At 58.9% G+C, this 115,343-nt stretch carries 90 protein-coding genes, 1 pseudogene and 1 riboswitch (2 of these 92 cut by a window edge); of the genes and pseudogenes, 61 read left to right on the plus strand and 30 right to left on the minus strand.

Annotated elements, in window-relative coordinates:
• Positions 1 to 288, minus strand: partial view of a sigma-54 interaction domain-containing protein gene (locus GQR90_RS09470; RefSeq protein ID WP_158773893.1) — the 5' portion only. It extends 1,272 nt beyond the left edge of the window; 288 of the gene's 1,560 nt are visible here — the first part of the coding sequence; it begins with the start codon at positions 286 to 288; the stop codon falls past the left edge of the window.
• A 317-nt stretch (positions 289 to 605) separates the two neighbouring features.
• Here GQR90_RS09470 and speB point away from each other — a divergent pair, with 317 nt between their 5' ends.
• The 4 genes from speB to GQR90_RS09490 all read left to right on the plus strand — a co-directional run bounded on the left by speB (position 606) and on the right by GQR90_RS09490 (position 6,493).
• Positions 606 to 1,556 carry an agmatinase gene (gene speB / locus GQR90_RS09475; protein WP_158773894.1) on the plus strand — a complete coding sequence of 317 codons (951 nt, stop codon included), beginning with the start codon at positions 606 to 608 and terminating at the stop codon, positions 1,554 to 1,556.
• 175 nt (positions 1,557 to 1,731) lie between these two features.
• Positions 1,732 to 3,195 carry a YjiH family protein gene (locus tag GQR90_RS09480; RefSeq protein ID WP_158773895.1) on the plus strand — a complete coding sequence of 488 codons (1,464 nt, stop codon included), beginning with the start codon at positions 1,732 to 1,734 and terminating at the stop codon, positions 3,193 to 3,195.
• A gap of 75 nt (positions 3,196 to 3,270) precedes the next feature.
• Positions 3,271 to 4,947, plus strand: coding sequence for a 5-guanidino-2-oxopentanoate decarboxylase (locus GQR90_RS09485; RefSeq protein WP_158773896.1), 1,677 nt, complete (start codon positions 3,271 to 3,273; stop codon positions 4,945 to 4,947).
• A 67-nt stretch (positions 4,948 to 5,014) separates the two neighbouring features.
• Positions 5,015 to 6,493 (plus strand): aldehyde dehydrogenase family protein, encoded by a 1,479-nt coding sequence (locus GQR90_RS09490; protein WP_158773897.1) that lies wholly within the window; start codon positions 5,015 to 5,017, stop codon positions 6,491 to 6,493.
• Between the two features lie 238 nt (positions 6,494 to 6,731).
• Here GQR90_RS09490 and GQR90_RS09495 read toward each other — a convergent pair whose 3' ends face one another.
• The 3 genes from GQR90_RS09495 to GQR90_RS09505 all read right to left on the minus strand — a co-directional run bounded on the left by GQR90_RS09495 (position 6,732) and on the right by GQR90_RS09505 (position 10,863).
• Positions 6,732 to 8,558: a SulP family inorganic anion transporter gene (locus GQR90_RS09495; RefSeq protein ID WP_158773898.1), complete on the minus strand. Its 1,827-nt coding sequence runs from the start codon at positions 8,556 to 8,558 to the stop codon at positions 6,732 to 6,734.
• Entirely contained in the window at positions 8,551 to 9,858 is a 1,308-nt protein-coding gene (locus tag GQR90_RS09500) for an NAD(P)/FAD-dependent oxidoreductase (RefSeq protein WP_158773899.1), read from the minus strand. Before GQR90_RS09500 ends, GQR90_RS09495 begins: the two co-directional genes overlap by 8 nt.
• A gap of 138 nt (positions 9,859 to 9,996) precedes the next feature.
• Positions 9,997 to 10,863, minus strand: a complete 867-nt coding sequence (locus GQR90_RS09505) for an MBL fold metallo-hydrolase (RefSeq protein ID WP_158775427.1) — start codon at positions 10,861 to 10,863, stop codon at positions 9,997 to 9,999.
• Positions 10,864 to 11,181: 318 nt separating this feature from the next.
• Here GQR90_RS09505 and GQR90_RS09510 point away from each other — a divergent pair, with 318 nt between their 5' ends.
• From GQR90_RS09510 to GQR90_RS09545, 8 genes are all read left to right on the plus strand, one after another.
• A complete protein-coding gene (locus tag GQR90_RS09510) occupies positions 11,182 to 12,573 on the plus strand; it encodes a sugar porter family MFS transporter (protein ID WP_158773900.1) in 1,392 nt (463 codons plus the stop codon).
• A 328-nt stretch (positions 12,574 to 12,901) separates the two neighbouring features.
• Positions 12,902 to 13,903 (plus strand): substrate-binding domain-containing protein, encoded by a 1,002-nt coding sequence (locus GQR90_RS09515; RefSeq protein WP_158773901.1) that lies wholly within the window; start codon positions 12,902 to 12,904, stop codon positions 13,901 to 13,903.
• Between the two features lie 72 nt (positions 13,904 to 13,975).
• Entirely contained in the window at positions 13,976 to 15,244 is a 1,269-nt protein-coding gene (locus GQR90_RS09520; RefSeq protein ID WP_158773902.1) for an ABC transporter substrate-binding protein, read from the plus strand.
• 178 nt (positions 15,245 to 15,422) lie between these two features.
• On the plus strand, positions 15,423 to 16,271 hold the full coding sequence (locus GQR90_RS09525) for a carbohydrate ABC transporter permease (protein WP_158773903.1): 849 nt from the start codon (positions 15,423 to 15,425) through the stop codon (positions 16,269 to 16,271).
• A complete protein-coding gene (locus tag GQR90_RS09530) occupies positions 16,271 to 17,170 on the plus strand; it encodes a carbohydrate ABC transporter permease (protein ID WP_199269396.1) in 900 nt (299 codons plus the stop codon). The genes GQR90_RS09525 and GQR90_RS09530 overlap by 1 nt, the downstream gene beginning before the upstream one ends.
• 87 nt (positions 17,171 to 17,257) lie before the next feature.
• The gene (locus tag GQR90_RS09535) at positions 17,258 to 18,292 is read left to right on the plus strand and encodes an ABC transporter ATP-binding protein (RefSeq protein ID WP_158773904.1); all 1,035 of its coding nucleotides are present in this window, start codon (positions 17,258 to 17,260) and stop codon (positions 18,290 to 18,292) included.
• A gap of 55 nt (positions 18,293 to 18,347) precedes the next feature.
• On the plus strand, positions 18,348 to 19,691 hold the full coding sequence (locus GQR90_RS09540; RefSeq protein WP_158773905.1) for an MGH1-like glycoside hydrolase domain-containing protein: 1,344 nt from the start codon (positions 18,348 to 18,350) through the stop codon (positions 19,689 to 19,691).
• Positions 19,691 to 20,950, plus strand: a complete 1,260-nt coding sequence (locus GQR90_RS09545) for an AGE family epimerase/isomerase (RefSeq protein ID WP_325064249.1) — start codon at positions 19,691 to 19,693, stop codon at positions 20,948 to 20,950. Before GQR90_RS09540 ends, GQR90_RS09545 begins: the two co-directional genes overlap by 1 nt.
• A gap of 99 nt (positions 20,951 to 21,049) precedes the next feature.
• Here the strand turns inward: GQR90_RS09545 and GQR90_RS09550 are convergent, their stop codons facing one another.
• Positions 21,050 to 21,523 (minus strand): GFA family protein, encoded by a 474-nt coding sequence (locus tag GQR90_RS09550; RefSeq protein WP_158773906.1) that lies wholly within the window; start codon positions 21,521 to 21,523, stop codon positions 21,050 to 21,052.
• 179 nt (positions 21,524 to 21,702) lie between these two features.
• Here GQR90_RS09550 and GQR90_RS09555 point away from each other — a divergent pair, with 179 nt between their 5' ends.
• The 3 genes from GQR90_RS09555 to GQR90_RS09565 all read left to right on the plus strand — a co-directional run bounded on the left by GQR90_RS09555 (position 21,703) and on the right by GQR90_RS09565 (position 25,166).
• Entirely contained in the window at positions 21,703 to 22,998 is a 1,296-nt protein-coding gene (locus GQR90_RS09555) for a DUF3100 domain-containing protein (protein ID WP_158773907.1), read from the plus strand.
• 112 nt (positions 22,999 to 23,110) lie between these two features.
• On the plus strand, positions 23,111 to 24,271 hold the full coding sequence (locus GQR90_RS09560; protein ID WP_158773908.1) for a M20 aminoacylase family protein: 1,161 nt from the start codon (positions 23,111 to 23,113) through the stop codon (positions 24,269 to 24,271).
• Between the two features lie 55 nt (positions 24,272 to 24,326).
• Positions 24,327 to 25,166 carry an NAD(P)-dependent oxidoreductase gene (locus GQR90_RS09565; protein ID WP_158773909.1) on the plus strand — a complete coding sequence of 280 codons (840 nt, stop codon included), beginning with the start codon at positions 24,327 to 24,329 and terminating at the stop codon, positions 25,164 to 25,166.
• 8 nt (positions 25,167 to 25,174) lie between these two features.
• Here GQR90_RS09565 and GQR90_RS09570 read toward each other — a convergent pair whose 3' ends face one another.
• Entirely contained in the window at positions 25,175 to 26,092 is a 918-nt protein-coding gene (locus GQR90_RS09570) for a LysR family transcriptional regulator (RefSeq protein WP_158773910.1), read from the minus strand.
• Between the two features lie 251 nt (positions 26,093 to 26,343).
• Here GQR90_RS09570 and arfB point away from each other — a divergent pair, with 251 nt between their 5' ends.
• From arfB to GQR90_RS09655, 17 genes are all read left to right on the plus strand, one after another.
• A complete protein-coding gene (arfB, locus tag GQR90_RS09575) occupies positions 26,344 to 26,757 on the plus strand; it encodes an alternative ribosome rescue aminoacyl-tRNA hydrolase ArfB (protein WP_158773911.1) in 414 nt (137 codons plus the stop codon).
• An 82-nt stretch (positions 26,758 to 26,839) separates the two neighbouring features.
• A complete protein-coding gene (locus GQR90_RS09580) occupies positions 26,840 to 27,562 on the plus strand; it encodes an SIMPL domain-containing protein (RefSeq protein WP_158773912.1) in 723 nt (240 codons plus the stop codon).
• Positions 27,563 to 27,617: 55 nt separating this feature from the next.
• A complete protein-coding gene (locus GQR90_RS09585) occupies positions 27,618 to 27,920 on the plus strand; it encodes a winged helix-turn-helix domain-containing protein (RefSeq protein ID WP_158773913.1) in 303 nt (100 codons plus the stop codon).
• A 12-nt stretch (positions 27,921 to 27,932) separates the two neighbouring features.
• Positions 27,933 to 28,238, plus strand: a complete 306-nt coding sequence (locus tag GQR90_RS09590) for a hypothetical protein (RefSeq protein ID WP_158773914.1) — start codon at positions 27,933 to 27,935, stop codon at positions 28,236 to 28,238.
• A gap of 762 nt (positions 28,239 to 29,000) precedes the next feature.
• The gene (gene atpD / locus GQR90_RS09595; RefSeq protein WP_158773915.1) at positions 29,001 to 30,455 is read left to right on the plus strand and encodes a F0F1 ATP synthase subunit beta; all 1,455 of its coding nucleotides are present in this window, start codon (positions 29,001 to 29,003) and stop codon (positions 30,453 to 30,455) included.
• Entirely contained in the window at positions 30,452 to 30,859 is a 408-nt protein-coding gene (locus tag GQR90_RS09600; protein WP_158773916.1) for a F0F1 ATP synthase subunit epsilon, read from the plus strand. The genes atpD and GQR90_RS09600 overlap by 4 nt, the downstream gene beginning before the upstream one ends.
• A complete protein-coding gene (locus GQR90_RS09605) occupies positions 30,859 to 31,188 on the plus strand; it encodes an AtpZ/AtpI family protein (RefSeq protein ID WP_158773917.1) in 330 nt (109 codons plus the stop codon). The genes GQR90_RS09600 and GQR90_RS09605 overlap by 1 nt, the downstream gene beginning before the upstream one ends.
• Before the next feature lie 5 nt (positions 31,189 to 31,193).
• On the plus strand, positions 31,194 to 31,475 hold the full coding sequence (locus tag GQR90_RS09610; protein ID WP_158773918.1) for an ATP synthase subunit I: 282 nt from the start codon (positions 31,194 to 31,196) through the stop codon (positions 31,473 to 31,475).
• Entirely contained in the window at positions 31,472 to 32,185 is a 714-nt protein-coding gene (locus GQR90_RS09615; protein WP_158773919.1) for a F0F1 ATP synthase subunit A, read from the plus strand. Before GQR90_RS09610 ends, GQR90_RS09615 begins: the two co-directional genes overlap by 4 nt.
• The gene (locus GQR90_RS09620; RefSeq protein WP_158773920.1) at positions 32,185 to 32,430 is read left to right on the plus strand and encodes a F0F1 ATP synthase subunit C; all 246 of its coding nucleotides are present in this window, start codon (positions 32,185 to 32,187) and stop codon (positions 32,428 to 32,430) included. Before GQR90_RS09615 ends, GQR90_RS09620 begins: the two co-directional genes overlap by 1 nt.
• A 4-nt stretch (positions 32,431 to 32,434) precedes the next feature.
• A complete protein-coding gene (locus tag GQR90_RS09625) occupies positions 32,435 to 33,190 on the plus strand; it encodes a F0F1 ATP synthase subunit delta (protein WP_158773921.1) in 756 nt (251 codons plus the stop codon).
• Positions 33,180 to 34,703 carry a F0F1 ATP synthase subunit alpha gene (locus GQR90_RS09630; RefSeq protein WP_158773922.1) on the plus strand — a complete coding sequence of 508 codons (1,524 nt, stop codon included), beginning with the start codon at positions 33,180 to 33,182 and terminating at the stop codon, positions 34,701 to 34,703. The genes GQR90_RS09625 and GQR90_RS09630 overlap by 11 nt, the downstream gene beginning before the upstream one ends.
• Positions 34,700 to 35,575 (plus strand): F0F1 ATP synthase subunit gamma, encoded by an 876-nt coding sequence (locus GQR90_RS09635; protein WP_158773923.1) that lies wholly within the window; start codon positions 34,700 to 34,702, stop codon positions 35,573 to 35,575. Before GQR90_RS09630 ends, GQR90_RS09635 begins: the two co-directional genes overlap by 4 nt.
• A gap of 105 nt (positions 35,576 to 35,680) precedes the next feature.
• On the plus strand, positions 35,681 to 37,483 hold the full coding sequence (locus tag GQR90_RS09640) for a PHA/PHB synthase family protein (protein ID WP_158773924.1): 1,803 nt from the start codon (positions 35,681 to 35,683) through the stop codon (positions 37,481 to 37,483).
• Between the two features lie 92 nt (positions 37,484 to 37,575).
• A complete protein-coding gene (gene fabI / locus GQR90_RS09645; RefSeq protein WP_158773925.1) occupies positions 37,576 to 38,349 on the plus strand; it encodes an enoyl-ACP reductase FabI in 774 nt (257 codons plus the stop codon).
• Positions 38,336 to 39,817, plus strand: coding sequence for a bifunctional enoyl-CoA hydratase/phosphate acetyltransferase (locus GQR90_RS09650; RefSeq protein ID WP_158773926.1), 1,482 nt, complete (start codon positions 38,336 to 38,338; stop codon positions 39,815 to 39,817). The genes fabI and GQR90_RS09650 overlap by 14 nt, the downstream gene beginning before the upstream one ends.
• Entirely contained in the window at positions 39,814 to 41,025 is a 1,212-nt protein-coding gene (locus GQR90_RS09655; RefSeq protein ID WP_158773927.1) for an acetate/propionate family kinase, read from the plus strand. The genes GQR90_RS09650 and GQR90_RS09655 overlap by 4 nt, the downstream gene beginning before the upstream one ends.
• Before the next feature lie 107 nt (positions 41,026 to 41,132).
• Here the strand turns inward: GQR90_RS09655 and GQR90_RS09660 are convergent, their stop codons facing one another.
• From GQR90_RS09660 to GQR90_RS09670, 3 genes are all read right to left on the minus strand, one after another.
• Positions 41,133 to 42,905: an aspartate:alanine exchanger family transporter gene (locus GQR90_RS09660; protein WP_233266194.1), complete on the minus strand. Its 1,773-nt coding sequence runs from the start codon at positions 42,903 to 42,905 to the stop codon at positions 41,133 to 41,135.
• Positions 42,906 to 43,052: 147 nt separating this feature from the next.
• Positions 43,053 to 44,435, minus strand: a complete 1,383-nt coding sequence (locus tag GQR90_RS09665) for a glutamate decarboxylase (RefSeq protein ID WP_158773929.1) — start codon at positions 44,433 to 44,435, stop codon at positions 43,053 to 43,055.
• A 595-nt stretch (positions 44,436 to 45,030) separates the two neighbouring features.
• Complete coding sequence (locus tag GQR90_RS09670) at positions 45,031 to 45,684, minus strand: aminotransferase class I/II-fold pyridoxal phosphate-dependent enzyme (RefSeq protein ID WP_158773930.1); 654 nt, start codon at positions 45,682 to 45,684, stop codon at positions 45,031 to 45,033.
• 39 nt (positions 45,685 to 45,723) lie between these two features.
• On the opposite strand from GQR90_RS09670, the gene GQR90_RS09675 reads away from it, so the two are divergent.
• Entirely contained in the window at positions 45,724 to 45,888 is a 165-nt protein-coding gene (locus GQR90_RS09675) for a hypothetical protein (RefSeq protein ID WP_233266196.1), read from the plus strand.
• Positions 45,889 to 46,041: 153 nt separating this feature from the next.
• Here GQR90_RS09675 and cydC read toward each other — a convergent pair whose 3' ends face one another.
• From cydC to GQR90_RS09700, 5 genes are all read right to left on the minus strand, one after another.
• Entirely contained in the window at positions 46,042 to 47,796 is a 1,755-nt protein-coding gene (gene cydC / locus GQR90_RS09680) for a thiol reductant ABC exporter subunit CydC (RefSeq protein ID WP_233266198.1), read from the minus strand.
• The gene (cydD, locus tag GQR90_RS09685; RefSeq protein WP_233266200.1) at positions 47,793 to 49,598 is read right to left on the minus strand and encodes a thiol reductant ABC exporter subunit CydD; all 1,806 of its coding nucleotides are present in this window, start codon (positions 49,596 to 49,598) and stop codon (positions 47,793 to 47,795) included. Before cydD ends, cydC begins: the two co-directional genes overlap by 4 nt.
• On the minus strand, positions 49,585 to 50,583 hold the full coding sequence (cydB, locus tag GQR90_RS09690; RefSeq protein ID WP_158773931.1) for a cytochrome d ubiquinol oxidase subunit II: 999 nt from the start codon (positions 50,581 to 50,583) through the stop codon (positions 49,585 to 49,587). The genes cydD and cydB overlap by 14 nt, the downstream gene beginning before the upstream one ends.
• Positions 50,584 to 50,587: 4 nt before the next feature.
• Positions 50,588 to 51,994: a cytochrome ubiquinol oxidase subunit I gene (locus GQR90_RS09695; protein ID WP_158773932.1), complete on the minus strand. Its 1,407-nt coding sequence runs from the start codon at positions 51,992 to 51,994 to the stop codon at positions 50,588 to 50,590.
• 405 nt (positions 51,995 to 52,399) lie between these two features.
• On the minus strand, positions 52,400 to 53,656 hold the full coding sequence (locus GQR90_RS09700; protein ID WP_158773933.1) for a pyridoxal phosphate-dependent aminotransferase: 1,257 nt from the start codon (positions 53,654 to 53,656) through the stop codon (positions 52,400 to 52,402).
• 447 nt (positions 53,657 to 54,103) lie between these two features.
• Between GQR90_RS09700 and GQR90_RS09705 the strand changes: the two genes are divergently transcribed.
• From GQR90_RS09705 to GQR90_RS09725, 5 genes are all read left to right on the plus strand, one after another.
• Positions 54,104 to 56,287, plus strand: a complete 2,184-nt coding sequence (locus tag GQR90_RS09705; RefSeq protein ID WP_233266202.1) for a TonB-dependent siderophore receptor — start codon at positions 54,104 to 54,106, stop codon at positions 56,285 to 56,287.
• An 88-nt stretch (positions 56,288 to 56,375) separates the two neighbouring features.
• Complete coding sequence (locus GQR90_RS09710; RefSeq protein WP_233266204.1) at positions 56,376 to 57,467, plus strand: iron-siderophore ABC transporter substrate-binding protein; 1,092 nt, start codon at positions 56,376 to 56,378, stop codon at positions 57,465 to 57,467.
• A gap of 4 nt (positions 57,468 to 57,471) precedes the next feature.
• On the plus strand, positions 57,472 to 58,479 hold the full coding sequence (locus GQR90_RS09715) for a FecCD family ABC transporter permease (protein ID WP_158773934.1): 1,008 nt from the start codon (positions 57,472 to 57,474) through the stop codon (positions 58,477 to 58,479).
• A 65-nt stretch (positions 58,480 to 58,544) separates the two neighbouring features.
• A complete protein-coding gene (locus tag GQR90_RS09720; protein WP_158773935.1) occupies positions 58,545 to 59,573 on the plus strand; it encodes a FecCD family ABC transporter permease in 1,029 nt (342 codons plus the stop codon).
• Positions 59,570 to 60,382, plus strand: a complete 813-nt coding sequence (locus GQR90_RS09725; RefSeq protein ID WP_158773936.1) for an ABC transporter ATP-binding protein — start codon at positions 59,570 to 59,572, stop codon at positions 60,380 to 60,382. The genes GQR90_RS09720 and GQR90_RS09725 overlap by 4 nt, the downstream gene beginning before the upstream one ends.
• A 106-nt stretch (positions 60,383 to 60,488) precedes the next feature.
• Here the strand turns inward: GQR90_RS09725 and GQR90_RS09730 are convergent, their stop codons facing one another.
• The 3 genes from GQR90_RS09730 to GQR90_RS09740 all read right to left on the minus strand — a co-directional run bounded on the left by GQR90_RS09730 (position 60,489) and on the right by GQR90_RS09740 (position 64,279).
• Complete coding sequence (locus tag GQR90_RS09730) at positions 60,489 to 61,304, minus strand: 5'-nucleotidase, lipoprotein e(P4) family (protein ID WP_199269397.1); 816 nt, start codon at positions 61,302 to 61,304, stop codon at positions 60,489 to 60,491.
• Between the two features lie 345 nt (positions 61,305 to 61,649).
• Positions 61,650 to 62,900 carry a GGDEF domain-containing protein gene (locus tag GQR90_RS09735; RefSeq protein ID WP_158773937.1) on the minus strand — a complete coding sequence of 417 codons (1,251 nt, stop codon included), beginning with the start codon at positions 62,898 to 62,900 and terminating at the stop codon, positions 61,650 to 61,652.
• Entirely contained in the window at positions 62,897 to 64,279 is a 1,383-nt protein-coding gene (locus GQR90_RS09740) for a GGDEF domain-containing protein (protein WP_158773938.1), read from the minus strand. Before GQR90_RS09740 ends, GQR90_RS09735 begins: the two co-directional genes overlap by 4 nt.
• A gap of 625 nt (positions 64,280 to 64,904) precedes the next feature.
• Between GQR90_RS09740 and GQR90_RS09745 the strand changes: the two are divergent.
• The 10 genes and pseudogenes from GQR90_RS09745 to GQR90_RS09790 all read left to right on the plus strand — a co-directional run.
• Positions 64,905 to 65,798, plus strand: a pseudogene (locus GQR90_RS09745) (IS481 family transposase); the annotation flags it as partial.
• Positions 65,799 to 65,991: 193 nt separating this feature from the next.
• A riboswitch (guanidine-I (ykkC/yxkD leader) is annotated at positions 65,992 to 66,099 on the plus strand.
• A 145-nt stretch (positions 66,100 to 66,244) separates the two neighbouring features.
• Complete coding sequence (locus tag GQR90_RS09750) at positions 66,245 to 67,297, plus strand: putative urea ABC transporter substrate-binding protein (protein ID WP_442778549.1); 1,053 nt, start codon at positions 66,245 to 66,247, stop codon at positions 67,295 to 67,297.
• A gap of 114 nt (positions 67,298 to 67,411) precedes the next feature.
• A complete protein-coding gene (locus GQR90_RS09755; RefSeq protein ID WP_158773940.1) occupies positions 67,412 to 68,236 on the plus strand; it encodes an ABC transporter permease in 825 nt (274 codons plus the stop codon).
• On the plus strand, positions 68,233 to 69,099 hold the full coding sequence (locus GQR90_RS09760; protein ID WP_199269398.1) for an ABC transporter ATP-binding protein: 867 nt from the start codon (positions 68,233 to 68,235) through the stop codon (positions 69,097 to 69,099). The genes GQR90_RS09755 and GQR90_RS09760 overlap by 4 nt, the downstream gene beginning before the upstream one ends.
• The gene (locus GQR90_RS09765) at positions 69,083 to 69,850 is read left to right on the plus strand and encodes an urea amidolyase associated protein UAAP1 (RefSeq protein WP_158773941.1); all 768 of its coding nucleotides are present in this window, start codon (positions 69,083 to 69,085) and stop codon (positions 69,848 to 69,850) included. Before GQR90_RS09760 ends, GQR90_RS09765 begins: the two co-directional genes overlap by 17 nt.
• An 85-nt stretch (positions 69,851 to 69,935) precedes the next feature.
• Positions 69,936 to 70,646, plus strand: coding sequence for an urea amidolyase associated protein UAAP2 (locus tag GQR90_RS09770; protein WP_158773942.1), 711 nt, complete (start codon positions 69,936 to 69,938; stop codon positions 70,644 to 70,646).
• Positions 70,647 to 70,841: 195 nt separating this feature from the next.
• On the plus strand, positions 70,842 to 74,699 hold the full coding sequence (gene uca / locus GQR90_RS09775) for an urea carboxylase (protein ID WP_158773943.1): 3,858 nt from the start codon (positions 70,842 to 70,844) through the stop codon (positions 74,697 to 74,699).
• Positions 74,699 to 76,531 (plus strand): allophanate hydrolase, encoded by a 1,833-nt coding sequence (atzF, locus tag GQR90_RS09780; protein ID WP_233266206.1) that lies wholly within the window; start codon positions 74,699 to 74,701, stop codon positions 76,529 to 76,531. Before uca ends, atzF begins: the two co-directional genes overlap by 1 nt.
• A gap of 584 nt (positions 76,532 to 77,115) precedes the next feature.
• On the plus strand, positions 77,116 to 77,835 hold the full coding sequence (locus tag GQR90_RS09785; RefSeq protein ID WP_158773944.1) for a Crp/Fnr family transcriptional regulator: 720 nt from the start codon (positions 77,116 to 77,118) through the stop codon (positions 77,833 to 77,835).
• Between the two features lie 202 nt (positions 77,836 to 78,037).
• The gene (locus GQR90_RS09790; RefSeq protein WP_233266208.1) at positions 78,038 to 86,662 is read left to right on the plus strand and encodes a GH36-type glycosyl hydrolase domain-containing protein; all 8,625 of its coding nucleotides are present in this window, start codon (positions 78,038 to 78,040) and stop codon (positions 86,660 to 86,662) included.
• Positions 86,663 to 86,789: 127 nt separating this feature from the next.
• Here GQR90_RS09790 and GQR90_RS09795 read toward each other — a convergent pair whose 3' ends face one another.
• Entirely contained in the window at positions 86,790 to 87,473 is a 684-nt protein-coding gene (locus tag GQR90_RS09795) for a type 1 glutamine amidotransferase domain-containing protein (protein WP_158773945.1), read from the minus strand.
• A gap of 213 nt (positions 87,474 to 87,686) precedes the next feature.
• Between GQR90_RS09795 and GQR90_RS09800 the strand changes: the two genes are divergently transcribed.
• Positions 87,687 to 88,616 carry a LysR substrate-binding domain-containing protein gene (locus tag GQR90_RS09800; protein WP_158773946.1) on the plus strand — a complete coding sequence of 310 codons (930 nt, stop codon included), beginning with the start codon at positions 87,687 to 87,689 and terminating at the stop codon, positions 88,614 to 88,616.
• A gap of 118 nt (positions 88,617 to 88,734) precedes the next feature.
• Here GQR90_RS09800 and GQR90_RS09805 read toward each other — a convergent pair whose 3' ends face one another.
• The 3 genes from GQR90_RS09805 to GQR90_RS09815 all read right to left on the minus strand — a co-directional run bounded on the left by GQR90_RS09805 (position 88,735) and on the right by GQR90_RS09815 (position 91,894).
• Positions 88,735 to 89,205, minus strand: coding sequence for a hypothetical protein (locus GQR90_RS09805; RefSeq protein WP_158773947.1), 471 nt, complete (start codon positions 89,203 to 89,205; stop codon positions 88,735 to 88,737).
• Positions 89,202 to 89,531, minus strand: coding sequence for a hypothetical protein (locus GQR90_RS09810; protein ID WP_158773948.1), 330 nt, complete (start codon positions 89,529 to 89,531; stop codon positions 89,202 to 89,204). The genes GQR90_RS09805 and GQR90_RS09810 overlap by 4 nt, the downstream gene beginning before the upstream one ends.
• Before the next feature lie 170 nt (positions 89,532 to 89,701).
• Positions 89,702 to 91,894 carry an OsmC domain/YcaO domain-containing protein gene (locus tag GQR90_RS09815; protein ID WP_158773949.1) on the minus strand — a complete coding sequence of 731 codons (2,193 nt, stop codon included), beginning with the start codon at positions 91,892 to 91,894 and terminating at the stop codon, positions 89,702 to 89,704.
• 353 nt (positions 91,895 to 92,247) lie between these two features.
• Here GQR90_RS09815 and GQR90_RS09820 point away from each other — a divergent pair, with 353 nt between their 5' ends.
• From GQR90_RS09820 to GQR90_RS17625, 5 genes are all read left to right on the plus strand, one after another.
• The gene (locus tag GQR90_RS09820; RefSeq protein ID WP_158773950.1) at positions 92,248 to 92,487 is read left to right on the plus strand and encodes a hypothetical protein; all 240 of its coding nucleotides are present in this window, start codon (positions 92,248 to 92,250) and stop codon (positions 92,485 to 92,487) included.
• Positions 92,488 to 92,497: 10 nt separating this feature from the next.
• On the plus strand, positions 92,498 to 94,018 hold the full coding sequence (locus tag GQR90_RS09825) for a sodium:solute symporter family protein (protein ID WP_158773951.1): 1,521 nt from the start codon (positions 92,498 to 92,500) through the stop codon (positions 94,016 to 94,018).
• Between the two features lie 157 nt (positions 94,019 to 94,175).
• On the plus strand, positions 94,176 to 95,591 hold the full coding sequence (locus tag GQR90_RS09830) for an amidase (RefSeq protein WP_158773952.1): 1,416 nt from the start codon (positions 94,176 to 94,178) through the stop codon (positions 95,589 to 95,591).
• A gap of 983 nt (positions 95,592 to 96,574) precedes the next feature.
• Complete coding sequence (locus GQR90_RS09835) at positions 96,575 to 98,278, plus strand: sodium:solute symporter family protein (protein ID WP_158773953.1); 1,704 nt, start codon at positions 96,575 to 96,577, stop codon at positions 98,276 to 98,278.
• Positions 98,279 to 98,304: 26 nt separating this feature from the next.
• Entirely contained in the window at positions 98,305 to 98,433 is a 129-nt protein-coding gene (locus tag GQR90_RS17625) for a putative transporter small subunit (RefSeq protein ID WP_233266210.1), read from the plus strand.
• Between the two features lie 97 nt (positions 98,434 to 98,530).
• Here GQR90_RS17625 and GQR90_RS09840 read toward each other — a convergent pair whose 3' ends face one another.
• The 6 genes from GQR90_RS09840 to GQR90_RS09865 all read right to left on the minus strand — a co-directional run bounded on the left by GQR90_RS09840 (position 98,531) and on the right by GQR90_RS09865 (position 104,801).
• Positions 98,531 to 99,337 carry a hypothetical protein gene (locus GQR90_RS09840; RefSeq protein WP_158773954.1) on the minus strand — a complete coding sequence of 269 codons (807 nt, stop codon included), beginning with the start codon at positions 99,335 to 99,337 and terminating at the stop codon, positions 98,531 to 98,533.
• An 18-nt stretch (positions 99,338 to 99,355) separates the two neighbouring features.
• Positions 99,356 to 100,096: an SDR family NAD(P)-dependent oxidoreductase gene (locus tag GQR90_RS09845; protein WP_084208904.1), complete on the minus strand. Its 741-nt coding sequence runs from the start codon at positions 100,094 to 100,096 to the stop codon at positions 99,356 to 99,358.
• Between the two features lie 61 nt (positions 100,097 to 100,157).
• Positions 100,158 to 100,946, minus strand: coding sequence for an SDR family NAD(P)-dependent oxidoreductase (locus tag GQR90_RS09850; protein ID WP_158773955.1), 789 nt, complete (start codon positions 100,944 to 100,946; stop codon positions 100,158 to 100,160).
• Positions 100,943 to 102,304, minus strand: a complete 1,362-nt coding sequence (locus GQR90_RS09855; RefSeq protein ID WP_158773956.1) for an MFS transporter — start codon at positions 102,302 to 102,304, stop codon at positions 100,943 to 100,945. Before GQR90_RS09855 ends, GQR90_RS09850 begins: the two co-directional genes overlap by 4 nt.
• A gap of 51 nt (positions 102,305 to 102,355) precedes the next feature.
• Positions 102,356 to 103,237 carry a polysaccharide deacetylase family protein gene (locus GQR90_RS09860; RefSeq protein ID WP_158773957.1) on the minus strand — a complete coding sequence of 294 codons (882 nt, stop codon included), beginning with the start codon at positions 103,235 to 103,237 and terminating at the stop codon, positions 102,356 to 102,358.
• Positions 103,238 to 103,769: 532 nt separating this feature from the next.
• Positions 103,770 to 104,801, minus strand: a complete 1,032-nt coding sequence (locus GQR90_RS09865) for a GntR family transcriptional regulator (RefSeq protein ID WP_158773958.1) — start codon at positions 104,799 to 104,801, stop codon at positions 103,770 to 103,772.
• 360 nt (positions 104,802 to 105,161) lie between these two features.
• On the opposite strand from GQR90_RS09865, the gene GQR90_RS09870 reads away from it, so the two are divergent.
• From GQR90_RS09870 to GQR90_RS09890, 5 genes are read left to right on the plus strand one after another with little or no spacing between them, the layout of a single operon-like run.
• A complete protein-coding gene (locus GQR90_RS09870) occupies positions 105,162 to 106,682 on the plus strand; it encodes an NCS1 family transporter (RefSeq protein ID WP_267902024.1) in 1,521 nt (506 codons plus the stop codon).
• A gap of 53 nt (positions 106,683 to 106,735) precedes the next feature.
• Complete coding sequence (locus GQR90_RS09875) at positions 106,736 to 108,085, plus strand: amidase family protein (RefSeq protein ID WP_158773959.1); 1,350 nt, start codon at positions 106,736 to 106,738, stop codon at positions 108,083 to 108,085.
• 30 nt (positions 108,086 to 108,115) lie between these two features.
• Positions 108,116 to 108,418, plus strand: coding sequence for a hypothetical protein (locus GQR90_RS09880; RefSeq protein WP_158773960.1), 303 nt, complete (start codon positions 108,116 to 108,118; stop codon positions 108,416 to 108,418).
• 45 nt (positions 108,419 to 108,463) lie between these two features.
• Entirely contained in the window at positions 108,464 to 109,507 is a 1,044-nt protein-coding gene (locus tag GQR90_RS09885; RefSeq protein ID WP_158773961.1) for a CobW family GTP-binding protein, read from the plus strand.
• Positions 109,500 to 110,717 carry an ABC transporter substrate-binding protein gene (locus GQR90_RS09890; protein WP_233266214.1) on the plus strand — a complete coding sequence of 406 codons (1,218 nt, stop codon included), beginning with the start codon at positions 109,500 to 109,502 and terminating at the stop codon, positions 110,715 to 110,717. The genes GQR90_RS09885 and GQR90_RS09890 overlap by 8 nt, the downstream gene beginning before the upstream one ends.
• Positions 110,718 to 110,841: 124 nt before the next feature.
• On the opposite strand, the gene iolB is transcribed toward GQR90_RS09890, so the two are convergent.
• From iolB to GQR90_RS09905, 3 genes are all read right to left on the minus strand, one after another.
• Complete coding sequence (iolB, locus tag GQR90_RS09895; protein ID WP_084208911.1) at positions 110,842 to 111,645, minus strand: 5-deoxy-glucuronate isomerase; 804 nt, start codon at positions 111,643 to 111,645, stop codon at positions 110,842 to 110,844.
• Positions 111,646 to 111,680: 35 nt separating this feature from the next.
• Positions 111,681 to 112,676, minus strand: coding sequence for an inositol 2-dehydrogenase (gene iolG, locus GQR90_RS09900; RefSeq protein ID WP_088743391.1), 996 nt, complete (start codon positions 112,674 to 112,676; stop codon positions 111,681 to 111,683).
• 107 nt (positions 112,677 to 112,783) lie between these two features.
• Positions 112,784 to 113,704, minus strand: coding sequence for a MurR/RpiR family transcriptional regulator (locus tag GQR90_RS09905; RefSeq protein ID WP_158773962.1), 921 nt, complete (start codon positions 113,702 to 113,704; stop codon positions 112,784 to 112,786).
• 360 nt (positions 113,705 to 114,064) lie between these two features.
• Between GQR90_RS09905 and GQR90_RS09910 the strand changes: the two genes are divergently transcribed.
• Both GQR90_RS09910 and GQR90_RS09915 read left to right on the plus strand, forming a co-directional pair.
• Positions 114,065 to 115,078 carry a sugar ABC transporter substrate-binding protein gene (locus tag GQR90_RS09910; RefSeq protein ID WP_158773963.1) on the plus strand — a complete coding sequence of 338 codons (1,014 nt, stop codon included), beginning with the start codon at positions 114,065 to 114,067 and terminating at the stop codon, positions 115,076 to 115,078.
• Positions 115,079 to 115,151: 73 nt separating this feature from the next.
• Positions 115,152 to 115,343: the start of an ABC transporter permease gene (locus GQR90_RS09915; RefSeq protein ID WP_176426449.1), read on the plus strand. Its footprint extends 927 nt past the window's final position; only the first 192 of its 1,119 coding nucleotides appear in the window; it begins with the start codon at positions 115,152 to 115,154; the stop codon falls past the right edge of the window.

The following is a 115,343-nucleotide window of genomic DNA, read 5'->3' on the forward strand; positions in this document are numbered from 1 at the left end:
GAACACTGGGTGTGCCTGCGCCACCACCCGACGCCCCGTCCCCGTGCTCTGCATCATCTGCACGGTCTTGCCGGTGCGAATGACTTCCAGACTGATGGAGGGGGTCAGCACGCCGCTGGCTTCCAGGTCATGCACGTTGGCGGCGCAGAGCGCTTCACGTGTCATGCCATACACCGCAGCGGCGCCGGGGCTGACATCCACCACCTGGCCTTCGGCATCGACCACGAAGTAATGGTCATGCGCGGTGTCGATGATGGTCTTGAGTGTCTGGCTATCGAGTTCTGACATGACAGGCCTCACGGGAGAATGTACGGGGGATGAGCTGGGCAGTATTCATTGGCTTCTTATCATTACCCAATCATTCACTTCTGGCGATCCATAAATGGATCAATGATTCATAAATGGATCAATTGATGGCTCATTTCGATCCAAAAATGAATCGTGTGAACGGCTCTTCACAAAAAATCCCATGAAAACAACGGACTGAAAATTGGCATGCTTACTGCAATGACGAGTCACATGCCGCAGTCCACACGGCCCTATAACGACAATCATCCTGCTCGCCGTTCATTTCATCGCGAGCCCTTCACGATCCGGAGAAATTCATGAGTGAATTCAATCAGCCGTTGGGCGGCAACGACATGCCACGTTTTGGCGGCCCGGCCACCATGATGCGCCTGCCAACTCAAGAGACAGCCAAGGATCTGGATGTAGCCTTCATCGGGATTCCGCTGGATATCGGCACCTCCAACCGTCCCGGTGCCCGTTTTGGCCCGCGTCAGATTCGCGATGAATCCCGCATGCTGCGGCCTTACAACATGGCCACCCGCGCAGCGCCCTTCGATAGCCTGCAGGTGGCGGACATCGGCGATGTACCGATCAACACCTTCCACCTGCCCAAGAGCATGGACATCATCGAGAAATTCTACGATGAAGTGCTCAGCCACGATTGCGTGCCGCTGACGCTGGGCGGTGACCACACCGTCACTCTGCCGGTGCTGCGTGCCATCGCCAAGAAGCACGGGCCGGTCGGCCTGATCCATATCGATGCCCACGCCGATGTGAACGACCACATGTTCGGCGAGCCGATTGCCCACGGCACGCCGATTCGTCGTGCTCAGGAAGAAGGCCTGCTCGACAGCACGCGTGTGGTGCAGATCGGCCTGCGCGGCACTGGCTACTCCGCCGATGATTTCGACTGGTGTCGTCAGCAGGGCTTCCGTGTCGAGACCGCCGAGATGTGCTGGTTCAAGTCACTCGCGCCGCTGATGGCCGAAGTGCGCGACATGATGGGCGATCGCCCCGTCTACATCACCTTCGACATCGATGGCCTCGACCCCTCCGTCGCCCCCGGCACCGGCACCGTGGAAGCCGGCGGCCTGACCATGCCGCAGGGCATGGAAATCGTGCGTGGTGCGCGTGGCCTCAATATCGTCGGCGGTGACCTGATGGAAGTCTCTCCGCCCTACGATACCAGCGGCAATACGGCACTGATGGGCGCGACACTGCTCTACGAAATGCTGTGTGTACTGCCGGGCGTGATGCAGCGCGACTGATGCACACTCGGCTGGCATGAGCTCCGCGCTGCCCACCTGATTGTCCCGTCAGATGGGCAGCGCACGGACGACAGACCTGCCAACGAATTTTCCTGCCACAGCCTCATGAAATAGATCAGTAAAAACAAAGTCTTAACGAAGCCTGACTATTACAAAAATACCAAGGTGACCTATCATGTCCTCAAGCATAGATCCGACGGCGGCTATCACACCATCCTCCGCTGATCAGCCTCAGCACTCTGATCAGCAGAACAAGCCGCAGAAAGCGACACAGAAAACAATAATTGCCACGACACCCGCCCCGCTGTGCACGCGCGGGCTGGTCAAGTTCCTGGTGCCTTCGCTGCTCGGCGTGTCCTTCTTCCTGGTGCCGTTCAGTGTCGGCGACACCATCAACATCGGCATGGGCCTGATGGCCGATTGGCTCAAGGCGACACTCGGCGGTTCTCTGCCCGCCATCGCCGTAGCCGTGCTGTGTCTCTCCGTGCTGTTGACAGCCTTCGTCAAGGTTGCCAAGCCGAGTTGGGCCAGACAGGGCGCTGCCCACGAACTATTTGATGTGTCTGCCGTCTGGTTCGGCATGCGTGCACTCGGTGCCGTCTTCGCATTGATGACCTACTTCCAGTGGGGGCCAGCGCAGGTGACGGCGGCCTTTACCGGCGGCGTGATGCTCAATGACCTCGCGCCGGTGCTGCTGACCTTCTTCTTCTTCGCAGCCATCCTGTTGCCGCTGCTGGTCGATTTCGGCTTCATGGAATTCATCGGCAGCCTGGTGCGGCGCCCATTTCGCGCCATCTTCAATCTGCCGGGCCGCAGTGCCATCGATGCCACTGCCTCATGGATGGGCTCCGGCACCGTCGGCGTGTTGATCACCACTCAGCAGTACGAGCAAGGCTTCTACAGCCAGCGCGAAGCCGCGGTGATCGCGACCAACTTCTCGGTGGTCTCGATTGCCTTCGCGTTGCTGGTCACCAGCTTCATGAACATCAATCACCTGTTCGTGCCCTTCTATCTGACCGTCGTCGTCGCGGGCTTGATTGCCGCTGTCATCGTGCCGCGCCTGCCGCCGCTATCGCGCAAGCGTGATAGCTATCACGAGCCGATCGGTTGCCAGATCAATGAAGAGAATCAGAGCGACTGTGGCGTGCTGCGTTATTCCCTCGGCATGGCTGTCGCACGCGCCGAGAATGCGCCGGGACCCCTCAAGCTGGTGAAGTCTGCCGGTATCAATGTGGCTGATATCTTCCTGGGCCTGCTGCCGGTCGTGATCGCCATCGGTACCATCGCGCTGATGCTGGCCGAGTTCACCCCCGTGTTCACCTGGCTGTCCTATCCGATGATTCCGCTGCTGGAACTGCTGCAGATTCCCCACGCAGCCGAAGCGGCACCTGCTACGCTGGTCGGCTTTGCTGACATGTTCTTGCCGGCGGTGCTGGCCAAGGACATCGACAGCGAGCTGACGCGCTTCGTGATCGCCTGCCTGTCACTGACTCAGCTGATCTACATGTCAGAGATTGGCGCCCTGCTGCTCAAGTCAAAGATTCCGCTCAAGATATGGGAGCTGGTCGCCATCTTCCTGCTGCGCACGCTGATCACCCTGCCGATCATCGCCTTCATCGCGCATGTGTTCGTGTTCTGAGTCACGCGGGCACTCGACTTGTTTCTCATCTCATACGGGAGCACCACGGTGCTCCCGTCATTGGAATAGCCTCTCATGACCTGTGCTGAACTGTTGATTCGACTACTGCGTGACACCTACGGCGTGGATACCGTGTTCGGCATTCCCGGCGTGCATACCATCGAGCTCTATCGTGGTTTGGAAGAGAAGCGTGGCCTGGCAGACGATGCCACTGACAAGACCATCCGCCACGTCACGCCGCGCCACGAACAGGGCGCTGGCTTCATGGCCGATGGTTACGCACGCGCCACCGGCAAGCCGGGCGTGTGTTTCATCATCACCGGCCCGGGCATGACCAACATCACCACCGCGATGGGCCAGGCACTGGCCGATTCCATCCCGATGCTGGTGATTTCCAGCGTCAATCGCAGCGATACGCTGGGTCGCGGTCAGGGCCGTCTGCATGAGCTACCCAGCCAGCAGCAGCTGATCGCGGGCGTTGCTCGCTTCAGCCATACCCTGCTTGATCCATCGGCGCTGCCAGAAGTGCTGGCCCGTGCCTTTGCACTGTTTGAGGGTGCACGTCCCGGCCCGGTGCACATCGAGATTCCCATCGACCTGTTTCCCGCGGAAGTCGAGCCGCCACATGGCCGCGCGTCGCATGAGTGGACTCGCCCGCGTATTGGTCGCACCGCACCCGACCCCGCGCTGATCGATGCCGCGGTCGAACTGCTCAACGGCGCCAAGTGCCCGCTGGTGCTACTCGGCGGTGGCTGTGTCGCCGCGCCCGAAGCTGCACGACAGCTGGTGGAGGCGCTCGATGCGCCCACCGTCATTACGGTAAATGCCAAGGGCTTGCTGGGCGCTGCTCATCCATTGGATCTCGGTGCCAATGCCTCACTGCCTGCCGTGCGCGAGCTGGCACGTGATGCCGATGTGGTACTGGCGATCGGTACCGAGCTGGGCGAGACCGACTATGATGTCGTCTTCGATGACGGCTTCGTGATCGGTGGCCAGCTGATCCGCATCGATATCGACCCTGAGCAACTGGGTCGCAACCAACACGCCACCTTGGCGATGGTCGCCGATGCAGGCCTGGCGCTGGAGATACTGGCCAAGCGCTGCAGTGAAGCAGGCACGCACACATTCCAGAGCTCAAGCGATGGCTCAACCAGAGGTGCGCAGACCACTGCTGCCGCACTGAAAGCGCTCGCACTGCCGACAGACCCTGCCTTCGCGCCCTATGTGCCACTGTTCGACACCTTGCAGCAATCGCTGCCGGAGGCCATCTGGGTCGGCGATTCCTGCGCGACCGTCTACGCCGCCAATCATCTGGTCAGCCAGCCCGCACCGCGGCGCTACTTCAACTCTGCGACCGGTTACGGCACTCTCGGTTACGGCCTGCCTGCCGCAATGGGCGCCACCCTCGGGCGCCCTGACCTGCCGGTGATCGCGTTGGTCGGCGATGGCGGCATCATGTTCACGCTGAGCGAGCTTGCCTGTGCGGTGGAAGAGCAGCTGCCCGTCATCATCGTGCTATGGCACAACCAGGGCTACGAAGAGATTCGCCGCTTCATGGACAACGCCGGCGTGACGCGACTCGGTGTCGATATCCAGGCACCCGACTTCCAACTGATCGCCCAGGGCTTCGGCTGTGCCGCGGTGCGTGTCGACTCGCCGGACAGCCTGAGCAGTGCACTGACCGAACGCAACGCCAAGGCACCGCTACTGGTAGAAATCGATGCGGCCGCATGGTGCCATCACGTACGCTAGCGCTACTGTCTGTCACCTCATTGGCACTTTCATCCGCTTCATGGCGTCACCGTCTCAAGGAATTCACATGCAACAGCTCGATCAGCAGACTCTCGTCAATCAGTGCCTCCATCAGTTCATCAACAACCAGTGGGTCCCTAGTCACGGCCAGCGCCGTCTGGCCGTGACCAACCCGTATGAGGAGAGCGTGATTGCCGAGGTGACGGCCGGTGATCCGCGTGATGTCGACGCTGCCGTCGAAGCCGCCGCCACGGCTTTCGAGGGCTGGCAAGCATTGAGCGGTGCAGAGCGCGCCGTGTATCTGGAGGCCTTCGCGGAGGGCCTGACGACCCGTCGTGAGGCGTTGGTCGAGCTGTCGGTGCGCAATAACGGCAAGATTCGCGCCGAGGCCGAGATCGATCTCGACGATGCCATCGGCTGCTATCGCTACTACGCCGAGCAGGCGCGTGCGCTGGATGCGCGTCAGGGCGTCGCGGTCGAGCATGATGTCGAGGGCTACGCCGGGCATTGCTACCAGGAACCCGCCGGTGTCGTCGGGCTGATCACGCCGTGGAACTTCCCGCTGGTCACCAGTGCCTGGAAGGTGGCTCCCGCGCTTGCGGCGGGCTGCACGCTGGTCATCAAGCCGTCTGAAGTGACGCCGCTGCCGGAACAGGTGCTGGCCGAGATTGCGCTGGAAGCCAAGCTGCCCGCCGGCGTGTTCAATCTGCTGCACGGTGATGGCGAAGGCATCGGTGGCCCGCTGACGCGTCATCCGCGTATCGACAAGATCTCCTTCACCGGCAGCAATGTGGTCGGCGAGAAGGTGATGCAAGCCGCTGCCTGCGGTATCCGAGGCGTGTCGCTGGAGCTGGGCGGCAAGTCGCCCATCATCGTGCTTGACGACGCCAACGTCGAAGAAGCCGCCGACTGGGTGATGGCCGGCATCTACTTCAACGCCGGACAGATCTGCTCCGCGACCTCACGCCTGCTGGTGCATGAGTCGCTGGCCGATGATCTGCACGCGGCACTTGCCGAGCGTATCGATGCGCTGGTGCTGGGTGATCCGCTCGACGCCGCGACCCAGATGGGCCCGATGACCAGCGCGCGTCAGCGTGACACCGTGCTCACCTATCTGGACGTAGCACGCGAAGAAGGCCTGACGGCGCTGCGTGATGGCGCGCACCGTACCTTGCCGACACAGGGCTACTTCGTGGCACCGACACTGTTCACCGAAGTGCCGCTGGATAGCCGTCTGTGGCGTGAAGAGATCTTCGGGCCGGTGCTGTGTTCGCATACCGTGGCTAATGAAGCCGAGGCGATCCGCCTGGCCAATGACAGTGACTATGGCCTGGTCGGTACCGTCATCAGTGGCGATGCCAAACGTGCTCGTGCCGTGTGTCGCCATCTACGCAGCGGTGTGACGTGGTACAACAGCGAGCAGATTCCGCTGGTTCAGGCCAGCTGGGGTGGCTTCAAGCGCAGCGGTATCGGCCGTGAGTTGGGGCCGTGGGGACTGGCAGGTTATCTGGAAGTGAAGCACATCATCGGCCCGGTACTCGACTGAACTGAGCGACATTGAGCTGAACTGCACTGGAGTGCCCAGTCCGCGAGCATCACCCGCTGACTGGGCGGCATGGCTGGCGCTCGCAACAGAACTCACAAGACACAACGTAGCCAACAGAACGTAGCCAACAGCACGTAGCCAACAGCACGTAAATAGAAAACGCCCCGACTCTGCCACTGGCAGGCTCGGGGCGTTTTTGGCTATCGCAGATCATTCAATCAAGTCATCTCGTCTACCATCACCTGAATGTCGCTGTCTGACTGACACCATCCAGTGCACAGGCCTGCCCGCAATGACTGCCGTGCACGCTGAGTGCCTGCCAGGCATCGAAGGTGCTGAGGTAGATCTCGCCACCGAGATTGGCGGGCAGGTCAGAGCACTTGAGGCGATCCATCACCGGTCCTTTCACTTCGCTCAGGTGCAGCTTCACGCCAGCGGCCGTCATGCGCTCGTTGATGACTTCGAGACTTTCCAGTGCCGAGGCATCAATCAGATTCACGGCCTGACACGCCAGTACCAGGTGGCGCAGTGAGGGCCGCTGCGCCGTCAACGCCAGCACGGTGTCTTCCAGATAGCGTGCATTGGCGAAGTAGAGGCTTTCATCGATACGCAGAATCGCCAGTTGCGGGTCGGTCTCTACCTCATGACGTTCGACGTTGCGAAAGTGCTCCGTGCCTGGCACACGCCCGACCAAGGCACTGTGGGGCTGACTGGTACGCTTGAGATACAGGACCAGTGAAATCACCACTCCCGCCAGGATGCCGCTCTCGACGCCATGCAGCAGTGTCACGATCAGCGTGATCGCCAGAGCTGCGCCATCCCCCCCTGAATAGCGGAAGGTACGCTTGATGGCCGCGATATCGATCAGACTGGTGGTCGCCACGATGATGATGGCCGCCAGCGTGGCGCGCGGCAGCCATGCCAACCAATCGGTGAGCAGCAAACTCGCCAGCAGGATGCCGAGCGCCGTGAAGGCACCCGCCAGCGGTGTCGCGGCACCGGCATCGAAGTTGACTACCGAACGCGACAGCCCGCCGGACACCGGCATGCCACCGCTGATACCGGCGCCCATGTTGGAAAGCCCCAGCGCGATCAACTCCTTGTCGGGGTCGATGCGCTGACGCCGCCGCGCGGCCAGTGTCTGTGCCAGCGCCAACGACTCGACAAAGCCCACCACGCTGATCAACAGTGCTGATATCAGCAGCCCGGACCAGTCATTGGTCACGAAGGATGGCAGGCTGATGACCGGCAAGCCCGCCGAGACTGCCCCGACCAAGGCCATGCCGTGCTCTGCGTTCTGATCTCCCAGGTTCAAGCCCCACGCCAGCAGGCTGGAGGCGATCACCGCGATGATCGGGGTCGTCTTGCAGCACATGCCTGCCGTTGTGTCGCTCAGCCCCAGCGCCATCACTCCATTCTTGAGATGACGGCGCGCCAGAATGAGTCCCGTCCAACATCCCAGCCCGATGGCCAGTGTCGGCCAATGCACCCCATGCCTACCTGACAATAGCGACTCGCCCATTTCCAGCAGATTGCCGCCTTTCAGACTCAGGCCGCTCAATGGCCCTAGCTGACTGGCGATGATCAGAATGCCAGACGCCGTCATGAAACCCGAGATCACCGGATGGCTGATGAAATTGACCAGCGCACCGAGACGCAACAGCCCCATCGCCACCAGCATCGCGCCCGAGACCAGCGCCAGCAACAGCGCGGCGCCCAGCATCTCGGGAGTGCTCAACGCCCCACCATCCGCCCCTGTCATACCCGCGATGGCCGAGGCGGTCATCAGCGAGATGATCGCCACCGGCCCGACCGCCAAGGTACTGCTGGTGCCAAACAACGCATACAGCACCAGCGGCAACATGCTGGCATACAGGCCCACCTGGGCAGGCAGGCCCGCCAACAGCGCATAAGCCAGAGCCTGCGGCACCAGCATGACGCTGACGATCACCGCCGCCAGCAGGTCGCGTCCGAAACTCTGGCGATCATAGTCCTGCAACCAGCCGATGAGTGGTAGCCAGCGTGACAGTGAACGTCCCTCCGCTCCGTGAGCCGGATCAGACATCACGTGACGCCGGACGCGCCAACCACTCGTGCCCCTTGAGCATCAGATTCCAATAGATGAACGGCAGTCCGCGCGCCTTGAGCTGCCAGGCCAGGCGCGTCGGGCGCGTGCCGTCATTGATCCATTTGGGAAAGGTGGGCTGAAGCTCGCCACCGTAACCAAACTCCGCCAGCACGATACGGCCATTCTCGACCGTCAACGGGCAGGAGCCATACCCGCAATAGCCAGCCGTCAGGGCGCCATTGGCCAGGGTCGCGAGCAGATTCTCGGCGACCACAGGCGCCTGCTTGCGCACGGCGGCTGCCGTCTTGGCGTTCGAAGTACCACTGATATCGCCCAGCCCGAAGATGTCGGCATGCGTCACGTGCTGCAACGTCTCGGGCTCCAGATCCAGCCAACCGCCCGCATTGCCCAGCGCCGAATCAGCGATCAGTGCCGGTGCCTTCTGGGGCGGCACCACGTGCAGCATGTCGAAGGACTGCTCGACGATCTGCGGTTCGCCTCCCTCTTCGGCTGCCGGCACCTCGAAGCGAGCCGTCTGCGTTTCACCATCCACGGAAATCAGACGCTGATTGAACTGCACCTCAATGCCATAGCCCTTCACGGCCTCTTCCAGCGCCGGCACATAGGCGGGCACACCGAACATCACGCCGCCTGCATTGTGGAAGGTGACGTTCAGCTGACCGAGCACACCCTCGCGCTGCCAATGATCGCAGGACAGATACATCGCCTTCTGCGGCGCACCGGCGCACTTGATCGGCATCGGTGGCTGGGTGAACAGTGCATTCCCTCCCTTGAGCGACTGCACCAACTGCCAGGTATAAGGCGCAAGATCGTAGCGATAGTTGGAGGTCACGCCATTCTTGCCCAAGGTGTCTTCCAGCCCTTCGATACCGGCCCAATCAAGCTCAAGGCCAATGGCTACCACCAGCCGCTCATAGCTGAGCTTGCGACCATCGCTGAGCGTGACCTCATGCGCCTCGGCATCAATCGCCGTCACCGATTCGCGGTACCAGTGAGCATCCGAGGGCATCACCGCCTGCATCGGCTTGCGGGTGAACTCCGGCGTGAAGATCCCGCCGCCGACCATCGTCCAGCCTGGCTGGTAGCTGTGCTGATCACTGGGTTCAACAATGGCGATATCCATGCCTGGCTGACGCTTGAGCAGACTGGCCGCCACGGCGATACCCCCGGCACCGCCCCCCAGAATCACTACCTTGTGAGCATTGGGCGGAATCGTGACTGACGCCGTAGCGTGTGAAGGCTGTGCGGACGCCGACTCAGTGACTGGGTTATTCATCCGTGACTCCTGAAAAAGAAAAGGGACATGTATCGGTAAGAAGTTTACGTCATTCGCTTACATCATTCGCTGAGACCCACGCTGTCGCCCTGCAGGTGCGCTGCCTGAACCACGAATGCCGACTGCCATCTGCACCACTCAAAAGCGATTGAGGGGAATCTTGAGATAGGCCTGCCCATTGGCCTCTACCGGCGGCATCTGTCCGGCCCGCATGTTGATCTGCACCGCAGGCAGCATCAGGCGCGGCATGCCCAGGCCGGCATCACGCGTGGAGCGCATCTCGACGAAAGCCTCTTCATCGATACCTACATGAACATGCAGGTTGTGCAGGCGCTGCTCGCCGACGCTGGTTTCGCAACAGAACCCTTCACGTCCGTCTGCCGAGTAGTCATGACACAGGAAAAGGCGTGTCGTATCCGGCAATGCCAATACCTTGTGAATCGAGCGATACAGCGTGCGTGCATCGCCACCGGGAAAATCACAGCGCGCGGTGCCGTAATCAGGCATGAACAAGGTGTCGCCCACGAAGACCGCATCACCCACGACATAGCTGATGCAGGCCGGTGTGTGGCCTGGTGTATGCAGCACCTGAAAGGTCAGCGCCCCGACCTGGATGCTGTCACCCTCTTCCAGCAGTCGGTCGAACTGGCGACCATCACGCGCAAAACCGGCTTCCGCGGCGAAGATATCGGCAAAGATGTCCTGCACTTCACGAATACGTGCGCCGATCGCCAGCGGACAGCCCAGCGCCGCTTTCAAATAGGCGGCCGCAGAGAGATGGTCGGCGTGTACGTGCGTCTCGAGAATCCACTCGACCTGCAGCGAGTGAGCTGCAATATGCGCCAGCAGAGCATCCGCGGAATCGGTCTTGGTCTTGCCGGCGGGATAATCGAAATCCAGCACCGGATCAATGATCGCGCAGCGGTCTGACTGCGGATCACACACTAGATGGGTAAAGGTATTGCTGTCCTTGTCAAAGAAGCTGGTGACATCAGGATATTGGATAGAGGGTGCCATAGGTGCATGCCTCGTAGGTTAGTGCGTATCGGAAAACTGACTTCAGATTACACTTCAATCGCACGAAATGCAAAATAGCGAATAACGTTATTCCTATATGGAATAAATGCATGTGTGCATCGATAACCAATTGATATTATTTACATAAGCCACTATGAACAGCGCGGTAACGACCGCAAATATCGCCGTCTTCATATAAGGTCTAGCAGATACACATGAAAAGGACATGACAAGCTAATTCACAAGGTGACTCGATTCATCTTCACTAAAAGTCACAAACAACCTCTCATCGGACGAGAAACTCTCATGTCTAGAATTCTGCAATGGTCGATAACGGTCGCACTGGCCGGCTTTCTGTTCGGCTTCGATACCGCCGTCATTTCCGGCGCGGATACCTCCTTGCAACAGCTGTGGGGGCTGAGCGACCTGTCGCATGGCCTCGTCATCATGTCGATGGCGTTATGGGGTACTGTCATCGGTGCCATCTTCGGCAACTGGCCGACGGATCGTTTCGGTCGGCGCGCGACACTTATCGGCATCGGCGTGCTCTATCTGGTCTCGGCACTGGGCTCAGCGTTGGCAACCGACCCTTACGTCTTCTCTTTCTTCCGCCTGCTGGGTGGGCTTGGTGTCGGCGCTTCTTCGGTGGCCGCCCCCATCTATATCTCCGAGATAGCACCACGTGCACGCCGCGGTGCACTGGTCGGGCTTTATCAGTTCAATATCGTGCTGGGTATCCTGATCGCCTTCGTCTCCAACTACTTCATCGGCTTCATCGAGGGTGAGAACTGGCGCTGGATGCTGGGTGTCGAGGCCATTCCGGCCGCGTTCTATCTGCTGATGATCTGCAAGGTACCGCGCAGTCCCCGCTGGCTCATCCTGCAACGCAATGATGAGGTGGCGGCCGGTGAGGTGATCAAGATGATCAACCCCGAGGCGAATATCGCAGAGGAAGTTGCCATCATTCGCGGCACCGAGTCACCCCAAACCGCCGGCAAGCACACCCGCCTGTTCGCATGGCGTTACCGTCTGCCCGTGCTGTTTGCTTTCCTGATCGCGGCCTTCAACCAGCTCTCGGGCATCAACTTCATCATCTATTACGCGCCACGCATTCTCGAGGAGGCACAGTTGGAAAGCAGCGCCGCCCTGCTCTCGACGGCTGGCATCGGCCTGATCAATCTTGTCTTCACGATGCTGGGCATGTCACTGATCGACAAGCTGGGGCGCCGTACGCTGATTCTGATCGGTTCAGCCGGCTATCTGCTCTCGCTGTGCCTGATTTCGTGGGCCTTCTATCTACAGGACTTCAGCGCCCTCGGCGGCTATGGTGTGCCGGTATTGCTGGGCGTGTTCATCGCGGCCCATGCCATGGGCCAGGGCGCGGTGATTTGGGTATTCATCTCCGAGATCTTCCCCAACAAGGTGCGCGCGATGGGCCAGTCCTTCGGCAGCTCCGTGCACTGGGTCTTCGCAGCACTGATCGCTCTGCTGATGCCGGCCATTCTCAGCCATTTCAGTGGTGGTCCGGTATTCGCCTTCTTCGCGCTGATGATGCTGCTACAGCTGATCTTCGTGCTGTTCTTCATGCCGGAAACCAAAGGCGTCTCACTGGAAGACCTTCAGGGTCGACTGGTTCGTCCTACCCGACGTGAAGCAGCCGAAGAAGCACACGCTTCCCTGTCGTTACACCGTAACTGAGCCCATCTTTTTCTGATCTTGCTCGTTCATGCCCGGCTTTTTGATGCCCGGCACCCTTCACCATCACCCCGCCCTTGAGCGGGGTGATGTGTTTCCAGCCCTCCAGACTTACTCGCCCCCTCCTGACACTTGCGTTCAATTAGCGTGTGGTCTTCTGCATGCCTCACATTCAGCCTACCCCTTGAAATGTCTGAAATATTACAGACATGTTCTTTGGTCTTGATTCACTTGCGACGAAGCCAAAAACGGTGAAATCATCTATCCGAAACGTTTCGGGAAAGGTTTCTGAACACGCTTATGAACGCGCTGTCGCTCAAGGATTCATGCCATGCCACCCAATATCACGCTCAAGTACCTTTCCAGCCAGCTTGGACTCTCGGTGACAACCATCTCGCGAGCACTGGGCGGCTTCGAGGACGTCAGCGTCGCTACCCGTGAGCGAGTCCAGGCCTTTGCCAGCGAGGTGGGCTACACGCCCAATCAAAGTGCTCGCCGGCTCAAGACCGGACGCACCTCGACCGTGGGTTACATCATGAATGCGGCCCAGGGCGATTTTCGTGATCAATTCAATACTCGGCTGTTGGTGGCTCTGGGGCAGGCATTGCACGACGCCGCACCGGAGCATGACTTGATCGTCACTACCGTGCCGGAAGACCGCAACGAGCTGGATACCTACAAGCGCTTCATCGACAGCGGCAAGGTGGATTCTTTCGTGGTGGCACGGACTCGCATCGAAGATCCACGGGTCGATTACCTACTGGAGAGCGGCGTGAGGTTCGTCACTCATGGGCGTACTGGCCGTGCGGATGAACATGACTGGGTCGATACCAATGCCGCCGACGGTTTTGCCAGAGCCACTCGCCATCTGATTGGCAGCGGCCATCAAGACATCCTGTTCCTGAACTTCTTCAGTGATCTCTATACGGCGGTAGAACGTGAGAAAGGCTATCGACACGCAATGCAGGAAGCCGAACTATCCCCCATGTCACGCCATTGCCAACATGGTTACGACAGTGCTTATCAGGTCGCCCGCGAGATGCTTTCTGCCCCCAATCCGCCCTCGGCATTCATGTGTGCCAGTGACATCTTCGCCTATGCCGTGATGGAAGCCGCTACCGTATCTGGCCGAGTCCCCGGCAAGGATCTTGCCATCATCGGTGCAGATAATCTGCCCGCCCAGATGTACAACCAGCCACGCCTCAGCACGCTGGACGTGTCTTTCGAAAGCGTCAGTCAGGCGCTGATCGAACGGGTGCTAGCGCCCGCCGGAAGAGCGCCGCGTCATCGCAGCTTCGACTATCAGTTACTGCTACGCGACACCACCGGGTGATCAATCGACCTCGCCGACATGTTTCAACAGCACGCCTGACAAGTACAACGACACCCGAGAAGGGAGAGTTCCATGCGCAAGACGCCAATTGCCCTCACATTGATGGCACTACTGGGTAGCACGGCCGCCATGGCTGATATCAATTTCTTCAGCACCCAGGCCAGACCGCTGGAGGAAGCCCAGCAGATGCGCGAGATCGCGCTGGCGCCTTATGACGAGGTGGTGAATTACATGCCCCAGGAAGCGGGTACCTTCCTGTCGCGTCTTGAAGCTGAGAAAGGCAGCGCGAGTGGTGCACTGGATGTGCTGGGCGGGCTGCATGGCGAGCTTGGCTCGCTGACGCCAGCGGTATTGGCCCCTCTCGATGGCCTGATGAGCACACTGGGCGAACAAGGCATCAGTGAGCAGTACCTGTCACTCGGCAAGCTGGGGGGCGAACAGCAGCGCTATATCCCGTGGATGCAGGCCACCTACATCATGGCGGCCAGTCGCAAGGCGCTGCCTTATCTGCCCAAAGGCGCGGACCTCAATGCGTTGAGCTACGACGAGCTACTGGCCTGGGGTCGCAATATCGAGGCTGCCACCGGACAGCCGAAGCTGGGCTTTCCCGCGGGTCGCAAGGGACTGATCCATCGCTTCCTCGAGGGCTATCTTTACCCGTCCTTCACCCACTCGGTGGTGCGTGAATTCCGCAGTGATGATGCCGTCGCGATGTGGCAAAAATTTCGTGATATCTGGGCGGTGACCAATCCGCGCTCCACTGCATATGGCTTCATGCAGGAACCGCTACTCAATGGCGAGGTATGGGTCGCCTTCGACCACACCGCGCGACTGAAAGATGCCTTCAACAAGCGCCCTGATGATTTCGTGGCCTTCCCTGCTCCCGCCGGCCCCGCTGGACGTGGCTACATGCCGGTGGTTGCCGGACTGGCGGTGCCCGCCAACGCCCCTGACGCCGAGGCATCTCACAAGCTGATTCAGTACCTGATGACGCCTGAGGCTCAGATTCGCACTCTGCGCGCCACCAACTTCTTTCCCGTGGTGGCAACCGATCTTCCCGATGACCTGCCCGCCAGCATCCGCATGTCCGGCAAGGCCGTCGCCACCCAGTCTTCAGCCGAGGATGCCGTGCTGTCACTGCTGCCCAGCGGTCTTGGCAAGCAGTCGGGGCTATTCAACAAGATCTATCGTGACGCCTTCGTTCAGATCGTGCTGCGCGATGCCGACATTCACGAGACGCTGGATATCCTCGCGCCACGCCTACAGGCCTTGATCGACAAGTCGGGCGCTGGCTGCTGGTTGCCGGATGCCCCCAGCGATGGGCCCTGTCCCGTCAAATGACTCCGCCTCTTCCACCAGAACTGCAAGACAGTCGCTGATTCGCAAGCCAGCAGAACATCGATGTTGCCGTAAGTTCACAAGCACCGTAAGCGCCTCAAGAGTCGACATGACAGTACGCCAACCCCTGCCATGTTCGCTCTCTGCCATCCACCATCACAACAATCAAAGGTGAGCACTGATGAAGCACAATCGCTGGCTACCTTATTACTTGATCGCTCCCAGCCTGCTGTTCATGGGCGCATTCTTTCTCTATCCCTTCCTGCAGATCTTTGCTGAAGCCTTCACCAATAGTGACGGCGGCGTGGGGCTGGGCAACTTCAGTCGCATCATCAGTGATTTCAATTTCTGGCCTTCGCTCACCAACACCCTACTGCTGACCGGGGTCGTCGTGCCGGTCCAGCTGGTCATGGCCATCGGTATGGCATTGATGGTGACCAAGATGAACAAGGGGCGTGACAGCATCCTCTATATCTGGACCATCCCGCTGGGCATCTCGGACTTGGCCGCAGGCATCATCTGGTTGGCGATTCTGGAGCAGTTCGGCTTTCTCAATAGCTTCATGAGCGCCGTGAACCTGATCGAGACCCCAACCTCCTGGCTCAACTATCAAAATGCCTTCGCGCTGTTTCTGGCGGTCGTCGTCGCCGAGATATGGCGGGGAACCGCCATCGTGCTGGTAATTCTGGTGTCCGGCATGGGGCTCATCCCCAAGGAATATGACGAGGCAGGCCAGGTCTTCGGCGCCAGCTACTGGCAACGCCTGTGGAAGATCACCCTGCCGATGCTGCGCCCGAGCATTCAGTCAGCACTGATACTGCGCACCCTGCTGGCGCTGGAAGTCTTCGCGGTGGTGATGATGCTCGGCGGTAGTGACATGCCGGTACTGATGAGCGAGACCTTCGACTGGCAGTTCCTTTATCAGCAGACCGGTGCCGCCGCTGCTTATGCCGTGCTGATCATGCTGATCTCGGTCGTCATCACCGGCTGCTACCTCAAGTTCCTCAATGTTCCGAAGGAGGCCCGCTGATGAAATCTTCATCTCCCGAGGCGATCATGTCCTCTCCACCGGCCGCTGATATCTCTTCGCGACCACTGGAGCAGACCGCCCACAAGCCGCGACGCAATGACATGGCCTGGAAATGGCTGTTCCGAGCAGGTGTCGCGATTCTAGTGCTGTGGGTACTGGTACCCATCGCGTTATTGATGCTCAACAGCATCAGCACACCGGAGCAGATCAGTGGCTGGCCCAAGACGCTGACACCCGCGCTGAGCTTAGAGACGCTCGACTTCTTCTGGCATTACCAGGGCGTGATCAGTGCGTTGGGCAACTCGCTACTGGCCGCTGGCTTCACCATGGTGATCGCCATCGTGCTCGGAACGCCTGCGGGATACGCCCTGGCGCGCTTCGTATTCCCCGGCATGAATGCCTATCGAATGATCATCATCATGTCGCGTGCTTTCCCGATGCCTCTGCTGGCGCTTCCGTTGGCGGTCATCTTCATTCGGGTTGGCATTGATGACTCCATCATCGGACTGGCGATGGTACATGCCACGCTCGCATTGCCCTTCGCGGTGCTGATCACCTCAAGCCTGTTCATGGGCATTCCGGTAGAGCTGGAAGAAGCGGCTTGGTTGATGGGATGCAATCGTTGGCAGGCCTTCCGCCGCGTCGTGCTGCCGCTGGCTGCACCGGGCATCACGGCCTCGGCGGTATTCGCCTTCGTCATCTCCTGGAACGAGGTGTTTGCCTCGGCAATTCTCACCGTTCAGAACCGCACCTTGACCGCCTTCCTCGTTCAGAGCCTTTCCGAGTCACCTGCCGAGATCAAGTACGCCGGTGGCCTGATTCTGGTCGTCCCTGCATTGCTGTTCCTGTTCGCGATCAGGAAGTACCTGTTCAGCATGTGGGGCATTTCCAACCGCTAGCGTACGGCCCTTCATCCGGCCAATGCATGACGACGGCTGTCACCTGTCCATCCAGCGCCGTCGCTCACGACCACAAGGAGTCCGACCATGTCAGCCATCCAGATCAGTGCCGTGCGCAAACAGTTCGGCAAGCAGGAAATCCTCAAGTCCATCGATCTCGAGATTCGCGACAAGGAATTCACCGTACTACTGGGACCATCTGGCTGCGGAAAATCCACCTTGCTGCGCATCATCGCGGGGCTTGAATACGAGACCAGCGGCTCGATTCGCATCGGTGACCGAGAGATCACTTCACTGGCCCCGCGCGACCGCCGTATCGCGATGGTGTTCCAGAATTACGCCGTCTTCCCACACATGACAGTGGCGGAGAACATCGCCTTCGGCCTGCGCGTGCGCAAGGACAGCGAGGCACACATTCAGCGCAAGGTGAAGGAAACCGCCGAGTTGATGCACATCGAGGACCGACTCGAGCACTACTCCGGCCAGCTCTCCGGCGGTCAGCGCCAGCGTGTTGCCGTCGCCCGCGCGCTGGCGATGGAACCGGAAGTGCTGCTGATGGATGAACCACTCTCCAACCTGGATGCGCTGCTGCGTCTCGAGATGCGCGCCGAGCTCAAGACCATCCTGTCGGCGTCCGATACCACCACCATCTACGTGACCCACGATCAGGTCGAGGCCATGAGTCTCGCCGACCGCATCGCAGTGATGAAAGGCGGTGAGATAGAACAGTACGCCCCACCGTCCGAGATCTACCACTATCCGGCCACCGAATTCGTCGGCAGCTTCATTGGCAATCCACCCATGAACTTCATCCTGCCAGACACTCGCTGGACGCAGTCCCAGCCAAACGTTCCGACATTGTCGCGAATTCATAAATGCGGTATTCGCCCCGAAGATTTTGAGGTGCGCTTTGAGCCCACCGAGCACTTTGCACCGGTCCGCGTGTTGGTCTCCGAGCTACTGGGCTCGCACAAGCAACTCACCGCGCGCTTTGGTGACGAAATGATTCGCGTGAATGTGCCAAGTGATCTCGATATCGCCAACGGCAGCGATATTCACGTCCGCCCGATGGCAGAAAAGATGCGTTTCTATGACCAGACAGGTCATCTGATGTCTGCCTGACACGCCCTGATTCATCCATGTCTGACCTTCAACCCGACGACGGAGCCCGTTGCACATGACAGCAATGCCCGATGCCCCAAGTGCCCACGACATTCTCAAGCTCAACGATCTGGGCGGTTATACCGTACCCACGCGTGGCCTCTATCCCTTCCAGTGGAACTGGGACGCCGCCATCACAGCGCTGGGCTGGATGGCCGCCGGTGATGAAGCGCGCGCCTGGCGAGAAGTGGAGCGCCTGCTGGAAGGCCAGTGGGACAACGGCATGGTGCCGCACATCATCTTTCATGGAGATGCGGAAACCTACTTCCCGGGGCCAGAAGTCTGGGGCGTACAGCGCAGCCCGTCGACCAGTGCCATCTCGCAGCCACCCGTGCTGGCCAGCGTGATGAAGATCCTGTTCGAGGAGGGTCATGATCGCGCGCTGGCCAGCGAGAAGCTCGCTGCCACCCTGCCCGCCGTGATCAATTATCACCTGTGGTTCTATCGCGAGCGTGATCCAGAAAATACCGGCCGTGTGTGCAGTTATCACCCGTGGGAGTCCGGCATGGACAACAGCCCACAGTGGGATGGCCCACTGGCTGGCGTACCACCGGTCGATGCTGAATACGTGCGCCGCGATACCGGGTTGGTCGATCCGTCCGAACGTCCGCACAAGTACGAATACGATCGTTATATCTATCTGGTGCAGTTCTTCCAGCAGAATGATCACGATGGCGAGGTGCTATATCGTGATTGCCCCTACCGCGTGGAAGATATCAGCCTGATTTCCATCCTGCATCGCGGCACGCGGGACCTGGTCGCACTGTGCGAAGCGGATGCCGCCGGCCTGGGGCTTGCCAGCACGCACGGCGAGGCGCTTTACAGCCTCAAGCAATCCCAGGCCCTCACGGAACAGGGCATTCAAGCGCTCTGGAGCGAAGAACTGGGTTGCTTCCTGAGTCATGATGCACGTGCCGATGTCCTACTGGAGCATGTCACTACGGCGGGCATGCTGCCGTTATTCGCAGGACTGCCAAACGCGATACAGGCCGAACGCATGGGGACGCTGGTCGCAGACTGGTTGGCCGAGGCCCCTTACGGGTTGGCCTCAACCCATCCACAAAGCACGCGTTTCGAGCCGAAGCGGTATTGGCGCGGGCCGAGTTGGCTACACATCAACTGGATGCTGGCGATCGGTTTTGAAGACCATGGGCTCATTCAGGAGGCTGCGCAGATCAAGCAGGCCAGCAAGGATTGCATCGCGGTCGCAGGTTACTACGAGTACTTCAACTCGGTGACGGGTGAAGGCTGTGGCGGGCGCGATTTCTCATGGACGGCCGCGATGGACCTCTACTGGCTCAACCCGCTGGAGAGCTTTACAGCGAGCAAGGCTCCGCAAAGCGAAGTGGAGACCTCCTGATGGCGACGCAGCAACACGCACCTCAAAAGCCCGCGCGCCAGGAGTGCCAGGAAGCTCCGACCATGCCTGAAAGCTTTGCCAGCCGGACTTTCCTGGACGAGCACATCCGTTCGATCATGGCCTTTTATCTTCCACGCGCGATAGATCATCAACGTGGTGGATACTTCCAGGCCTATAAGGATGACGGCACTGTCTATGCTCCAGCAGCACGCCATCTCGTCAGCAGTACGCGCATGATCTTCAACTTCGCGATGGAATATCTGCGTACTGGTGACGCTTCGTGTCTGTACGCCACACACCACGGCATTCGCTATCTGCGCGAGGTGCATCTCAACCCGCAGACCGGAGGCTATCTTTGGTCACTGGATGAAAATGGCAATGCGGATCACGCCAACCAATGCTATGGCCTGGCCTTTGTCATGCTCGCCTATGCGACGGCCCATCGCGCGGGGGTTGAGGAGGCGCGCGGCTGGCTGGAGGAAACACACGCGCTGATGGAGCGTCACTTCTGGTCAGAGACAGAGGGCTTGTATGCCGACGAGGCCAGTGCCGATTGGCAGACAGTCTCCGACTACCGTGGCCAGAATGCCAACATGCATGCCTGTGAAGCCATGCTGGCCGCCTTCGAGGCTACCGGTGACGAGCACTACCTGAACCGGGCCATGCAGTTGGCCAGCAATATCTGTCAGCGCCAAGCGGCTCATGCAGATGGCTTGATCTGGGAGCACTATGATCGCGATTGGAACATCGACTGGGACTATAACCGTGAGGACCCCAAGCACCTCTATCGTCCCTGGGGCTTCCAGCCGGGCCACCTGACTGAATGGGCCAAGCTGCTGCTGATGCTCAAGCGTCATCGCAATGACGACTGGCTGGTGCCGACCGCACAGCGCCTGTTCGATACCGCGATGGGTCTCGCCTGGGATAGCGAACGCGGCGGCCTCTATTACGGCTTTGCGCCGGACGGCACCATCTGTGATGACGACAAGTACTTCTGGGTTCAGGCCGAAAGCCTGGTAGCCGCGGCACTGTTGTATGAGGCCACCGGCGATGACAGTTATGTCACATGGTATAACCGTCTATGGCAATACGCCTGGGCACATCTGATCGACCATCGACACGGCGGCTGGTATCGGATACTGGATGCTGACAATCAGCGCTTTGATGACCTCAAGAGCTCTCCGGGTGCGAAGTGCGATTACCACAGTCTCGGTGCCTGCCATGAGGTGTTGCGCTGCCAGCGCATCCTGAAGCCCTGACGGACCTGGCCGCTCTTAACACATGCATTACCCAAAAGCCCCACCGCCTTCAGTAAAGACAGTGGGGCTTTTCATGCCAATGGCTCATTCTTCGCTGGTCTAGTCTTCTTCTAGCATGAGCCGTCCATGCCAGTCACTGATACTTTCCTCGGGATATTGCGCAAAGCACTGATCATTCTCATGTATGTCAGGCGTGACCCAATCAGCCTTACTGTCGAGCATGATATGCACGTGCTCTGGTGCACGCGGTAACGGCGTATCAATGGCGCTGGCATAAAGGTGCACTAGCACTGGCCAGCGACTATCGAAGACCCAGAGTGAAGTCCCGCATTCACGGCAGAAATGTCGCTCTCCTATCGCCGGCTGCCCCTCGATCAGGGGGTGATATATCCCCTTGTGCTCATCACCCTCCACCTGAAGGCTTTCCGCCTCACCGCTGATATTGATGGCGTAACCGCCGCCGCCATTCAACTTTCGACAGATGGAGCAATAACAGCGCTGATAGGGATACTGATGAGGTGATTCAAAACTAAAACTCACTGCACGACAGTGGCACGCGCCTTCCAGAAACATATCGCCTCCCGGCATTGGTCATCATCTAGTGCCATCAGTCGCCTGAGCTCATTTTTAGAACACCATCCCTGTTTCTTTAGTGCGCCGCTCCTGACAATACTGAATTGCCGCCGTCGGCACGAGCAGGATGCGCGCGTCAGCTGGTGAACAAGAACATACAATAACAACCGGAGTCTCTCATGCCCCTTAACCAACTATTGGACTGGCGGCTGCACCTGCTGGTCGTGGTGCTCTCTCTCGGAGCCGAGTTCATCGGTATCCTCAAGTTCCCTATTGGCCCTGGCACTCTGTTGCTGCTGCCATTGTTCTACGCCTTCATCGCGGCAGTACTGTGTAATCCGCATCTGTTCAGTGGCACCAAGCGCTTCATTCCACCGGTGGTGAGCATGGCGGCAGGTCCGGTTATCCTGCTGTCGATCATGCCCTTCATCGCACGCTTTGGCTCGACCATCGGGCCGGCTATTGAACAGCTGATATCTGCAGGCCCCGCACTGATACTGCAGGAGCTGGGCAACCTTGGCACCATGTTGATCGCGATGCCTTTCGCGGTCATCGTGCTAAAGATGGGCCGTGAGGCCATCGGTGCCACCTACTCCATCGCGCGTGAACCAAACATCGCGATCATCTCCGACAAATATGGCCTCAAGGGACCGGAAGGTGTCGGCGTGATGGGGGTCTATGTTGTCGGTACCATGTTCGGCACGCTGTGGTTTGCGCTGATGGCGGGATACCTGACCTCGTTGGATATCTTTGATCCTCGCGCACTGGCCATGGCCTGCGGCGTTGGGAGTGGCAGCATGGTCGCGGCCTGTTCCGGCGCGATTGCCGGCGCCTTGCCGGAGATGGGTGAAGAGCTGCTGGCCTTTGCCGGTGCCAGTAACCTGCTGACCTATGCGACAGGCCTTTATGTATCGCTGTTCATTGCATTGCCTGTTGCCGAGCGTCTGTTCAAATTCTTCAGTGCCAAGCGCGGTATCGCGCCAGATGCATTGGCCGAAGAAGACGCCAAGGTGGCCAAGGACGCGATGGTGGACGAGCGCCCGGAGCAGCAGTTGGGCAAGACGGCCATTGTCGTCGCGGTCGTCTGTGTCGTGGGCTGGGTGGTCAATACCATCAACGGCGCCGGCCTGATCGAGGCAGCACCCGGCATGTTGATCCTCTACGTGATGACGATGCTGGGTCTGCTGGTGGCTCGCATCATGCCCTTCTATCTGCCGGCCATCGCCTGGGTCTCTCTGGTCAGTATCCTGATGACACTGCCGTGGTTCCCGGGCAACGGTTGGATCACCGAGCAACTTTCCTTCGTCAACTTCCTTGCCATTGTCACACCAGTACTGGCCTATGCAGGCCTGGCGCTCAGCAAGCGCGAGTTCACGATGTTCCGCCAGGCAGGTTGGAAGCTGATCATCATCTCGCTGCTGGTCTTCACCGGCACCTACATCGGCTCTGCTGCCATCGCGCAGTGGCTGCTGTAAAGAGCAGCTGCTGTCACGACACCTCATGATGCGTAGAAGGTTCGCGCGGACTGATGCCTGAGTCACACGTTCTGCCGGCGTCGTCGGGCGCCGGTATCAACAGGATTTCACCATGCAACTACCTGAGATCATCGACGACGCCCTCCTGCGTAGCTGGCGTCATGAATTCCATCGCCATCCTGAAACCGCCTTTGAAGAGCACCGTACCTCAGCACGCGTCGCCGAGATACTGCGGGCGGCAGGTCTTGAGGTCACGACAGGGCTTGCAGAGACTGGCGTGATCGCCGTGCTGGATGGCAATCAGGGACCAGGCCGGACCATCGGACTGCGCGCTGACATGGATGCGTTGGATGTCACCGAATCCAACACGGTGGACCACTGCTCAAGCATCCCCGGCAAGATGCACGCCTGTGGCCACGATGGCCATACCACCATGTTGCTGGGCGCCGCGTGCCAGCTGGCGCGCCAACCAGATTTCGCGGGTCGCGTGGTATTCGTGTTCCAGCCCGCTGAAGAGAATGAAGGCGGTGGGCGCCGCATGGTAGAGGAGGGTCTCTTCGAGCAGTTCCCGATGGACGCCATCTATGGCCTGCACAACTGGCCGGGGCTGGCGTTGGGTGAGGCAGCGGTACATGAAGAGGCCGTCATGGCCGCCTTTGATGTCTTCACGCTGACCTTGAGTGGCCATGGCTGTCACGCCGCCATGCCTCATCTGGGCAAGGACACCATTCTGGCGGCCTGTCAGCTGGTCACGCAGCTGCAGGGCTTGGTCAGTCGCGAGACGCCTGCTCACAAGACGGCCATCTTGAGCGTAACCCAGTTCCACGCAGGCGATGCCTTCAATGTCATGCCTGAACATGTTGAGCTGCGTGGAACGCTGCGCTGCTTTGACCCGGAACTGCGCGCGTACCTCCAGCAGCGTTTCCAGCAAGCTGTCGAGGCGACCGCCAGCTTCCATGGCCTCAAGGTCAACTTCGATTACCAGCCCCGCTACCCCGCCACACTCAATGCGCCAGGCCATGCCGAACGCTGCGCCAGTGTACTGGAGCAACTGCCAGGGATGCGCAAGGTGCACCGTGATCTGCCGCCCTCCATGGCCTCAGAAGATTTCGCCTATCTGTTGCAGGAGTGCCCGGGGGCCTATATCTGGCTGGGCAATGGCGAAGACAGTGCATCACTGCACAACCCGCATTACGACTTCAATGACGCCGCGATCCCGCTGGGTGTGAGTTACTGGACATCACTTATCCGCCAGCTGCTCGCAGCAACCTGACCATGACGATGGTGCCCTGATGAGGCCCAGATGACTCCAATGAGAGAAACGCGGCATGAAGATTAGCGTAATCGGTTCGGGATCACTGGGAACTCATGTCACCGAGGCTCTCCAGAGAGCGAGCTTTGATGTGGTGACGCAAGACATTGCATGCGCGCTACCCGACCGCGATGTCTATCTGCTGGCGTTATCAACCTCGCAGCAGATACAGAAGGTATTATCAGGCCATGCGGGGCTGCTGCGCCTGGCCCCCGTAGGCAGTGTCATCATTGATATGTCGAGCGGTGATGTGAACATCAGCCGTGAGCTGGCCGTCCAGACACGTCTGGCCGGCCACTACTGGTTGGAAGCACCGGTCAGCCATAACCCCGCCGATAGTGCGGCGGGAGACCTGACGTTGTTGGTCGGCAGTGATGCCGCGACGCTAGAACGCATGGCACCCATGCTGGAGGCCATCTGCACACGCTTTCAGCATGTTGGCGATGCGGGCTGTGGTCACGCCGTCGTACTGGCCAATGACTACCTCCACGCTGCTCACCTCATCACGACGGCAGAGGCGGTCGCGATGACGTATCGCGCTGGCGTTGCTCCCGAGGCCTGCATCCAGGGCATCAATGTCGGCGCGGGGCGCAGTGTGGTCAGCGAGGTCAATTTCCCACGCTGGGTGCTCCCGGGGCGCTATGACTCTGAGTTCACGACAGGGACGATGCGGCGCGATTTGCGACTGGCACGTGGCTTTGTCGCCACACAGAATCTGCCAGAAGGGCTCATGAAGGCCGTCTTTGAACGCTGGCAACCGCCAGAGCAGTGCCCAGCGGATGACGATGACCTGAATCGTATCTGCGATCGCTGGCTCAGAGATGTGCCAACACCGCCCTCATCGACATCGCGCTGACCCTGCAGTCAAGCGTCAGGACAGCGGAAGGAGGTAATCCAACACTCAAGGTGACGCAGTAATTGCAAGCTGGCGCGCGGCATACGCCGTCCGACCCGCGTGATGATATGCGCGCGGGCCTCGCGGAAAGTGGAGTATTCCACGCCGCGCGCCACCAGCACTCCCTCACTCAATTCACGGGCTGCCGCAAAGGCCGGTAACAGCGTGATGCACAGATGCGAGCGCGCGGCCTGCTTGAGTACTTCCATCGAATTGGTCTGCACTACCGTCTGCGGACGCACACCGGCATCATTGAAGCCGTCATCCATCAACTGGCGCACCCCATGTCCCGGCCCCCATAGCGCCAAGGGATGAGCCGCGACCTCCTCCAGCGTCAAGGCATGGTGCCCCCCCGCCAGCGGATGCTCTGGTGACATCAGCGCTACCAACGGCTGAGGACTCGAATGCCAGAAGCGTAGCTGTGGATGCACTCGCTCGTGGTACATCAGGCCAATATCTGCCTCATCCTCGACGACCGAGTCGATGATGCACTGCATGCTGCCGGTATCGACCTTCAGCTTGATGCCCGGATATTGCTCACGAAAGGCACGTAGCGGTGTATTGATGAGGTCACCGACAAACCCTTCGCCAATGATGAGTCGAATCTCGCCCGTCTCAAGACGCTGATAAGCATCGAGCTGCTCGCCAAAGGCTTGATCCAGCTTCTCCCGCTGTTGGATATAATCCAGCAACATCTCACCCACGGGAGTGGGCTGAACGCCATCACGCGTGCGCTCAACGAGAGGTGCCGCGAGCGCCTCCTCAATCAGGCTGATCTGACGACTGACAGCCGAGGGTGCGATATCAAGACGCGCGGCGGCGCGACGAATCGAGCCGGCAGCGACGGTCACCTGGAAGTAGACCAGGCGCTGATGCGGAATATCCATGGGATAGGTCTTGTGAGTGGCCGCGCGGATTCGCGGAGAAATCGACGGGACATCGCGGCAGATGATAAAGGCACGACGAAGTGGAATGAAGATTATCAGATTCCAGCACTGATAAGGCGCTGTTCTGAAGACACGCGCTGAATGCGGTAGAATGAAGCTTTATCTTTCGACTGTTGTCTTCAAGACCGTGCTCTTCAACGTCATATTTCATTGGAACACGGCGTGCAGTCCCAACGACAAGGAGACCCACCATGCTGACACTTTCCAGCTCGGTGACACTGGCCGATTGGGAGATTGACCTGACCCAGATTCGTGCCCAGGGCAATGGCGGCCAGAACGTCAACAAGGTGGCATCTGCCGTCCACCTTCGCTTTGATGTGCAACGCTCTACCCTGCCGGCCTTTTATAAAGAACGCCTGATGCAGCTATCGGATCAGCGCATCAGCAAGGACGGTATCATCATTCTCAAGGCGCAGAGCCACCGCACCCTTGAGCACAACAAGGAAGATGCGCTGGCACGTCTGAAGGCGCTGATTCTGGAGGCCGTCAAGGTGAAGAAAGCGCGTCGTGCCACGCGCCCCAGTAAAGGGGCGAAGCGTCGACGTGTCGATAGCAAGACGCGCAAGGGCAAGATCAAGTCCATGCGCGGTAAAGTCGAGGATTGAAGCCTGTCACTCAACAGGACTTGGCTGCCTGGCCCCCGGGACTGCCTCACGCTCACCCTGTTTCTTTCAAGGATGAAACTCGATGAATCTTACTCGCAGCTCACTCGTGCTACCGGCATTTGTCGTTGGCGGTCTGCTGGCCGTAGGCCTGGTCTGGAGCGGCAGTTACCTCAAGGACGCCGCGCAGGTATGGGAATCCTCCAGCCGTGTCGTCACCGTCAAGGGGCTGGCCGAGCGCGAGGTCAAGGCTAACCTGGCCCTATGGCCACTCCACTTCAGCGTCAATGCCAATGAACTGGTTGGCCTGCACGAAGCACTGGCCAGTGATGAGCAGAAAATCCGGGCCTTCCTCACCACCCAAGGCTTCCCCACGGATCAGATCAGCGTGACATCACCGCAGGTCACGGACCTCTATGCCAACAGCTATAACGCCCAGCGCCCGGATGAGCGCTATCGTGCAGAGGCTACCGTACTGGTTCGCTCGCCCAAGGTTGACCTGGTCAAGGCCAGCGCCTCGAAAACCGGCGAGCTGGTGCGCGAAGGCATCCTGCTCTCGGCTGATTATGCCTATCGCACCGAATTCCTCTTTACGGGGCTCGAAGCCATCAAGCCTGACATGATCGCCGTGGCCACCGCCGATGCTCGACGTGCCGCGCAGCAGTTCGCCAAGGATTCCGGTAGCAGCGTCGGCCATATCAAGCATGCCAGTCAGGGCTATTTCTCGATCTCTGATCTCGACAGTTACACTCCCGACATCAAGCAGGTCAGAGTGGTCACCACGATTGACTACACCCTGAAAAACTGACGATTACTGTCTACCAGCACTCATCATCTACCTTCTTCGCATCACCGGAGCCTGCATGCCTGATACCGTCTTGAGCAAGACCCAGACAAGCTTTTATCGCCGCCTGTTCGTGGCCCACCTGATTGCGCATGATATTGCCACTGTGCCCGATATCATCGAAGCGACCGGCATGCCGCGGCGCACTGCTCAGGACACCATCACTGCACTGGCAGAACTGGATATCGTCTGTCGGTTCGAGCATGACGAAGGTCAGCGTCATAACATCGGCCACTATGCCATTCGCGACTGGGGTCCTATCAACCCACAGTGGGTAGCCGACAACGCCAGCCGCCTACAGCGTGCACTGGGTTATGCCTGAGGTCGCGGCTTGATGACGGCTGAAATAGTCAATAGTGCCCTGCAGCATGGCATGATCGCACTTGTCATCCAGCTCGTGTTGTGGCCGTTGTTCGGGCTCTGGTCTGCGGGTGGCATCGCCGTTGCGTTATTTCTCGGGCGTGAAATTGCCCAGCATGAATACAAGGGTGGCGGCCCTAAAACCGTCAGCTGGGATTACGGATTGCTACATCACTGGAATCTGGACTCTTGCCTGGATGTCGCTCTACCGCTGCTGTTCTGCCTTACTCTGGCACTCGCGGTGTGGGCGGCACGCTACGGGCATGCACGTCGTCACTAATACGGCGTCAGTGCCTTGCTGGCCAGAGATACCTGTGTACTTCAGGACTGCCCCTGCCGTCATATTCATACTCACATCAACCATCAACATTCACCCATATTCGATGCGGCTGACGGAAAACATGAGGCCCTGGTACAAAAGTATTTCATTATTGACTCAAGCGCCTGCAACGTCAGAGCAGCTCGCTCATCTAGCGCTATCTCCGCGTGTTCGCGTGTTCGCGTGTTCGCGTGTTGTATTGGTGCATTATGTTATCGTCGTAGTGCGTGCATTGAATACACACAGGCACCACTTATTGATGCAAATCAAGATAACGTCACAAGGGTAACCATAACGGATGAATTAACGCTGCAAGCTGACGCCTGACGTGGTAAAACACTTGAAGTTCCCAGTCATGAGGACATGCCCTCATCGCACTGATACCACGGCAGAGAGCAATATCGCGTCATCATGTCGCATGTTACATTATTATGAGTTTCATTCATCAATCACGCTCTTCTTGATATCTCTATGATCAACAATATTTATTGTCATTCATTGAATATCATTTTTATCACTGGCTATCCACATGCACATTAGTATTCTTACATGTGAATTAGTATCTTTTGATCTTTACACTAATATGACCAATATCCACTGCAATCAAGACAACAATGGTCAACAACATTCTAGACGTTGAATTCATAGAATAAGTGCAGCACTTCATTTTACGCAGCCGGACTCCCCACGTCTCCGAGGTACAGTAAAAGAGGTCAAGTGGATATGCGTGCGTACCCGTCGAACTCCGTCACTCCGTCTTCTGGTACCGTCAAAGCCGTCAGAGGGGCTGTCGTCGATGTCGTTTTCACCGAATCTGATCTCCCGCCTCTCAATTCTGCCCTTGTCGTGGAGTGGGACAAGCCAACGCCTCTCATCCTCGAAGTACACAGTCATCTGACTATCAATACGCTGCGGGCCGTGGCATTTCAGTCTACGGCGGGACTCGCACGCGGCGTGACAGTTCGCGCCACGGGTAGCCCTGTCACGGTTCCCGTGGGGGATGCGGTGCTCGGGCGGCTGCTGGATGTCGTGGGCGACCCGAAGGATAACGGCCCAGCACTGCCTCAAGACACACCACGTCGGCCCATTCACGCGCTGGCACCCCTGCTGAAATCCCAGATCAGCACCACCGACATGTTCGAGACGGGCATCAAGGTGATTGACCTGCTGACGCCAATGGCACAGGGGGGAAAGGCAGCGATGTTTGGCGGTGCTGGAGTCGGCAAGACAGTCCTGGTGATGGAACTGATTCGTGCCATGGTCGAGAAATACGAAGGTATTTCAGTGTTCGCCGGCATTGGGGAAAGGTCACGCGAGGGCCACGAGTTACTGACCGAAATGCGGGACTCCGGCGTCATCGAGCGTACCGTGCTGGTCTATGGCCAGATGAACGAACCGCCCGGCGCACGCTGGCGAGCCCCTCTGACAGCCCTGACGATCTCGGAGTACTTTCGCGATCAGCAGCACCGCAATGTACTGCTGCTGATGGATAACGTATTCCGCTTCGTGCAGGCCGGCGCAGAGGTCTCAAGCCTGCTGGGTCGCCTCCCCTCACGCGTGGGCTACCAACCGACACTTGCCAGTGAGGTTGCAGGCCTGCAAGAACGCATCGCATCGGTGGCGGGCTCTGCAGTCACCGCCATTCAGGCGGTGTACGTACCCGCCGATGACTTTACCGATCCCGCTGTCACGACGATCTCCAGTCATATGGATTGCGTCATCATGCTGTCGCGTGCGAAAGCCGCCGAAGGCTTCTATCCCGCCATCGATCCACTGGGCTCATCCTCAATGTTGCTAGACCCGCTTGTCGTGGGCGAAGCGCATTACCAAACGGCGGACGCCGTGCGTCAGACACTGGCGCGCTTCCAGGAACTGGCCGACATCATCTCTCTGCTCGGGGTGGAAGAGCTTGGCGTCGCAGACCGGCAGATCGTCAAGCGTGCGCGCCGATTACAGCGCTTCCTCACCCAGCCCTTCATGGTCACCGAGGCCTTTACCGGCACACCCGGCGCTAGCGTACCGCTCACCGACACACTGGCGGGTTGCCGCGCCATCCTGGCGGGCGAAACCGACGACTGGTCGGAAAGCTCTCTTTATATGGTTGGCACGCTGGAAGATGCACGACAAAAGGAAGCTCATGGAAAAGCCTCCGACACTTCTGTTACGGCGGCACCATGAGATTAACGATCGTGACGCCTCTATTGATGGTAGTGGATGAAGAGATCGACAGCCTTCGCGCCGAGGATGCCAGCGGCAGTTTCGGCATTCTGTCTGGTCACACCGCCTTTCTGACAGCACTGGTGATCTCTGTCGTCAGCTGGCGCAAGGCTGAGACACACCAGTTCTGCGCCGTACGCGGCGGCGTGCTGAGCGTTATCGACGGCAACATCGCCATCGCGACACGTGAGGCTGTCATTGGCCAGAACCTTGCCACTCTTGATGACGAGGTATTGGCTCGCTTCCGCGCCGACAGCGACGTCGAGCGCACTGAGCATACCGAGAGCGTGCGTCTCCAATTGAATGCCCTGCGTCATATGATCAGCCGGCTTCAACCCCGGGCAAATTCAGGAGAGTTCCGGTGATGTCATCTCCACCGCATAAACCGCCGATTGATCTAGAGAAAGCACTAGAGAAGGATGCGCCAGACCAGGATCCGCTAGTTCACGAAATACGCCGTCGCCGCGATCGCCACGATCGATGGCTACGTGAGGGAGGCATGTCAGTTGGCCGTCGGCTTGCGCAGATTGGTGTGCTGGGGTGGATCTTCGTCATTCCAACCCTGGGCGGGCTATTTCTCGGGCGATGGCTCGATGCGCGCATGGCGACAGAGATCTTCTGGAGTGCCCCCATGATGGCATTGGGGCTATGTGTCGGCGGTTGGACCGCATGGAAATGGATGAACGCGCGATGAAGGACATGACTGACTTGTCACTAGCGGTAGTGCTGCCGCTCTGTTTGCTGAGTGGCATTATTCTCGGCTATCTCTATTTTTGTGCGCTACGCCACACAGCGGATCTGATCGTCAATCAGGGACATCCCCTACTGAGTATCGCCTTGACTCTAGGGCGTTTGGCAGTGCTGGCAGGGGGCTTCTTTCTGGCAGTACAGGCAGGTGCCGCTGCACTTCTGACAACGCTGGCAGGGGTACTCATCGCCAAGGCGCTATTGCTCTATCAGACACGGAGGATCGACGCATGAACTCTCCGCTCGAATCAGTTGCCCTTTTTCATCTCGGACCAGTGCCTATCACGCAGGCCATTATCACGACCTGGGTGATCATGGCCGTCATGGTGATAGGCGCCTACCTCCTGACCCGTCAGCTCGCGCTACTCCCCGGCAAACGGCAGGCTGCGCTGGAACTCATGGTCGCGACGCTCGACCGTCAGATACGTGAGACGACAGGGGCGGAACCCACGCCTTATCGTGACTTCATCGGCACACTTTTCCTCTTCATCCTCATCGCCAACTGGTCTTCATTGGTACCAGGAGTCGAGCCGCCCACTGCACAACTGGAGACTGATGCCGCTCTTGCTGTTCTGGTCTTCCTGTCAGTGATCTGGTTCGGCGTCCGCGGTGCCGGGATAGGTGGCTACCTCAAATCCTTCGCTGCGCCCAACGTGGTGATGATCCCCCTGAATATGCTGGAAAGCGTGACCCGTACCTTTTCAATGTTCGTCCGCCTGTTCGGCAACGTGATGAGCGGGGTGTTCGTCATCGGCATCGTCGCCTCACTGGCAGGGCTTCTCATTCCAATCCCGCTCATGGCACTCGATCTACTGACCGGTCTGGTCCAGGCCTATATCTTTGCGATTCTGGCGATGGTCTTCATTACCTCCACGGTAGAGGACGGCCAGCCCAGACCCACTGACGCCGAACCGGCAACGCTCCCGACACAAAAGGATTCCTGATGGACTACCTCTCCCTCGCCAGCATCATCTGCGCAGCTTTCGCCGTCGCTTTCGGTGCTCTCGGCCCTGCCCTTGCAGAGGGACGAGCCGTGGCCGCCGCAATGGATGCCATCGCACGCCAACCTGAGGCCGCGAGCACCATCTCGCGCACACTATTTGTTGGCCTCGCGATGATTGAAACGACCGCAATCTACTGTCTGGTGATTGCGCTACTGCTGCTCTTTGCCAACCCACTGCTGGCGTAACCCGATGACAATCGACTTCTGGGGACTGGGGCTACAGGCGATCAATGTACTGATCCTTGTCTGGCTGCTTTCGCGCGTCTTCTGGCGGCCAGTTGCCGAGGCCATTGACCGAAGGCGGCATACCGCGAGAGCGACACTCGACGCAGCCAATACGACACACGCAAAAGCCGATGCCACGTTGGCCGAAGTCAATGAGGCCCGCTCCGGTATTGAAGCCGAACGCACCGCCATCCTGGCCGGGGCCGCGACACAAGCACAGGCGGACGCGAAAGCCCTGCTCGCCGACGCGCAGGGCCAGGCCGACCTGCTGCTGGCGAGCGCTCAGACATCCATCGCGCGTGATACCGAGACGGCGCGCAAGGACAACGTGGCACAGGCCTCTTCTCTGGCGGTGGATATTGCTGCCAGGCTATTGGGGCGACTGAACAGCCCCTTGGTGCAGACCGCCTTCCGTGCCCTGCTGATCGAGACCATCACCGACATGTCGCCCTCTGAACGTGCGGCACTGGTTGCCTCTCCAGCCGGCATCGAAATCGTCACCACTGATACCCTGGCGGCGGAAGACAAACAGAGCATCCAGACAGCGATTATCTCCGCCCTCGGAGGAACGCCCGAACTGACATTCGTTACTGACCCCGACTTGATTGCCGGTGTGGAACTGCGCAGCGCGCATTTCATTCTTCACAACAGCTGGCGAGCGGGTCTCACCACCCTTCTGAAAGAGATGGCAGGCCTGAAGGAGGTGAGGAATGTCGTCTGAGACGCCGGCATGGCTGCTTACGGCGCAGGAAGTCCTGCGCAAGACACCCCTGGGCCCACGAGCTGAACACCGTGGTCGCGTCGAGGAAATCGGTGACGGCGTGGCAATGATCTCGGGACTTCGCGATGTAGGGCTTGACGAGGTGTTGCGCTTTCAAGGCGGGCAGATCGGATTCGCCCAGGTGCTAGATTCTGACCTGATCGGCTGCGTGCTGCTGGACGCTGCGACTGACGTTGAGGCCGGCGACGCAGTGTATGGGTCTGGCGAGATCGTTGAGGTACCCGTTGGCGAGGCGCTGCTGGGACGGGTCGTCGATCCGTTGGGCCGCCCACTTGATGACAAGGGGGCCATCGAGACAAATCAACGATTGCCTATCGAACGTCCGGCCCCTTCCATCATCGAGCGCGATCTTGTGTCCGAACCGGTACAGACCGGCATCGTGGCGGTGGACACGCTGTTCGCGCTTGGCCGTGGCCAACGCGAGCTGATCGTCGGCGACCACTCCACCGGCAAGACAACACTCGCCATCGATGCCCTGATCGCGCAGCGCAACAGTGACATGATCTGTATCTATGTCGCGGTCGGACAGAAGACCTCCAGTGTGCGGCGCGCCATCGACGCGCTCAAGACACATGGTGATTTCGCCCGCTGCATCGTACTGGTGGCGGGCTCCGCTTCGGCCCCCGGACTGCAATGGATCGCGCCCTATGCAGGGATGACGATGGCGGAGTATTTCCGCGACAAGGGTCAGCACGCCATGATCGTCATCGACGACCTTTCCAAACATGCCGCCACCCACCGGGAAATCGCGCTGCTGACCCGACAATCGCCAGGACGCGAGGCCTATCCGGGCGATGTCTTCTATATCCACGCACGACTGCTGGAACGGGCAGCCAAGCTGTCAAAGGCATTCGGCGGTGGCTCCCTGACGGCACTGCCGATTGCCGAGACGGATTCAGGCAACTTGTCCGCCTATATCCCAACCAATCTCATCTCAATCACTGACGGTCAGATCGTACTGGATGCCACCTTGTTCCATCAGGGCCAGAAACCCGCGGTGGACGTGGGCCTGAGCGTCAGCCGTGTGGGGGGCAAGACGCAAGCGCCCGGATTGCGCGCGGCGGCAGGCACACTGCGACTCGACTATGCCCAGTTTCTCGAGCTGGAAGTTTTCACCCGTTTTGGTGGCATGCCGGAAGGCCGAGTCCGCGATCAACTCAAGCGCGGTGAACGGATACGCGCGCTCTTGCGCCAGCCCCAGCATACCCCCTTCCGCCTGGCTGACGAAATTGCGCTGATGCTGGCCTTGCAGGAGGGTATCTTCGACACCTTGTCGATGGCGGCAATGGCAACATTCTGTGCTGCCCTGCCCACAACCCTGGACCGAGAGGCTGCCGGGGTAGTGCAATCGATCACCGCTACCGGCGAGATGGACGTAGACGCAAGAACATCATTGCTGGCCACCATGACTCGCCTGGCAACGCATCCGAGCGACGTGGAGCCTGCGACATGACCGAGCGATTAGCGGATATCAGCGCTCGAATTGAGGGTATGCACCAACTGAGCGCCGTCGTGAATGCGATAAAGGGAATCGCCGCGGCCCGAGCCCGGGCCGCACGAGCCCAGGTCGAGGCCGTCGATCGCTATACGGCGATGATTTCCAATGCAATGGCGTGCTCTCTTGGCAGCGTGAACACTGATATCACACAACACCCCTCTCCCCAAGAAGCAAGCACGGCAACGGCATCAGGCAACACTGGCTTACTGCTATTTCTCGCTGAACAAGGGTTTGCCGGCGCGTTCAGCGAACGAGTGCTGGACAGCGTCGGTGATGTACTGGCATCGGTGCCCTTGTTAGTCATCGGCACCCGCGGCCTCTCGATCACCGCGACGCGCGGCCTTACCCCGCTCTGGTCCGCGTCGATGCCGTCCCATTCGCTCGGCATACCCACGCTGGCCGATGACATTACCCACGTCATCTACGCTGCGTTGAGCAATGGTGACATCGATCGACTGGAGATCGTTCACGCCCGCTGGTCATCCGGACAGCCGCAGGTCGAGCGACGGCTCCTGCTACCGATTGAGCCGCAGGATATCGTAGCGCCTGACCATGGTACGACCGGCGATAGCCCGCTGATGCAGCTCCCTCGCGACACGCTGCTCGCAAGCCTCGGTCAGGATTATGTGCATGCACGCATCTGCAAGGCGGCGCTACATGCTTTCGCTGCCGAGAACGAAGCACGCATGGAGGCCATGTCCTCTGCTGCGAATCAAATCGAGAGCGAGCTCGAAGATTTCAAGGCCAAGCTACGCCAGGTACGACAAGAATCAATCACCGCCGAAATCATCGAATTGGGCACTGGCGCGGCCGCCGGTAATCCGTGAGATGGTCTGTCAGAGAAGCTGATGGAGATCAGGCTCTGACGTTCGTGCCAAGCCTATGATGCGGCAAGTGATAGAGCGCCTGCTCTACACATCCAAGGAGGCTTCATGCTGAATCCATCCAGCGATCCAACAGCGACCATCAAGTCCCTGCCCGACCATTCCAAGCGCGCCAGCATCCCACCATCGTCAGAAAAGGCGACGCCCGGGGGCGAGACAACCCTTTATGAGGCAATCGATCGCATCGTTCACGCAGGGGTTGCCAACTCCACGCTGGGGCTGGCGCCGTCAGTGCTTGGTGAGGCCTGGATGGACTGGGCACTACACCTGGCCATTTCCCCGGGCAAGCAACTCAAACTGATGGAATCAGCCCTCAGAGGGAACATGGCGGTCTGGAATACGGCTCTTGGTATCGGCGCGAGCGATGATGCTCAGGACAGGAGGTTTGCCGACGATGCCTGGCAGGTGCTGCCCTTCAATGTCTGGTCACAGGCACACCGTCAGACCTGGCAATGGTGGCAAGACGCCATGACACAGGTTCATGGCGTGACACCAGAACACGAAAACCTGATGGCCTTCGTGACAAGTCTGGTCGTCGACACCACCGCTCCCTCAAACTTCCCGGCAACGAATCCCGAGGTGATGTCAGCGACCGTGAGCGAAAAGGGCCAGAACCTGGTAAGGGGCGCACAGCATTTATTGGAAGACCTGAAACGCATGGGCGAATCAGCGAAGACGGCAACACCGCCTCCCCCCGAGGTAGGACATACCTTGGCAGTCACGCCCGGCAAGGTCATCTTCCGCAATGAACTGATCGAACTCATCCAGTACACGCCGACCACAGGTACCGTGCATCCCGAGCCGATACTGATCGTGCCGGCCTGGATCATGAAGTACTACATTCTCGATCTTTCGCCCGGAAACTCATTCGTCCGTTTTCTGGTGGGACAGGGGTACAGCGTATTCATGTTGTCCTGGACCAATCCTGGCGCCGATAAGCGCAACCTCGGCATGGATGACTACCGCCGACTGGGCATCATGGACGCCATCGATGCCATACAGGCCATTACCCAGGCACCCAAGCTGCACGCGGTCGGCTATTGTCTTGGCGGTACGCTGCTGGCAATCGCCGCGGCGGCGATGAGCCGTGATGGAGATGATCGCCTTGCCTCGGTCAGCCTTTTGGCCGCGCAGGTCGACTTCACCGAGGCCGGTGAACTGCGCCTCTTCATCAGCGACTCACAGGTCACGCTGATCGAGGACATGATGGCAGACAAGGGCTACCTCTCTTCCGACCAGATGGCCGGCACCTTCGCCCTGCTACGTGCACGTGATCTGATCTGGACGCCGGCAGTGAAGCACTACCTGCTGGGACAACGCAGTCAATCCTTCGACCTGATGATCTGGAATTCGGATGCCACCCGCATGCCAGCGCGCATGCACTCGGAATACCTGCGTCGCTTGTTCCTGAATAACGACCTCGCCGAGGGCCACTATCACGTAGGTGACAAGGCGATCAGCATCTCGGATATTCGCGCACCGATCTTTGCGGTCGGTACCGAGGACGACCACGTCGCCCCCTGGCATTCGGTCTACAAGCTTCACTTGTTCGTCGATGTCGACATGACCTTCGTGCTCACCAGCGGGGGGCACAATGCGGGCATCGTCTCTGAGCCTGGCCATCAACATCGTCACTTCCGTATCGCCGATACCGCGGCGAATGCAGCCTTCCGAGACCCTGACGAATGGCTTGCCAGCGTGACGCCGCAGGACGGCTCATGGTGGCAAGCCTTTGCGAGCTGGCTCGATGGGCACTCCGGCGCACCTGTCTCCCCGCCACCGATGGGGGTATCGACAGGACGTTACGTTGCCCTGTGCGACGCCCCCGGCAGCTATGTCTTGCAAACCTGATGTCTTGCAAACCTGATGTCTTGCAAACCTAATGTCCTGCAAATCTGGTGTCGTGAAGGCCTGATGCCAGCCCACATGAGTGAGGCAATCTGATGGACCCAGAAACACATCTCCAAGGAAAGGTAGCGCTGATCGTCGGCGTGGCAAATTCTCATTCCATCGCTAGCGGCTGCGCGCGTGCCTTTGCCGCAGCAGGTGTCGAAATGGCACTGACCTATCTCAATGACAAGGCCCACCCCTATGTCCAACCGGTGGCGGAAGAGGTAGGTGCCACCCTTCTCCTACCCTTGGATGTAGAAGTCGAAGGTGAGATGGAAGCCGTCTTCGCAGCCATAAAGGCACGCTGGGGCCGACTCGACATTCTCGTGCATTCCATCGCCTACTGCCCGGCGGAGGATCTCCATGGTCGGGTCGTCGATTGCTCACGTGAAGGATTTTCCCGCGCGATGGACATCTCGGTGCATTCATTGATCCGCATGGCACGTCTGGCAGAGCCACTGATGAACGAGGGCGGCACCATTCTGACGATGAGCTATTACGGCGGCGAAAAGGTGGTGGACCACTACAACATCATGGGGCCGGTAAAAGCCGCACTGGAAGGTACCGTCCGCTCGCTGGCAGTAGAACTCGGCCCCTGCCAGATTCGCGTCAATGCTCTCTCCCCCGGCCCTCTCAAGACACGCGCGGGCTCTGGTATTTCACACTTCGATGAGTTGATCGATGCCGCGAGACAGCGCACGCCAGAAAAGTCTCTCGTCAGCATCGAGGAGGTCGGCAAGGTGGCCGCGATGTACGCAAGCGATGCCGCACGTCTCATCTCGGGCGAAACGATCCATATCGACGGAGGTCTGCATGTCCGAGCATAACGTTGGCACCCAAGAAAAAAACGCAGCTGAACGACTGGCGTCTAAAACGTCGGCACATCCGGTGGCGCAGGAAAGCCTGCAGTACATCGAGAACCGCATCTATGACGATATCGCCATCGGAGACAGCGCTGAGATTTGCCGCACGCTGAAGCCGGAGGATATTCAGCTGTTTGCCGTGATGTCCGGCGACGTCAACCCCGCGCACGTCGATGAAGAGTTTGCCAGCACCGACATGTTTCATGGTGTGATCGCACATGGCATGTGGGGCGGCGCGCTGATCTCGGCAGTGCTGGGGACTGAGCTACCCGGGCCGGGCACCATCTTTCTCGACCAGACACTCAAGTTCAAGGCACCCGTCCGTGTAGGCGACACGATCACCGTACGCATCAAGGTCACGGAGAAGCTCCCGAAGGGCAGGCTGGTACTGGCCTGCAGCTGCATCAACCAGCATGACAAGACCGTGATCAAAGGCGAGGCACGTGTCATCGCACCCGACAGGAAGATTCGCCGCCCACGCGTCGTGCTGCCAGAGGTGCATCTCCACGTGCAGGGGGCGCAATATGCCCGCCTGATCGCCGCGACTCGTGAATTACCCGCCATTGCCACCGCAGTGGTACATCCCTGTGATGCCCTGTCACTCACCGGCGCGCTGGAAGCCGCACGACGCGAGATCATCGTGCCCATCCTGATCGGCCCGCGACAGAAGATAGAAGCCGCCGCCGTGGCCGCCGAGCTATCTCTTGATGGCATTGACATCATCGATGTCCCTCACAGTCATGCCGCCGCGGCAGCGGCAGTGGCACTGGTGCGCTCCGGCAAGGCCGGTGCCTTGATGAAGGGGTCTCTGCATACCGATGAATTGATGGAGGCCGTGGTCGATAGCACCCTGGGACTCAAGACCGAACGCCGCATCAGCCATGTCTATGCGCTGGATGTCCCCACCTATCCCAAGCCCTTGCTGGTGACGGACGCCGCCATCAACATCTACCCGTCACTCAACGACAAGCGCGATATCGTTCAGAACGCCATTGATCTCATGCAGGCACTGGGAGTGGACTTGCCCAAGGTCGCGTTGCTCTCGGCCGTGGAGACGGTCAATCCGCATATCACCTCTACGCTTGATGCTGCTGCGCTGTGCAAGATGGCGGACCGCGGCCAGATCACGGGGGGATTGATCGACGGTCCACTGGCCTTCGACAACGCCATCTCGGCCAAGGCCGCTGCCGAGAAAGGCATTCACTCCAGTGTCGCCGGCGACGCCGACATCCTGGTGGCACCGGATCTGGAAGCCGCCAACATGATCGCCAAACAGCTGATCTATCTGGCAGGAGCGGACGCCGCCGGCATCGTGCTGGGCGCACGTGTGCCGATCATTCTCACCAGCCGTGCCGATAGCCTGTTGGCCCGCCTTGCTTCCTGTGCGCTGGCGCAGCTTTATCTCAGCCATCACGCGGAACCCACGCCATGACAGATGCCACCCTGGTACTGAATGCCGGCTCTTCCAGCCTCAAGTTCGCCGTCTATTCCTGCGAACCCGACGGGCCACATGTCAGGCTACGCGGCAAGGTCGCCGGCATCGGTACACATCCTGTCTTCTCGGCGCGCAATGCCCACGGCCAGCCATTGCCATCCCAAGACCTGATGCTCGTCAGCACGGAAGCGGACCACGATGCGCTTATTCCGGCGCTACTGACATGGCTGGAGCGTCATGAAGACGGCCTCACAATCACCTGTGCAGGGCATCGCGTCGTGCATGGTGGTCGTCTTCGCGGGGGGCCCGCACAGGTGACACCTGCACTGCTCGATGAGCTGGAAGCACTCATCCCACTGGCACCGCTCCATCAACCGCATAATCTGGCGGCCATTCGCTGTCTTGCTGCCACCGCGCCACATCTGACGCAGATTGCCTGTTTCGATACCAGCTTCCACCGCACGCAAGATTGGCTGGCACAACACTTCGCCCTGCCTCGCGCACTGACGGAATCCGGTGTACTGCGCTATGGCTTTCACGGCCTCTCGTATCAGTACATCGCACGTCAGCTTCCCCGGTATACCGGCGTGCATGCCGAAGGACGAGTCATCGCCGCGCACCTCGGCAACGGCGCGAGTCTATGTGCCATGCGTGAGCGAAAGAGTGTCGCGACCAGTATGGGATTTACCGCGCTTGAGGGGCTGATGATGGGGCAACGCTGCGGATCATTGGACCCGGGCGTCGTGCTGTATCTGATGGACACGCTGAAGATGACGACAGATGACGTCAGCCATCTCCTCTATGAAAAATCAGGACTTCTTGGAGTGTCGGGGATCAGCAACGACATGGCAGAGCTTGAGGCGCACCCCGCGCCAGAAGCACACGAGGCGATTGCCCTTTTCTGCTATCGCGCTGCCTGCGACATGACAGCCCTCGCGACCTCTCTCGGCGGACTCGACAGCATCGTGTTCACTGCAGGTATCGGCGAGAACTCGGCACTGGTACGTCGTCTCATCGTCGAGCGTCTTGGGTGGCTAGGCGCTGAACTCGATACCGACGCCAACGCCCGCAATGCCAGCTGTATCAGTACCACCACCTCACGTATCAGCCTCTACATCATCCCGACTGATGAAGAAGTCATCATTGCGCAAGAGGTGCACGACATGATGCAGCACTCGCCGCTGGGCGCTATCAGTAACGCTTGACGAAGCGACATGACGACGATGGCCCCGTTTCCAGAAGAAACGGGGCCATCGTCGTCAGAGCTATCGGCGTAAGGGTCATGCGGGCCAGTGGTGCGTACCCGCAACAACTACATCAGAATCATCGAGAAGTAGCCGCCGATCAATGCCAGCACCGTCGTCAGGGCATAGCTCACCGGATACGGCACGGCCGCGACCGAGCTGCCCGATTCTTCAATGATGGCATTCAGGCCCGGTGTACTGTTGCGGCCACCGGTCGTGGCGCCATCCGCGATGATGGAGTTCAGTCCGAAGAATTTGAAGCCGACCCAGAAGGCAATGAATGGCGGAACCAGGGCGCCCAGCAAACCGATGAGAGCCAGCCAGAGAATGGTATCGCCCCCCAGGGCCGAAATGACCTTTGGCCCCACGTTGGCAGACAGTACCGCCACAAAGGCATTCAACCCGAAGTCCTGCAGGAAGCTGCGCGCCCCTTCATGGACAGGCCCACCAAATTCAGGATTGCGGCTGCGGAAGTAACTGACGCCGACACCCGCCAGAATGCACCCGGCCGACGTGCCCAGAGAGAACGGAATGCCCGAGATATTGACCGAGGCAATACCTACCAGATACCCCACCAGCATGGCGAGTGCCAGATACAGCACTTCCGATTTCATGGTGGGGAGAATGGCATGGCCACCGATCTGTTTCGCGACCGCCTTCAGGGCAATATCCGGCCCAGATAACCGCAGCACGTCCCCTACCAACAGGGTACTTGCCGGGCCTATCGGCAGCTCATTGCCTGCCCTGAACAACGCCTGAACTTCGACGCCAGCCGTGCCGTGACGGGCCAGTTCCTCGAATGTCTTGCCAGTGACGGCGCGAGAGCTCACATGAATGTCCGCGACTTCCAGGGTGACATTGCGTGCCAGCAGGCTATCTGACTCTGGCCCTATCAGCTCACCCTCTTCCAGAATCAAGTCATGGACGTTGGCACGCACTGTGACGATGTCATTCATGGCAATGACGGGGTCATTCTTCAAGTCCACGATAGCGTCATCGCGTACGACACGCAGAATGGGGGCCTTGGGGAAATCATTTGCCAATGTCGACACGCTGCGACCAATGAGCTTTTCATGCGTCACCGTGAACGCACGTAGATCAAAGGGCGAGAATCCCAACGTCAGCGCATTGGGTGCGCCCGGCACCGGATGGGTCGCCCCACCACTGAATTCAGCCTCGGCCACGATGGCATCCGCCTTGGCATCACGGCCAAAGATGCGGGGAAGATAGCGGATCAGCAGAATGATACCGACACTGGACAGCACATAGCTGATGGCATACGCCGCTGCCATGTTGGCACCGACCTCTGCAATCGTCATGCCCTCTGGCGGCACATAGGCACCGCTGGCCAAGGCACTCTGCCCCACGCCCAGAATGGCCGTGATCGTATAACTGCCGGAGATGAGCCCTGTTGCATAGCCCGGCGCCAGGCCCACCAGCATCGCCCCGAAATAGCAGATGACCCAGTTCAACACCCAGACAATGAGGCCGATGCCGACAAAGGCGAGGCCACCCTTGCGCAGCCCCGAGAAGAACTGCGGGCCAACCTTCAGTCCCAGGGCATACATGAAGAGCAGCAGCATGAAGGATGACAGTATTCCCGGAATGGAATACGTGATCCCGTAGATGGCTTCAGCCGACATCGAGATGATCACACCAACAAGCAAGGTACCTGCCGTAGAGCCCAGAGAGATGCCTTTGATGCTCACCTTGCCAACCAATGCACCCAGGGCAAGTGCAAGCAATACGAAGGCTATCGGTTGAAGGTGCAATAATTGGAAAAATCCGTGCAAACCTGTTTCTACTACAGGCTCTATCGTATCGAATATCTGGCCTATCACGCGCCTCTCCTCAAGCATCTCGCGAGGCTGGGCCAGCGCTGACCCAGCAGCAAGACAAGGGATTGAACATCAGAAATGAAGAAGAAGGCGAGTCACCCTTATTGATGAACTCGCCTTGCAGTCTTCTTTACATGGCCGTGATCAAATCTAGTTGTGATGGAAGCCGGGCTTGGCACTGGAATTGGGGACGGGGTTCTGTGTCAGATGCTCGATGGCACGCTTTATGTCATCCAGCAATAACCTGGCAAGATCGCGGCTGACGCCGTGACGAATCAGAATGCGTTGCACCACCACTTCCTGACGATGTGAGGGCAATGGATAAGACGCGATCTGCCAGCCACGCATTCTCACGCGCTCTGAAAGATCATAAAGCGTATAGCCGTGATCCCCCTCGGTCAGTTTGTAAGCGACGGCCGGCAAACCACCATGGCCGTCATAGACCATCTCGAAAGGCCCGAGGTGTGCCAATTGCTTGCCTAGCCACTGCGCCGTATCTGAGCACGCTTGCTGAACGGCGGTATACCCATCGCGCCCAAGGCGCAGAAAGTTGTAATACTGCGCGATGATTTCGCCACCAGGACGCGAGAAATTGAGCGCAAAGGTCGGCATGTTGCCACCGAGATAATCCACATTGAAGATCAGCTCTTCCGGCAGATCTTCCTTGGAAGACCAGATGATCCAACCCACCCCTAGCGGCGCCAAGCCGTACTTGTGACCAGAAGCATTGATGGAACGCACACGGTCCAGCTGAAAATCCCAGACGAGATCGCGCTGTATGAAGGGAGCGATGAAGCCGCCAGACGCGGCATCGACATGAATGGGAATGTTAAGCCCCAGATCGCGCTGCATGGCATCCAATTCGTGAGCCAATGCGGCAACGGGCTCATAGACACCAGTGAAGGTGACGCCGAGTGTCGCCACGACACCTATCGTGTTCTCGTCACAGTATTTTCTGAGGTTTTCAGGCTTCAAGCCGAGTGCATCACCTTCCAGCGGCACTTCTCTGATTTCCACATCGAAATAGCGCGCGAATTTCTTCCAGCAGATCTGCACAGGGCCGGTGACGATGTTCGGCTTGCTGGCGTCCTTGCCCTCGGCTTCGCGCTGCTTGCGCCACTTCCACTTGAATGCCAGGCCGCCCAGCATGGCTGCTTCGCTTGAGCCCGTGGTGGAGCACCCTATCGTTTGCCATGATTTTGGCGCATGCCACAGGTCCGCCAGAATATGTACGCAACGATTTTCAAGCTCAGCGGTTTGCGGATACTCATCCTTGTCGATCATGTTCTTGTCGATGGAATCCGTCATCAACTGCTTCACTTCATCATCTATCCAGGTGGTACAGAACGTAGCGAGATTCTGGCGAGCATTACCGTCCAACAAGAGCTCATCACGGATGAGAGAGTACGCTGCGTGGGGCTCAGTCCTATCCTCGGGCATCCGGTACTTGGGAAGCGTTCTCGTGGATGCATCTGTCGCGTAGATGTCCTTGAGACTCGATTGATCATCTGCGTTGATATGATGAATAGGCATTCTTGCACTTCCTCTTGGAATGTACGTGCGTAAACAACAAAAGCAGTTACTGATCCTTTCGCCATCGGTCATTCATCAACACTGATTCATCATCAACACTGATTGATCATCAACCAAGTGACATCGATCACGGAGCATCAACAAGGTCATCCATGACATTGAGAGAGTGACTCGATTCCTTTTTGCCTTCACTGCTGAAACAACAGCCGTCTAGATCACGCTTATTCCCTACTAAAGCAAGAGATGAATCAATGAGTCATCTCTTGCTTTAGTACGACATTCAAAGCCCTTTTCGCCATGTTTTTTCGTAAAAAACAATACCGAAAAATGGCGACGAACATAATCTGATCTCGTGCCGACAAGATTACCATTCAATGGTCACCAACATACCTGTTGGTATAGCGTTCAAAGGAGATATTTCAGATAGCTTGCGCTGAATCAAGGACCGTAGAGGGATATTCTGGAAGGGAGTGCAATGATGATAAGGTAAGTGTATGGCAGCGCGATAAAACATCCGCATCAGCCAACAAAAACGCCCGCAATAGCGGGCATTTGGTATGCAGTAGCGAATTCAGGATACGCCGAAGTGGGCTCGTTATACCACGCCTTTCGCTTTCATCTCGCGCAACACTGCTGACACATAATGCATTTCTTCCGGGGTGCCCAACGACATGCGACACCAGCCATCGGCCGGCGGGAAAACACGCCCGATCAGAACATGACGCTCCTTCATGGCCGTCTGGAATTCCTTGAGGGGCGTGGAAATGCGATGGAAGACGAAATTGGTCTGCCCCGGCAGATACTCCCAGCCCAATTCATCCAGCGCTGCGGTGAAAATGGCCCGTGACTCGTCATTGCTCTGCTTGCTGTGCACCAGAAACTCAGGCGACTGCATCGAGGCGGTAGCCGCCATCACGCCAGGATAGGACAACGTCATGGAGTCGTCTTCGACGAAGTGCGATACCTTCTGCACATTCCTGGCGCCGCCCGATACCAGGCTATTCGCGGAACGGAAGGCGGGATCATTGACGAATTCGGCATAGGCCTCATCGATGATGAATAGCGTATCGGCGCGACTGTTATTGACCCACGCATACAACGCATCGCTGGAGATGATGGTCGAGGTCGGATTGTTGGGGTTGACCAGATAGACGATGGACGGCCCGGCGTGATCTGCCACGGCCTGCTGCATATCGGAAATCTTGAAAGACCAGTCCTCACGTGAAGATGGCACCTTGTTGATCGCCATGGCGTCAGCCCGGCGCAGATCGCTTTGGCATGGCTAAAGATGCAGGACATCGTGACCTTCCCGTCCTCGACCAAGCTGAAGAACATCCAGAGCAACTTCGAGGCCTTCTCGCTGACACTGACCGGCGAAGATATAACCAAGATTGCCGAGCTGGACCGAAGTGAGCGCATCGCAAGCCCTGACTTCGCGCCCGACTGGGATTGATCACCTGACGTTGATGGCGGAAGACAGGATGCCAGGCGCATTCCGTCACGCCAGCTGCATGACCCGATAGCATGATACCCAAAGGCCTCCCGGACACCATGCCCGGGAGGCCTTTTCCGTTTGTGCCTGACGTCATTGAATAGTGATTGCCGCTCAGCGATCCAACCACCACACCTGGGTCACGCCTTCGGCCCCCGGACGCGGCGCAGCCAGGTCATGCTCATGCAGAAGATAGATCACCGTGCGCCCCGCCAGCCAGTCAGCCAACCCCCGCGCGACGCGTTGCGCCGTCGTGGCATCCAGCCCGGAAAATGGCTCATCCAGCAGCACGAGGCCCGGATCAGTCAGTGCCAGGCGCGCCAGACTGATACGCCGGGCCTGACCGCCGGAGACTTGGCGCCCCCCCTCCCCGACACGCGTTGCCAGCCCTTGCGGCAAGCCTGTCACCCAATCCGCGAGATCCACCGCTGCCAGTACCCGCCATAGCGCGGCATCATCTGCCTCTGCCGCGCCAAGGCGCAGGTTGTCCGCGAGACTCGCATCGAACAGATCGACTTGCTGGGTGAGACACCCGACGCCATAGGCAATTACCGATGGGGCAAACTGCTGAACCTCCTGTCCATTGAGCAACACACGGCCGTGCTGCTGTTCATGAGGCCCGCTCTGTCGTTGACGTGATTCAAGGCTTGTCTGGCCAGTCAGCAATGCCGCCAGTGTCGACTTGCCTGAACCGGAGGCACCGCAGATCGCGACCTGTTCGCCGGCTTCGATCGCCAGGGAGATATCCGAGAGGGCATCGAACAAGGCATCTGGGTAGCGAAAATTGACCGTCTCGAGCGTGACCGCAATCGGCCCCGGTGACAGATGAGCCTGCCCCCGCGACGCACCCGCAGCATGCTCGATGTCATTGAGACGCTCTGCCGCTCCCAGCGTCGCACCGGCCTGAGTGAAGGCGGCCGGCAAGCCTGCCAGCCCTTCTCCCAAAGCCATCGCTGCCAGGGGCAGCATCACCATCGTGGCCGGGGTGAGCTGTCCATCGCGCAAGGCCAGGATGCCCACTGCCAGCAACAGCAGCCAGGCAAGCCCGATCACCAGCACGGCCAGCGCGTTGCCGACGGCACTGATGATGGCCAATCGCCATTGATCTGCCAGCAGACGCGCCTCCACGGTCTCCAGCTGCTCACGCACATGACCCAGTGCCGTGTATGCCTCAAGCTCGGCATGCCCGCGCAGTGCCTCCATCAGACTGGAGCGCAAGTCCTCAAGCGTGGTCACGCGCCGACGACTGGCCACCAATCCCCAGCGCGCCTGCCCAAGCGTCAGCCATGCCCAGCCGGTCAGCAGCAACAATGCCAGCCAGAGCGTCGCCCCGGGCAGCCAGACCCATGTGACGACGAGCAGCGCCACGATCAACGACAACGCCATCACGGGCGGCGCCGCCAGACGCAGGTAGAGCGCATCGAGCGTGTCGATATCCGCGGTCAGACGATTGAGCCAATCGCTGGAACGTCGCGACGCCAGGCGTGCGGGGTCCATGCTGACCAGCGAGGCAAAGGCACTGCCACGCAGACTGGCCAGCAGGCGCAGGATGGTGTCGTGGTTGTAGAGGCGCTCCAGATAGCGCGCGACGGTGCGCGACACCGCAAACAGACGAATCGCGCTGCCCGGCGTATAGACATCCAGCACGGCGACGGCTCCCGCCGCGAGTGCCGCGCCCGTCAAGGCCGATGCGGTGATGAACCAGCCCGACACAGCCAGCAGACCCAACGCCGATAGCGCCGTCAGCGCCATCAGCACTACGCCCAGCAGCAATCGACGGCGGTAGCGCTCATGCACCCGCCACCAGGGGGCCAGCACGGCGAATGCCTCACGGGTCGAGGGTGAAGCCGAGGACATGCGCGGGTTCATGATGCCTCCTCCCCGGAGGAATGATGGCCATCACTGGCGACCACGACACCGGCTTTCGTCAGGCGCAGCTGGCGCGTCGCCATGGCCATCAGGGCGGGATGGTGAGTGGCGATGACCAAGGTGCGGCCCTGCGCGACCAATGCCTGGAAACCGGCGATCAGACGTTGCTCTGTCTCGGCATCCAGACTCGCGGTCGGCTCATCCAGCAACACCAGCGGTGCATCGCTCAAGAAGACCCGCGCCAGTGCCAGACGCTGGGCCTGGCCGCCGGACAGCCCGCGCCCGCCTTCGCCCAACGGGCTGTCGATGCCCTGCGGCAAGGCGGCCAGCACCTCGGCAAGGCCGGCGCGCGTCAGCGCCTGCGCGATATCGCCATCACTGGCCTCGGGGGCGGTGATGCGCAGGTTATCGGCCAGGCTGCCCTGCATCAGCAGCGGGCGTTGATCCATCCAGGCAATGCGCATCGCGTCCCGGCGCAGGCACCGGCCCGCATCCGGCGCCACGAACCCGGCCATCAGCTGTAACAGCGATGACTTGCCCGCCCCGGAAGGCCCCTGGATGACCAGCACCTCATGGGCGCTCAGCGTGAGGTCCAACGGCCCGAGCACCCTGCCCCGCCCGGGATGCCCCAGCGTGACAGCCTCAAGTTGTAACAGCACATCGCCTTGTCGCGCTGATTCATCAAGCCCCGCGAGAGACGACAGGCGCGCCGCGTCAACCGGTGTCTCCAGCAGCTCCAGCAGAGAGTCCGCAGCGGCCAACGCCGACGCGCGATCATGATAATGCTGCGACAGCGTACGCAGCGGCTGGAAGAACTCCGGTGCCAGCAGCAGGATCAGCAGTCCGCTGAACAATGTCAGCGACTGGGCGGGCCCGAAGGGTATGTCACCCAACAGGCCGAAGCCGATGTAGATCGCGACCACCGCGATCGATACCGACGAGAAGAACTCCAGCACCGCCGAAGACAGAAAGGCGAGTCGCAACGTACGCAGACTGCGGCGGCGATAATCATCCGCCACCAGAGTGACTTCATGCGTGGCCTGCTCCCCCAGACCGAACAGCCGTAGCGTGGTGATGCCGCGTACGCGATCGACGAAATGACGCGACAGGCGCGAGACCGCCAGAAACTGCTCGCGATTGAGTGACTCGGCGCCCATGCCGACCAGTGCCATGAACAGCGGGATCAATGGTGCCGTCAATGCCAGCAGAATCGCCGCCAGCCAGTCCTGACTGACCACGATGGCCAGAATCACCAGCGGGCTGATCAGTACCAGCCGAAGCTGCACGTAGAAGCGCGCGAAATAACCTTCCAGCGCCTCGACCTGTTCGACCCAGCGCTGCGCCACATCGGCACTATGAAACTGCGCCGCCCGCACCGGGCCCAATGCCTGCAGGTGATCCAGCACATCACGCCGCACCCGCTGACGCAGACGCTGGCTGGCCTTCTGTGCACAGAGCTCCTGCGCGGCACCCAGCATGGCGCGCACCGCCAGCAGCGCGATCAGCCCCGCAAACGGCCACCACAGGCGAGCCAACGCCTCAGGCTGCTCGATCACCTGGGTGATCAGCCAGGCCAGCAGGACCAGTTGCGCGACCGTCGCCAGGCCAGCCAAGGCGCCGCACAGTGCCGCCATACCCAACAGGCGACGCTCGCGCGTCGCCTGTTGGGTAAGCCACTTGCCAGCCGCTCTGCGTCTGGCCTTGTCGCTGCTGTCCTTGTCACTGCCCTTCTCACCCTCAGGGGCAGTGACATGGTGCGGGGCACCGCAAGATGCCCCGTCCGTCATGTCAGTGATAGCCAACGGCCTGCACCTTTCCGCGGAAGACCCAGTAACTCCAGGCGGTGTAGCCCAGCACGATGGGAATCACGAACAACACGCCCAGCAGCAGGAACAGCTGCGAGCCCGGGTCTGATGCCGCGTCCCAGATGGTGATATCCGGCGGCACCAGATACGGCCATTTGCTGAAGATCAGGCCCAGATAGGTGAACAGGAACATCCCCAGGGTGGCGACGAAGGGCTGGCCTTCCAGGCGCTTGCGCAGTGCCCGCCAGATCAGTGCGGCACAGCCCAGTGCCAATGCCGGGAAGATCCAGAACATGCCGATATGGTCGAACCAGCGCTCACGCACATACTCGTCCACGAAGGGGGTATAGACGCTGATGATGCCAAAACCGACCAGCACGCCGATCAACAGCTTGGGCGCGATGGCGTATGCCCAGTCCTGCACGGCGCCCTCACTCTTCATGATGGTCCAGGTCGCGCCCAGCAACGCATACCCTGCGACCAGCGCCAGCCCGGTAATGACGGTGAAGGGGGAAAGCCAATCGAAAGGCCCGCCGACATAGACATGCCCTTCCACCGCGAAGCCCTGGATATAGGCACCGACCACCACCCCCTGGCAGAAGGTCGCCACGAAGGAGCCACCACTGAAGGCGATGTTCCACCAATGACGATTGCGTGAGGACTTGAAGCGGAATTCAAAGGCGATTCCGCGGAAGATCAGCCCCGCCAGCATCAGGAAGACTCCCAGATACAGCGCCGGCAGCAGAATGGAATACACCGCCGGAAACGCGGCCAGCAAGCCGGCACCGCCCAGGACCAGCCAGGTCTCGTTGCCATCCCAGATGGGGGCGACCGAGTTCATCATCACATCGCGGGCATGCTCATCGGGAGCAAAGGGATAGAGGATGCCGACCCCGAGATCGAAGCCATCCATCAGAATGTACATCATGACGCCGAAGCCGATGATCAGCGCCCAGATCATGGTCAGATTGATCAGTTCCATGTGCTCAACTCCTTACCGTGCGGCTGGCATCACCATCAAGACGCTCGTGTGCGGCAGACAACGGGCGCATCGGGGTTTCCACTTCATCGTGTGGCAGCTCAGGCAGCATGCCGCCTCGGATCACGCGGGTCAGGTAGTAGCTGCCGACCAGGAACACCACCAGATAGACTAGGAAGTAACCGATCAGCGTGGTCAGCACCATCCATCCGGTGAGTGACGGTGTGACGGCCTCGGCCTGGGTCATCATTCCGTAGACCAGCCACGGTGCACGTCCTGACTCGGTGACGAACCAGCCTGCCAGCACCGCAAAGAACGGTGCGATCGACATCAGTCGCAGAGTCTGCAGGAAGGGGCGCGAACGATAGAGCTTGCCCCCGCGACGCATGAACAGCCCCGTGACCACCACCGCGATCATCAGCAGCCCCATCGCGACCATCACGCGGAACGACCAGAACACGAACCACACTGGCGGCTGTTCTTCCGGTGGTACCTCCTTGAGGCCGGGGACTACCCCGTCGATATCATGGGTGAGAATCAGGCTGGCCAGCTTGGGAATGCCGATCTCGATCAGATTCTCCTGGGCGTCCTTGTCCGGCCAGGCGAACAGCAACAGCGGCGCACCGGACTGTGTCTCCCAGTTGCCCTCCATCGCCGCCACCTTGGTCGGCTGGTGCTCCAGCGTGTTGATGCCATGCATGTCACCGACGAAGGCCTGAGTCGGTGCCAGCACCAGCAACAGCCACATGCACATCGACAGTGCTCGCTTGTTGGCTTCCACATCACGCCCGATCAGTAGATACCAGGCACTCACCCCGGCCACCACGAAGCCACCGGTCAGGAATGAGGCTATCGCCATGTGCGTGAAGCGATACGGGAAGGAGGCATTGAAGATGGCCGCCGCCCAATCCGTCACGAAAAAGTGGCCATCGATAAAGTCCACGCCTGCCGGGGTCTGCATCCAGCTGTTGGTCGCCAGAATCCAGAAAGACGAGATGAACGTGCCCAGCGACACCATCAAGGCAGCGAACAGGTGGACACCCTCTGGCACCTTGCCCCTCCCGAACAGCAATACGCCAAGGAAGCCAGCCTCCAGGAAGAAGGCGGTCACCACTTCATAACTGAGCATAGGCCCGATGAAGTTGGAGGTGGCATAGCTGAAGTTGCTCCAGTTGGTGCCGAACTGGAACGCCATCACGATGCCGGACACCACGCCCATGCCGAACACCACGGCAAAGACCTTTACCCAGAAGGCAGCAAGCCGATCCCATGCGGCATTGCCTGTCTTGTAATACAGACCATGCAGCAGAGCGACATAGGATGCCAACCCGATGGTGAACACCGGGAATACGGCATGAAATGACACGACAAATCCGAACTGTATGCGTGACAGGATCACCGGATCCAGTTCCATGGGCGACTCCTCAAGACTGCAGGTTTCTGGGTGGCAAACGACGTATCCCGGCCAGAGGATGGCCATTGCGCAATGACATCACGGTCAGGGGCGTGACGCTCTCACTAGCATTAGCAAAAAATCATTTTATTTTCAGCCTTTTCCACGTGAGACATGGTACTTGGCATTCATCATAGAACGCTTGGCACACGCTGTCTGATGACAGATTGCCGCATGGACCGTGACATCCTGTCTTCACTCCTGATGGCAAAAAGCGCTTCAAGGGCTGGTAGGCACAACGCAGAACGCCCGCGTATGCGGGCGTTCTTGGGTCCAACGGACATGGCCTGAATCAGAATGACTGGCAAGCGTGACAGTTAGGTGTGGCGAGCATTGCGGGTCACGACACGATCAGTCAAGCGCTGGTCATACCACGCCTTTCGCTTTCATCTCGCGCAACACTGCTGACACATAATGCATTTCTTCCGGGGTGCCCAACGACATGCGACACCAGCCATCGGCCGGCGGGAAGGCACGCCCGATCAGAACATGACGCTCCTTCATGGCCGTCTGGAATTCCTTGAGGGGCGTGGAAATGCGATGGAAGACGAAATTGGTCTGCCCCGGCAGATACTCCCAGCCCAATTCATCCAGCGCTGCGGTGAAAATGGCCCGTGACTCGTCATTGCTCTGCTTGCTGTGCACCAGAAACTCAGGCGACTGCATCGAGGCGGTAGCCGCCATCACGCCAGGATAGGACAACGTCATGGAGTCGTCTTCGACGAAGTGCGATACCTTCTCCAGACGCTCGGCATCACCTACGGCATAGCCCACTCGCAGGCCGGCCATGGCATGAATCTTGGAGAAGGTCTTGAGCACCAGCACATTCCTGGCGCCGCCCGATACCAGGCTATCCGCGGAGCGGAAGGCGGGATCATTGACGAATTCTGCATAGGCCTCATCGATGATGAATAGCGTATCGGCGCGACTGTTGTTGACCCACGCATACAACGCATCGCTGGAGATGATGGTCGAGGTCGGGTTGTTGGGGTTGACCAGATAGACGATGGACGGCCCGGCGTGATCTGCCACGGCCTGCTGCATATCGGAAATCTTGAAAGACCAGTCCTCACGTGAAGATGGCACCTTGTTGATCGCCAGATCGTAGAACCCGGCGTAGAGCGCACCATCACCGTAGGTCAGTTCCGGGATGACCAGCTGAGTGTCCGGTGTCGCGTGGGCCAGCACACTGGCACGAATCGCATCGGAGGAACCCGGCGTGAACAGCACGCTCTCGGGGGTGACCTTGTGGTGCGTCGCGACCAGTAACTGCAACTTGCCCATGTGGGCGAACGGGTACCGATTGGAATGCGCGATGGAGGCAGTCGCGGCACGCTGAGCGGCAGGTGCCATGCCCAACGCATTCTCATTGTAATTCAGCCGCACTGGAGCCTGTGCCGAAGGGGCCAATACTGCCGTTGATGAAGGCGCTTCCTTTGCGAAAGCGTTCGGAATACCCGGCAAGAACTGGCCCAGTGCAGCTCCTGCAATCGCCGCCCCACTCATGCCCAGAAAACCACGACGAGAGCGTGACGCTGGCGCGCGGCCTGTTGCGCTTGCCGCTTTTCCTTGTGCTCCGACTATCCCTTGTTCAGCCACATCTTGCTCTACGACATCTGTCATCGTGCGTCCTTACTGAGTGCTGCCCTTCACGCCTTGCATCGAAAGCCTCGTTGAGGCGCCCTCCTGATGAGACGACTCTGGTGAGCCACAGTGAGAGGTGCTCCGATGACATGAGCACAGAGGCAAGGCAATGAATGCAGGCTGTTATTTTTGTTAACTCTAATTAAGCACATCCAAACTATAAGACTTTCGTCATCACCACAACTCACCGCACCGCTCGCTCTGCGTAACGCGGCAACGCGATTTACGCAACGCCCTCACACCCTCCTCAGATAAAGACCTGAAGACGCACGCCCATCTTCCCCATCGCCTCATGATCCGCAGAAAGTTCCTCGTTTTCGGAGAAGCTTGGCATTTCGCAAAGCTTTTCTGGCATTTCGCAAAACAAATGCCAAAACACAAAGGTAATAATAATCATTCTTATAAAAGCCTCAAGGGAACGACATCGTGTTACAGACACCCCCCATGCCACTGTCGCGGCTGACGATCGCCATTGCCCTTGCCGGTGCTGCATATCCCGTTCTGGCCACGGCCGATGAGACATCGCAATTGACACCGATGACAATCATCGGTGAAGCGCAGACGAGCACCACCGAGCTGACAGAGAGCTACCAGGTCGATTCAAGCACCAGTGCCAATGGCCTGACGCTGTCTCCTCGCGAGACACCGCAATCCATCAGTTTTCTGACGCGCCAGCAGATGGACGACGAAGCCATCACCAGTACGACGGAAGCCGTCAACCGATTGCCGGGGGTGTCCTCGACTCGCCTGGATGGCACGCGGACCAGTTTCTCCTCACGGGGCTACACGATCCGCAATTTCCAATTCGACGGACAGCAGAGCAACACCAGTGGCTTCTGGCCATTTGGTGATGCGGAGTGGGATACCGCCATCTATGACCGTGTCGAGGTGGTTCGGGGCGCCACCGGCCTGATGACAGGCGTGGGCGATCCGTCTGCCACCGTCAATTTCGTGCGCAAGAAACCCCTTGATGCGCCAGCGGCTAGCGTGACTGGCGCCTTCGGCAGCTGGGATCGGCGGCGGGGTGTGGTGGATGTCAGCACACCACTGGATGAGGCAGGCAAGGTAGGGGTGCGCTTCGTGGCTGCCAAGGATCGCTCCGACAGCTTCATGGATGATGTCGAGAATGATCGCGAAACGCTTTACGGCGTGATTGCCGCCGAGCTGACGCCGGATACCGAGCTCAATATCGGTGTTGAATATCAGCGCTACAACCAGGACGGCGCCTATCTGGGCGTACCCCTCTATTACACCGATGGGACACGTACCGACTTTGATCAATCAGTGGCCAACAACACCGAGTGGGCCAATTTCTTCACGGAAAACACCCGCGGCTTCATTGATCTGACACATCATTTCAGCAACGGCTGGCAAACGAAGGCAGCCTATAGCTACGGCGACGCCAATTACGGGCTGACCTACAACTACCGTGGCGGCTATGTCGATCGCGAGAATGGCCTTCTCTACTACGACAGCAACCGACAGTCATCGACCAGCTCCTATCTGGTCGACTATCGCGGTGACCGCACGCAGAAGAATCTGAACCTCAGCGCTGAAGGGCCGTTTGAATTCTTGGGGCGCGAGCATCAGCTGGGCTTTGGCTACATGCAGCTCAAGGAAGAGTACGAGATCTACAGCCGTACCCCTGCAGGCAGCGTACCCGCACTGGGCAACTTCACGGACCGCAATGATCCGGCCTTGGCAGAGCCACAATGGGGCGAATGGGGCCTGACGGATGACACCAGCACGGAGCAGTCCGCCTTCTACGCAGTGACGCGTTTCTCGCTGGCGGATCCGGTGCATTTGATCATCGGCGCTCGTCTGACCGATTGGAATATCGACCAGGATTATCGCGGCCAGCGCAGCTACGAATACAACGACGAATTCACGCCGTATGCCGGCTTGATCGTCGACATCACCGACAACGTCACGGCGTATACCAGCTACACGCAGATCTTCAACACCCAGAGCGAGCGCTCGCCTGATGGTGCACTGCTGGACCCGCTGGAAGGCACCAGCGTCGAAGTGGGTGTCAAAGCCGCGCTGTTCGATGACCGTGCTGACGTGTCATTCGCCGTCTTCCGCAGTGAACAGGACAATCTGGCCGTCGAGATTCCCGGCGTCTACGTCGCAGGCACCACCGATCAGGCCTACTCGGAATCTGACGGTGCCGTGGTCGAAGGCTTCGAGCTGGAAGTGGCCGGTGAAGTCGCGCCGGGCGTCAATCTCTCCGCCAGCTATGCCCTGGTGGATGCCGAGGATTCAGACGGCACGCAGCTCAATACCAGCTATCCGCGTCAGCAGGCCAAGGTCTACGCCACCTGGCAGCTACCGGGCCAGTGGGATCGCCTGACATTGGGGGCTGGCGGCACCTGGCAGGGGGATACCTATCGTGATGCCACCACACCGACCGGCACCGAGAAAGTCGGCCAGGGCGATGTCTTCCTCGCCAATGCCATGGCGCGCTATCGCTTCAATGATCACGTCAGTGCCCAGCTCAACGTCAGCAACCTGTTCGATGAGGAGTACTACGTTCAGCAGGGCTTCTATAGCCAGTACCTCTACGGCGAGCCGCGCACTGCCCTGATGAGCGTGACCTATGACTTCTAGGTCACTGCCGCTCTCTCGCAGGCCCACCGCGAACCACTGACGCTCTTGTCATGCCAACTCATCTGTAGTGCTTGAAAAGGATTTTTGCATGCGACTCACGAAGCTCTCCTGCGCCATTGGTCTGGTCGTCATGGCCGCAAGTCTGGTGCCCGCCACACAGGCACACGATTCCTCATCATCCTCTCCTTCTGATGCTGGTGCTCAGACACAAGCTCAAGATCAAGATCAGATGCAGCCACCAGCATCCGTCTCGACTGCAGCACAAGCCCAGCAGTATCCGCTGCAGATCAAGCATGCTTTCGGCACTACCGTCATCGAGCACAAGCCCGAGCGAATCGCGACCGTCGCGTGGGCCAACCACGAAGTGCCACTGGCGTTGGGCGTCATCCCGGTCGGCTTCCCGATCCAGCGATTCGGTGATGACGACGGTGACGGCATGATGCCGTGGGTCAAGGCGCAGCTTGAAGCGCTGGGCGCCGACTCTGCCAATCTCTTCGATGAAGGCGATGGCATCGATTTCGAGGCCGTGGCGGCCAGCAACCCGGATGTCATTCTCGCCGCCTACTCGGGCCTCAGTGAGGCCGATTACGAAACCCTGAGCAAGATAGCCCCGGTCGTGGCACGCCCCGGCCCGCGCTGGTCTTCCAGCTGGCGCGACATGATCCGCCTCGACAGTGCTGGCATGGGCATGGCTGTTGAAGGGGATGCCTTGATCCAGCGGCTGGAAGCGCAGGTGGCCGAGAATATCGCGAGCCACCCTGAACTCAAGGGCAAGTCGATCATCGTGATCAGTCATATCGATCCGACCAATCTCAGCCGCATCGTCTTCTACAACGACAATGATGCCCGGGTGCGCTTCTTCCATGAGCTGGGACTGACCTCTCCGCCGTTCGTCGCCGATACCGCTACTGACGGCCGCTTTGCCGGCGAGATCAGCGCAGAGCGTCTGGATGAACTCGCCGATGTCGACATCGTGCTCACCTACGGTGGCCAGAAGCTGATAGACCGCCTCAATTCGCACCTGTTGACCTCACGCCTGCCTGCCATCCAGCAGGATGCCATCGTCCTGTTGGAAAATGGCCCCATGGGGACTGCAGCCAATCCCACGCCTCTCTCGATCCCCTGGGTACTCGACGACTATGTTGACCTGCTGTCCGTCGCCGCAAAGAAATCTGACTGATCGCATGCCCGGGTCAGCCTCACGGCGTCGCCGCTGGCTGGGCGCCCTGTTGATGGTCCTCGCATTGATCGTGAGCATGGCGCTGTCCGTGGCCTTCGGTGCCCGAATCACCGACTGGAGTGATATCAGCTCCCTGTTCGACGGCAGCATCGACTCGATGGCAGAAGCGGCGGTCGCCAGTCGCTTGCCACGCACCGGATTGGCGGTACTGGCGGGGGCCGCGCTGGGATTGTCCGGCGCGACCATGCAGGGCCTGACTCGCAATCCGCTGGCAGATCCTGGCCTGTTGGGCGTCAACGCCGGCGCTGCCCTGGCGGTCGTGATCGGCATCGCGTGGTTCGGCATCGATCAGGCCAATCAGTATCTCTGGTTGGCCGTCTCGGGAGCGGGCCTGAGCGCCATCACGGTCTATCTCATCGCGAGTCTCGGACGCGGTGGCGCAACGCCCCTCCGGTTGGCGCTGTCCGGCGCGGTAGTCTCGGCAGCCCTCAGTTCCCTGAGTGCTGCCGTGATCTTGCCACGAACGGACATCGGCGGACTGGTGCAGTCCTGGCTGATTGGGGGCGTGAGCGGGGCAAGTGTCGAGCAGATCACGCCGGCACTGCCCTTCGTCCTCAGCGGCATGCTGATCACCCTGCTCGCGGCGCGCAAGCTGAACCTGTTGGCACTGGGAGATGACATGGCGAGTGGCCTGGGGGAGCGTGTCGCACTTGTCCGCGGCATGGCAGCGCTGGGCGCGATTCTGCTCTGCGGCGGCATTACCGCCATCTGTGGCCCTATCGCCTTTGTCGGCCTGGTCGTGCCGCATGTCTGTCGACTGGTCGTGGGCAGCGATTATCGCTGGGTGTTACCACTCTCTGCGTTGTGCGGGGCATTGTTGCTGACATCGGCCGACATCGTGGGCCGTCTGGTGGCCCGCCCGGCCGAGCTTGAGGTCGGTATCATGACGGCGCTGGTCGGCGCGCCCGTGTTCCTGTGGATCGTGCGCCGCCACGAGGTGAAAGCATTGTGAAGACCTTCGCCTCACGTCGAGCTGCCCCAGCAAGACACAGCAATCTGAGTACCTCACCAGCTCGCATGGCCGCTCACCTGCGGCAGGCCCGTCAACGCCAGCGCACCATCACGTTGCTGATACTGGTCGGCCTGTTGTTGGCCGCCCTCTGCCTGACACTGATGCAGGGCCAGTCCTTCATCGCGCCGAGGGCTGTCATGGGGGCAGTGCTTGGCAGCAACGCGTTTGGCGAAAACGTGCCCGGCGTCAGCTTCATCGTGCGTGAACTTCGTTTGCCACGGGCGCTGGTCGCGATACTGGCAGGGGCGTGTTTCGGGCTCGGCGGTGCAGCCTTCCAGAGCATGTTGCGCAATCCACTGGCCAGCCCAGACATCATCGGCATCAGTGCGGGGGCCAGTACCGCAGCGGTGTTCGCCATCGTGGTGCTGTCACTGAGCGGCAGCGCCGTGTCGTGGTTCGCGATCGGCGGCGCACTGGGCGTCGCAGTGCTGATCTATGCGCTCTCATGGCGCAACGGAATCCCCGGCGCGCGCTTGATTCTGGTCGGCATCGGGCTGGGCGCCATGCTGCAGAGCATGACGGCCTACCTGCTGACTCAGGCCCCCGATTGGTCATTGCAGGAAGCGCTGCGCTGGATGACGGGCAGCCTCAACAGCGTGACGATGCACCAAGTGCCGCCATTGGCTCTAGCGTTGATCGGCCCCGGGGGATTGCTGCTGCTGTTGAGCCGCCATCTGGAGGTGATGCGCATGGGCGATGACATGGCAACCGGCCTGGGTGTCAGGCTATCACTCACTCGCCTGGGCATCGTGGTATCGGCGGTCGGCCTGGTCGCCTGTGCGACCGCAGTGGCAGGGCCAGTCGCCTTCGTGGCCTTTCTCAGCGGGCCAGTGGCAATACGGCTGTTTCGCCACTCGGGCAGCATGTTGATGCCTGCCGCGTTGGTCGGGGCGCTGCTGATGCTGAGCGCCGACTTCATCGGGCAATTCCTGCTCCCGGCACGTTATCCCGTGGGCGTCGTTACCGGCGTGCTGGGCGCGCCCGTCCTTCTTTATCTCGTGATTCGCGAAAACCAGCGGGGAGCCGCGTCATGACACACCCCTCACTCTCGGTTCACCACCTGACGGCAGGCTACGCCGAGCGTCCAGTCCTGACGGATATCGAGCTCAACATCACCCCCGGCCAGACCACCGTGATCGTCGGGGCCAACGCCTGTGGCAAGTCCACGCTGTTACGCACCCTTTCGCGGTTGCTGACACCGTCACACGGTGAGGTATTGCTCGACGGCAAGTCGATCCATCGCCTGCCTGCCCGAAAGCTTGCCCGGCAACTGGGGCTGCTGTCCCAGTCACCGATCACGCCGGAAGGCATTACCGTGCTGGACCTGATCAGTCGCGGACGTCATCCGCATCAAGGGCTGTTTCATCGCTGGAATGATGAAGATGAGAGTGCCGTGGCAGCAGCGCTGCAGGCAACCGATACCATCGCCCTCGCCGACCGCCCCGTGGATGAGCTTTCCGGTGGGCAACGTCAACGTGTCTGGATCGCCATGGCACTCGCGCAGCAGACCGACATCCTGTTGCTGGATGAGCCCACCACCTTCCTCGACATCCATCATCAGATCGAGGTGCTGGACCTGCTGACGGACCTCAATCATGACCGAGGCACCACCATCGTGATGGTGCTGCATGAACTCAATCTGGCGGCACGCTACGCCGATGAACTGATCGCCATGTCAGCGGGCAGTATCTACGCCCGTGGCACTGCACAGGAAGTCCTGACGCCTCAGATGGTGAAGGACGTCTTCGGTCTCGAAAGCCATGTCTCGCCAGATCCCGTCACCGGCAAACCGATGATGATCCCGCTGGGACGCCATGGTGTGAGTACCGCAAGAAAGACATGAAGTGACACGCCATCGCACGCGCTTACCAGGCATGAAAAAGCCGATAGACACGCTATCGGCTTTTTCATGTTGCCATCTCTTGCCAGCAGGCTGGCGAAAAGTCGCCTTACAGCTTGCCCGCCGCCGCGGCCTTCAGCTTCGCCCTGTTGTCATCACTGGCTTCAGGCTCCGATTCACCGAAGATACCGGCCATCCAGTGGCCGTCGGTCGGATTAGGGAACAGAACGTATTTCATGCCGTAAAGTTCACGATCTTCTTCCATCTTGGCCTTGCGACCTTCGACATCGCCTTTGACATAATACTTGCGGCGGAAGTCGTTCAGGCTGTCGCCAAGGAAAACGACGACCTCATGGTCCTGCATGATCTCGTCCTGACGCGTTTCCTTGTTGGAGGTATCACGCAGTACGGTCAGATGAGACTCATCTGTCAGCGGAAACCCCAGGCTCCTGATATTGCCCAGTGCGTATTCGTAGGTCTTTTCCCCTTGATCGCGACTGGTGATATAGAAGATCTCGACGTCATTCTCTTCACAGAATGCCAGGAATACCTTTGCTCCCGGTGACGCGACCATTTCATTCTTGGGAATCCACGCATCCCAGATGGGGTCGTCGAAGAAATCAATGTTCTTGTCGACCAGTGTGGCCCAATACGGCAGCGGCAAGACGAGGGTGTCGTCAAAATCAGAGACGATGGCCAGCGGCTTGTCGCCCGCCTTACGTTTAGCCAGCGCGGCTTCCACATGCATGCGCGCCACATTGAAGCCCTGATAATAAAGCGCTTCATACTCGGCAGCAGTCTGCTTCCAGGCGACGGAATACAGCAAGGGATTGTGAGTGCCTGTCTCCTGCGCCATGACCGTGGTTGAGGTAGCAGCACCACACAGGGCGAGAGCCATGAGTGTCTTGCGGAAGGAATTCATCATGTTGGATCGTGCCTCTGCGTGAATATCGTCAAACTTCATGACTGATTTTTATATGATTATCACAGGATGAATCGACTGCTGGCCGACTCATCACATGACTCAACGCAAATATTTATATTAGATTATACTTCTATAAAGTCCTTGACTCATCGCCTCTCACCGGCGAAATAACGTCCCGCCACATCGTCGTCCATGGCGAAAATGGAAAGTATAAGACACTGAACAGCATGGCAAGCGCTCGCAAATGAACGCCAGGAAATCCACGTTTTCTTTCCCATCCTGGAAGACCGGTGTGACGACATCATGTCAGACGACGCCGCTCAGCTCTTGAAGGAAAGATGGGAGTCACTCCGCCATGACACTGCGATCGCGGCCCTGATGCTTGGCGGCGTAAAGCGCGTCATCGGCCTCGCGCACCAGGTCCGTGGCACTGGTGTGCCGGCCCGGGTGATAGCAGGCAGCACCGACGCTGACGGTCACGACTCCGGCCACGGGGCTACGTCGATGGACAAGCTCAAGGGCGCGTATCCTGCGACGAATACGTTCAGCGCAGCCCCGCACCTGCTGCTGACTGACTGATTCCAGCAGCACCAGAAACTCCTCCCCGCCGTAGCGCACGACCATCCCGCGCTGTGAGCCAATCGCGCCCTGCAACGCCGCCGCCACCTGCGTCAGACAGATATCGCCCTGCACATGGCCGTAATGGTCGTTGTAGTCCTTGAAGTGATCGATATCCACCATGATGAACGCCAGATTCTGCTGCTGGGTCAGCACTGGCCATTGGTGAACGAGGTAATGATCGAAATAGCGCCGGTTGTAGACCTCGGTCAGGACATCATGCGTCACTTCCTGCGTCAGTTTATCCCCGCTCTTGCGGTGCTCGCTCAGGCGGTGCTGCTCCCGACAGCGCAACAACCAGACGCGACGCTCCTGCTGTTCCAGCTGATGGTTGGCGAGCAGTGAAAGCCCCGTGATGCAGACGAAGATGACCAGTGCCAGAAACTCGAGCCCATCAAGACTGGGCGGTTCGCGCACCACCACCACCAGCATGATCACCGAGCAGAGCGCTGATCCTCCCAGCGCATACGGGAAGCGCAGGCGGAAGACGATATTGGCCACCAAAGGAAAGAAGCCGAACAACAAGGTGTCCATGTATGACGTCTCGGTGCGCGAGAGCTGCAGCAGTACGGCGCTGACCAGAATGGCATTGACCACCAGCCCCGTCATCAGCCATTCCTTGAGCGCCATTGATTCCACTCGGCGCACCCACGGCAACACCAGCGCTGCGACGCTGCACACGCCCAGCAGACGAATCAGCATGGCCAGCGGCAGATCTTCACTACGGTAGATGGCATCGTTGATGAGGAAGGTGGCATACATCAAAAAGACCACGATACCTGACAGGAAAAACATCCGAGTGCGTGACTCACGCTCCTGCTCTTGATACCGATGCTCCAGCGTTGCAGGAAAACGCAGCCGCAGCGACAGGGGCCGCCATGACTCGAGCGCCACCTCCACCAGGAGAACATCAGCAGGTGTCAGCGGCGCACTCTGCGCCTTGGCCTTCAGCAACGGCACCGGCTTCTGGCTAGTCATGGGGCACACCCATCCCCGCTATTGAGATCGGCGCGGGCCAGACACACTCGATCACGGCCACTCTCCTTGGCCTGATACAGCGCCTCATCAGCCTGTTGTATCCAGATGTGCAGCAGACTTTCGGCCTCCTCATCACGAGCGCTCGCACTTGCCTCGCGCAACGTCGCTGGAGAATGCACGACCAGCCCGAGGCTCAAGGTGACATGTCCTGCCTCACTGGTTCGATGTGATACGCCAAGACCCGCCACGGCGCGTCGCAACGCCTGCGCTTCGTGCAGCGCCTCTGACACCGTGGCGACAGGCATCAGAACGACAAACTCCTCACCGCCGTAACGGGCCACGATACCGCGCTCGCCCACTGCCTCCTTCAGGGTCTCGGCCAGGAGTGACAAGCAACGATCACCCTCGACATGCCCATAGCTGTCGTTGAAGGCCTTGAAGTGGTCAACATCCATCAGCGCCAGCGCCAGGCAGTGTCCGTGCGGCATGACAGGCAACGTCGTCTCGTTCGCCGCCATATCCGCTTGCATGGCCTTCTCGGCGGAAACATTCAGGATGGAAATGCGCGCCACCGAAACGCCCGTCGCTGATGCCCCAGCCGAGTCATGTCTGACGTAATGCGCGAGCGCCTCAATCAGAAAGCGGCGATTGTAGAGACCCGTCAGCGAGTCGCGTCGGGCCATCTCGTGAAGCTGCAGGTTATGGGACACCGTATTCTGCAGGGTCAGATGGTCCATGCAGTTCATCAGGTAGGCGTGACGAGCAGAGCGCTCGGTCAGGTAGTTGGCCATCAGCGTGAACAGGCAATACGCCATGAAGACGAAGCTGACCGAAAATGCCATGTAGGGATAAGGCATCTCAGCCAGATGCGACACGATGATGAGGAATATCAGGCCCACCAGTGACATGAACAAGGCATGGGTAAAGCGCAACCGCATCACGATACCGCCTATCATCGGCACCACTCCCAGCGCATAGAGCTCCAGCTGGCAGCGAATGTGAGGCTCCTTTATCGCAAGCCAGGCGCCAATCGCCATCGTGAGCCATAGCAAGGCGATCAATCCCCTCTCTCGCACTTTCAAGCCCAGCGGAAGGTGGCGCATCACAAGAATGGTGACAACCAGGCCGACGCACAGAGCCAACCGCGCCTGCACCGAGACATTCTCTACAACGGGCACATGCAGATGGGCATAGGCGGTGTCATACACTACCAGCAGTATCTCGAAGAGGATCAGTGCCCAGCAGCCCAGGCTGGCCCGCGCCACCCGCGCTGAGCGGTCTTCCAACTCGAAATCCTGCTCAAGCTGGGGAGAAAAGCTCAGTGCCGCCGGTGTCGAGGCGGAAAGCTGCTGCTCCAACATCGCCAAACGCAAAGGCATGGGCATTACTCGTTGTCACGTATCTGACCTTCTGTTATCGCACTCGACGCTGTTGAAAGCCACACGGGCGTTGTCCCCTCTACCGCCAGCGGTGCGAGCCAACGCTCTGCTCGACAACAAGAAACCGGCCACAAGGGCCGGTTTCGATTTCTGCAGTGTTGACTGGTTATCTCATACTTGGGGGCTAGGCAGACGCCTCAGTCACACTCTTGATGACCAAGCTGCCCAGCTGACGGGTGTTGTGAGGATTACCGTTACCATTTACCAATGGCAGATTCAGCTGTTTTGCCAGTTCAACAAAGAGAGGTCTATCGGGATGCGTGATCGAAGCCGATTTTGTACGCTACGCAAATGGCACCATAACAAATACATTCTCGTTATATTTGAGTCGTAACGGTGACTTGGCAGAAGGCTTGAGCACAACTGACCCAATGCCGCCCCACTCATGCCCAAGAAACCACCACGCGAAAACGAGGATGGAGGGCCTTTCTCAAGCGCATCAACCACCGAAGACTCTTGCAGATCCTTCTCGACTTCGCCTGTCATCGAGTGTTTTTTGACTGTCTCTGCTGCCCTCCCCCTTAGTATAGATGGGGACGCCGTACTGATGAGCGAGCTCTTTGTTCGTCAGTTTGGGGTCAGCATCTCAACCATCCAGCGCTGGCGTTACCGTGATCATATCCAGGATCGCTCACACACACGCCATAACCTGCTGGCGACTCTGACCTCTGAACAGGAGGAGGTGGTCATCGCCACCCGCGAACTGATACGCCTGGGGCTTGATGATCTACTTGTCGTCGCGCGTGAATTCCTGAACCCCAAGCTGTCACGTTCCGCGCTTCAGCGCATGCTCAAACGACGTGATGTGCCGACTCTCGCCAAGCTGGCGCGGCGAGATGCGGAAGGGGACGAGAAGCCCAAATACCGGCCTTTCAAGGATTATGAGCCCGGATATGTGCACATCGATATCAAGCACCTTCCCCAAATGCCTGACGAAGATCAGAAGCGCTATCTCTACGTCGCGATTGATCGCGCCACTCGCTGGGTATATCTGGAGGTCAGATCAAGCCAATCTGCGAAGGACGCCCAGGCGTTCATGAAGCGGGTGAAAGAGAAGGCTCCCTTCACGATTCACACCGTGCTCACTGACAACGGCAAATCATTTACCGATCGTTTCACCGTGGGAGGTGAACGTAGGCCCAGCGGGCGCCATCTATTCGATCAGGAGTGCCAAAGCCATGGTATCGAACATCGATTGATCAAACCGGGAAGACCGCAGACGAACGGGATGGTGGAGCGCTTCAATGGCCGTATCAGTGATGTATTGGCGACTCGGCGCTATGACTCAAGTGAGGACTTGGAACAGACGCTTGAGCGTTATTGCTGGCTATATAACTACCACATTCCTCAGAAGGCACTACATCACAAGGCGCCAATCGCAGCGATGAAGGAATGGCAAGCCGAACGGCCGGAGTTATTCACTAAGCTCGTAGTTAATCAGACGGGACCCGACACATAGTAAAGCCTATTTATCTTTAGCACTGTTTTTGTGCACCCATGAAAAAATGCTCTTTCCTTGTGCAATTTCATACCACCAGTCAACTGAAACCGCTCGGCATCCCTATTGGCTGACTGTAAAAATCAAAAAATGGCACGCTTCCTGCTAGAAAACAGCGAGGCACCGATAGGCATACAACAATAGAAAATCTACACCAATGGAGCGCTAGGGTTCCGGTGACTGGCTGATGGCCGTCACGACTGGTCCGAGAGCACTCGACCTCCAGCTGGGGGTTACACGGCGGGATAAAAGCCCGGGAGACGCAAAGCCTGAAAAGGTCGGCGCCTCTCACCCTTTTTCCGCCGGAGATAACCACGATGACCCAGCCACTTCGTAGTTCTCACACTGCTGTTGCCAGCCACGCTGATTCACGCGTCGCGGCGTCCCTCGCAAGCCCCTCTTCTTCCGTGACCCGCAGTGCCACCAAGGCGGCGACCATCACTGGCGCTCTGCTGTTGAGCGCGGCACTCAGCCCTCAGGCAATGGCAAAGGATTCCTTCAGCGTGTGCTGGTCGGTCTATGCCGGCTGGATGCCGTGGGAATATGTGGACACCCAGGGCATCGTCGACAAGTGGGCCAAGAAGTACGATATCGACATCGATGTCGTGCAGGTCAACGATTACGTCGAATCCATCAATCAGTACACCTCCGGCAATGTCGACGGCTGTGCCATGACCAACATGGACGCCCTCACCCTGCCTGCCGCCAGCAGCGTGGATTCCACCGCGCTGATTCTTGGCGACTACTCCAATGGCAATGACGGCGTGATGGTGCGCGATGGCGATTCCATCGAGTCGCTGGCCGACAAGAACGTCAATCTCGTGCAGTTCAGTGTCTCCCACTATCTGCTGGCCCGCGCGCTGGACAGCGTTGGCATGAGCGAGCGTGACCTCACCACCACCAATACCGGCGATGCCGATATCGTCGCACTGGCCAGTAACGCCGATACCCAGGCCGTCGTGACCTGGAATCCGCAGCTGGCCACCCTCAAGGACATGCCCGGCTATACCGAAGTCTTCAACTCCAGCGATATCCCCGGCGAGATTCTCGACCTGATGGTCGTCAATACCCAGACCCTGAAAGACAACCCGGACTTCGGTCACGCGCTGGTCGGCGCCTGGTATGAGGTGATGGAGAAGATGAAGGCCGGTGACGAAGACGCCCTGAGCCAGATGGCCGATGCCGCAGGCACCGACCTCGCCGGCTATCAGGCACAGCTGGCCGCGACCCACATGTACTACACCCCCGCCGATGCCGTCGCTGCCTTCAATGCGCCGAGTCTCAAGGACACCATGCAGCACATTGCCGACTTCAGCTTCGCGCAGGGGCTGCTGGGCGAAGGCGCACCGGATGCCGGCTTCATCGGCATCGAGACTCCCGCAGGCATCGTCGGCGATGAAGGCAACGTGATGCTGCGCTTCGATCCGAGCTACACCGCGGCCCTGGCAGACAGCCAGTAACGCCGCGCGAGGAATGAGGGTCTGAGAGCCGCGGGGCTTCCCGCCTCGCGGCGCTCGCTGCCCACCTCTCCCTCGCTCCTTCATTATCAGACCACACACCCGTGGAGCTCGCGCATGAAACGCCTGATCAATCTGACACCTTCCCGAGGAGGACGCTGGCTACTCGGTGGCCTGCCGTTCGCGCTACTGGCGATCCTCTACATCGTGCAGTCCAATCAGCGGCTGCTCGACAACCCCAACGACCGCTTGCTGCCGTCCTTTGCCACCATGGGCGAGTCCTTCGCCAAGCTGGCCACCGAGGTCAACGTGCGCACGGGTGATCTCCCGCTGTGGACTGACACCCTCGCCAGTCTCGAACGCCTGCTGGCCGGCGTGCTGATCAGTGCGCTGATCGGCCTGAGCGTCGGCCTGCTGACCGGTGGCCTGCCGCTGCTGCGCGCCAAGCTGTCACCGCTGATCACCGTGCTTTCCCTGATTCCGCCGATGGCGATACTGCCGATCCTGTTCATCGCCTTTGGTACCGGCGAGATGGCCAAGATCGCGCTGATCGTCATCGGCATCACGCCCTTCCTGATTCGCGACCTGCAGAATCAGGCGCTACGCCTGCCCGATGAGCAGCTGATCAAGGCCCAGACACTGGGCGCCAGCTCCTGGCAGGTACTGACTCGCGTGCTGCTGCCGCAACTGACGCCGCGCCTTCTGAGCGCCACGCGCCTGGCGCTCGGCAGTGCCTGGCTGTTCCTGATTGCCGCCGAAGCCATCGCCGCCCAGGACGGGCTCGGCTATCGCATCTTCCTGGTGCGCCGCTATCTGGCGATGGACGTCATCCTGCCCTACGTGGCCTGGATCACGCTGCTGGCCTTCTTGCTCGACCGCCTGCTGGTACTCATCTCCACGCGTGCCTTCCCGTGGTATCACGCCGAGGAGAGCCAATCATGAGCCTGATACACGCCAGGAATCTCGAGAAGCACTACGGACAGCAAGTGGTGCTGGAACGCATGAACCTGACCGTCGAAGCCGGCGAGTTCATCACGCTGGTCGGCGCCTCCGGGTGTGGCAAGACGACGTTTCTCAAGTTGCTGCTGGGCACCGAAGGAGTCTCGCGCGGTGAATTGCTGCTCGACGGCAAGCCCATCCCCGGTGAGCCGGGCCCGGACCGCGGCATCGTCTTTCAGAGGTATTCCGTCTTCCCCCACCTCACGGTGCTGGGCAACGTGATCATGGCGGAAGAGCTGGCGCGTGCACCGCTGACCGGCAAGCTGTTCGGCGCCCAGCGTCGTGAAGCGCGTATCGCCGCCGAAGTGCGCCTGGAAGAAGTCGGCCTGTCCCATGCGCTGGACAAGTACCCGCACGAGCTGTCTGGCGGCATGCAGCAGCGTCTGGCCATCGCCCAGGCGCTGATGATGAAGCCGCGCATCCTGCTGCTGGATGAGCCCTTCGGCGCACTGGACCCGGGCATTCGCAAGGACATGCACCAGCTTATCCTGCGCCTGTGGGAAGAACAGCAGCTGACCATCTTCATGATCACCCACGACCTGAAAGAAGCATTTGAGCTGGGCTCGCGCGTCTGGGTGTTCGACAAGGTGCGTGTCGATCCACAAGCCCCGCAGGCCTATGGCTCGACCATCACCTACGACCTCCCGACAGACCGCGGCGATACCCGCCACACGACAGCCAGACCTTCCGTGACCGACTCACGTCACCCCGATACCGCAGTGGCAGGCACCTCGACCGAAGGTGCCGCCACTCATGCCGCCAATGCCAACCTTACCGGAGGCCAACTCAATGAACGCACCGCTTGATACCGCCAATAGCACTGACAGCGTCACGGCACACTTCACCGCGAAATATCAGACGCACCTGCCCGGCGGCCATCACTGGTCGATGCGCATGCCGCGGGGCAGTGCCCTCAAGCTGACCGCCAGCGAGGCCAACGCCAATGTCGGCCTGGTGATGTACAACCCGCAGGACACGCTTGAGCGTCTGAACCTGCCGGATACCCTCAAGGGCCAGCACACCTTCCGCCTCACCGAAGGTCACTGCCTGTATTCCGACATGGGCCGCATGTTCGCCTCCATCATCCAGGATGATCTGGGCTGGCATGACAGCGCCAGCGGCAACCTGATGGAGCAGCACTTCGCGGCCAAGGGCTGGCACAAGAAGGCCTACCAGCAGGCCTTCAATGACTTCACGCCCACCGGCCACGACAGCCTGCTGATCGAGATGGCCAAGTACGGGCTGGGCGAGCGCGATCTGTGCGCCAACCTCAACCTGTTCTCCCGCGTGCGCGCCGATGAAGAGGCCAACCTGCATTACGTCACCGACCACTGCGCCGCCGGCGATAGCGTCACCCTGCGCTTCGAGATGGACACCCTCGTCCTGCTGCACACCTGTCCGCATCCGCTGGACCCCGCCGCCGAGTATCCGCTGCGCGGTGTGGACCTGACCTTTGGCACCGCCACGGCCATGGATGAACGCGACGCCTGCTATCTGTCGCGCCCCGAGAATGCCCGTGCCTTTGCCAACAATCAGCTCTATCACCTGGCGAGCTGATCAGGCCACACGCGACAGACGATACGAGCGCGGAACGACCGCAGCCACGATGGCAGAACGACAGCAACGACGACAGGACATCACCATGTGCACATCGACACTCGAACATCCACATACCCATCAGCACTCCACGACTGATGGCGCACCACTGAGCTATGCCGACCCGGCCCAGCAGCCGCGCGAGCTTGAGCGCACCATCGAGGCCGGCGATCACTTCATCGGCCTGGTCCGCGCCGGTCAGCACCTGCGTATCACCGACCTGCACGGCAACCAGGCCGCCGACACGCTGTTCTTCTCAGCCGATGACACCGCCGAGCGTTACAGCGCAATGGACACCGTGCGCGAGCAAGGCAAGGTCTACCTGACCATCGGCACGGTGCTGTATTCCACGCGGGGTCGTCCGCTGCTGACCATCACCGGTGACACCTGTGGCCGTCATGACACCCTGGGCGGCGCCTGCTCCAGCGAATCCAACACCGTGCGTTACGACCTGGAGAAGCGCCACATGCACTCCTGTCGCGACAACTGGATGCTGGCCATCGCCCGCTACCCGAAATACGACCTGACCAAGCGCGACATCGGCCACAACATCAACTTCTTCATGAACGTGCCGGTCACCGCCGATGGCGGCCTGAGCTTCGAGGATGGCCTGTCGGGCCCGGGCAAGTACGTCGAGATGGTCGCCGAGCGTGACGTCTACGTGCTGCTCTCCAACTGCCCGCAGCTCAACAACCCCTGCAATGGCTACGACCCGACACCGGTCGCCATCAGCATCAGCGACTCGCCGCTAGGCTGATCCGCCGAGCTGAGCCGCCGAGCTGACAGCGAAGCTTTCGAACACGCATACGACAAGAAACGGCCGAGCCCCGCCTGACGATGTCATCTCTCTTGCATCACTCGTCAGCTCTCCAAGGCTCTGCCCAGCTACCGGACGACCGGCAGCTCACTGTTTGAAGGCGGGACGACCCGCCGTTGGAAGGATGACTTCGTCATGTTCCACAAGGTCCTGATTGCCAATCGTGGCGCCATCGCCACCCGAATCCAGCGCACGCTGCGTACCCTCGGCGTCAAGAGTGTCGCCGTCTACGCAGAAGCCGATCGTGAATCCCCCTTCGTTCGCGAGGCCGATGAAGCCTTCAGCCTCGGCGAAGGCGCCGCCGCCGACACCTATCTCGATATCGACAAGCTGATTGCCATTGCCCGCGAGAGTGGCGCGCAGGCCGTGCACCCGGGCTATGGCTTCCTGTCCGAGAACACCCGCTTCATCCAGGCCTGTGACGCCGCCGGCCTTGTCTTCCTCGGCCCGACCGTCGAGCAGATCCACGCCTTCGGCCTCAAACACGAAGCGCGCACCATCGCCGAGAACGCAGGCGTGCCGCTGGTACCCGGCACCGGTCTGCTGGACGACGTCGAGAGCGCACTGAGCGAGGCCAACCGAATCGGCTATCCGGTGATGCTCAAGTCCACCGCCGGTGGCGGTGGTATCGGTATGCAGGTCTGTGAAGACGCGACGACCCTCAACCGTGCCTTCGAGTCCGTCAAGGGGCTGGGTGAGCGCAACTTCGGGGATGGCGGTGTCTTCCTGGAGGCGTATATCGCCCGCGCCCGCCACCTGGAAGTGCAGCTGTTCGGCGATGGCGAAGGCCAGGTGATCGCCCTCGGTGAGCGCGATTGCTCCAGCCAGCGTCGTCACCAGAAGGTCATCGAGGAATGCCCGGCGTCCGACCTGCCCGAGCACGTGCGCGACGGGATGATCGCCACCGCCATCAGCCTCGGCAAGGCCGTCAATTACCGCAGCGCCGGTACCGTCGAATTCATCTATGACGCCGAGCGCGAAGCCTTCTACTTCCTGGAGGTCAACACGCGCCTGCAGGTCGAACACGGTGTCACTGAGCTGGTGTGGGACGTGGACATCGTCGACTGGATGCTAAAGCTGGGCGCCGGTGAGCTGGGCGATCTCGCCGCGCTGGCCGCACTGCTCTCCCCCCGCGGCCATGCCATGCAGGCGCGGGTGTATGCCGAGAATCCGCAGCATGATTTCCGCCCCTCCAGCGGCTTGCTCACCGAGGTGGAGCTCAGCGATGACGTCGTCACCGCAACCCTGACGGCCGGAAGTCAGTTGCGGGTCGATCACTCCATCGAGGCCGGCTTCGAAGTGCCCGCATGGTTCGACCCGATGCTGGCCAAGGTGATGGTGCATGCGCCAACCCGTGAACAGGCACGTGGCGATCTTTCCCACGCGCTTGCGGCGTCACGCCTGTATGGCATCGAGACCAACCGTCAGTGGCTGTCGCACCTGCTGGAAGACCCACGCTTCATCAATGTCGAGATCTACACCCGCTGGCTGGAAGGCCTCGAGTGGGCCGCGCCGACCTTTGAGGTGATCGTCCCCGGCACCCTGACCACCGTGCAGGACATGCCGGGTCGCCAGGGCCACTGGGATGTGGGCGTGCCGCCCTCTGGCCCCTTCGATGACTTCGCCTTCCGCCTCGGCAACGCGTTGCTCGGCAACGCTCTTCTGGACAGTCATGCCGATGCCGCTGGCCTCGAGATCACCCTGAATGGTCCGACCCTGCGCTTCAATCGTGCCACGCGCATCGTGCTGGCCGGTGCGCCGCTGCCCGCCCAGCTGACACTGGCGCCGCAGGACGACACCGCCCAGTCGCCGGCCCCCCAGTCTCTTGCGCTGTGGCAGGTGCACGAGATCGCCGCGGGCAGCACCCTGAGCCTGGGCAAGATTGCCGCCGGCGCACGCAGCTATCTGTTGATCGCCGGTGGCATCGACTGCCCGCAGTATCTGGGCTCGCGCGCGACCTTCACCCTGGGTCAGTTCGGCGGCCACGCCGGGCGGGCCCTGCGCAGTGGCGATACCCTCCCGCTGGCGAATCTTGCTGACTGCGCCGCTCCAACATTGACGCAACTGCCTACGGAGTGGATTCCGCAGGCCGCCAGCTCAGTGCAAGACGAGCAAGGCAACAATGCTCAAGACAAGGCGCCGGGCCGCGAATGGCAGATCGGCGTGCTCTATGGCCCGCACGGGGCGCCGGACTTCTTCACCGAGGATGACATCAGTAGCTTCTTCGACCACCGCTGGGAAGTGCACTACAACTCCAGCCGTACCGGCGTGCGTCTGATCGGTCCGCGTCCGCAGTGGGCCCGCGCGGATGGCGGTGAGGCCGGTCTGCACCCCTCCAACATCCATGACAATGCCTACGCCTTCGGCACCATCGATTTCACCGGTGACATGCCGGTCATCCTCGGACCGGACGGCCCCTCACTGGGTGGCTTCGTGTGTCCTGCCACCGTGGTGCGCGCCGAGCGCTGGAAGCTGGGCCAGCTGGCCGCCGGTGATCGCATCCGCTTCGTCGCACTGACACTGGAAGAAGCCCGCACCATAGAGGTGCAGCAGGACGCCCTGCTCGCCGCCCTCGCCAGTGGAGAGCTCGAGACTCTCGACAAGCCCACGGCGGCAACCACCAGCACCGCGCTGAGCACCATCGCCGAGAGCCGCCCACGCCCCGATGACTCTCCCGTTCTCAAGCGTCTGAGCGCCGAGCAAGGCGGCGAGCAGATCATCTATCGTCGCGCCGGTGATGACTTCCTGCTGATCGAATTCGGCGAGATGGAGCTGGATATCGCGCTGCGCTTCCGCGCGCATGCCTGGATGCTGTGGCTGAAAGACAACGGCCTGGACGGCCTGATGGAGATGACACCGGGTATCCGCTCGCTGCAGCTGCATTACGATCCGCGCACGCTGTCACTTGCTGCGCTGATGGCGCATCTCGAACAGGCCGAAGTCGCGCTCAAGGATGTCGAGGACATCGAGATCGAGGCACGTACCGTGCATCTGCCACTGTCCTGGGATGATCCGGCATGCCAGCAGGCCATCGACAAGTACCAGCGTTCGGTACGCCCGGATGCGCCCTGGTGCCCGAGCAATCTGGAGTTCATCCGTCGCATCAATGGTCTGGCGGATGAAGCCGCCGTGCGCGAGACCGTACTCAATGCCCGCTATCTGGTGATGGGCCTGGGCGATGTCTATCTCGGTGCGCCGGTCGCCACCCCGCTGGACCCGCGCCAGCGTCTGGTGACCACCAAGTACAACCCGGCCCGCACCTGGACCGCCGAGAACTCGGTGGGCATCGGCGGCGCCTATCTGTGTGTGTATGGCATGGAAGGCCCCGGTGGCTATCAGTTCGTCGGCCGCACGCTGCAGATGTGGAATCGCTATCGCCGCACCGAGCACTTCACCAGCCCATGGCTGCTGCGCGTGTTCGATCAGCTGCGCTTCCACCCGGTCAGCCACGAGGACCTCAACCAGATCCGTCGTGACCACCCACAGGGTCGCTACGATCTCAAGATCGAGAAGACCCGCTTCCGCCTCGCCGATTATCAGGCGCAGATCGCCGAGCATCAGGATGAGACCGACGCCTTCCGCGCGCGCCGTCAGGCCGCCTTCCAGCAGGAAATCGACGACTGGCACGCGCGTGGCCAGTTCACCTTCGAAGACCAGGTCAATGACGTGCAGGAAGCCGATAGTCTCGCCGAGGATGAATCGGGTATCGAGACGCCGGTCACCGGTAGCCTGTGGAAGCTGGAAGTCGCTGAGGGCGATCTCGTCGAGGCCGGACAGGTGGTGGCACTAGTCGAATCCATGAAGATGGAAGTCGAGATTCGTGCCCACGCTGCAGGCCGGGTCGTACGTCTGCCGATCAAGGAAGGCAGTGGCGTCGCCCCCGGCCAGCCACTGATCGTGCTGTCGACTGAACTGAATGCTGATACCACCGGAACTGAAAGCGACCGCGACAACGGCACACCCCAGACCCTGTCCTCCGAGGAGACGCTGTGATGATGACCCAACCCCCGCATAACCTGAGCATCACGGCGCTGAGCAAGGCCTACCAGGCCGGTGAATTGACGCCACGCCAATTGATCGACGACCTGCTGGCCGCACGCCCCGAGACAGACGCTGCCTGGATCACCCGTCTGACGGCCGAGCAGTTGGAGCCTTATCTGGCGAAACTCGATGGTGTCGCCCCTGAGTCATTGCCGCTTTATGGCATTCCCTTCGCGGCCAAGGACAACATCGACCTGGCGGGTATCACCACGACCGCAGGCTGTCCGGAATTTGCCTATACACCGAGCGATAACGCCTTCGTGGTCAAGCAGCTCATCGCGGCAGGGGCGATCCCGATGGGCAAGACCAATCTAGATCAGTTCGCCACCGGCCTGGTCGGCGAGCGCGCCCTGCCGGTATATGGCACACCCGCCAATGCCTTCGACCCCGCCTATGTGCCGGGGGGCTCCAGCAGCGGCTCCGCCGTCGTCACTGCCCAGGGCCAGGTCAGCTTCGCGCTGGGCACTGACACGGCGGGCTCCGGGCGTGTGCCGGCCTGTTTCAACAATCTGGTGGGCGTGAAGCCGACGCTTGGCCTGCTCAGTGCCGGTGGCGTGGTGCCGGCCTGCGCGACGCTGGATACCATCTCCATCTTCGCGCTGGGCTGCGATGATGCGGCGCGGGTGCTGTCAGTCACGGCTCAGTTTGATCCCGACAACCGCTGGGCGCGCGAGCATGACTTCGCCGTGCATGGCCAGGCCTACGGCCTGCTGCCGGATCTTGCCGGCCTGCGTATCGGCGTGCCGCCGCGTAGCCAATGGCATACCGATGCCGATTACAGCGGCTACATGGAAGCGGCGATGCGCCAGTGCAAGGTACTGGGCGCCGAGCTGATCGAGCTGGATTGCAGCCCATTGCTGGCCGCCGCGCGTCTGCTCTATGAAGGCCCGTGGGTGGCGGAGCGCTATCACGCAGTGCGCGAACTGATCGAGCGCAATCCCGGGGCGCTGCATCCGGTCACGCGTGAGATCACTCTCGGCGGTGCCACACCTCTGGCGGTCGATGCCTTCGATGCGCGCTATCAACTGGCCGAATATCGTCGCCAGGCCGATGCCCTGCTCGCGCAGGTGGATGTGATGCTGGCCCCGACCACGCCGCGTCTGCCGACCAAGGCGGAACTGGCCGAGGCGCCGATTGCCGTCAATTCGGAGCTGGGCACCTGGACCAACTTCATGAACCTTTTGGACCTGAGTGCACTGGCAGTACCGGTCGGCTTCAATAGCCAAAGCCTGCCCGGTGGCGTGACGCTGTTCGCGCCCGCCTTTGAAGACCTTCAGCTGCTCAGCATTGCCCGTCTGCTCGAAAAGGAATTCGCGCTGCCGCTGGGCGCCAGCGCCGTCGCTCGTCCCCAGGCGCGTCTCGCCGACAGTCAGCTGCCGATGGCGAAAAATGGTCGACTCGAGATCGCCGTGTGTGGCGCGCACCTGAGCGGCATGCCGCTCAATCATCAGCTCACCCAGCGTGATGCCCGCCTGGTGGCGAGCACACACAGCGCCTCGCGCTATCATCTCTATCAGCTCGACGATGCCACGCCCGCCAAACCGGCCATGCTGCGCGCACCACAAGGTGGCACCAGTATCGCGCTGGAAGTCTGGTCACTGCCTATCGCCAGCGTCGGCAGCTTCCTCGCCGGCATCCCCTTCCCGCTCGGGCTGGGCCAGGTCGAACTGGAAGATGGCCACTGGGTCGCGGGCTTCATCTGCTCCGTGTCTGCCGACAGTGATGTGCCAATGACGGACATCAGCGAATACGGTGGCTGGAAGGCCTGGGTGGAGCAAAAATAAGCATGTACCGTGACCTATCTTCTACTTCTAGACAGGAAGATGATGGCGGGAAGAGAATGATAGTAAGATGAAAATGGGCGTCCAACTCTCGACGAGTGGGCGCCCATTTTCGTTGATGACGCTGGCCTGTATCAGGCAGACAAAACTCGCGTCTTTATCACGTCGACGATAGATACGGTAGGCCTATCCATCAGCATCACAAGAGACTGTCATGAACGTGTGGTCACTGAGACTATGTTACTTTGTAGCGTCAGCTCCATTCGCCATCACGTCTTGACTGTCATCATGACGAGTCAACTAGCACTTATTCAGTAACATTCCGTCGTTATTGACGTTGTTGCGGGGTGCCATGCTGCCGTAATACTCAGCGTCACCTCCGCTGTCAACAAATAGACTGATCACTCTTGATGTCGGCTTTTCTCGAGAAGGCGAGCAACGTCGTTAGACCCTCGATTCATCTTGAATAGCGAAGACAATACTATGCCCACCTATAATAGCCCTATGAAATCACGGAAGTAAAAGACACAAATAATGTCAAGACAATGGATGTTGCTACACACAAATCCTTTCATTGGAGGAAAGGTATGACCGAACGTCTGACTCATGATCATAATCATCTGCTCGCCACACTTTCTGATGACGTGAAGGAACGCTTGGCGCCGCACATAGACACCGTGCCACTTTCGTTGGGGCAGATCATTCACACGTCGGGAAGCGCGCTGAATCACGTCTACTTTCCCATTGATGCGATCGTGTCATTACTCTATGTGACCGAGAATGGTGCCTCTGCAGAAATCGCGGTGGTCGGCAATGAGGGCCTGGTGGGCATTGCGGTCTTCATGGGGGGTGAAAGCACCACCAGTCGCGCGATTGTACAGAGTGCCGGGCTGGCGTTCAGATTGCCGGTAGATCAGCTGAAGGATGAGTTCAACCGCCATGGCGAAATGCTGCATCTGCTGTTGCGCTATACCCAGTCACTCATCACTCAGATGGCGCAGACGGCGGTATGCAACCGTCATCATTCGATCGATCAGCAGTTATGCCGCTGGTTGCTGCTGTCTCTGGACCGACTGCCGAGCAACCAATTGAACATGACCCAGGAGTTGATCGCCAACATGTTGGGAGTGCGCCGTGAGGGGGTTACCGAAGCGGCCGGCAAACTGAACAGACTGGGCATCATCAAATATCAGCGTGGCCATATCACGGTACTCGACAGACCGCGACTCGAGGAGCGATGTTGCGAGTGTTATGCGGTGGTCAAGAAGGAAAGCGATCGCCTGATGCCCTATTCGCTGCTTATCTGAATGCCTGAATGCCTGAATGCCTGAGTTCTCACTGGTAATAACGAGCCGTTGAACACCCCACCAGGTTAGATGGCCGAGGCGCCGCAGCAGGGAGGGATGTGTGCGCTAACGAACAGACAGTTTCATGAGCCTTCTACATACTTTCTGGTGACGTACTATCGCTTGCCCCCATGGGTAATGCGCATCGACCAGGATAGCGCTCGTGACCTCTCTCCTTAATGTGGTGCTCCGGGCTTTTCCTTCGTCTTCGTCTTCGTCTTCACCTTGGCATGACACAGCCCCCGTACGGGGAGAGCTGTTCAGTGTCGAGCGTCTCGAACAACATGCCAGTAGCCTTGCGCTCGCGCAGGGTGTCACTGACACGCCTCCTAAAGTATTGTCGCTGTCGGCACGGCTTGAGGATAATGCCAAGGTGCTACTGAAGGCCTATCGCGCCAGTGCGCTGGAAGTCGCGGAGGGACGCGACATCGTGCCTGCCGCCACCTGGCTACTCGATAATTATCATCTCATCGAGGCCCAGATTCGCGAGGTTCGCGATGACCTTCCTCCCGGCTATTATCACCAGCTTCCCAAACTGGCAGAAGGCCCATTTGCCGGCTATCCACGGGTCTTTGGCCTTGCCTGGGCCTTTGTGGTTCACACCGATAGCCACCTCGACATCGACACTCTGCACGACTTCATCACGGCCTATCAGCGCGTTCAACCCTTGACGATCGGCGAACTCTGGGCGGTCGCGATCACGCTTCGCATCGTGCTTGTCGAAAACCTGCGGCGCCTCGCCGAACAAATTGTCAGCGAGCAGTCTGCCCGCAATGAGGCAGATGCCCTGGCCAGTCAGTGGCTGGTGCCGGAAGAACTCTATCCAACCCTGGATATCACCACGCTGCCGCGAAGTACAACGCCATTAGAAGACCCCTTCGTCGCCCAGCTGGCCAAGCGCTTGCGAGGCCTGGATCCGCGCACCAATCCCATGGTGGACTGGCTTGAGCGGAAAGTCAGGTCTCAAGGCGGCTCTGTCGACAATGTGGTGCAGCGAGCCCAGCAACATCAGGGGGCCGCCAACGTTACCGTGCGCAACATCATCACCAGCATGCACTTCGTCTCGAGTATCGATTGGGCGGAGTTGTTCGAAAGCGTCAGTCTGGTCAATGCGCGGCTCAACCAGAGCCCTCTCTTCGCGACTCTCGACTTCCCGACCCGCAATAGTTATCGCAGTGCCGTGGAGCAACTGGCGCGTGGCTCTGACTGGCAAGAACTGGAAGTTGCCGAGCACGCCCTGGCCGCTGCACACGCGGCACTGGCCAACGCTGAGGGCGCCATCGAAACCGCTCGCCGAGGTGATCCCGGCTATTTTCTGATAGCCGCTGGGCGCCCTGCACTTGAACGAACCCTCGGCTTTCGGCCTTCACTGCGCCAGCGCATACGCCAGGGCTTTGTCAGCGCAGGCATTGGCGGTTACGTGAGCCTGATTGCACTCATGACCGTCGCGTTGCTGGCAGTGACCTTGGCGGGGTTATGGTCACTGTCCGGCGGTGAATCGGTCACTGGCTGGCTATGGCTACTCGGATTGCTTGGGCTGCTGCCGGCCACCGAGATCGCGACGTTGTTGGCCAGTCGCCTCATCATCTTCTGTGTTGGCCCCAAGCCCCTACCCAGCCTTGATCTCTCCGAAGGTGTCCCCTCTAGCCTACGCACCCTGATTGCCGTACCCACCTTGCTGACCAATGCGGCCGAACTTCACGAGCAGATCGAGCGACTGGAGGTACATCATCTGGCCAGCGGTGGCGGTGCGCTTGTCTATGCGCTGCTCACCGATGGGGTCGATGCTCAGCACGAACACATCGACGACGATGCGCCGCTATTGGCGGCCGCCAGTGAAGCGATCGCGCAATTGAACCAGCGCCATGGCGACATTGATGGCCATGATCGCTTCTTCCTGCTGCACCGGCGACGGGTCTTCAATCACAGTGAAGACTGCTGGATGGGCTGGGAGCGAAAACGCGGCAAGCTACAGGAGCTCAACCGCCTGCTGCGCGGTGCCAACGACACCACCTTCCTGACGCCCGCGGCCATGCCGAGTGATGTGCAGTATGTCATCACGCTGGATGCGGACACCCGCTTGCCGCGGGGGGCAGCCAGTCGACTGATCGGCAAGATGGCGCATCCGCTGAATCAGCCCAGGTTCGATGAAAGCCGCCAGCGCGTCGTTGAGGGTTATGCGGTATTGCAGCCACGTGTCACACCCTCGCTACCAATGGGTCGACAAGGCTCGATCTTCCAACGTCTCTTTTCCGCGCCCGGCGGAATAGATCCCTACGCTGCGGCGACCTCAGACCTTTATCAGGACCTGCTTGGCGAGGGGTCCTTCGCCGGCAAGGGCATCTACCAGATTGATGCATTCGAAGCCTCACTCAGCGGGCGTGTGCCGGAAAACAGCGTCCTCAGCCATGATCTGTTCGAAGGCGTCTTTGCTCGGGCCGGGCTGGCCTCGGATATCGAAGTGATCGAGGAATTCCCCTCCCGCTACGATGTTGCCTCCAAGCGCCAACACCGTTGGACACGAGGCGATTGGCAATTGCTGCCATGGATCGTTGCGCAGACGATGCCCTGGACCGGGCGTCTGAAACTGATGGACAACCTTCGCCGCTCACTCCTTGCACCACTCCTGCTCGCCTTTCTGATCATCAGTTGGTTATTGCCGCTTCCCGCGGCGCTGTTGGGCACACTGGGCACCATCATCGTCATTGCCGCGCCTCCGCTTCTGCCGCTGTTGCTGTCGCTGGTACCAAGGCGGTCTGGCATCAACGTGCGCCACTATTTTCAGCAATGGTTCTCCGAACTCAGACTGGCGTCGATACAGACACTATTGTGGCTCGCCTTCCTGCCCGATCAGGCCTGGCGGATGCTGGATGCCATCGTCAGGACGCTGATTCGGGTCACGATCACTCGCCGCCATCTGCTTGAGTGGACGACGGCGGCCCAGTCAACCGGTCGCCCGCGACTGACGTTGACCGGCTTCTATCGCAGTATGGCGCCGGGGACATTGCTGGCGCTGACCGCCGCGTTGAGTGTCGTGATCCAGTCGCCCGAGGCGTGGCCGGTGGCACTGCTGGCAGGTCTGCTGTGGCTGGCAGCGCCAGCTATCGCTGCCTGGGTCAGTCGGCCGGGGTGCCTTGAACATCAGGCGCCGCTGTCTGATGCCGAAGCACGTGAACTACGCTTGATCGCGCGACGGACCTGGCGCTTCTTCGAAACCTTCGTCACCGCTCGCGACAACTGGCTGCCACCGGACAATTTTCAGGAAACCCCTCAGCCCGTCATCGCGCATCGCACCTCTCCCACCAACATGGGGCTCTATCTGCTGTCCACTCTGGCCGCCCGGGATTTTGGGTGGCTGGGTGCGCTCAATACCGCCGAGCGTCTGGAGGCCACACTGGGCGTCATGCAGACGCTTCCCCGTTACCGTGGACATTTTTTCAACTGGTACGATACACGTGACCTGCGCCCGCTGGACCCAAGATATGTCTCCTCGGTCGATAGCGGCAACCTGGCGGGCCATCTGCTGGTGGTCGCCAATGCCTGTGATACCTGGTCAAGAACCCGGCAATTGCCCACTCTGCGTCAAGGCGTCGCCGACAATCTGAGCCTGCTACACGACGCCCTCAAGGCAGTCCCGAGGACACATGCAACGCTGATCGCACCGCTCTGCCTCTGCCTGAAGGACATCGAAGGATATTTACAGACAGAGGCGTCGTTCATCACGGGCCTGTCCGCACTGCGACAACTCGCGGATCACACCACGAGAATCGCCCATGATTCCCTGCGCGACACCGAGGCAGGCTGGGCCGAAGAAGTGCTGTTCTGGGTAGGGGTGCTGCGCAAGTCGGCCGCCGAGCATTACCACGATCAAAAAGAGTCCACCAAGACTGATCCCTGTGACCAGCTCCTGGCGCGCTTCAGACAGATTGCTGCCGACGCTCGAGCGATGGCATTGGGAATGAATTTCGCCTTCCTGCTCGTGCCTGAACGCCAGTTGCTGTCGATCGGCTATTCCGTGGACGACAATGCCCTCGATAGTAGCTGTTATGACCTGCTCGCTTCCGAAGCCCGCTTGGCCAGTCTGCTGGCGATTGCCAAGGGCGATGCTCCGACGCGCCACTGGTTCCGTCTCGGACGGACGGCCACGCCACTTGAGCACGGCTCAGCGCTGATTTCGTGGTCAGGATCGATGTTCGAATACCTGATGCCATCGCTGGTGATGCGGGCGCCGGCCGGCAGTCTGCTTGAGCAAACCAATCGCCTGGTGGTCAAGCGCCAGATGGCCTATGCCGCAGGACGCGACATGCCGTGGGGAATCTCCGAATCGGCCTATAACGTTCGCGATGTGCATTTCACGTATCAGTACACCAATTTCGGCGTACCGGGGCTGGGGCTGAAGCGTGGTCTGTCAGCGGACCTGGTCGTCGCGCCCTATGCGACCGGGCTGGCCACGATGGTCGAGCCCCTCGCCGCGCATCGCAATTTCGCGCGCCTTGCTGAGCTGGGCGCATTGGGTCGCCATGGATTCTATGAGGCACTCGATTTCACGCCCTCGCGCATCCAGGCAGGCAAGCCGTTTTCCATCGTGCGCAGTTTCATGGCCCACCATCAGGGCATGAGCATCGTGGCGATTGCCAATACCCTTCACGACGGACAGATGCGTGAACGCTTCCATCGTGAGCCGATCATTCAGGCCTGCGAGCTGCTGTTGCAGGAACGCATCCCGCGCAACATGGCAATCGCGCATCCTCGCGCAGAAGAAGTCACGTCACCCCCGCGAGACACGCTCAACGATGGTCGGGCGATCCGGTGTATCCCGGCAACGTGTGCCGGCGCACCCGTCACCCACCTGCTCTCGAACGGTCGTTATTCCGTCATGCTGACGGCGACGGGAGCCGGCTATAGCCGCTGGCAGCACATCGCCATCAGTCGCTGGCTGGAAGATGCGACCCGTGATCATCTGGGCAGCCTCATCTTCCTGCGTGACAGGGACACGTCCACCGTCTGGTCAGCCAGTGGCCCCATGCCCGGCAGTGGCGGAGAAGCGAAGGCAGACAGCCATGATGTACTCTTTGCAGAAGATTATGCCCGCTTCACGCATCGCCAGGACACCCTGACCACTCACCTCGATGTCCTTGTCTCTGGCGAGGATGATAGCGAAGTCCGTCGCGTGTCCCTGACCAACAGCGGGCGCAAGGCGCGCAAGATCGAAGTGACCTCCTATGCGGAACTGGTACTGACCACGCCCGCCACCGAGAATGCTCATCCAGCGTTTGCCAAGCTGTTCGTGGTCACCGAATACCTGGAAGAATTCGAGGCGTTGATCGCGACACGTCGTCGACGCAGTCCAGATGAGGCTGAGATCTGGGCCGCGCACTTCGCGATAGTGGAAGGCGAATCTCTCGGCGCGCTCCAGTATGAGACCGATCGCGCCCAGTTCATCGGCAGGGGGCGCACGGTGATGACAGCCGCTGCACTGAAGGAAAAACAGCGCCTGAGCAACACGACCGGCACGGTGCTCGACCCGGTATTCTCACTGCGCCATTACCTCAAGGTGCCCTCCGGCAAAGTCACTCGCATCGCCTTCTGGACTGTCGTGGCGGCGTCTCGCGAAGCGCTGCTGGATCTGATCGACAAGCACCACGACCGCAGCGCCTATGAACGCGCCAAGACGTTGGCCTGGACTCAGGCACAGGTTCAGCTTCGCCATCTGGGGATCACGCCAGAAGAGGCCTCGGACTTCCAGCGCCTGGCCGCCCCCATCCTGTATGCCGATATCCGATTCAGGGCCTCGCGAGAGGCCATTGCACGCGGCGCTGGCCTGCAATCCTCACTGTGGCCGCTGGCCATTTCCGGCGACCTGCCGATCGTGCTGGTGTGCATCGATTCCACCGAGGACATGGCCCAGGTACGCCAGCTGCTGCGCGCCCATGAATATTGGCGAATGAAGCGCCTTGGCGTCGATCTGGTGATCATCAATGAGCGCGCCTCCTCCTATGTCCAGGACCTCCAGCAAGCGATAGAAACGGCTGTGCAGAGCAGCCAGACACGCCCGCGCATGCACGAGGGCCATGATCAGGGCTCGGTCATCGTCTTGCGCGCTGACCTGATGAGCCTTGCATCACGTATGTTGCTGCAGTCCGTGGCGAGGGTGATGCTGATGGCGCACCGTGGACCCATTGCCGACCAGCTCGCTCTGATACCGCCTGCACTGTGTTATCCGCCGTCCGGGAAGATGCCCGACGCGATGTCCGAGACGACGAACCAGCCTGAGCCTGCAACAGTGCAACCGCAGCAGAACAAAGCACCTCAAGACGAAGGCATGCTGCCTGCGCTGGAGTTCTTCAATGGTCTCGGGGGCTTTGACAAGCAGGGCAAGGAGTATGTGACGATCCTGGAGGCCGGCCGCAGCACGCCGGCACCCTGGCTCAATGTCATCGCCAACCCCGGCTTCGGTTTTCAGGTATCGGCGGAAGGCGCAGGCTATGTATGGGCCGACAACAGCCGTGAGAATACGCTCACGCCCTGGTCCAACGATCCTGTGATGGACCCCTGCGGCGATGCGATCTATGTGCGCGATGAAGAGAGCCTGGCAGTATGGACGGCAACGGCAATGCCGGTACGTGATCAGGGACGTTACGTGGCCCGCCACGGATTCGGCTATAGCCGTTTCGAACACGAGGCTCACGGTATCGGCCTCGACCTGATCCATTTCGTGCCGCTGGATGACCCTATCCGGATCTCGCGTCTCACCCTGACAAACCATTCAAAACGGCCACGCAAGCTGTCTGTCACGGCCTATGCGGAGTGGACACTGGGCTTGTCTCGCGGCGCATCCGCCCCCTTCATTGTCACGCGCCGGGATGAAAGTTGTGGCGCGCTGCTGGCCAGCTATCCGTGGAACATGAACTTCCCCGGACGTGTTGCCTTCGCCGATCTCAGCGGCCTGCAAACGACCTGGACCGCTGATCGCGGCGAGTTTCTCGGCCATGGTGGCAGCCACGCCGCCCCCGCAAGCCTTGCTGGCCGCACTCCTCTTTCAGGCGCCGTGGGCGCTGGGTGGGATCCTTGCGCGGCCTTGCAATGCAGCATCGCGCTGGCGCCCGGCGAGGCCGTCGAGATCGCCTCTTTCATCGGCCAATGTCATAGCGATGAAGACGCCAGGGCGCTCATTCTCCGGTATCGCCAAACTGACCTGGATGCTGAGCTCGCGGCGGTGGCCGCCCACTGGCATGAGCAGCTGGGAGCGGTACAAGTCACAACCCCCGATCGCGCCATGGATATCATGCTCAATGGCTGGTTGCTCTATCAGACATTGGCCTGCCGCATCACCGCGCGTTCCGCGTTCTATCAGTCCAGTGGTGCCTACGGTTTCCGTGATCAACTGCAGGACGGCATGGCCTTGACCTTCGCCAGCCCCGAAACGACTCGACATCACTTGCTGCGTGCCGCCTCGCGTCAGTTCGTCGAAGGAGATGTCCAGCACTGGTGGTTACCGCATTCCGGTCAGGGCGTGCGCACGCGCATTTCCGACGATCGGGTCTGGCTGTCCTATGCCTGCGCCCGGTACGTCACCACCTCTGGCGACACTGACGTGCTGGATGAGCCGGTGAGCTTCCTCGAAGGCGCGTTGCTGGCCAGCGGTGAACACGACGCCTTCTTCCAGCCCATGATTGCTGACGAAACAGCCTCACTATATGAGCATTGTGCTCGTGGTCTCGATCAATGCCTGACGCTGACGGGTGAGCATGGTCTGCCATTGATCGGCGGGGGTGACTGGAACGATGGCATGAACCGTGTAGGGGAAGCCGGCAAGGGCGAGAGCGTGTGGCTGGGGTGGTTGCTGATACGCACCCTGGCGCTTTTCGTGCCCTTCGCAGAGCAACGAAGCGGCGAAGAGTCTCGCGCCAGGCGTTGGCGTGCCCACGCAGAGTCGGTACGCGAATCCCTCGAACAACATGCCTGGGATGGTGAGTGGTATCGACGTGCGACCTACGATGACGGCACCTGGCTGGGGACTCATGCAAGCGATGAGTGTCGCATCGATTCGATTGCCCAGACCTGGGCGGTGCTGTCCGGCGCGGCCGATCCACAACGTGCCGCACTCGCCATGCGGTCGATGGAGAAAGAATTGATCCGGGTGGACCCCGGGCTGGCATTGTTGTTCTGGCCGCCTTTCGACAAGCCTGAACATGACCCGGGCTATATCGGTGGCTATCCTCCCGGACTCAGGGAAAATGGCAGCCAATACAGCCATGCCTCAATGTGGGCCATCCTGGCGTATGCAACATTGGGACAGGGCGACAAGGCGGCCAACCTGTTCTCACTGCTCAACCCCATCAATCATGCTCTCAGCCGGGAAGGAGCGGAACGCTACAAGGTCGAACCCTATGTCGTCGCCGCGGACGTGTACTCCATTGCGCCACATGAAGGACGCGGTGGCTGGACCTGGTACACGGGCTCCGCAGGCTGGATGTACCGCGCGGGCCTGGAGGGCATTCTCGGTATTCGTCGCGAAGGCGATGTCCTTGTCATCGCCCCGTGCCTGCCGCCTGCCTGGCCGGGATTCGAGGCAACCATCAGCGTGGCGTCGTCGCATTACACGCTTCAGGTAAAACGCTCGACGGACGCCGCTCTCATTGTCTCAACAGCGCAACTGAATGGAGATGAGATACTCTGCGAGGCGCAAACGATCCGTGTCCCCCTCGATGGCGCACGCCATCTTGTGACGCTCGTGTTACCCGCCACGACATCCTTGGCGGGAGAACGGACAGCTGGTCAGGAGTAGCGAAAAGCGCGTCTCTCAACAGGATGACGTCTCGCGCTGAACGGAATCTCGTCGCCGTCCTACTCGGCGTCAGCCCATAAAAAAACGGCCCTTCACCATCAGGTGAAGGGCCGTTTTGTGACGTGACTTAGGCTTCGAGGCTCTTGAGCAGTAGCTCTGCCACCGCCTCGGAAGACATCGGGTTCTGACCAGTGATGATCAGGCCATCCTGAATGGCATAGGACGTGAAATCGTCCTTCTTCTCATAGATACCACCCTTCTGCTGCAGCGCATCTTCCACCAGGAACGGCACGACGTTGGTGAGGCCGACGCCTTCCTCTTCGCCATTGGTGAAGCCAGTGACATGCACGCCCTCAACGAAGGGGGTGCCATCCGGCTTATGTGCGTTCAGAAGCACGGCTGGTGCGTGGCAGACAGAGCTGACCAGCTTGCCAGCCGCATGGAACTGCTCGATCAGACGGATGGAATCGGCGTCGTTGGTCAGATCCCACAGCGGGCCGTGGCCACCCGGATAGAAGACGGCATCGTAATCTTCGACGCGTATCTCGGACAGCACGGCGGTGGTAGCAAGATCCTGCTGCGCGGCGTCATCCTGATTGAAGCGACGGGTGGCATCCGTCTGGAAGTCTTCGCCTTCGCTGGCCGGGTCCAGCGGCGGCTGACCACCTTTGGGAGAGGCGAGTGTCACCTCGACACCTGCATCTTTCAACACGTAGTAGGGCGCTGCCAGCTCTTCCAGCCAGAAGCCTGTCTTCTTGCCAGTGTCACCGAGGGTATCGTGGGAAGTGACAACCACTAGAACCTTGCTCATGACGCTCTCCTTGTGCGGGAATACCGCGATATTGCAGTAGATGAAACGCGCTTGATGAAGCTTGAAACGGAAATTCGCTCTCCGTGTGTTGGAATCCACCATACTGCGCCTGCCACCATCATCACAATCGATAGTCCATATAGCTGCTATCATCCACACAAATAGTACTCACCCCTCACCCTTATGTGAGCTCAATGCCTGTCGGGTGTCATGATGAAACTCAACTACGATCTCAACCTGCTGCGCACCTTTCACGCGCTCTATCTGGAGCAGAACGTCACCCGTGCGGGTGAACGACTGCACCTGAGTCAGCCTTCGGTGAGTGCAGCACTCTCGAAGCTGCGCGAGCTATTCAATGACCCACTATTCATCCGTGACCGTCAGCGCATGCGTCCGACGGAAAAGGCCGAGCATCTGTTCCCGACCATCGAGGCAGCCCTGACGGACCTCGACGGCCTGATCAACAGTGAACGTCACTTCGATCCAACCACTGAACAACGTCATTTCGAGATCGCCGCCAACGATTACTTCGAAGTGCTGGTGCTGCCACAACTGGCGGTCATTCTGCGAGAATGCGCACCCGGCATCACGATTCAGATACGTCGTCTTTCACAGGACATGAGCGAGGCTGGCGTGATGAGCGGCACCACGGATCTCGCCTTCGGGCGCCAGGTAGAGCCACCTGAGAATCTAGTGGTACGCGAGGTGATTCGGGAAGGCATCGAGTGTCTGGTCGGCAACGGCCACCCGCTGCTGGAGCGGCTGGATAGCGCGGGGCGAATGACGAAAGCGGATTTCGAGCAACATGCCCACGTGCTCGTACAACCCCATACTCGACTCAAGAGCGGTATCTACAAGCAGCTGGAAGGCCAGGGGCTAAAGCGCGAGGTGGCTCTTGCCGTCACCTACTTCATGGCCGTGCCCTCTTTGCTCGAACGCTCGCCCTTGATCGCCAGCCTGCCGACAGGCTTGTGTCAGCATTTCAGCGATCAATTTTCCGTGACCACCGTCGCGCCACCGGTAGCATTCGCCTCCTTCCCCTTCCACCTCAGCTGGCATCGCCGCTATCAGAAAGACCCCGCACATCGCTGGCTGAGAGATCAGATCATCGAGTGCTGTCGGGAGTTCTCTGGCGTCGCGTGAGCTAGCCCGTGAACATGTGAAATACCGCCAACGAAAACGGCCCCTCATCATTCGATGAGAGGCCGTTCTTGATTGATCGCGCATCCGCTTTTCGCGCAGTGAGGCTATCGCAAGTGAATCAGACTCGCTGGATATCGCACCCGGTACGCACCGAAAGCTCTTCCATCAGGGGGTTGCGTTGCCCCTCATCAAACATGTTGAGGCTGAGCTTGAGTGTCTTTTCGCGCGACTTGGCATCATCAGACTGCACATACTTGATGCTGCATACCTTCCCCTTCTTGAGCGTCAGGCCAGTCACTTCCTTGTAAAGTGCCAGCTTGCGTCCCGCCAGAGGATTGAGTAGCAACGACACGTGATCTGACGCCAGAATAGCCGCTGGTTTTTTCTTGTAGGCATTGCCATGCATGAAGCAAATGACGATAGCCATGACGAGCGGCGCGAAACTAGCGCTGGGCATGTTCTGGGATATAGTGAAGAGGAACCCCACGACAAGAATTGCCAGCGCAATCCAGGCCAATGTCATGTTCATTCGCGAGTGCTTCTCCGCATAGAAATCGAGCGGCTCCGCCGTTGCAACCTGAGTGCTCATGCAGCGTCCTTGTCAGCGTTCAACAAGGCTTCGCGACGCGCTTCAAGAGTCGACCCTTGATCTTTCTCCTTCAACTTGCGTGCACCGATCATGGCGACAAGCCCTAAAGGAACGAACAACAGGCTACCGATCGCCACCAGAATGAAGCCAGCCTTGTGCTTGCCGACTTTCAGCAAGACACCGCCAAATACACAGATGCACCAGCTGGCGAACAATGACATCTGGAAGACGAAGACAGTGTCTGCCGACATGTCTCTATCGGCCACAATCTGCGGGAAGAACAACACGAACATCAGATTCAGGATCAAGCCGACCACCATTAACATAACGCCTCCATGCATTAGTATATTTTAAGTCATAAATATACCAGCATCGATGCTATCGGTCGTCCGATAATGTCGAGCCAATGTGGTCAAGAATCTTTCACACATCCAGACATGAAAACCCCTCCTTTACCAGCAGATAAAGGAGGGGTTTTCATGACAATATCAGCTCATCATACCTGCTTGGCGGCCAATGCAGCACGGTGTGCGTGCAGCTTCTGGTAGCTTTCGATCAGACGCTGGTGACGGTCAAGACCTTCCAGCTGCATGTTGGTCGGCTCAAGACCGTGGAAGCGAACCTCACCATCCACGGAGCCGACCACCGCCGCCATCGTCTCTTCACCGAACATGCGGCGGAAGTTATAGAGATAATCCTCAAGCTCCAGCTCGTCGTCCAACGTGATCTCCAGTACGGCTTTCATGGCCTGATAGTAGAGGCCACGCACGACAGTATTGTCGTTGTACTGCAGGAACATCTCGACGCGATCCAGTGCGTCTTCATGCAGGCCCAGCGAGAGATCAATCATCAGCTTCAGTTCAAGAATCGTCAGCTGACCCCACACGGTATTCTCGTCGAATTCGATACCGATCAGGGTCTTGATGTCCATGTGATCATCAAGCTGACTTTCTTCCAGACGCTCCGAAAGATCTGCCAATTGCTCATCATCAAGACGATGTAGATTGAGGATATCTTCGCGATAGTCCAACGCCATGTTGGTGTTGTCCCACACGAGGTCTTCCACCGGATAGACCTCGGAGTAGCCTGGTACCAGAATGCGACAGACCGGCGCACCGAGATCCTCATGCACCGCCATGTAGGATTCCTTGCCGATCTCTTCGAGGATACTGAACAGATTGGCGACTTCTTCGTCATTGGTGCCGGTGAAATCCCACTCGACGAATTCAATATCCGTCTTCGAGCTGAAGAAACGCCACGAGACAAGGCCGGAAGAGTCGATGAAGTGCTCGACGAAGTTGTTCGGCTCGGAAACCGCATGCGAGCTGAAAGTCGGCGGCATGAAGTCGTTGAGCCCTTCAAAGCTACGACCCTGCATCAGCTCGGTCAGGCTACGCTCAATGGCGACTTCAAAGCTTGGATGCGCACCGAAGGAGGCGAACACACCGCCGGTCTTCGGGTTCATCAATGTGACGCACGCGACCGGGAATTGCCCGCCCAGCGAGGCATCCTTGACCAGAATCGGGAAGCCCTGTGCCTCGAGCGCCTCGACGCCCTCGACGATTTCGGGGAACTTGGCCAGTACCTCTTTCGGCACATCTGGCAGCGTCAGCTCCTGTTCGAGAATCTCGCGCTTCACGGCTCGCTCGAAGATCTCCGAGAGACACTGCACCTGCGCTTCCGGCAGGGTATTACCCGCACTCATGCCGTTACTCAGATACAGGTTCTCGATCAGATTGGACGGGAAGTAAACCGTCTCGCCATCTGACTTGCGCTCGAACGGCAGTGACACGATGCCACGATCCGCACGCCCGGAGTTGGTGTCGATCAGATTGGAGCCACCCAGCTCACCGTCAGGATTGAAGATTGCAAGGCAGTAATCATCCAGCACGCCTTGTGGGATTTCATCTTTCGGACCCGGCTGGAACCACTTCTCGTTCGGATAATGCACGAATTCGCTGTCAGCGATCGCTTCACCGAAGAACTGATCGTTGTAGAAGAAGTTGCAGCTCAGACGCTCGATGAACTCGCCCAGCGCCGAACACAGTGCGCTCTCCTTGGTTGAGCCTTTGCCATTGGTGAAACACATCGGCGACGCGGCATCACGAATGTGCAGCGACCAGATGTGCGGCACGATGTTGCGCCAGGAGGCGATCTCGATCTTCATGCCAAGGTCATTCAAAAGGCCCGTCATGTTGGCGATGGTCTGCTCCAGCGGCAAGTCCTTGCCTTCGATCCAGGTGCTCTGCCCTTCTGGCGGCTCCGCCATCAGCAATGCCTGGGCGTCCTCGTCAAGATTGTCGACCGTCTCGATCTCGAAGCCCGGGCCGGTCTGAACGACCTTCTTCACCGTGCAACGCTCGATGGAACGCAGGATGCCCTGACGGTCCTTGTCGGACAGCTCTTCCGGCAGCTCCACCTGGATCTTGAAGATCTGGTTGTAGCGATTCTCCGGATCGACGATGTTGTTTTGCGACAGACGGATATTCTCGGTCGGAATGTCCCGTGCCACGCAGTACACCTTCACGAAGTACGCCGCGCACAACGCCGACGAGGCCAGGAAGTAGTCGAACGGGCTCGGCGCCGAGCCATCACCCTTGTAACGGATGGGCTGATCGGTGACGACCGTGAAGTCGTCGAATTTCGCCTCGAGCCTCAGGTTGTCGAGAAAGTTGACCTTGATTTCCATGAACGATGCACCGCTGTGAAGAGTGTGAGCCTGCGCGCCTGGAAGGCGGCTGCGCGATGGTCGCCATTATCCAGATTTTGGAGGGCTACGTCGCGGGGGAAAAGGAGAGCCGAAGCCTCAAGACCCTGAATCCTTGATCTGACTGGCCTCCATATCGATACGTCCTAGCAGAAGTCCCCACAAAAATTTATTCGTGGCTATGCCCCTTACTTTCTTGACGATCCGGCCTTTCTCACCTATTGGTTAATTTATACGTATAAATACAATAATTGATGCATTGCCATGTTTGGTTCCCTGCCGTAATTCTCGGCAGGTCATAGCCCGCCCCACCAACCACAATAAAGGGGAATGCAATGAGAAAGCGCTTTACTACCCGCAAGGTCGCTATATACGGCTTCATGCTGCTTGGCTTCGCCATGCTTGAGAGCCCATTGATACTGATGGCCAACAAGATCGAGCCCATGGTAATGGGGATCCCGTTTTTCCTTGTCTGGAACCTGGTGTGGTGGGGGTTCCTCACCGCAGTATTCCTATACGCCTACCTGACTAACTGGGGTAGTGCTAGAGCCACCTCAACTACCGACAATCGCTGAGGAGCTCACCATGACAGGAAGTATCTTGATCATCGCGGCCTTCATGATCATTCCCTTGATCGTCGGGCTTGTATCAGCACGGAAAGCTCAAACTACCAGTGAAGACTTCTTTGTCCAGGGAAGAGCCATGGGTAGCGTTGCCGTGTTCTTCACGGTCGCCGCCACCTGGTGGAGTGCCTTTGCCTTTCTTGGCTCAAATGCCACCTTCTATACCAGCGGTCCCATCTATCTCACTGCCCTGGCATGGAATCTCCTGTTTGGTTTCATGTACTACTGGGTGGGTAAACGAGTCTGGTATCTCGGGAAGCGCTTCGACTACCTGACACCATCAGACCTGATGGGGGATTTCTATAACAGTGAAGCCCTGAGAATCCTTGTCGCTGTCATCACGCTGATCTTCACCGTACCTTACCTGCAGATTCAGCTTACAGGCGGTGCCTACCTGATCGAGGTCGCCTCTGGCGGCGTCGTGCCTTTCTGGCTAGCCGCCTTGCTGTTCTACTTCATCATCATTGTCTATGTCTGGGTCGGCGGGATTCGTGCCATTGCCTGGACGGATGTGATCTATGGGGCACTTCTGTTCTTCGGCATGATGTATGCGGGCTACTACATCGCAGGTAAGGTCGGCGGACCGGCCAGCATGTTCGCCCAACTTGCCAGTAGCTCACCAGGGCATCTGACTCTACCTGGGCCAAATGGCAACATGGGTTATTCCATGTGGTTCTCACTGTTCGTGATTGTCGCCATCGGGGCGTTCATGGGCCCGCAAATCTGGCTGCGCATGTACTCTGTAAAGAGCGGCAAGCTATTTGGCTTGATGCCGTTCTTGCTCGGGCTTGCTGCATTCGCGTACTTCGGTTCAGTCCTGACGGGCTATACCGGTGTGCTACTCGAGCCGGGTCTGGAGAACGCTGATCAGATCCTCCCCGTCATGCTGATGAACTATGCCCCTTACCTGCTGGCGTCATTGATCATGGCCGCAGGCGCGGCGGCAGCAATGTCCACGGCAAATTCACAGATTCATGCGGTATCAACCGTCGTGACCATGGATATCTATAAGCGCTACGTCAACCCTGCCGCCAATCAGGCAAGAATCGTCCATATCGGACGTCTCTCTTTGGTCGGCTTCTCCCTCGCGGCCTATATTCTGGCACTTACCGTTCCGGGACTCCTTGTTACCATCGGTATCGCCGCTCTGGCTGGAACAGCTCAATTGATCGTGCCGACATTGGGCGCGATCACTTGGCGTAAAGCTCACCCCATGGCTGCCTTCTGGGGGCTCATGTTAGGGGTGACGACAGTACTGTGGCTTTCTTACGGTGCGAGCACTAGTAACCCATTAGGTCTGCATGCTGGCATCTGGGGCCTGGTTCTCAACACTGCGGTATTTGTCGTATTGAGCCTTGTCCTGCAACGACAGGATCATGATGTCGTCGAGCGCTTCGCTAAAGCGCGTCAGGATTACACTGCCGAGTATCATCCCGAGCAACTTGAAGACTCCGACTCCAGCCAAGCTACTAGCACTCAATAACGAAAGGTATAGGGGTCTGCTCATGGCAGGCCCCTACTCTTTTACGCTCGGTGTTTTCCACCCTCTGATAGCGTCAGGGACTTAATTCAAGAGCATTCCTTGTCGCCCATCTCCGTGACATGACTGGCACTTTCTCTACAAGGGAGAACTCATTCTCATGAAGCACCAAAATCTTCCTACACAGCTTTCAGAGCTGACGGCCCATCAAGCGCTCGACTTGTTCCGGCGTCGTGAGCTGTCTCCCATTGAACTGGCCCGTGACTGCCTTGCGCGTATCGACGACGTGAATCCGAGTATCAATGCCTTCGTTCACGTTGCACACGATGAGGCGATGAGAGCTGCTCTAAAATCAGAAACTCGCTGGATGAACGGCAGTCCTTGTGGCCCATTGGACGGAGTACCGACAACCATCAAGGACCTCACGCTGACGCGCGACATGCCAACGCGATATGGTTCGGCCACCTCAGACGCTGAGGCTCCCAATGCCACGGACGCACCTGTGGCAGGACATCTGCGTAGCGCTGGGGCAGTATTTCTAGGCAAGACTGCCTCTCCAGAATTTGGTTGGAAAGGTGTCACTGACAACCCTCTTCATGGTGTCACGCGCAACCCCTGGGATCTGTCGCTGACACCTGGAGGCTCTTCAGGCGGCGCAGGAGTAGCAGCAGCCTTGAATCTTGGCATGCTACACCAGGGGAGCGATGCAGGAGGGTCGATCAGGATTCCGTGCAGTTTCACAGGTACCTTCGGCTTGAAGCCAACGTTCGGCTGGATCCCGCAATGGCCTTCAAGTGCCATGTCGACTCTTTCACACCTGGGCCCCATGACGCGAACCGCAGCAGATAGCGCCTTGATGCTGGCCAGCATGACGCAACCCGATGCGCGCGACGGCTTCCTCGGGAATCCGCAGTGTCCTGATTGGAGTACTCCTCCACCTCGTTCTCTCGAGGGTTGGCGAATCGCTTATAGCCCGACACTGGGTTATGTCGATGTGGCTGACGACATACGTCGACGAGTGGATGAAGCAGTAATGCAATTGGCGATACTGGGTGCTGAGATAATAGAGATCGACCCGGGTTTTTCGTGCCCTCTGGATACCTTCAATACGCTTTGGTTTGCTGGTGCTACGCAAGTCGTCGAAAAACTTGCAAAGAATCAGCTCAATGAGATGGATCCGGGATTCCTGGATATTGCTGAGCGCGGCAGCAAAATCTCATTGGCTCGCTATCTGGAAGCGGGACGCGAGCGCACGGCACTGACCGCGCATATGCAGGCCTTTCATCAACAATGGGATCTACTCGTCACCCCCACTCTTCCACTCTCCCCCTTTGCCGCCGGATTCAACGTGCCTCCCGACGGCGCTTATCAGGATTGGATGGAGTGGACGCCATTCAGCTACCCCTTCAATCTGACACAACAGCCAGCCGCATCACTGCCCTGTGGCCTGGATGACACGGGGCTCCCGGTCGGCCTGCAATTGATCGGCGCAAAATTTGAAGATATGAAAGTCATGCATGCTGCGATGCTGCTGGAAGCACGCCTCCCGAGACTGTCTCCTCCGCTACTACGATGATCAATCATTTGGTGGAGACAAACGCCGAGTGAAAAATTATTACAAGACTGATGGTGGGCAATGACGCTACATCACCATCAGTTATTATAATAACCGATAGTGGAAAATGATACTGATTCACTATCGTTTATTATAATAATCACAATAAAAACTTAAATAAAGCAGATTCTGACAGGCATATATAAAGCTCCGAAAATAGCATTCAAAATTTTCGAAGCTCAATAAAAAGTCTTCGCTTAGTGTTTCATTACTAGAGAATAAAATGTAAAAATAAACTCGAATTGGCCTTTATTAACCTTCTAATTATCACTCTCCGCATTATCTACACAACTCCCCTGACAATAGGGTACATGCAATACAATACTGCCAAATGGAAACAAACTAATCAGCAGACACCAACCCACGGACATTGATAGCCTGAGTAATGCCCCACTGCTGGGTAGCATTTCCTTTTCCTATCGCAATTTAGTTTGAATATCGTTGATTGAACTCAGAATAGCTGCTGTATAGAGACAAATTGGACATATTGATTCGAATAATTTATGGTTGCTTGTGGAAAGCATAATACGAAAAAATAATTGTTACATTCCGCATACATTTATGTGCTTGGCGACCAGTCGCTCAGGGCGCACAGCGTATGCCGTTGACCAAGGATATTGCTTAAAAATACCGCCATAGCTGATGGCTACACTCAATAACAAGGAAGATCATGAGACTTCATTATACTGATGAAGGACGATGCATGCCCCGACGTCCCCCCCCCCGCCACTTTCCTCGACGGGAAGTGCTAAAAGCCCAGTCACTACCGACTGAGTCTGCCGATAATCAATGACGCGGCATATCGCGCTGCGCAGGACCTCAGTTGCCTGTGCAAATAATGCTGTATTCGTCTACGGCTAAGAACCTTCCTCTCATTACTCGTCGCTGTCGACAGTGATTTCTGCTGCTGACCAGTGCCCTGTTAACCCACAGAGGGTCCGTTCTTGAACAATGAATCGTTATATCAATTCTCGACGCTGACTGTCGTGCTGCTATTGGTCGCCTTCTATGGCGGCACCTATCTGATAACACTCAGCATCCGCAAGAAAACCGAAGATGCTGACGAATTCATGGTCTCCAACCATAGAGTCGGCTTCGGCATGGGCGCTGCGAGCATGACCGCCACCTGGATCTGGGCGGCATCGTTCTACGCAGCAGCTACCTCGGGCTTCACCTATGGCGTCTCTGGCCCGATACATTATGGCTTCTGGGGGGCGCTGATGATTCTATTCATCTATCCCTTCGGCCGTCGGTTCCGCAAGCTTGCCCCCAATGCCCACACGCTGGGGGAGCTGATCCATGCACGTCACGGTTCAAGCAGCCAGCTGATCCTGGCCTTCTCCAACGTGCTGGGCAGCATCATCAGCCTGATGGTCAACTTCACTGCCGCCGGCGCACTGGTCTCCGTGCTGTCTCCGCTGTCGTTCCAGGCGGGCGTGATCATGGCGGGCACCGGGGTGCTCTTCTACACGTTCTGGTCTGGCTTCCGCGCATCGGTCTTAACCGATTTCGCCCAGCTGGTCGCCCTGATGGCCATCGCCATCATCATCATACCCGCGGTGTTCTTTGCCATGGGGGGGCCTGCAGAGCTCGTCGAAGGTTTGAAGCATGTCACGCCACAACAGGCGGACTTCTTCTCGATGGATGCCATCCTCAATCAGGGGGCTCCCTTCTTCGTGGCTGTACTGGCCTACGCAATCGGTAACCAGACCATTTCCCAGCGCCTCTTTGCCGTCAATGAAGACCACATCAAACCGACCTTCATCACGGCGACCGTAGGCTATGGCGCCATCGTCATCGGCCTGGGCATGATCGGCCTGATGGCGCTGACACTGGGTGTCGAGCCCATGAATGGCGACATGAACAATCTGATCCCTCAGATGGTGTCTGAGTACTTGCCGCCCTTCTTCATCGCACTGTTCTTCATTCTGGTGATCGGCTCACTGTCGTCCACCGCCGATTCTGATCTATCTGCGCTCTCCGCCATCATCATGGCCGATGTCTACGGCAAGAATATCGCCCGCGGCAAGCCAGACCCCAGACGCATGCTGCTCATCGGTCGTGTGACCATGATTGTCGCGACGATGCTCGGTATTACCTTCGCCAGTTTCTCACTGGATATCCTCGTGATGCTGGTATTCGTCGGTGCGCTGTGGGGGGCTATCGTATTCCCTGTCATCGCCAGCTGCTTCTGGAATCGGGTCACCAATGCCGCCTTTACCGTCTCGGTACTGGTCGCCATGGTGCTGTTCTGCGTTGCGCGCTTTGAACTGGTTCCGCTCACTGGACTCAGCGGGTTGTTCTTCGAGTTACTCGCCTGCATCGGGGGCGGTGTCATCATCGGCCTGATGGTATTTGGCTTCCTCGGACGCACACTCGGCATCATTGCAGGTGTTGCGGCAATGATTGCCATGCTGATCTTCGCCACCGGCTTTCTTCGCGATTACACCGTGCTGTTGTCTTCACTTACTGCCTACGGCACCAGCACGCTGGTGTGTGTGGTGATGAGCTTGTCCAGTCGTCAGGAGCGCTTCGATTTTGCCACCATCGGTGAAAAGGTCGGCAACTACGATGAAGCGCTGGATGCCGAGAATCGGCGTGACTCTGATTCGATCCAGACACGGCCTGCCACTCCAACGAATGCATAGCACCTGAACACAAGGAGACATTCATCATGACGTTACTCTTCGCTGTTTATGTCCTGGTCTGGCCGGTGCTGACACTGGCGGTACTGGTTGTCATCTGCCGTGCGGTTGCCCGCGACCGCCGCAGTGCGCGTAAGGAACAGCGTGATCTGGTATAAGAGGTGATGTGACGTAGCACCGTGACACAAGAAGCCCACCACTGGAGACTCCAGTGGTGGGCTTCTTGTGATTTATCGGACAGATGTGCGAAACCAGTCAAGATATACGCGGATTATTCCGACATATATAAATGGAGTGAAAATACTGGGATAACCAGAGCATCGTGCTGACACAAAGTGATGCTGCCAGGGATAGACCGAAGGCATATTCCGGCGGCAGCGATTGAACACTCATTACCATCACTGCGCTAAAGGCTACCAGACTCAGCATTCCAAGCTGTGTCGCCGCCAATGTCGCTCTGGCCACCTCGGCTCCATACCGTTGGTGAAGTGTCAAGGCAATGGTCAGCATGCCAATCGGGAAACTCAAGGCAATACCAGAGACAGATGGAGCAATATCGTCCAGTACTACTGTGGCAAGACAGACAATAGTTCCTGCGAGTGCACCACGGACTACGAGATCCCCCCATCGTGGAGGTGATACTGACAGCGCGCGCGCAAGTCCCAACCCACGAGTAAATCTTAAAGCCAGGCAATGGGAAGACAGGAACACGACAAGTGCCAGCCCAAGCCCACCCGGCATCAGTCCGGCCAAGGCTGCTACCGGCAACCATAGAAGCGCTGCAAGTACACCACTCAGGGTGGCACCTCTATGAGCTGCCAGCAGCACATACCCCAGGCAAAAGGCAAGGGTCGCCAACATGGCATGCAGGGTACCGAGCGCAGCATCAGCCACAAACGTAGCCGACTGTTCCTGCAGCATAAAGAAGTAACCCGGCGCCAATACGATAGGCGTTCCCGCCAATACTCCACCGAGTTTGGGGCCCAGTCGCACCACGGCGACTGACACGCCGATCACGATCAGGGCAGTCGACAACCATTTGACCAGCAGAAGCCCTAACATCAACACACTCCCGCGTGATTACATGACATCGCCACTATTGGGACCTAGACACTGCCCGAGGTAGAGATCGCCGTCAGGTGAAGCCGCCAGCATCAGTGCCGTTGGTGCTACCTCTTCCGCTCTACCGAAACGTCCCAAAGGAAGCTCTGCCTCCTTTGCGGCAATCCACTCGGAACTCAGGCCTTCCAGCATAGGCGTCAGAATCGGGCCAGGGGCTATCGCATTGGTCAGAACATTGTAAGGTGCCAGCTCTCGTGCCATCGACTTGGTCAGCCCCAATACACCGGCTTTAGCCGCACAGTAGTGTGATAATCCCACACCTCCCTTGAGTGCCAGCTGTGAGGCGATATTGATGATACGCCCCTGCTTTCGCTCGACCATGTGCGAGGCAACGTAGCGACTGATCAGGAAGACCCCGCGTAAATTGATACCGATCATGCGATCAAAGGTCTCAGAGGTCATTTCCAGGAAGGGAGTTTCATCCAGAATGCCAGCGCTATTGACCAATACATCAATGACCTGATGCTTCGCAATCACGCTATCGATCATGTTCTTGACTGACATTTCATCAGAGGCATCAACGACATGGGTGCTGATGCGAGTCTCGAGCGACTTTGCAGCCTTGCCGCAGGCTTCGACATCACGATCGGCAATTGCAATGGTAGCGCCTTCCGCATGATACAGATTCGCGATGGCCAAACCGATTCCACTCGCACCACCGACGATCAGAGCCACCTTGCCATGAAGTTTCTGTGACATGGAACATCTCTCCAGCAATAGAGAAGGAACGGGGCAGGGACTCTGCCCCGTCATTCAGCGATCAGCTCGGCCAACGAACCGTCAGCCCACCATCAACGATCAACTGCTGACCGGTGACATAGGAAGCATCATCACTGGTCAAGAAGCGTACCGTACGGGCAACTTCATCAGCACGCCCTACTCGCCCTGCCGGAATGACCTTGCCTGCAGCAGCCAGACCATCAGGGCCTAGCGAGTTGACCGGATCAAGCGACTGAGGAGTCTCGATCAAGCCCGGTATCAGGGTATTGACTCGAATGCCACGCGGGGCAAGCTCCACTGCAAGTGATTTCACCAGCCCCATCAATCCACTCTTAGCAGCCGCGTAATGGCAGTGATTGTCCCATCCGTAAACGCCGCCAGCGATGGAGGAAATTGCTACCATGGCACCCGGCCCCTTCATGACACGCGAGGCGCTGCGAAATACTCGCATGACACCAGTCAGGTCCACCGACAACATGTCATTCCAGGCATCGTCTGATAGCGTTTCCAACGGAGACTGACGCAGAATCCCTGCTCCCGCCACGGCAATATCCAACTGCCCGAAAGCCTCAGTGGCTGCCTGAGCGAGAGAGTCGCATTGGTCTCCATCACGGACATCCACCGCTACGGCAATACACTCGCCACCAGCCTCCCTGACGGCTGACAAGGTATCTTCGATATCATGAGGATCACTGGGGTAATACCCTGCGACTACCTTTACCCCAGCCTTGGCGTAACTGACCGCCAGGGCTTGACCAATTCCGCTGGCAGCCCCGGAGATGATCGCCACCTTGCCAGCCAAACCATCGTCACGTGTCAAGGTACTCATGCGACTGCCTCCTTTAGAACATCCTCTTCAAGGTGATCCACCTTGCGAGTCCCCAACATCAGAAGGCCACTGAGCATCAATGGCAGAGACCCCGCCAGGATAGCGGCCCACGTCATGCTCACCCCTGCCGTCAGTAGCACGGAGACCAAACCGGAACCGACGATAGCTCCCACTGGGGCCATCACGTGGGCGACATTGGCTCCTGTACCACGGACGTGAGCCGGGAAAGACTCCCCCATGTAGAACAGGATGGCGGCGAACGGGCCAAGCAAGAAGAACAGCGTGATGGCATACATCATGTAGACAAAGCCATCACTGGCCGGGCCCAACAGCATCACTACACTAGCGATGCCGCCCAACAGGAAGCCCAACATCACCGTCGTGCGACGGCCAATGCGATCCCCAAGCCAACCATGTGTCAGGTACCCCACGAAGCCCACCGCATTGGCCAGGATCAAGACATACAAAGAGCTTTCAAAACTTACGCTTTTCGCTTCCACCAGGACTGTCGTTCCCAACACGGCAAAGACCTGGATCGCCATCCAGCTGAATAACCAAACCAATGACAGCGAGATGGTATGACGACGCAGTTCTGGCCCGAACACACCTTTGAGCCCAAGGTTATTGCCTGTATTGACTTCAATATCATGCTCGGCAGCCAATGCGGCAGCCCCGGCAGCATCACCCGATTTACGACGACGCTCCACTTCCTTGATGGCAGCGAACACCGGCGATTCCGGCAGTTTCATGGCCATCACGATGACGATGATCGACGCACAGGCCGCCACAAAGAAACTGCCACGCCAGCCAACGACTGGCAGTAGCATTGCCGTCATCCCGGCCGACAGCAGCGCCCCTACTGGCCAGCCGCTCTGGACAAGACTGAACATGAAGCCGCGACCCTTGGCTTTCTTGTAGATCTCATTGAGGTATACGGCATTGACGACTTCTTCAGAGACAGCAAAGCCTGAGAAAGCTCGAATGATCACCATTGATGCCGCACCAATAGCGATCCCGGACAGGCCGGAACTAAGCGCCCCGCCGATCACCAGTAGAATCAAGGTATTCTTGCGGCCGAAGCGGTCAAGCATGGTGCCGACAACCAGAGAAACGGCAAACACGCCAATCGTCGCCCAGGTATTGACCGCAGTGGCCTTGGCAGTAGTCCACCCGAAATCATCAGCAATCACGGGTAATAGTGTGCCAAATAGGGTGTAGTCATAGACCGAAGCCACCCAGGCAATGAAGCAAACCAGAGAAGCATAGCCGATCTGCTTATTGGTAATTTCAGCATTCCAAGGTTCATCTGCGCTTGCAGCCTGCCCCTTGACTGTTACATTCGACGTTCGTTCAGTCATCCTCATTACCCTCTCATTTGATTGTCGTTATATAGGGGTTAAGGGGGTGCATCATTTGCGTGGATTACGTGCCGCGAAATCATCGGCAATTTCGTCGAAAGTACAGAAACGAACGCCTTCATGACTCTTCATATGCTCGATAAGACGTTCAAGCATCATCAGCACCTGAGGGCGACCTGACACATCCGGATGAATCGTCATGGTGAAGACGGCGTAGTCATTTTCGCGATAGACCCAATCGAACTGGTCCTGCCACATCTCTCCCAAGTGGCGAGGGCTAACGAAGCCATGGCTATTGGGTGCCTTCTTGATAAACATCATTGGCGGCAGGTCGTCGAGATACCAGTTGGCGGGAATTTCGATTAGATCCGTTTCCTCACCACGCACAAGCGGTTTCATCCATTCCTTGGCCGATTTCGAATAATCAATCTTGGTCCAGGAGTCACCAACACGAACGTAGTAGGGATGAAAATCATTATGCATCAGGCTGTGGTCGTACTTGATTCCGCGCTCAAGCAGCAGCTCGTTGGTCACCGGACTGAATTCCCACCACGGCGCGACATAACCCGTCGGGCGCTTGCCTGACAGTTTGGTCACCAAGTCGATGTTGTAATCCAGCACGTCGCGCTCCTGCTCGCGCGTCATGGCGATCGGATTTTCATGGCTATAGCCATGTACGCCAACCTCATGTCCCGCCTCTACCACCGCCTTCATCTGCTCCGGGAATGTCTCGATACTGTGGCCAGGAATGAACCAGGTGGTCTTCAGGTTGTAACGCTCGAACAGCTTGAGCAATCGCGGCGCCCCGACTTCCCCAGCAAATAGACCGCGCGAAATGTCGTCAGGAGAATCTTCACCACCGTAGGAACCCAGCCAACCGGCTACTGCATCAACATCGACCCCAAAAGCACACAGAATCTCTTTCTTCGCCATCTTGACCACCTCGTTATTGAACTTGTCATGGTGTGCTGTCGTTCGCACCTTGCACGTATGGGCCGAACGACGGCATGGCAGTGATCACACCCGCCCTGAATTGGAGATTGGATACAAAGGTCATTTTTGTCAAGAAGATGTGTAGACCGACATACATCTCGATCAGCGCATAAACACTGACCCAGGAATCGAGGTTTTGCGGCTAACTTATTAACTGAAAAGCGATTTACACGAGAACGATGGAATCGAGAGGAGTGGTGCACTTCATGCGAGCTTTCGACCAAAGGCTAAAACGTCTAGGATCATTTTCAACAATGATCATTTTTAGGAAGAAACGTATACAGACACCATTTTAGATGGGAGACGTGATGACGCGGAAGCACGCCAGACAGCACGAGGCAGCGAGAGACTACTTGAGGGGGAAGGGAGCGCAATGGCTCAGCGTGCGATACCACGAGGCAGCAGTTCCACTACCTCGTGACACGCATCACCATCAGGGGAGAACCTATGGCATTCGTCGAAATATCACACCTTAGACGATGCGAAGCAGGTAGGGAGGAAGGTCTGGCTCAGGGAATACTGACAGGACTTTCAAGCGCCGCCGAGTCCGCTCTGCAGCCGCTTGAAGATGGGATTGCAGACTGGAAGCTGCAGCGTCGAATGCCCCATAGATCAGGTGATCAATGACCAGCTTGTGTTCCATCAGCAGCGGCTCGTGCCTCGGCACCCCCAGCATCTGAAAGAACATTCGATTGACGATCATCGGTAGCTGGCTCTGGGCAATCATCTCACTGGCCTTACGGTTGCGATAATGACGCAGACACTGCTGGTGCAGGTCATTTTCCAGCTTGGAAATCGTGGCGACACTCTGTTCTTCGGGGTGATCAAGCAGACGCTGTAATCGCGACCGCATGTCCATGAGTTCAGCACGCTCCAACATGGGACCAGAAGCTCTCAGAGCTGCTGGTTCAAGCAGTACTCGAATCTCGAAATCCTCAGCGACGGCCTGTGCAGTCAAGGGCCCCGCCAACCAGTGCGAGTGACGATCCTTCTCGACAAGACGTTTACTGCGCAAGCGCCCCAGGACCTCCCGAGCCACGGTTCGACTTACCCCATAGAACTCGCTTAGCGCCGTCTCGATGATTCGGAAATGCCCAAAGGCCAGACACATCGCCACGGCCTCCTCCACCTCCGCATGAATCCGCTCTGCGGCGGGTCGCGTGTCCACGACCGGCGCTTCCTCATGCCCCAGCCCCAGCAGCTGAGGTGTCAGTGGTTCACGTGATGGTGTCACGGCATCAGGATCCGGGGTCGCCAAGAAGCCGCGACCCTCGAACCGACTGATGAGGCCTTGTTCATGAAGCAGTTCCAGGGCTTTGCGTACCGGCCCACGGCTGGTCCCGAACAGTCGCGCGATAGGACCCTCCAACAACACAAGGTTGGTGGGCATGCGCTCGGACAGAATCGCTTCTCGCAGAGAATCTTCAATCATCGCATAGCGCGGGGCACGACTCTCCTGACGCTTGGTAGAACTGTTTGCACTGGCCAGAACCCATTCCTCCATGATGTCGCCGGATCACTCTGGACCCGCGGGATCCTCCCCGACGAAGCCTCTATCACCAAGGGTCGACGGTCCGGAACATTTTGACACTTCGCTCACGCTCTTTCGAGCATGCGAAAAAATGACTTTTTCTACCGCCTCCAAAGCCGCTTTGCGCTTACTTGCCTTTGATAACCCGATTTTCTCACTGAAAAACCCGACTCAGAAATGGTTATGCACTAGTTGCGCGGCGAGGTACAGGTTTCAAAGGTTGCCAAAAAATGATTTTTGTATCCATACTGCATTTATGCGATCTGGAGACAGCCCGATGCTCTTCGACGCTATCGCACTCCAATAACAACCATCCAACTCTGGAGCGATGCCGTGGTACACACTCAGCATGCCCCCCTACCTGACCGATCAAACGCAGCTTCCGATGATGCTCAACATCTTCTGAAAGCTTCCATTCTGCCCGTATGGTTGAACCAGAGAACCATTGGCTTCCTCGGGTTCATTTGGCTATGGATCGGCATGGCGGTCATCATTGCGACATTCCAGCTCGGTGCAGGCGGAGTTGCCGGGCTCCCCTTGCTGCATGTCGTGGCAATCATCTTCCTCGCCAATCTCGTTCTAGGCATCGTGATGACCCTGACTGCCGATATCGGCACTGAACATGGGCTATCGTTTGCAGTGTATCTACGGGCTCCTTTCGGGCTCAAGGGGACTCACCTGCCTGCCGTATCACGCGGTATCGTGGCGGCGATATGGTTTGGGGTACAAACCTACCTCGGTGCCATAGCGCTCAATGGTATCGTCGAATATCTGTGGGGCTTCGATAACTGGGTGGTCTGGTACGTGCTCTTCGCGGCCATTCAGATCATCAATACGGCTCTTGGCATACGCGCCGTGGAGCTCCTGGCCTCCATTGCCGCCCCCTGCATCGTCGCGATCTCCGTGTGGATGTACTTCACACTCGATGTACTGGCCAAGACGCAAGGCATCAATATCTGGACCTTTGTCGGTGATCAGAACGTCGCAGCGCTGGGGCTATTCTTTGCCAACATGGCATTCTGGTCAGCATTGGCCGTCGACATCCCCAACTTGACACGCTTTCTCAAGACCACCGGTGGGCAACGCAACTTCCTTGCGCGAAATCGCAACGTTCTCGTCGCTCAATTTGTTGCGCTACCTGTCACACAAGCATGGATCGCGCTGATCGGCGGTGTGTCATTCATCGCGGCAGGTGACTGGAACCCTGTCACGGTCATACAGGGCCAAGGTGGAGGACTGACGCTGATTGCCCTGTTGGCAATGGTCATCCTCGCCCAATGGTCGACCAATAACGCCGCCAACTTGATTCCTGCAGCTCTTACCTTCGTGAATGCGGGTGCACCACGTGTGAGCTACCCGATGGCCCTGGTTATCGCGGGCATCATCGGCACGGCCTCCATGCCCTGGTTGATTCTCGACAACCTGTTTACCTTCCTGAGCTACTACGGTGCCGTACTATCGGCAGTAGGCGGCATCATGGTGGCGGATTATTACCTGCTTCGCCGCCGCCGACTCAATGTTCCGGCTCTGTATTCTCCCACCGGTCAGTTCCGCTTTTTCAAGGGCTTCAATCCGGCAGCTCTCATTGCCTGGATCACGGGTGGCACCATGGCCCTGATCTTTCTCGAGTACGCCTACGCCGTTGGTTTCGTGACAGCCCTGGTGGTCTATGTACTGCTGATGAAGGGCTGGATACTTCGACACTACCCTCAAGAAGAGATCGACTCCGGTTTCAATGATCGCTTCTTGGCAACCTCGGTAGGCCGCAACTGGGTCTATACCCAACAAGGACACTTCGAGCGCTTGAAAACTGACGACATTCCGACCAGTGCTCTCAAGCGTGAAGATCGCTGATTTGTCCCATAGCGCCGCCCTGGCGGCGCCTTTCTCTTTTCATGGAGATGTTGATGTCCTCCACTCCCCCTACCGCGCTGGATCTCGGTCAAGCCATTCAGCGCGGCGAACTAGACCCTGTCGCAGTCACCAAGCACTCCTTGGCCATGGCAAGAGAGAGCGAGGCGGTTTTCATCTCTCTCACCGAAGAGCGTGCTCTGGCTGAAGCGCAAGCCTCCGCTGACCGTCAACGCCTCGGGGGGTTGCTGGGCCCTCTCGATGGGGTTCCCATTGCCTGGAAGGATCTGATCGATATTCAAGGCACGCTGACTACCGGAGGCAGCAAGATACTGGCCCAGCCTTGCGCACGCTCGGATGCCGATGCGGTACGACATGCCTCTGGCGCAGGCATGGTTGGCATAGGCAAGACCAATCTTGCGGAGCTTGCCTATTCGGGACTTGGTCTCAACCCGCACTATGGCACTCCTCACCACACCCCGGGCCAGAGTGAACCCCGTGCGCCCGGAGGTTCCAGCTCCGGCTCCGCCATCGCCGTAGCCAAGGGTATCGTTCCGGTCGCCATCGGCACTGATACCGCGGGATCGCTGCGCGTACCGGCGGCTTTCAATGGCCTGGTGGCTTACCGCCCTTCTCAGGCACGTCATACTCGACAGGGCGTCACCCCCTTGGCCAGAAACATGGACACGCTCGGCGCCATGGCAACGACACTGGAAGATTGTCTGGCCGTCGACGATGCCATGCGCGGCAGGCCTGTGTATCAGCGCCTACCGAGTCCGCCGGAACAGTCCGTCATCATTCTCGACACGACCTGCCTGGAGGATCCCAGGGTGGCCTCCAGCGTACGCCGCAATCTCGAGAACAGCGCTGAACGCCTGGCTCAGGCAGGCTTCCGGGTCGTCCACCGACACGTAGTCAGTGTCCATGACACACTGAATTGCATCGCCCGACTTGGCTGGTTAGGCGCAGTAGAGGCCTATACCGAATACCGTCATCTACTGGAAAGCGATGCGGCCAACGCCATGGACCCTCGCGTACGTCACCGCTTGCAATCCGCCGCTCGGATGACTCCAGACAACGTCGTCACACTGTATCGTCACCGCCAGAGCCTCAAGGCGCAGCTGCGTGAAGAGCTGAGCGGCGCCATTCTTCTGACCCCGACAGTGGCTCATACGGCCCCACTTCTGGGTCCATTGGAGGCGGATGCCCAGCACTTTGCCGAGGTCAACCTGGCAACCCTTCGAATGAGCATGGTGGCAAGTTTCCTGGATTCCCCTGCCGTGGCACTGCCCAGTGGCACGGATGAGGCAGACCAGCACACCAGCCTGCAACTCAGCGCACCTTGTGGTGAAGATGAACCCTTGCTCCGCGTGGCACTGTCAGCAAGCCGATACCTGAGCCGATGAAGATCTTCCCTCTAATATAAGGAGTTTCCCATGTGTGGATTGTGTGGCGCCCTCGGTGGCGAGGGACACTGGAGCACCCATATCGAAGATCCGGAGCAGGCACATTCTGAGCGACGCCGTGCCCGTGCGTATCGCATCACATTGATCAATCGCGTACTCAAGCCGCACCGGGTAGTGATAGAGGATTTCCAGGCAGCGAGTTTTGTTCTCGCGACCGCGACCGGTAAACGCGAAATCGTGCAGGAACTTGGTGGCGTCTGGCATCAAGCGGAACAGTTGAGCGGGAGGATGATAGATCCTCTGGATACTGCTTTCCTGCACTCACTTGGCTGACTCATGGTCGTTTCGAGTCCCAATCACTCATGCAAGGATCCTGTGATGAACGATACGACCCCTTTACTACCTGTGCATGTGATCTCGGGTTTTCTGGGCAGCGGCAAGACCACCCTGCTGAAGTCGGTTCTGGCCAGCGAGGACTTTGGCGACAGCGCTGTCCTTATCAACGAGTTTGGTGAGGTAGGGCTGGATAACCGACTGCTGGGTAGTATCGCGGAAGATGCGGTACTGCTCTCCAATGGCTGTGTCTGCTGTACCATCCGCGGGGAGCTATCTGACGCTCTCAGACGCCTCTTGTCACAGCGGCAGGAGGGGCTTATCCCTGCGTTCAAGCGCATCGTGCTGGAGACCACCGGGCTTGCTGACCCCGGTCCTATCGCCTCGACGATCACGGCCGACCCAGTTCTTCGCCATCACTTGCGTCCGGGGACAAACGTGACGCTGGTTGATGCACTCAATGCCAGCACCAGCCGCGAGCAATTTCCAGTCTGGGAAGCGCAAGTCGCAGTCGCCGATACCCTGGTGATCAGCAAGACGGATCTGATCAACGAGTCAGAACTCTCAGACGTGCAGGACCTGCTCGATACCATCAACCCGGCAGCCCGGCGCCTGGGCGCCGAAGCGCTTGGGCAACCAAGCGACCTGCTCTTTGCCTCTAGCCCCCACCTCCAGAGTTTCACCCCAAGCGAAGCCAAGTCATGGCTTGGCCCGTGGAGGAGAGTCACGACAGCCGACAGTCATGATCACCTAAATGAGGTGAGGTCATTTCGTCTCAACTTTGAGGGCGAGATCGATTGGACATGCCTGGGGATCTGGCTATCGATGCTGCTCAATCGTCATGGCAGCAATATCCTCAGGGTCAAGGGCGTGCTTCATGTCATGGGCGACAACCGGCCCGTGATACTTCATGGTGTACAGCACACTATTCATCCGCCGGAACATGTGGAACATTGGCCTGAGGATGACCGCTGCTCCGAACTCATCTTCATCACTCGCGGCATCAATGCAGATCGCGTGACAGATTCCCTCAATGCATTCATGCGTCAAGTCAGTGACCACCCGAGCCCAAGGATCTTCCATGCCTGACGCCATGACGAAACCCAATGCCCCCTATGTGTCACGCGGCCCTGTCACTCTTCGTGTGCTTGGCACCTCTGTAACGCTATTGGAGAGCATTCGCCAGCAAGCTCACGAAGATCTCGGCATTCGCCTGCAATTCGACATCATGGATGGGGTAGCGGCTCAACGAGCAGGCGTGATGGCACCGGACAGCTTCGATATTTATGACCAGTGGTTTCATAACGTGGATTTCGTCTGGCCGGCCAATGCCATCCAGCCAATCGAGCTGGATCGTATCCCGCACTGGGACCAGATCAACGATTTACCCAAGACCGGCAGGCTGACACCGCATGCCCCACTGGGAGCGGGGGGCAACCCGGTTGATCGCCTCTATGTACAGCCGGATGGAAACTGCGGCTCTCGTCCAAGTGATCGCATCACCATGCTACCGGTCAGCCATAACGTCGACAGCTTCGGCTATCGCATGGACTTGTTGCCCAAAGGACTGAATCGCGACATGGAGAGCTGGGCCTGGCTACTGGACGAACGTTGGCGTGGCATGGTCAGTCTGCAGAACGATAGCGCCATTGGAGCGATCGACGCCGCCTTGGCCGCCAAGGCGGCTGGCCTCGTACAATTCGAAGATCTGGGCAATCTCAGCGTGAACGAGATAGATACCCTGATCGACTGTCTGATCGAGCTCAAACGTCAGCAGCACTTCCGCACTTTCTGGAGCAATCAAGATCAGGCCTCTTCAGACATGGTCCGTGGCCGAGTCGGGATCGAAAGTCTCTGGTCTCCAGCCATGACAATGCTCAAGCAACGTCAAATAAAGGTGCGCATGGCATCGCCCAAAGAAGGCTATCGCGCCTGGTACGGTGGCATGTCCTTATCGCGAAGCGTCAAGGGTCGGACTCTGGATGCGGCCTACGAATATCTCAACTGGTGGATTTCTGGATGGCCCGGCGCCGTCATGGCGCGTCAGGGTTACTACATCTCGACGCCAGAACTGACGCGCCCCTACCTGTCAGAAGCAGAGTGGGATTATTGGTATGCCGGTAAACCCGCATCAGAGGAACTTGCCGACTCCTCTGGCGTATCGGGACTGATACATCTTGGAGAAATACGTGATGGTGGAGACTATCTGACACGCATGAGCCGGATAGCGGTATGGAATACCGTCATGGATGAACACAATTATCTCGTCAGACGCTGGAACGACTTCATGTCAGCATAAGCTGCCAGCCGTCACCTCTACCCAGTAACATGCGCCCCATCACTCGGCCTGAATCACGAAGCCCGCGATCGGTCATTACCGATCGCGGGCTTCGTGTATCGACTCAATGCCAGTTACCACACTTTCATTTCATGTCGACGATCCACTCATGCGCGGGGTCATTCTTGAATTTCCAGACCCGCTTGGGGCCAGCCATGACATTGAGATAATAAAGCTCATAGCCGTGTGGAGCGGCGGCGGGATGATACCCCTCCGGTACCATCACACAGCAGCCATCTTCCACCGCCATGGTTTCATCCAGGGATCGGTCATCGGTATAGACGCGCTGGAACGCAAACCCTTGTGACGGATTGAGCTTGTGGTAGTACGTCTCCTCCAGGAAAGACTCTTCCGGCAGATTGTCGGCACAGTGCTTGTGCGGAGGGTAGCTGGACCAGTTGCCAGGGGGCGTATAGACCTCCACCACCAACAGACTATCGGCGGGCTCCGTCTGGGGAAGAATGTCCTGCACGTGACGCGTGTTGGTCCCCTCGCCACGTGTCGAACAGGCCACCTGCTCGGGGCGAATCAGGCGAGCGGCATGATTGCCATGCCCCGGAGCACTGCAGACGGCTATTTCCAGCTCCGTCAGTGCTTCCACTGAATAGGCTATCCCGTCCGGAAGATATACCGAGTACGGCGGCAGGTGTTCAAACACGCTCATGCGTTCACCGATGTTCTCGAACGTCTGGTCACCGGTACGCACGGTTGCGCGTCCCGAGAGCAGCACGAGGCACTGTTCGCGACTCTCGGTGTGGCGCTCGAAACGCTCACCTTGTTTCAGGCGATGTACGCGAAAGCCCACGTGTGTCCAGCCTGCAGATTCCGGAGTGACTTCCAGTAGCGTTCCATCTTCACCAGGGGCATGCGGTCTCACGAGAAGTGTCATGTTCTTGTCCTTTTCAGCAGCAGGGAGAAGTGGGCTCAACGAATCTCACTGAGCAGTACCCGGCGCCCTTCGCGATAGGAAATCAACGCCGCTTCGGCCAGTTCAAGCGCGGCGAGTCCATCCTGCGCGCCGGCCAGCGGGGCACGACCTTCTTGCCAGGCAGTGACGAAATCTCCCACTTCACGCACATAGGCCTGCGCGTAACGCTCGAGGAAGAACCACTGTGGACGCTCTTCCACCACACCTTCCACGCCGGTGAAGCGCAGGCGCGTATCCGTCTCGTTGCGCGCCTCCAGCATGCCCTGGCTGCCAAAGACCTCGATCCGCTGGTCATAGCCGTAACAGGCACGACGCGAGTTGCTGATGGAGACCAACTTGCCGGAAGCACTCTTCAGATTGATGAGTGCGCTATCCAGATCTCCCGCTTCACCGATGGCTGGATCCACGAGGCAGCTGCCACTGACCGTCACCTCCGTGACCGGCTCGCCCAGCAGCCAGACCGCCATGTCCAGATCATGAATGCTCATGTCACGGAAGAGTCCTCCCGAGGCTGCCACATATTCTGCGGGCGGCGGCTCTGGATCACGGCTGGTGATGGTGATCATCTCGAGTTCGCCGATTCGTCCCGCTTCCAGCGCCTGCTTGAGCGCCGAGAACTGAGGGTCATGGCGACGATTGAACCCGAGAGCACAGGTCACGGGGTGCTCCGCCAGCACACCAAGACAGTGACGCGTTCGCGCAAGATCCAGATCGATCGGCTTCTCGCAAAGTACCGCCTTGCCCGCACGGGCCGCACGCTCAAGGAAGTCACAGTGAGTCGGAGTGGAGGAGGCGATCAGAACGCCATCAATCTCCGCTGACGCGAAGATGTCCTCCGCCGTCATCACCGGCACACCATATTCCGCAGCGAGTGAATTGGCAGCCTCCGGGAAGGCATCACTGACACATGCCAGTTGCGCCAGGGGGTGATCAGAGATGGCGCGAGCGTGAACACGGCCGATGCGACCGGCGCCCAGCAGAGCGATTTTCATGTGAAGCGTCCTCCATATCTATGGCGTTTGTTGTTGTTGCGTCTCGAACGAATTGAGAGAGATTGTCGGCAAGCACTACCTCCTGTAGTGCTCGCCTTTGCCGTACTTCAGCCTCGAAGGTTGGCAGCGCCCTCTTCCTGCAATGAGATGTCGTGCGGTGTGGTCCCCTGCACTTCCCCGCTGCCCTGCTGGCGAACGCCCAGTCCGATGGCAAGTGCCTGGGCCAGGCATAGCGTGGACGTCAGGCCTCGGAAGCCTTGCACTTCCGCTTCGTTCACCACCAACACGACATCTGCATGGTGAGTCAGCGGGCTCAGGGAAGAGTCGGTAATGAGTATCGTGGGGGTACCGCGCTCACGCGCCACATGGACGGCAGACTGCACCTCTTCTGCGTAGGGCGCGAAGCTGGTGACCAGCAGACAGTCCTGGCGGGAGATCGCTTCTGCCTGCTCGCGATACATCGCCCCCATGCCATCCATCAGGAAGGCGCGTTTGGCGATATGCCGCAATGAGTAGGCCAGGTAGCTTGAGACGACGAAACTTCGCCGTGCTCCCAGAAGGTGAACAGCCTCCGCGGCTTCCAGCAGATCGAGAGCTCGCTCGATATCCTTGGGCGCGATACGTCCTGGCAGTTCGCCAAGTGCTTGCTGATTGGCAGCCGAGAAACTTCTCAACAGCTCGTGAGCGCCAGGACTCTCGCCGGTCACCTCGCGGGCGACCCTGATGCGCTCACTATAACTGGGCTCCGCTTCGACCAGGCGAGCCCGAAACAGCTTCTGCATCTCTGAAAAGCCTGAAAATCCCAACGCGTTGGCAAAACGTATCAGTGTCGAAGGCGTGACATCCGCTTTTTCGGCAAGCCCTGCCACAGTTCCGAAGGCCACCTCTTGAGGATGCTCCAGTAGAAATCGAGCACTTTGTTGCAACCGGCGCGATAGGGACGGGTATTGCTGGCTGATATGAGCTTCGAGGGACTCGAATGACTCAATCTGGCGTGCAGTCGTCTGCAAGGGGGTTATCTCAGCCATGGGAACTCCTGTCGCGGCTCACCTGCCAATTCGGCGTCGGAGCGGCCGTACCTCGAGTGAGCAATGATTGGCAGTGTAGGCATATGGAATGAAAATTCCAATACAAAAATAAATCGAATATTCCTGTTGCATTCCCCAATTCTGGAATCTACATTCCATAAGCGGATCAAAACGGAACGCCATGTTCCTGCCTTGTGTCAGGGCACCCGCTGAGTGACAGGCACCACCGTGACGGCACACCACCTCACACAATGAAATGATTCTGCTTGCGCCCATAGAGGCACTGAAACGGGATGCCGAGACGCCAATCCGGCAGCCCGTACTGACAACGACAATAATCAGAGACGTCAGGAGTCATCGATGAACCACGCCAATTCACACGCTCATCCAGTTCCAGTCCATCCCCGTACCGGAAAGCCCCGCCACGAAACGTCCCGCTTTCGTCGCATCACCGCCGGCATCGTCACGGCTCTGCTGGCAGCCTCAGCCGCCAATGCCGTGTGGGCAGCGGACTCCGAGCGCTATGTCATGATCACCCATGGACAGAACTCCGACCCTTTCTGGTCCATCGTCAAACGCGGTACGGATGATGCTGCCCAGGCGCTTGGGGTCAAGGTCGAGTATCGCGCTCCCTCCACCTTTGACATGGCCAAGATGGCGCAATTGCTGGATGCCGCAGTGGCCTCTCAGCCCGATGGCCTGATCATTTCATTGACCGATGCCGATGCACTGGGCAAGGGCATCAAGAATGCGGTGGACCAGAAGATCCCTGTCATCACCATCAATTCCGGTGGCGACAAATCCAAGGACGTCGGTGCTCGCCTGCATATCGGACAGAGCGAGTATGAGGCTGGGCGTGCTGCGGCTGAGCGCATGATGGACAGTGGTGCCAAGCACGGCCTGTGCATCAACCAGGAACAGGGCAACGTGGGGCTGGATGCCCGCTGTGCAGGCTTCATCGAGGGGTTTGACGGCAGTGCAGACGAACTGGCGACCAGTACCGATCCGACCGAGATAAAGAATTCCCTGGTGGCATATCTCAATCAACACAGCGAGATCGACTCGATTCTGGCTCTGGGGCCCCTCAGCTCTGAACCCATGCTCAAGGCCATGCAGGAAGCCGGTGCCACCCAGAAATTCCAGCTGGGCACCTTCGATCTCTCTCCCGATATTCTCGCGGCCGTCCAGGCCGGGGAAATGAACTTTGCCATTGATCAGCAACAGTACCTGCAGGGCTATCTGCCGGTGGTCTTCATGCATCAGTACCACCTTAACGGTCTGATGCCGGCTGGCGATGTCGCCACAGGGCCCGGATTTGTCACCGCCGAGAATGCCGGTCAGGTCATCGAGCTGTCAGAGCAAGGCATTCGCTGAGCTCTCCCATCTGGCAACACTTTCATTTCCGTGAGATGGCGCCTTCCTCGAGGAGGCGCCAGGAGAGAACATCATGACCGATCACGCCATGAGCGCTGTTTCAGAGACGGATGACGAGCGCCTCCGTCGCGTTCACCCCTTGAAAGCCGCACTGAAACGCCCCGAATTCGGTGCCATTGCCGGCACTATCCTGGTATTTGCCTTCTTCTCTGCCGCGGCCTCAGGGACCGGGATGTTCAGCCTGGCAGGCATACTCAACTTTCTG

The sequence above is a fragment of the Cobetia sp. L2A1 genome (assembly GCF_009796845.1).
GTDB lineage: Bacteria > Pseudomonadota > Gammaproteobacteria > Pseudomonadales > Halomonadaceae > Cobetia.

Excerpts from the sequence above, each read along its gene's own strand:
- GQR90_RS09740 (WP_158773938.1), bottom strand. The coding sequence starts at position 64,279 with ATGCCTTTGCGTTTGGCGATGTTGGAGCAGCAGCTTTCCGCCTCGACA.
- GQR90_RS09770 (WP_158773942.1), top strand. The coding sequence starts at position 69,936 with ATGTGCACATCGACACTCGAACATCCACATACCCATCAGCACTCCACG.
- GQR90_RS09760 (WP_199269398.1), top strand. The coding sequence starts at position 68,233 with ATGAGCCTGATACACGCCAGGAATCTCGAGAAGCACTACGGACAGCAA.
- GQR90_RS09535 (WP_158773904.1), top strand. The coding sequence starts at position 17,258 with ATGTCAGCCATCCAGATCAGTGCCGTGCGCAAACAGTTCGGCAAGCAG.
- GQR90_RS09700 (WP_158773933.1), bottom strand. The coding sequence starts at position 53,656 with ATGACAGATGTCGTAGAGCAAGATGTGGCTGAACAAGGGATAGTCGGA.
- GQR90_RS09755 (WP_158773940.1), top strand. The coding sequence starts at position 67,412 with ATGAAACGCCTGATCAATCTGACACCTTCCCGAGGAGGACGCTGGCTA.
- atpD (WP_158773915.1), top strand. The coding sequence starts at position 29,001 with ATGCGTGCGTACCCGTCGAACTCCGTCACTCCGTCTTCTGGTACCGTC.
- GQR90_RS09545 (WP_325064249.1), top strand. The coding sequence starts at position 19,691 with ATGGCGACGCAGCAACACGCACCTCAAAAGCCCGCGCGCCAGGAGTGC.
- GQR90_RS09785 (WP_158773944.1), top strand. The coding sequence starts at position 77,116 with ATGACCGAACGTCTGACTCATGATCATAATCATCTGCTCGCCACACTT.
- GQR90_RS09905 (WP_158773962.1), bottom strand. The coding sequence starts at position 113,704 with ATGGCTGAGATAACCCCCTTGCAGACGACTGCACGCCAGATTGAGTCA.
- GQR90_RS09540 (WP_158773905.1), top strand. The coding sequence starts at position 18,348 with ATGACAGCAATGCCCGATGCCCCAAGTGCCCACGACATTCTCAAGCTC.
- GQR90_RS09720 (WP_158773935.1), top strand. The coding sequence starts at position 58,545 with ATGGCCGCTCACCTGCGGCAGGCCCGTCAACGCCAGCGCACCATCACG.
- GQR90_RS09810 (WP_158773948.1), bottom strand. The coding sequence starts at position 89,531 with ATGTTAATGGTGGTCGGCTTGATCCTGAATCTGATGTTCGTGTTGTTC.
- GQR90_RS09840 (WP_158773954.1), bottom strand. The coding sequence starts at position 99,337 with ATGTTAGGGCTTCTGCTGGTCAAATGGTTGTCGACTGCCCTGATCGTG.
- GQR90_RS09855 (WP_158773956.1), bottom strand. The coding sequence starts at position 102,304 with ATGACTGAACGAACGTCGAATGTAACAGTCAAGGGGCAGGCTGCAAGC.
- GQR90_RS09620 (WP_158773920.1), top strand. The coding sequence starts at position 32,185 with ATGGACTACCTCTCCCTCGCCAGCATCATCTGCGCAGCTTTCGCCGTC.
- GQR90_RS09665 (WP_158773929.1), bottom strand. The coding sequence starts at position 44,435 with ATGCCTATTCATCATATCAACGCAGATGATCAATCGAGTCTCAAGGAC.
- GQR90_RS09795 (WP_158773945.1), bottom strand. The coding sequence starts at position 87,473 with ATGAGCAAGGTTCTAGTGGTTGTCACTTCCCACGATACCCTCGGTGAC.
- GQR90_RS09765 (WP_158773941.1), top strand. The coding sequence starts at position 69,083 with ATGAACGCACCGCTTGATACCGCCAATAGCACTGACAGCGTCACGGCA.
- GQR90_RS09860 (WP_158773957.1), bottom strand. The coding sequence starts at position 103,237 with ATGGCGAAGAAAGAGATTCTGTGTGCTTTTGGGGTCGATGTTGATGCA.
- GQR90_RS09875 (WP_158773959.1), top strand. The coding sequence starts at position 106,736 with ATGTCCTCCACTCCCCCTACCGCGCTGGATCTCGGTCAAGCCATTCAG.
- GQR90_RS09670 (WP_158773930.1), bottom strand. The coding sequence starts at position 45,684 with ATGGCGATCAACAAGGTGCCATCTTCACGTGAGGACTGGTCTTTCAAG.
- GQR90_RS09580 (WP_158773912.1), top strand. The coding sequence starts at position 26,840 with ATGAATCTTACTCGCAGCTCACTCGTGCTACCGGCATTTGTCGTTGGC.
- GQR90_RS09715 (WP_158773934.1), top strand. The coding sequence starts at position 57,472 with ATGCCCGGGTCAGCCTCACGGCGTCGCCGCTGGCTGGGCGCCCTGTTG.
- GQR90_RS09510 (WP_158773900.1), top strand. The coding sequence starts at position 11,182 with ATGTCTAGAATTCTGCAATGGTCGATAACGGTCGCACTGGCCGGCTTT.
- GQR90_RS09490 (WP_158773897.1), top strand. The coding sequence starts at position 5,015 with ATGCAACAGCTCGATCAGCAGACTCTCGTCAATCAGTGCCTCCATCAG.
- GQR90_RS09570 (WP_158773910.1), bottom strand. The coding sequence starts at position 26,092 with ATGGATATTCCGCATCAGCGCCTGGTCTACTTCCAGGTGACCGTCGCT.
- GQR90_RS09495 (WP_158773898.1), bottom strand. The coding sequence starts at position 8,558 with ATGTCTGATCCGGCTCACGGAGCGGAGGGACGTTCACTGTCACGCTGG.
- GQR90_RS09695 (WP_158773932.1), bottom strand. The coding sequence starts at position 51,994 with ATGGAACTGGATCCGGTGATCCTGTCACGCATACAGTTCGGATTTGTC.
- GQR90_RS09500 (WP_158773899.1), bottom strand. The coding sequence starts at position 9,858 with ATGAATAACCCAGTCACTGAGTCGGCGTCCGCACAGCCTTCACACGCT.
- GQR90_RS09625 (WP_158773921.1), top strand. The coding sequence starts at position 32,435 with ATGACAATCGACTTCTGGGGACTGGGGCTACAGGCGATCAATGTACTG.
- GQR90_RS09610 (WP_158773918.1), top strand. The coding sequence starts at position 31,194 with ATGACTGACTTGTCACTAGCGGTAGTGCTGCCGCTCTGTTTGCTGAGT.
- GQR90_RS09565 (WP_158773909.1), top strand. The coding sequence starts at position 24,327 with ATGAAGATTAGCGTAATCGGTTCGGGATCACTGGGAACTCATGTCACC.
- GQR90_RS09830 (WP_158773952.1), top strand. The coding sequence starts at position 94,176 with ATGAAGCACCAAAATCTTCCTACACAGCTTTCAGAGCTGACGGCCCAT.
- uca (WP_158773943.1), top strand. The coding sequence starts at position 70,842 with ATGTTCCACAAGGTCCTGATTGCCAATCGTGGCGCCATCGCCACCCGA.
- GQR90_RS09735 (WP_158773937.1), bottom strand. The coding sequence starts at position 62,900 with ATGACTAGCCAGAAGCCGGTGCCGTTGCTGAAGGCCAAGGCGCAGAGT.
- GQR90_RS09655 (WP_158773927.1), top strand. The coding sequence starts at position 39,814 with ATGACAGATGCCACCCTGGTACTGAATGCCGGCTCTTCCAGCCTCAAG.
- GQR90_RS09885 (WP_158773961.1), top strand. The coding sequence starts at position 108,464 with ATGAACGATACGACCCCTTTACTACCTGTGCATGTGATCTCGGGTTTT.
- GQR90_RS09530 (WP_199269396.1), top strand. The coding sequence starts at position 16,271 with ATGAAATCTTCATCTCCCGAGGCGATCATGTCCTCTCCACCGGCCGCT.
- GQR90_RS09485 (WP_158773896.1), top strand. The coding sequence starts at position 3,271 with ATGACCTGTGCTGAACTGTTGATTCGACTACTGCGTGACACCTACGGC.
- GQR90_RS09525 (WP_158773903.1), top strand. The coding sequence starts at position 15,423 with ATGAAGCACAATCGCTGGCTACCTTATTACTTGATCGCTCCCAGCCTG.
- speB (WP_158773894.1), top strand. The coding sequence starts at position 606 with ATGAGTGAATTCAATCAGCCGTTGGGCGGCAACGACATGCCACGTTTT.
- arfB (WP_158773911.1), top strand. The coding sequence starts at position 26,344 with ATGCTGACACTTTCCAGCTCGGTGACACTGGCCGATTGGGAGATTGAC.
- GQR90_RS09800 (WP_158773946.1), top strand. The coding sequence starts at position 87,687 with ATGAAACTCAACTACGATCTCAACCTGCTGCGCACCTTTCACGCGCTC.
- iolG (WP_088743391.1), bottom strand. The coding sequence starts at position 112,676 with ATGAAAATCGCTCTGCTGGGCGCCGGTCGCATCGGCCGTGTTCACGCT.
- GQR90_RS09515 (WP_158773901.1), top strand. The coding sequence starts at position 12,902 with ATGCCACCCAATATCACGCTCAAGTACCTTTCCAGCCAGCTTGGACTC.
- GQR90_RS09815 (WP_158773949.1), bottom strand. The coding sequence starts at position 91,894 with ATGGAAATCAAGGTCAACTTTCTCGACAACCTGAGGCTCGAGGCGAAA.
- GQR90_RS09600 (WP_158773916.1), top strand. The coding sequence starts at position 30,452 with ATGAGATTAACGATCGTGACGCCTCTATTGATGGTAGTGGATGAAGAG.
- GQR90_RS09635 (WP_158773923.1), top strand. The coding sequence starts at position 34,700 with ATGACCGAGCGATTAGCGGATATCAGCGCTCGAATTGAGGGTATGCAC.
- iolB (WP_084208911.1), bottom strand. The coding sequence starts at position 111,645 with ATGACACTTCTCGTGAGACCGCATGCCCCTGGTGAAGATGGAACGCTA.
- GQR90_RS09805 (WP_158773947.1), bottom strand. The coding sequence starts at position 89,205 with ATGAGCACTCAGGTTGCAACGGCGGAGCCGCTCGATTTCTATGCGGAG.
- GQR90_RS09850 (WP_158773955.1), bottom strand. The coding sequence starts at position 100,946 with ATGAGTACCTTGACACGTGACGATGGTTTGGCTGGCAAGGTGGCGATC.
- GQR90_RS09710 (WP_233266204.1), top strand. The coding sequence starts at position 56,376 with ATGCGACTCACGAAGCTCTCCTGCGCCATTGGTCTGGTCGTCATGGCC.
- GQR90_RS09555 (WP_158773907.1), top strand. The coding sequence starts at position 21,703 with ATGCCCCTTAACCAACTATTGGACTGGCGGCTGCACCTGCTGGTCGTG.
- GQR90_RS17625 (WP_233266210.1), top strand. The coding sequence starts at position 98,305 with ATGACGTTACTCTTCGCTGTTTATGTCCTGGTCTGGCCGGTGCTGACA.
- GQR90_RS09820 (WP_158773950.1), top strand. The coding sequence starts at position 92,248 with ATGAGAAAGCGCTTTACTACCCGCAAGGTCGCTATATACGGCTTCATG.
- cydC (WP_233266198.1), bottom strand. The coding sequence starts at position 47,796 with ATGAACCCGCGCATGTCCTCGGCTTCACCCTCGACCCGTGAGGCATTC.
- GQR90_RS09865 (WP_158773958.1), bottom strand. The coding sequence starts at position 104,801 with ATGGAGGAATGGGTTCTGGCCAGTGCAAACAGTTCTACCAAGCGTCAG.
- GQR90_RS09480 (WP_158773895.1), top strand. The coding sequence starts at position 1,732 with ATGTCCTCAAGCATAGATCCGACGGCGGCTATCACACCATCCTCCGCT.
- GQR90_RS09640 (WP_158773924.1), top strand. The coding sequence starts at position 35,681 with ATGCTGAATCCATCCAGCGATCCAACAGCGACCATCAAGTCCCTGCCC.
- GQR90_RS09520 (WP_158773902.1), top strand. The coding sequence starts at position 13,976 with ATGCGCAAGACGCCAATTGCCCTCACATTGATGGCACTACTGGGTAGC.
- GQR90_RS09910 (WP_158773963.1), top strand. The coding sequence starts at position 114,065 with ATGAACCACGCCAATTCACACGCTCATCCAGTTCCAGTCCATCCCCGT.
- GQR90_RS09675 (WP_233266196.1), top strand. The coding sequence starts at position 45,724 with ATGCAGGACATCGTGACCTTCCCGTCCTCGACCAAGCTGAAGAACATC.
- GQR90_RS09880 (WP_158773960.1), top strand. The coding sequence starts at position 108,116 with ATGTGTGGATTGTGTGGCGCCCTCGGTGGCGAGGGACACTGGAGCACC.
- GQR90_RS09585 (WP_158773913.1), top strand. The coding sequence starts at position 27,618 with ATGCCTGATACCGTCTTGAGCAAGACCCAGACAAGCTTTTATCGCCGC.
- GQR90_RS09825 (WP_158773951.1), top strand. The coding sequence starts at position 92,498 with ATGACAGGAAGTATCTTGATCATCGCGGCCTTCATGATCATTCCCTTG.
- GQR90_RS09650 (WP_158773926.1), top strand. The coding sequence starts at position 38,336 with ATGTCCGAGCATAACGTTGGCACCCAAGAAAAAAACGCAGCTGAACGA.
- GQR90_RS09615 (WP_158773919.1), top strand. The coding sequence starts at position 31,472 with ATGAACTCTCCGCTCGAATCAGTTGCCCTTTTTCATCTCGGACCAGTG.
- cydB (WP_158773931.1), bottom strand. The coding sequence starts at position 50,583 with ATGGAACTGATCAATCTGACCATGATCTGGGCGCTGATCATCGGCTTC.
- GQR90_RS09730 (WP_199269397.1), bottom strand. The coding sequence starts at position 61,304 with ATGATGAATTCCTTCCGCAAGACACTCATGGCTCTCGCCCTGTGTGGT.
- atzF (WP_233266206.1), top strand. The coding sequence starts at position 74,699 with ATGATGACCCAACCCCCGCATAACCTGAGCATCACGGCGCTGAGCAAG.
- GQR90_RS09550 (WP_158773906.1), bottom strand. The coding sequence starts at position 21,523 with ATGTTTCTGGAAGGCGCGTGCCACTGTCGTGCAGTGAGTTTTAGTTTT.
- GQR90_RS09605 (WP_158773917.1), top strand. The coding sequence starts at position 30,859 with ATGTCATCTCCACCGCATAAACCGCCGATTGATCTAGAGAAAGCACTA.
- GQR90_RS09590 (WP_158773914.1), top strand. The coding sequence starts at position 27,933 with ATGACGGCTGAAATAGTCAATAGTGCCCTGCAGCATGGCATGATCGCA.
- fabI (WP_158773925.1), top strand. The coding sequence starts at position 37,576 with ATGGACCCAGAAACACATCTCCAAGGAAAGGTAGCGCTGATCGTCGGC.
- GQR90_RS09890 (WP_233266214.1), top strand. The coding sequence starts at position 109,500 with ATGCCTGACGCCATGACGAAACCCAATGCCCCCTATGTGTCACGCGGC.
- GQR90_RS09845 (WP_084208904.1), bottom strand. The coding sequence starts at position 100,096 with ATGTCACAGAAACTTCATGGCAAGGTGGCTCTGATCGTCGGTGGTGCG.
- GQR90_RS09560 (WP_158773908.1), top strand. The coding sequence starts at position 23,111 with ATGCAACTACCTGAGATCATCGACGACGCCCTCCTGCGTAGCTGGCGT.
- GQR90_RS09630 (WP_158773922.1), top strand. The coding sequence starts at position 33,180 with ATGTCGTCTGAGACGCCGGCATGGCTGCTTACGGCGCAGGAAGTCCTG.
- GQR90_RS09725 (WP_158773936.1), top strand. The coding sequence starts at position 59,570 with ATGACACACCCCTCACTCTCGGTTCACCACCTGACGGCAGGCTACGCC.